Origin of the sequence: Thermococcus sp. MAR1 (genome assembly GCF_012027305.1) — an archaeon.
In the GTDB taxonomy this organism is placed as follows: Archaea; Methanobacteriota_B; Thermococci; order Thermococcales; family Thermococcaceae; genus Thermococcus.
On the sequence record NZ_SNUF01000001.1, the window covers coordinates 821852 to 930616 of the forward strand.

Genomic DNA, 108765 nt, shown 5'->3' on the forward strand with positions numbered 1-108765 from the left:
CAGTGAAAAGAAGGAGGAGTGAAAGACTTTTATCCTCCTCCACCAACTTTTCTCCATGAGGGTCAGGAGAAATCCCTGGGTTCTCTACATTGCACTGCTACCGTTTATTGTTATCGTCCGCTCCACCGGGGGCGGAATCTTCCAGTGGGCAGGTTATAACTTCCTATTCTACTTTGCTTTTCCTCTCCTTCTCGCGAGGTTACTCGGGTTTAAGCCCGCTGAACTGGGGGTGAAGGCTGGAAAGAAAGGGGGATATGAGCTGGCGCTGATACTGTTTCTGCTGACGATCCCCCTGAGCCTCTACGGCACGACCATGCCCTCTATGAAGGAGTATTACCCGATATTCCAGTACTCCGGCTGGGATGATTTCTTCCTCAAGGAGCTGGCGGTGGGGGTGATAATGTTCTCCCACGAGGTGTTCTACCGGGGGATTGTCCTCTTTCCACTCGCCAGGAAGAACGAGTGGCTCGGCATACTCGCACAGGATGTTCCCTACACGCTCGTGCACATCGGCAAGCCGGGAATAGAGGTTCCATACTCCTTTGTGGCGGGGATAGTCTTCGCCAAGATGGACCTCAAGAGCGGGAGCTTTCTTCCGAGCTTTCTGCTCCACTGGCTTGGTTCGGTTCTCTTTGATCTTCTCTGCGTCCTTCTCTGAACGAAAGGCCTATTTAGGGGAAGGCATAAACCCCTTCCATGTTCGGCTCCGAGATATACACCGACCGCCGCTACTGGGAAATCGACCTGCTCCGCGGCATCGGAATAACTATGATGGTGGTCTCGAACTTTGTGACCGATTTACAACTTTTTCTTGGCTATAACGAGAACCCGGCGCTCTGGTGGTTCTTTGCCCGTCTTACTGCCTCAACCTTTGTCTTCGCCTCGGGCCTCTCGATGTGGATAAGCTACTCCAGAACGCTGGGAAAAAGTGCCAGCCCCTACAGGAAGTACTTCAAGAGATTTCTCAAGCTCTTCGGCCTCGGACTGCTGATAACTGCAGTAACGTATTTCCTGAGCATAACAATCCATTTTGGAATTCTCCACTTCCTCGGCCTTGCGACGCTCCTTGGAATGCTTTTTTACAGGTTCGGGCGTCGTAATGCTCTCTGGGCGGCGTTTTTTATCCTGGGATATCTGGTTCTCAGGAACTTCCACGATGGGCTCTGGCTTCTGCCTGTTGGAATAATGCCGGAAAACTATTTCACCCCTGACTACTTCCCGATATTCCCCTGGTTCGGGGTCTTCTTACTCGGAATGACTGCGGGGAGCGTTCTCTATCCTGACGGGAGGAGAAAAAGGGATATTGGTCTCCCGTCGAGTCCATTAGTTCACTTCCTTGCCTTCGCTGGTAGGCACACCCTGGCAATCTACCTGCTCCATCAGCCGGTTCTCGTGGGCCTCCTCAGGCTCATTTACGGTCCTCTTCCCGGCCTTCCAATTTAGATATCCTTGCCGTCCCGTAGCCGACGAAGAGCACCTTGTCCGGATCCAAAGCCTTTAGAACCTCCGGCCTGTGGGTTATTATCAAAGCTGTTATCCCTGCCTCACGGATTATCTCCGCGACCTTCTTGGCCACCCTCATTGCCGTGAGCGTATCGAGATGCGCCGCGAACTCGTCCATCAGGAGGAGGTTTGGCTTCTCGGCCAGAAGCGAGGCTATCTTTGCCCTCTCTTTTTGCCCGGTGCTCAGCTCCGAGAACCTGGCCCTATACAGCACCGCATCGCTCAGGCCGGCCCTGTTGAGTATCTCCACCGCGGCGTTTATGTCCCTGATCTTTCGGTAAACGTGCTCCAATATGCTCTCGGAGCCGAAGTTAGGCTCGAACTCGCCGGGTATCAGGACGGAGGCCTTTACGTTCCCGGGCACCTCTATCCGACCGGTGGTTGGTCTGTATTTCTCCTCCCACCAGCCGTTTGCAGAGCCGAGGATCAGCCTCAGGAGAGTCGTCTTTCCGGCCCCGCTCGCACCCACTATTGCAACCAGCTCCCCGGGCCCTATCTCGAAGTTGAGGTTCCTCAGGACAGGCCTCTGAATGACGCGGTGCCTTACGCCGAAAGCCTTCAGAAGTTCCTGAATCTCCTCCGGCAATCCCCTAATGTCGAGCTCGCTCTCGAAGACCTTGGAGACGTTGACGAAGCGTATCGGCCCGTTCAGGGGTTCAACCTTCCCGTAGCTTGGCCTCCAAAGCCTTCCTTCGGGAGGTGCGTAGGGGTCTTCCTTCAAAAAGCGGTCAATGTATTCTCTGGCGTCTTCGCTCAGCGGGTAGAATAGGACGGGCCTTCCGCTGGCAGTCTCCCAGAGGAACTTGAAGCCGACCTTCTCGAAGAAGGGGTTGTAGCGGGCCATCTGGGCTATGGTCTCGACGAGGTGCTTCCTCTTCCTCATCTCGGGAACCCTGCGCTCGGCTATCCATTCGAGGGCGGATTTAACGCTTAACTGCCCCAGTCCATCGGAGCGGTAGTCTGGATGAACCACAACGCGCGCAATCCTCGCTCCAGCGGTGTTGGTCTCCGCCAAGGCCTTCCATTTGGCCTCTTCCCAGAGGTATGAGCGCGCTATTCTTTTCTTGTATTTCTTCCTCAGCTCCTCGTAAAGCTCTCTCATTATCCTCTCAGGCCAGAAAGCCGGGTGAAACCACTCCTCCGGGAATACCTTTTCCCGGATGTTTTTCTCAACTTCGCCGTTCGGCAGTCTGCGGTGCATGAGGGGTATGGGCGGGTCAATCCGGACGTAGCTCAGAATCTTTGGCTCGTACTCCTCCCTTTCGACGAGCTCAAGGATCAGGAAACGCGATGCCGGAGTAGAACCCTTTATCTCAAGGATGTGCACATCCTCGCTCCCGCAGACGGGACATCTCTGCTTGGTGTTTGCCTCGAAGATGTGCCCGTTCTCACAGCGCCACAGGGCGACCTTCTCCTTCTGGCTCGCGTAGTGGTACTGCTCAAGCTCCGCTATGGCCTCAAAATCACTCTCGTATTTGGCCTCCCTCGCGCGGAGTCTGTAGGTGTAGAGCAGCTCACCGGTTAAAGGCGAGTAGCGCTTTGCCTCGACGGTTTTCTCGAAGAGGGGCCATACAGGAATTTTATCCCCCCCGTAGAACTTCCAGAGACGGTAGTCGTCGAAGTCGAGTACCTTGAGTCCGTCTCTCTCCTTCGGCTCGCTCAAAACTTCAATCTCGACCTCGTCGCCCGTCAGGAACCACTGGGCGACATTACCCGTCATGTAGAGGCGGTATTTTTCCTCCCCGGCCTCAACTTCAAGGATTCCAAACCAGCGGTGTTTGAAGCGCGGGATTTCGCTCCCGACGACCTTCCCGCGTATCATCATGATGACCACCCCTATGAACTCGTCGCCAAAGGTTATAACGTTAGCCCAGAAGTTCCTTAACTTTTCTCACAACCTCCCGTGCGTCCCTACCGAAGATTAGAACCATTGGCTCCTTGCCCCAGTCCCCGAGGTGATAAACTAAGTCGGGCTTTCTTCCGGCCTTCTTTACAGCGGTCTCGATGCCCCATTCCATCGTTCCCCTCTCGGCTCTCTTCACTTCCTCCGGCTCCTCCCGCCTGTCGTAGAAGGAAACCGTGAGACCGAGCTTTTCAGCGCGCTCTATCAACCCTTCCGAATAGCGCAGGTTTAGGACGGCCCGGACTTCAGGATAGAACTCACGCATCTTAAGCAAAGCCCTCCTCAGGTGGTCGCTGGCGTTCAATTCGACCGGCCCCACTGGTTTTACGGCTTTTCCGTAGCGGACGATTCTGCCCTTGACGGCGAAGACCTCGCCGAGGGGAGTCGCCAGTGCGAAGTTGGTCCCGACCTCGGGGACGTGAGGGTTAAGTTGTTCCCCCAGCTTCACGAGCTCTTCAACGGCCTTTTCAAGCTCTTCTCTTGCCCTCCAGCGGTGGGAATCTCTCTGGAGCTTCCAGAGGGGATTGACGGCCTTTGCCTCTGTCTTCGAGAACCGTATGGAGTTTTCGACGAAGCGCTTGGCCCTTTCGACAGCTTCGGGAAGCTCAAGGCCCTTGGCGAGGAAAGTGGCTAAAGCCGAGGAGAAGGCACAGCCCGTCCCGTGGGTGAAGCCATCAACTTTTCTTCCCTTAAACTCGAAGAACTCCCCGTTCCAGTAGAGGAGATCGGTTAGGTCCAGGTGTCCGCCTTTGACTATTACCGCCTCCGCTTTCAGAGTTTGGGCGATGAACCTGGCAGATTCCTTCATGTCCTCGATCGAGCGGATTTTAAGACCGCTTAGAGCTTCGGCCTCCGGGACGTTTGGGGTAACTATTGAGCCCTCCACAAGGACTTTGAGCGACTCGATGTCGTCCACGAGCTTTTCCCCGGTGCTTGAAGCCATCACCGGGTCGAAGACCCTCCTTAAACCTTCCGTCTCCTTGGCGACGGCCTTCGCTATTCCCCCGCTCCCAAGCATTCCGATTTTGACTGCATTAATATCGAAATGTCCCTTAACGGCCCTTAACTCCCTCCTCACGACTTCCGGGGGAAGGGGATGGTATCCCGAGACTCCCTCCGGGTTCTGGTAGGTTACCGCTGTCAGAACCGGGAGCGGGTGCTCGCTCAGAGCCGAGACAGTTTCGATGTCGGCCTTCAAACCCGCCCCGCCCCCGGTGTCGAGGCCGGCTACAATCAAAACGGCCAACCCTATCACCTCAGCTTCTCAAGGATTTCGAGGGCCGCTTTTCTACCGCTCAGGAACATTCCGCCGAATATTGGTCCCATTCTCGGGGCACCGCTTATCGCGTTCGCGGCCATTCCAGTGACGTAGAGGCCGGGAAAGATTTCCCTCGTGTGCTCGACGGTCAGCTCTTCCCCCTTCTCGGCCCACATCGGGCCCTCCCCGGGAACCTCAAGCATGCCGCGCCTGACGAGGTGCTGACTTATCTGCGCCCCGTGACCCGTTGAATCGATTACAAACTTCGCCTCAACTGTTAAAGGGTCCACGTGGAGGCCCGTCATGAGAACCGGCGTCCAGTTGATCACTATTCCAGCCACGCGGTCGTCCTTGACAACCAGGTCCTCGACCTCGACCATGTTGAAGAACCGCACACCGGCCTTTACAGCCTTGCTCGCTATCGTCGTTGCCGTCTCGATTGCATCTGCCACGTAGAGGCCTTTTCCGAAGGGCTTGTACGTTATCCCGAACTCGTCGAGGATTTCCCTCGCTTCTTCCTGCACGACTATTTTGTTGAAGCCCATCGCGCCGCCCCAGATTCCGCCACCGATTGAGAGCTTCTTTTCAAATATCGCAACCTTGGCCCCGTTCTTGGCGAGGTAATAGCCGGCAACCATGCCAGAGGGGCCCGCGCCCACAATAGCGACGTCGAGGCTCAAGCTCTCGAGAAGCTCCCTCGTATAGGCCTCGATTATCGCCCTGCTTATCTCCGTCTCCCTAAGCATCGTGACCACCCAAAACCTTTTAAGCCGCGGTAAAAACTAAGTTTTGAAATTTAAAAACTTTGTTATAAACGGGTTTTAAAACCGGGTGATGGGAATGACCCAGCTTGAGGAGGCCAAACGCGGGGTAATCACCGAGGAGATGAAGTTCATAGCCGAGAGGGAGGGTATAAATGCCGAGAAGCTCAGGAAGAGCGTGGCCAAAGGCCACACCGTAATCTTCCGCAACGTCCGCCACGACTGGGTGAAGCCGGTAGCTGTCGGGGAAGCTGTCCGCGTTAAGGTGAACGCCAACATAGGCACCTCCCGCGACATAGTGGACGTCGAAGCTGAGATAGAGAAGGCCAAGGTCGCCCTCAAGTACGGCGCTGACACGATAATGGACCTTTCCACCGGCGGTGACCTTGACTCCATAAGGAAGGCCATAATGCACGCCGTTGATGTGCCAATCGGAACGGTGCCGATTTACCAGGCCGCCGAGGAGATGCTAGCAAATGGGAAGGCCATCATCGAGATGAGCGAGGACGACATGTGGAAAGCCCTTGAGAAGCACTTCAGGGACGGCGTTGACTACACCACTATTCACGTTGGAGTAACCAGGGAAGTCGTCGAGAAGATGAAGAGGGTAAAGAGAGTTGTCGGCATGGTCTCGCGCGGAGGAACATTTTTGGCGGCATGGATACTCCACTGGGGCGAGGAGAACCCCTTCTACAGGGACTACGACTACCTCCTTGAGCTGGCCAAAGAGTACGACGTCGTTCTCAGCCTCGGCGACGGGTTAAGACCGGGTGGACTTCCAGATGCCGGCGATGAGCTTCAAATAGCGGAACTCTACACCCTCGGGAGGCTCGTGAAGCGCGCGAGGGAAGCGGGCGTCCAGACGATGGTCGAGGGGCCGGGCCACGTCCCGATTGACCAGATTCCGGCCCAGGTGAAGCTCGCCAAGGTTGCAACGGACAACGCGCCCTTCTACGTTTTGGGGCCAATAGTCACGGATATCTTCCCGGGCTACGACCACATCACGGCGGCTATAGGCGGGGCGATAGCCGCTTTAAACGGCGCGGACTTTCTCTGCTACGTAACGCCGGCGGAGCATCTCGGACTGCCAACGGTGGAGCACGTGAGGGAGGGCGTGATTGCAGCAAGGATAGCAGCCCACGCGGTAAACCTGACGCGCTTCGAGGCGGACTTCAGGAAGGACTACCTCATGAGCGTCGCGAGGGGCAGGCTCGACTGGGCAAAGCAGTTCGAGCTGAGCGGGGACAGGGACAGGTTCATTGAGATAAGGAAGGAGAGGCCGACTAAAACAGAGGCCTGTTCGATGTGCGGTGACCTCTGCGCGATAAAGCTCATCAACGACATGCTGAGGAAGGGTGAGGCCGAGTGAGGCTCATCTACCGCGGCAAAACGAAGGACGTTTACGAGGATGGCCCGTATCTAGTCTTTTACTTCAAGGACTCCCTGCTGGGCGAAGACGGCAGAGAGGACACGGGTGGCAACGAGGTGATAGGCGAGAGACCGGGCAAGGGGACTGCAGTTCTTGGACAGACGGAGTTCTTCTTCAGCCTGCTGGAAAGGAACGGGATAAGGACCCACTTCGTCGAGCGGATTGACGAGCGGAGGGCGCGCTTTCTGAAAGCAGAGAGGATTCCGCTGGAGACTATATACCGCTTTAAGGCTTACGGAAGCTTTCTCAGGAGATACAGAGGCTGGGTGAAGTCCCTCCAAGAGCTGGGAATAGTTGAGTTCACCCTCAAGGACGACTCGCTCGGCGACCCCCTCATAACCGAAGAAGCAATATTACAGCTAGGTATAGCGAGCGAAGGGGAGCTGGAGAAAATGAAGGAGGTAACGAAAAGGGTCGCCGAAATCCTGGCGGAGTTCTTCTCCGCTAAGGGGCTTGAGCTAATAGACTTCAAGCTGGAGTTCGGCAGGCTGAATGGAGAGCTTCTGGTGATAGACGAGCTCAGCGGCGACACGATGCGCGTTATGAAGGGTGGAAGGCTTTTGAGCCAGGAAGAGCTCCTGGAGGTGGTAGAATGATAATCTCCACCATAGCTTCCCATTCCTCACTTCAGATACTCCTGGGGGCAAAGAGAGAGGGTTTCAGAACGAGGCTCTACGTCAAACCGGGTAGAAAGGCTTTCTACTCCTCCATCCCGCTTGTCGATGAAATCGTCGTAACGGAAAACATGAGGGAAGTACTCGGTGATGACGGCATCATCGTACCCCACGGCTCTTTTGTGGCATACCTTGGCATAGAGGCCATCGAGAAAGCAAAGGCTAAGTTCTTCGGCAACAAGCGTTTCCTCAAGTGGGAAACCAGCTTTGAGCTCCAGGATAGGGTCCTTAAAAAGGCCGGAATTCCGATGGTTGAAGTCATCGAGCCCGAAGAGGCTAAGCCAGACGAGCTTTACTTTGTCCGCCTTGAGGGACCGAGGGGCGGAAGCGGGCACTTCTTGGCTTACGGTTATGAACTGGAGGAGAAGACCAAAGGCCTGAGCGAACCCTACAGGATTGAACGCTTCACAGACGGCGTTTACCTCTACGTCCACTTCTTCTATTCGCCGATTTTAAACCGTTTGGAGCTCTTCGGCGTTGATGAGCGCCTGGTCATCGCGGACGCAAACAAGAGGCGGCCCTTCAGGACCCTCCCATACACCATTGCGGGAAACAAGGCCGTAGCGCTGAGGGAGTCGCTCATTCCAGTGCTCTACGATTATGGATTGGCTTTCGTCAAGGCCATGGAAGAGCTTGAACCTCCCGGCATCATAGGTCCCTTCGCTCTCCACTTCGCCTACGATGGTGAATTCCACTGCATAGGCTTCGCCTCACGCATAGACGGCGGCAGCAATGCCAAACACTGGTACTCGGCCCTCTACTGGGAGAGGCCGATGCTCATGGGCGAGAGGATAGCGCGCGAGATTAAGTTCGCCCTCGAGGAGGACCGCCTTAAGGAGGTGGTAACTTGACGTACACGGGTAGAACTCTAGGAATTGGCCTGATGAACGGCGAGCCCTTCGCCTTTTATTTGCTCTGCTCCCGCTCCTTCCCGAAGAGAAAGGCCATCGTTAAAGGGAGGGCAGTTTACATCGAGAACCTGACGGAGACGGACAACCCCTACGTCAGTTACCCCGTGGTGAGGCTCCTTGACGGGTACGCCGTTGTCACCAACGGCCTCCAGACGGACTTTATCGCTCAAACCCTTGAGTGGGAGAGCCCCAAGAAGGCTCTAACCCACGTTTTAGACGCCCTCGACTACGAAAGGGACAATTACAGCACGCCGAGAATAGCGGGTATAATCGGGACCGATGGCAGGGGCTGGTTGGGCTTCGCCGGCCGGGACGAGTTCTGGGTGAAGACTCTGGGACTCAAAGATGGAAAGGCCTTCGTAACGGCAACATACGATCTCGGCCTTGTCGAGCTCGATTTCCCGGTCTTTGGGAGTGCAGAGGAGCTTGCCGAGAAGGCTATGGAGTTGCCCTTCGAGAACAAGGTTCTGGCGATTGGGGTGGTTAATGAGGGTAGTAAGTGGAAAGTGAGGGCCTTTCCCTAAACATTTTTATGCCCTTCGTCGAACGTTAAGATGGTGATTTTCATGGAAGACCCCTACGCATGGATGGAGAACCTCGAAGATGAGCGGGTTATCAGGCTCGTTGAGGAGGAGAACAGGCGCTTCAGGGAGTTCATTGGGGAGCTGAGCGACGAACTGTTCCCGGAGGTATGGGAGTACTATTCAATGCCGGCCCTCTACGGCGCAAAGCTCACCGAGAAGGGCATCATAGCAATGTACAAGGAGAGGGATAGACAGCTTATCAGGTGGCTCGGTGGAGACCTCATAGTCGACTCCAAGGCCCTTGAGGAGGAGCTCAACGACGAGGTTCTGCTCCAGGGCTTCACCGCCGATGGGAAGGGGAGGTTTTTGGCTTACAGTTTTTCAATAGGCGGCGCCGACGAGGGCATAACCCGAATCATAGACCTCGAAACCAGGAGGCTCATCGACGAGATGAAGCCCTCGGTCTGGAATGTTACCTTCCTTAAGGACGGCTACTACTTCTCCCGCTTCTACCGGCACGGGGAGACGCCCGATGGGGTTAAGGCTCCAGCGGTGAGGCTCTTCTGGAAGGACGGTAGCGGGGAGAAGATGGTCTTCGGCGAGGGCCTCGGCTCCGGCTACTTCATCGGGCTGAGGAAGAGCACCGACGGAAAGTGGGCGATGGTAACCGTGACCTTCGGCTGGAACAGGGCAGAGGTATACGTCGGGCCGATTGAGGAGCCGGGAATGTGGAAGAAGGCCTATTCGGCGGAGGTGCCTGCGGAGCCGATCGATGTAATCGACGGAAAGCTCTACGTCCTTACGAAGGAAGGAAAGGGCCTCGGAAAGGTTATAACGGTAGAAGACGGCGAAGTTACCGAGATCATCCCTGAAGGGGAATTCCCGCTGGAGTGGGCGGTCATCGTGGACGGTAAAATCCTCGCCGGCAGGCTCGTCCACGCGAGCCACCGGCTTGAGGTCTACTCGTTCGATGGAGAAAAGCTTGACGAAGTAACTTTTGACCTCCCGGGAAGCGTCTATCCACTCGACACCGACGGGAAGAGAGCTTTACTCCGCTACGAGAGCTTCACGGTTCCGTACAGGCTCTACGGGTTCGATGGGAAGCTCAACCTCATAGAGGGGCAAGAAGTTGAAGGGGACTTCAGGGTCGAGGAGGACTTCGCGGTCTCGAAGGACGGGACGAGGGTTCACTACTTCCTCGTTAAGGGAACCAGAGATGAGAAGAAGGCGTGGGTCTTCGGCTACGGCGGCTTCAACATAGCCCTGACCCCGAGGTTCTTCCCGCAGGCGATACCCTTCATAAAGCGCGGCGGAACCTTCGCCATGGCCAACCTCCGCGGCGGTTCCGAGTACGGCGAGGAGTGGCACAGGGTAGGAATGAGGGAGAACAAACAGAATGTCTTCGATGACTTCGTAGCGGTTCTCGACAAGCTCAAAGGCGAGGGTTACCGGGTAGCGGCTTGGGGTAGGAGCAACGGCGGACTTCTCGTCTCGGCAACGCTCGTCCAGCGGCCGGACGTGATGGACGCCGCGCTGATAGGCTATCCCGTCATTGACATGCTCCGGTTCCACAGGCTATACATCGGGAGCGTCTGGGTTCCCGAGTACGGCAATCCCGACGACCCGAAGGACAGGGAGTTCCTGCTGAAGTACTCACCGTACCACAACGTGAAAAAGCAAAAGTATCCGCCGACGCTCCTCTATACCGGCCTCCACGACGACCGCGTGCATCCGGCGCACGCCCTGAAGTTCTTTGCTAGGATGAAGGAAGTCAGTAAAGATGTTTACCTCCGCGTTGAGACGAAGAGCGGCCACATGGGTGCCTCTCCGGAAACGAGGGCGAAGGAGCTGACGGATTTGCTGGCCTTTGTCATCAAGGCTGTTTGATATCCTGCCCATTTTCATTTTGTTCCGGGAAGCTCGAAAAGTTCTTATATCTGGGAATGAGAGTAATAAATCAGGGGCTGAATCATGTACGGCAAAAGGATATCAACGGGTATCCCAGGACTCGATGTCATGCTCAGGGGCGGTCTAATACCTGGAAGGACGTACCTCGTCAAAGGTGCTCCCGGTACGGGTAAAACAACGCTCGCAATGCACTTCGCAATGGCGGGCATCGCCAACGGTGAGAACGTCCTCTACGTGACGCTTGAAGAGCCGGCCGAGAACCTTAGGGCGGACATGGCCAAGATGGGCTTTAGAATCAACGACAGCCGATTCACTCTGATAGATGCAACACCGACCTCGGAGAGGTACGTCCTCGTGGAGGACTTCTTCGAGTCGTTCGCCGGCAGTCTGGAGAAGATGACAAACGCGATAAGGGAACAGATACGGGAGAGGCATTACACAAGGGTCGTGCTCGACCCCGTGACCATGCTGAAGCTAACAGCCTCCGACGAGATGGAGTACCGAAAGGCTTTCCTGGGATTCGTGAAATCCATGATGCGCATGAGGGCCACTGTCCTGATGACATCCGAACTTCAGAAGACTGATATCGAGGAATATCTCGTGAGCGGTGTTATGGAGCTGAGGATGTTTGATATTCAGGGTACGCTCTACCGCGGACTGAAGATACTGAAGTTCAGGGGTAGTGGGTTTGATCACAGCATGCGCCCCTATGAGATAACCGACAGGGGAATAGTCGTCCACCACGACCGCGTCATTTCACTACCCTGACGCCTCTATCATCGCCATTATCTTTCTGTGGAGCTGTTTTATCATCTCCCTTCTGTCCTCCATGAGGACCACGTCGCTTGAGCCTATCACCTCAAGGTTGAAGGCGAACGGACTTGGGAGTTCGTTGTGCTCGACCACCACCTTTATCCTGCCCTTTTTAATCCAGCCCAGGAAGAGTTCGGCAGCCTCAACGTCCATCTTGTCCTCCATTATCTCACGGTAGACCTCCTTAAGCAGCGGAAAGTCCGGATGGTTTTCCTTGAGAACCCTCAGCAGTGCCACTGCCATAACCTGCTGCCTCCCGAGGCGCTTGCTCCTTCCGATGTATCTCCTAAGTATTAGAAGCCCGCGGTTGGCGACGTGCCTGAAGCGCCTCTTGAGGAGCTCCGTGTTGTCAAGGGCCCTCTTAAGAACATCACGGAGATCTTCAATTTCAAACAGGGACATTATCTCCTCATCACTCAGCCTTTTTTCGGGTGGAAGGAGCAAGGCGAAGCCGTTGTCGTTTATGGCAACACCGACGTTGGTCTTCTTTTTCTTGCTCACGAGATATGCAAAGGCCCTGCTCAGGGCATCGTTGGCTCTTCTCCCGATGAGTGTGTGGAAGAAGTAGCGGTTGCGCCTCTCCCCAAGGACCTCTTCAACGAGAACCGTCTCATCGTCTGGAACCGTTGAATACTTCACCTGCTCGCGGAAATAAGCTAAAATCGCCTTGGCTGCCCTCTCGTCTATGCCGTACTTTCTCATGAGCAGGCTCTTGGCGCGGCGATTTCCCACGAGACCTGCAACCTCTCTCCTGAAGCGCTGGACATCTAAAGCTAAGTCGAAGCTGAGCGGAAGCATCTCCGAGAACCAGGCTGGAATGGTGGGCTTAGCCCCCTCACGGGGAATCACATAAATCTTGTTGCCCCTGCTCTTGACGAACTCGTAGGTTCTCCCAGCTAAAACGAAGATGTCGCCGGGCATCAGCCTCTCAGCAAACTCCTCCTCAACCGTTCCGATCATCTGCTTGTCCATGGTGTAGACCCGAATCTTTGCCTCGTCCGGTATTGTGCCGACGTTCATGTAGTAAATCGCCCTCGTCATCTTGCCGCGTCTCCCAAAGCGGCCGTCCTCAAGCCATATCTTCGCGTAGACCTTCCTCTCCTCCAGGCCGGCGTACTCGCCTGCCAAATACCTCAGCACGCTCATGAAGTCATCAAAGGGCAGGTCGCGGTATGGGTAGGCACGTCTCACAAGCCTATATGCCTCCTCTACGTCCCACACCTGGTTGAGCGCCATCCCGAGGAGGTGCTGAACGAGAACATCGAGGGGGTTCTTGGGAATCCTTATCCGGTCAAGCCTTCTGTTGCGGGCGTTGTGGGCCAGGACGGTAACCTCGACGAGGTCGTCGCGGTCGAGGGCGAGGATTACTCCTTTGCTGATGTCGTGGAGCCTGTGGCCGGCCCTTCCAATCCTCTGTAGGGCTCTATTAACGCTCTTCGGCGAACCGATGAGGATCACGAGGTCAATCGTTCCAATGTCAATCCCGAGCTCAAGGCTCGTCGAAGTCACAACCGCCTTAAGCTCACCCCTCTTGAGCCTCTCCTCAACGTCCAGGCGAACCTCCCTTGAAAGGCTTGAGTGGTGTGCCTCTATTAAACCCTCAAACTCCGGATAGCGCTTTTTCAGGTTGTATGCGACCCTCTCAGCGCCACTCCTTGTGTTTGTGAAGATTAGCGTTGTCCTGTGCTCCCTGATGAGCTCCGCCAGACGGCGGTACAGGGCATTGCTGAGCGTCCCAGCGTCCGTGTAAACGAGGTCATCTACAACGCTCTCGACCCATATTTTAGTCTCCTTGGCGAAGCTGACGTCGACTATCAGGCCCGGCCTCGGCTTCCCATCGTCACCGAAGCCGAAGACGAATTTGGCGACCTCCTCAAGCGGATGAATCGTCGCGCTCAGTCCTATCCTCACGAACTCGTTCTCCGACCAGTGGGCGAGCCTCTCGACGCTGAGCGCGAGGTGAGTGCCGCGCTTGTTCTCGGCTAAGGCGTGAACCTCGTCTATGATGAGGTATTTGACCGTCTTAAGCCTCTCGCGGAACTTGGGGGCGTTCAGGGCTATGGCGAGGCTCTCGGGGGTTGTGATCAGGATGTGCGGCGGCCTCTTCACCATCTTGCTCTTCTCGTAGCTTGAGGTATCGCTCGTCCTTATGCCCACCCTTATGTCCGGAATCTCGTAGCCGAGCTCCTTTGCCACTTCCTTTATCTCGGCCAGGGGCCCCTCCAAGTTGCGCTTGATGTCGTTGTTCAAAGCTCTCAGCGGGGAGACGTAGAGCACGTAGATTTTGTCCTCAAGCTTTCCGGCCTTGGCCAAGAGTATCAGCTCGTTTATGGCCGCGAGGAAAGCCGAGAGGGTCTTTCCAGAACCTGTTGGAGACGAGATAAGCACGTTCTCTCCTCTGTGGATCTCGATGACCGCGTACCGCTGTGGTGGCGTAAATGTCCCAAACTTCCGCCTAAACCACTCCCTAACCGGCTCGCTGAGTATCTCAAATATCTCCTCGTCAGTGTATTCTCTCTCGGCGTAACGTATTCCCTGCCCGCTCATCGGGGGATGGTTGGGCTTTGGATTTTTAAACTATTCGGTTAACCTAACAAACTTTTTAAGTGTCGATTAAGAACTGAAATCGGTGAGAGAATGGAAAGGAAAACTGGACAACTGGGGAAAATCCTTGAGGAGTTCAACAGGCTTCATGGAAGCGAGGCCCAGGCGAGAATACTTCGGGTTGAGGGTGACGAGGTCATCATTGAGTTCTCCGGCTCCTTCTGCGCCACGTGCGGACTCTACGACTACTTCGATGATATCAAGTGGGAGGCCATGGACTTCGGCCTGGAAATAGAGCCGGTGGAGGTTCTTGAGGCTGAGGAAGATGAGTTCGAGCACGGTCGCTATGTGGTGAGGTACAGGGTTGGAAAAGTCCCCTCCTTGGAACTCCCAGATAAAGATTAAAAGCTTCCCACCGGAATCCCTAACATGAACCCGCTCCTCCTCGCTCTCTTCGTCATCCTCCTCTGGGACGGTTACTTTTTCTTCAATTACATAATTAGCCTCTTCAAGAATTACAGAATTCGGGAATGGTCTCCCAAAGTCTCAATCATTATCCCTGCTTACAACGAAGGAGAAAGGGTTCTTAGGGCGATAAAATCTGCTCTCGCTCAGAATTATCCCGACTTCGAAGTTATAGTAATTGACGACGGGAGCGAGGACAACACCTTCAAAGTGGCTTCCTCAGTAAAAGACCCCCACCTGAGGGTTTACAGGGCAGAGCATGGAGGAAAGGCTAAAGCCTTGAACTTCGGCCTCTCGAAGGCCAGTGGGGAGATTGTAGTCACGACCGACGCCGACAGCTCTCTCGAACCTGATGCCGTGGGAGAGCTGGTGAGGCGCTTCTACTCCGATGAAGTCCTCGGCGTCGGCGGTCAGGTCCGCGTCGCCGGAAGCTCTTTTCTTGAGATGGCGCAGGATGCCGAGCACCTCAGGATAGCGATGTTCCGCAGGGCGAAGGAGCTGGACGACCTGAGCCTAGCCCCGGGCCCGATAGCGGCCTTCCGCAGGGAGGCCCTTGAGAGGATAGGCGGCTTCGTTGAGGATATAGTTGAGGACTACGCCACGACGAAGGCCGTTAAGGAGTTTGGGAAGGTCGTCTACGCTCCCCGCGCGAGGGTCTGGACTGAGATGCCAAAGAGCCTAAGGATCCTTTGGGGACAGAGAAAGCGCTGGTTTCTCGGCGACCTGAAGAACCTTGGCGGCGGTTTCACCAAGGACCTGGCCTTTCTGCTCCTCTCCGATGTTGTGGCGTTTTTCGATGTGATTGTTCCTCCTCTTCTTCTCATCACCGGACAGTTTGAGCTCTTCGCCCTATGGTGGTTCTTCGAGACCTTCACGATGCTTTTACCGACTCTCTTCGAGGGCGGTAGGCTGATAAACGCGCTCCTGTTTCCGGTCATAGTCTGGTTCTGGGCGGCCTTTTACCTAGCGCTCCACGTTTATGGCTACCTCTCGGTGCTCCCCGGGAGGGTATGATGCAACACTGAGCGAAAACCTTTTAAGTGCTCAACCATGTGCTACATAGACTATATAGATTATGTGTCAACAAATAGACTATAGTGATAACGATGATAATCCCGACGGCTCTCTTCATGGCGTGGGCGATAGGTGCGAACGACAGTGCAAAGGCCGTTGGAACTGCCGTTGGCTCAGGGGTTATCGGCTTCAAACGGGCCGTGCTGCTCATAGGTATCTTCACAACGCTCGGCGTTATCATCGGTGGTTCCAGCGTTTCTGGAACGGTCAGCGGACTGGCCGAGGGAATGTCCGCGGTTGAGGTCGGTCTCGTCCTCTTCAGCGCCGCCTCCGCTGTAACCCTCGCGAGCCTCTGGGGAAGGCCAATCTCAACGACCCAGTCCATAATAGGTGGCCTCGTCGGGGCTTCCCTTGCCCTTGGACTGCCGGTCGACTGGTGGACCGTTGGAAAAATAGCATCGGCGTGGGTTCTCTCACCGATCGTCGCCGCGCTCTTCGCGGTGGCCGTCTACCGTCTCTATAAGCCCATGGTGAGGAGGATAAAATGCCTAAGAAACCTTGAACTGACCCAGAAGTGGCTCGTCTTCACGGCGGCGGCTTTTTCGGCCTTCAACCTCGGTGCCAACGAGCTCTCCAACGTCGCTGGACTGATGGAGGGCCTAGGAATCAACGGCCCCTTCAGACTGGCTCTGGCCATTACCCTGGCTCTGGGAGCACTGACCTTCAGCTACGAGGTGATGATGACGGTCGGAAGGGACATCTCACCCCTCGGGCCAACGTCGGCCTTTTCAAGCCAGTTCGGTGCATCTTTAGCAGTGAGCGCGGCCAACCTCATCGGCCTGCCCGTCAGCTCGGGCCAGGCCATAGTGGGGGCCATAAGCGGCCTGGGCCTCTACAAGGGCGAGCATGTGAACCTCAAACTCCTCGCGGGGATTGTGAAGGGCTGGGTAATAGCCCCGGTTTTCGCGGGAACCATAGCATACGTTCTCATCACGTTTTTAGCTTAGGCTTTTAAACCCCCCGCCGAAGGTCTCAGCGGTGTTGAGAGATGGTCGAGTTCAGGTTTGAGGTCAGGGCGAGAGACGCCGCCGGAAGGATAGGGAAGCTGACCGTTAACGGAAAAACGATAGAGACTCCAGCTATAATGCCGGTCATCAACCCGAAGCAGCTTATAGTGACACCGAAGGAACTCAGGGAGATGGGCTTTGGAATGATAATCACTAACTCCTACATCATCTACAAGACGCCCGAACTCAGGGAGAAGGCCCTTGAGCTTGGAATCCACGGGCTCCTCGGTTACGACGGCATAATCGAGGTGGATTCCGGCTCCTTCCAGCTCATGCGCTACGGCGGCGTGGACGTCACGAACCGCGAAATAATCGAGTTCCAGGAGATGATAGGCGTCGATGTAGGCACCTTTCTTGACATTCCGACCCCACCGGATGCACCGAGAGAGAAGGCCGAGGAGGACCTCAGAATAACCCTTGAAAGGGCAAAGGAAGCCGAGGAAGTCAAGAACATCGCGATGAACGCGGCAGTCCAGGGATCCACCTATCCTGACTTGAGAACCTATGCCGCTAAAAAGCTCAGCGATATGAACTTTGAGATTCACCCGGTTGGGGCAGTCGTCCCGCTGATGGAGAGCTACAGATATAAAGACCTTGTTGATGTAGTTATCGCTTCAAAGCAGGGGCTCAGGCCCGACAGGCCGGTTCACCTCTTCGGCGCAGGCCACCCGATGATTTTCGCTTTAGCGGTCGCGATGGGGATTGACCTCTTCGACTCAGCCAGCTACGCCCTCTACGCCAAGGATGACCGCTACCTGACGCCCGAGGGGACGAAGAGGCTTGAGGAGCTCGAGTACTTCCCCTGCTCCTGTCCGGTCTGTTCCCGCTACACGCCTCAGGAACTCCGCGAGATGCCGAAGGAAGAGAGGACGAGGCTTCTGGCTCTCCACAACCTCTGGGTAATCCGCGAGGAGCTCAACCGGGTCAAGCAGGCGATAAAGGAGGGAATCCTCTGGGAGCTCGTCGATGAGCGCGCCCGCTCACACCCGAAGATGTTCGCCGCCTACAAGAGACTGCTGGAGTATAGGGACTACCTCGAAAAGAACGAGCCGGTGACCAAGGCGAGTGCCTTCTTCAAGGTGAGCGAGGAGGCACTGCGCTGGCCGACTGCTGTGAGGGCTAAGGAGAGGGCAGAGCGCGTTAAGAGCAAGTTCCCTGAGACGGTAGAACACCCTATATTCGGCGGGATTCCGAAGTACCTCAGCCTCAGCTATCCCTTCGCCCAGAGCGAGGGCGAGGAGGACTTCACCATAACCAAGCCCGCCAGGGGGGAGGCGAGGAGCTACATCATGGCCATAGCGGAGTACCAGTTCGGAGAAGGCGCTGGGGAAGCGTTCAGAGATGCCTTCGTCGAGCTGTCGAGAAAGACCGGAATGCCGAGGCAGATAAAGGCCAAGGGCAAGCACCTCGCGACCTTCAGGGCTGAAGATGGCCTCTTAACCCTCGGCATCGAGGGGGCTAAGAGACTCCACGAGATACTGCCGTTCCCGAGGATGCGCGTTGTGGTTAACAGTGACGCTGAGCCCTTCGCGAGGAAGGGTAAGAACGTCTTTGCCAAGTTCGTCGTTGATGCCGACCCCGAGATAAGGCCCTACGACGAGGTTTTGGTGGTGAACGAGAGGGACGAGCTCCTAGCGACTGGACAGACACTCCTGAGCGGTGAGGAACTGAAGGTCTTCCGGAGCGGTTTAGCCGTGAAGGTTCGCAGGGGCGTTGGGAAGTAGAAAATTTTATAACGTCCCTCCCTTCTCCTATTTCGGGCGGGCCCGTGGTCTAGATGGTTATGACGCCACCCTTACAAGGTGGAGGTCCGGGGTTCGAATCCCCGCGGGCCCACCATAACAGCCCTTTCTGACGAAAGCGCTGGCGGAAAATTGGGTGCCTTTTCTAAGAATTAGCAAGTTCCGAAATGGGTTTTTTACTCAACTTGCTCTTTGGTGAGTGTTTTGCTTGGAAAGGCGCCCGTTGGGCGCCGAGAATAAAGTTAAAACTGCTTTGGAGTTGTTATTTGAGATATAAACCCCTCTTAAAGTTGTCTTTAGTTAGTGCACAGCTAATCACTGCTCATTTAATGAGAAGGGTACTGTTTTGGTCAAGCTTTTTCTAAAAGCTTGTTCGCCTGCGCGACGTCGAGCTTTGCTCGACGCAAGGGCGATGTTTCTGCAATAACCCGCTTTATCTCCTCAGCGCAAACTCCAGCACGGGGTCGGCTATGTGGTAGGTAATATTCCTGCCCTTGACCTTTTTCTCTATAAACGAGGCTTTGAGGAGAGCGTCAAGGAGCCTAGCAAGGGTTGCATCCGTTATCTCGCGCTTTTCCGCTTTTTCAAGCTCCCCCTTTAGCTCGCTCCAGGTGTTTTTTCCGCGGGCTATTGCATGGAGAATTGTCAGATATCGCTTTCTCGCGAGGGGTCTCTTCTCAAGGAAGCGGTCAAGCTCCCCCAAAGCCATCTTTGAAGCCTCTTCAAGAACCCCATCCACTGTTTTTCTGCTCAGTCCCTCTCTGAGAGAGATTACCCCGAATTTAACAAGCCATCCAACTATGCCGTCAAGCCTATTAACTGCATCCTCCAGAATCTCCTCAGGGGCTTCTATTCCTGCCTGTTCAAAGCCTTTACGCAAAAAATCGAGGCTCTGCTCTCTTGAGAACCGTGAAAGCTCTATCTCGTGAAAAACTCTCCCGTAAAGGGGGGCAGTGGGGTCCTTAATACCTGCGAAGTCATAGAGCAGTCCGACCTCACTTCCGGTTAATATGAAGCTCGTCTCTCCGTAGTCGTAGAAATGGGCTATCAATGAAGCCAGCTCCTTTCCGGCTGGCCCTCTAATCTCCTGAACCTCATCGAACGCTATTAGGAATCCCTCTCTTTCAAGGGCGGAGATCAGGGAATACAACGTTTCGGGGTTCTTCCACGAGAGCGAGACGCCCACACCGGAAATCCTCACACCGTCTATGAGCTTTATCCTGTCCTTCAATCTTTTGAGGAGGGGGGCGTTTTTCGAGAGGTATTCGTTGAGTGCCGCCTGAAAGCGGAGGTAGAGGTCACGCCTTGAGTTGGGGTTCACTCCCCTGAGGTCAACTATAACGTGAGGGAGTTTCGCTTCGTTGAGGGCCACCCTTAGGAGGGAGGTCTTCCCAAGCCTGCGTATTCCTTTGAGCAGTATGAGGGGCTTCCGTGAGTTTATGGAGCTCAGTAGCTCTTCCAACTCACTCTCCCTGTCATAGAGGTCATCTCTCCTGACCTTGGGTCTTTCATCAAAGTACAAACTACCACCCCGATAGTATACTATCACCCCGATAGTTAAAAGGATTTAGGTTGGCCTCTTCTCTTCCTCCGGGAACTTCCAGTTTCTGGTTATTTTCGTCACGTTCCGGACGAGGGCCTTCTCCTCCGGGTGCCTTGAGACCAGCTCCTCAAGGAACGAGATGAGCTCGTCGTAGGCGGGCTTGTCTATCGGGAAAGGCACTCTATCTTTCCCCCCGACGGCGTAGGTGAACTTGAAGGGGTCGGGCGGATGCGTTACGGGGTCTTTCCAGCTCGGGTGGACGTCGTAGACCAGCTCAAGGACGAGCGAGAGAGCGCGCAAAGTGCTCGGGCCGAGGCCCTTGAGAAGGAGAAACTCATCGTAGTTGCTCACACTAAGCTCGCGGGCAAACTCTAATGCCCTCTTGTTCAGCTCAAACCTTCCCAGACTTTCGTAGCGCCTTAGGATGGAAACCTCATTGACGTTGCGGGGCTTGTAGTAAACGAGCGGGCGGTAGCCTTTTGCGAGCGCTTTCAGACTCTCAAGCTCGCGCTCTATTTTAACCGGGTCCTCCTGAACCACATCGAGGAGCGTCTTCTGGTATTCTTTGGCTTCCTTTGAGACGGTGTTGAGGGCGAACTCCCTCTGCAGGCCCGCTATTGCCTTATGTGGGTCGAGCGTAAAGGTTTCGGCATCGAACCAGTGGAAGCGCCTCGCCATCCTCTCCCTCTCGTTCATCCCCTGCTGTACCACTGCCCAGTTGCCTTCCTCATCGAGGAAGAAGACGTGGTGGTAGAGCCCGTAGCCGGTCTGGAGCGCAACCGTGTCAACCTTGGCTACGAGACGTGATGTTCTGACGTAAGGCTCCGGATCAAGGTCGTAAAGCTCCGCTATTCCCCTAAGCTCCTCCGGTGTAGCACGGCTCTTCTTCCCCTTGCCCCCTGCCGCTTTAACCCCAAGCTCCTCTCTCCAGAGGGCGTCCTTTATCATGCCCGCCGTTACGGTTGTCGAGCCGGAGGAGTCCCAGTCCATCCCGATGACGTTGTTAAACGCCTGGAACCAGACCGGGTCGGAGAGCCTCTCAAGGAGGCCCTTCGTTCCGTACTCCTCGACTGCGAGAACCAGCACTAATCGGGTGAGCTTCCTCATCCTCTGGGCTAGCCACGCCGGGACGCGGCCGCCGTGGAGGGGCAAATCTGCAACGTTCCTCATCATTATTTCCTCGTATCAAAACGATTTAACCTTTGCCACAACCTTTTTATCCCCCGGCACGTTTACCCCATCGTAAACCCACGGGAGGTATGCTCATGGGAGTTGAAAAGGTTCCGAAGTACGACATTCCGACCAAGAAGGTTGACTACGTTTTTATCGAACTCGACAAGATGAAGCCCCACGAGCAGCTCGTTCAGAAGGAGCTTGAGGCCTTCATCGAGAGCGTTACCGGTAGTGGAATCTTCTGGAAGCCCATGCTCCTTGCCAAGGTTCCCGGTGAGGACATGTACCTCATCGTTGACGGCCACCACCGCTGGGCCGGTCTCCAGAAGCTCGGTGCCAAGAAGGCCCCCTCCGTTATACTCGACTACTTCAGCGACGACGTCAAGGTTTACACCTGGTATCCGGCCTTCAAGGGAAGCCTTGAGGAGGTTCTTGAGAGGCTTAAGAAGGAAGGCCTCGAAGTCATCGAGGACCCCAATGCTGAGGAGAAGGCCGAGAGGGGCGAGATAGCATTTGCCCTCGTCGGCGAGAAGAGCTTTGCCATACCCGGAGGCCTTGATGAGCAGAAGAAGGTCAGCAAGGTTCTCGACGAGATGAGCGTCGAGGGTAAAATCGAGCTCATCTACTACGGCCTCAAGGAGGACGCCAGAGAGGATATGGCAAAGGGTGAAATCGACTACGTCTTCATCAGGAAGGCCCCGAGCAAGGAAGAGGTTATGGAGCTCGTCAAGCGCGGCGAGGTCTACTCCCCGAAGACCACCAGGCACGTCCTGCCCTTCAACCCGGACAAGATCGACGTCAAGCTTGAGGAGCTGTTCTGAAACCTTTTAACCTCTTTTCCCTACTTTCTACGCCGATGACGAGGGATCAACCGGCTGAAGGATGATGACCAGTCCAGGAGGCCGAGGCATGCTCAAGGGATTGATATTCGACGTTGATGAGACCCTGGTTTACTATGAGGGTTACAATCACAGGGAATGGTACGAGAAGTGGGTTATGCCCGCCCTTCAAGAGCGGGGCATCGAGCTGGACTACGAGACATACAGAAAGACGGTAACCGGTGAACTGCCAAGGAGCTACGTGAAGCGGTTCGGGATAGACCACGTGGAGTTATGGAAGATCATTGACGGTGTGAACCTCCGCTACCGGAGGGAAATGGCGCGGCTCGGCAGGATAAAGCCGTTCCCCGATGTTGGTGCGCTGGGAGAACTGAAAAAGATGGGTCTGAGGCTGGCCGCGGTGAGCAACGCTTCCCAGGAGTGCACGGAGTTCGTTCTGAGCCTCTTTGGCCTGGAGAAGTATTTCAACGTTGTGTACGGCAAGGACTACTCCAACCTTGACGGCGTCAAGCCAAGCCCCTACCTCGTTGAAAAGGCCCTGAAGACGCTCGGTCTGAAACCCAGAGAGACTATGATGGTAGGCGACAGTCATCATGACGTGCTCGCAGGAAAGCGCGCCGGCATGAAGGTGGTTAACGTAACGCGCTTTGGTGAAATTGATGGTGCCGACTACTACGTGAACGACCTGTGGGAGCTTGTGGGATTGATAAGAAAAATTTTGGGGACTCAATCCCCGTAGAATTCCTTTTCAAAGACGTCTATTCCAACTTCCATGCTTTCGAGCCAGTCGAGGAATTTCCCGACGTTCTCGTCCCTGAATATCGCACCGTGCTGGGGGGCTATGACCTTTGGATTCAACCTTCTAACCGAGCGAACCCACGCCCTCAAAGCTTTAGTTGAGCTCATATATCTCCTGTGAAAGCCTTCCATGTGCTTGGCGTGTTCATCAAAATCCTCGACGAAGAGGTACCACTCACCCTCCGGAAAGGCCGCCGCACCTATGTCAGTGCTGAAGAGGATTCCGCTCTTCTCGTCGTAGAACGAGAAGTTGCCGGGGCTGTGGAGATAATGGGACGGGATGGCCTTTATCTTAGAGCTTCCGAGCTGGAAGTCCATTCCCTTGTCGGGTATCCCTATGGTCCTGCCAGCGCTTAGAACCGCCATATGGGGTATGAACCGAACCCACAGCTCCGAGACGGCTACCTTTGCGAGGGGCGCGTATTCGAACCACAGGTTTAGTCCAGCCACAACGTCCGGATCTTGGTGGGAGTACATAAGATATTTTATCTGCGTCGGAGGAACGAGTGAAGTAACGTTCTTTAGCACACGGGAGAAGACAAAGAACCCTCCCGGTTCTATCAGGGCCGCTTCGCTTCCGTCTATGACCAAGTACTGGTTGGTGAGTATTCCCTTCTCATCCTCGCTCTCCTCTATTCCGAGCCAGTAAACCCTGTGCTCCCCATCGTCGTAGAGGGGGTAGCTGTTCATGTTCTTTATCATTCAAACACCTCCAACGGGAACCCAGACGTTAATCATGTGTGGGCCTTCTATCCTTGAGATGAGTTCCAGAGCGCTGCGGGCGGAGTCTTCATCCTTAACCTTAATTGTGAGAACGCCCTTCTCATCTCGGTACTCCACCGCGCGCACCTGTGTCCCGGCCAGAAGTATCTTGAAGGATCTGAGGCCGTCCTGGGTGACCCCTGAAACGTAGAGAACCGTTTCTCCAATGTCCTTTCTGAGATCACCGACGACCTCAAGGAACTTGCCTCTCTCTATTATATGGAGCCCCGTGTAAACCATCTTGGACTTTGATAGGAAGTTAGCAACGCTCATGGGGTCTGAAAAATCAACGATCTCAATGAGTTTTTGTGTTTCTAGGCTCTCGGCAGTGGGTTTCAAGGCTTCACCTTCTGCCAGTTCCCTGAGGCCTTTTGCGATTCCCTCAACTAACAGTTGAAGGGTCTTTCCCAGAAAAAACTCTCCCCTTCCCTTGTATGAGAGCTCCATAGCGGCCTCGGTCTCCTTTTGCCATTCCTTTAATGTAACAACAAGGATCAGATGGCTTTTCTCTCCAGTTCCTTCGTAAACATAGCTGTTGAAGTCCTGTGCATATTGAAACCTGTAAACATCCCTGAACTTGAAAACGAACCTGGGAAGTTCTATCTCCGCAGTTAGGCCGTCTTTGGTACTGACCCTGACGACGTAGGGCCAGTTTGTTATGAAGGAGGGAGCATCATCAAGAACACGCTCAATTGCCTCTTTGGGAGCGGGAATCTTCACGATCGTACTCTTTCGCTTCATTGTAACACCCCTAGAAGTTTGAGAAGCCTGAGATATGCTCCTTCCACGCCCTCTTGCGGGTCTATTGGAAATACAAAGTACACATCCCCCTCATCGGAAAACTTGACCTCTAGTGGAGCATCATGAAAAGAGACACCCATGTCAATCCGACCTATGTGGCCATCTTCGACTTTGGCTGTTCCGACCAAGTGAGGAACCGCCCCAGAGTCATTCATACTTACAACAGACGGCCACAAGCGGTACAGAATGTCAAAAGGTTCGACACGATAACCCGCGTTCTTAAAGTTCCGAGTTTTCAATTCATTAAACACCATTCCAACCACATCTTGCAAATTTTCCAGCTGTTTGAATTCACTTTTAAATAGTGATAAGTTTAATATTTAAGTTTGTCGTTTGAAGTTATTACCTTAAACTTATTTTGGCCCCCAAATTTTATTAAGAAACTCAAACTTTCTCGTTTTTAAGTTTGAATCCCAAACTAACGGCACGCTTAAATACATTGGAGTGACTACTTAAAATAGTGGTGACAATGGAAGCTCTGAGTTTCAAATGTGAGAGGTGCGGTGCGCCCCTCGAGGTTTCGCCCGAAACGATAGTCGCGATCTGTCCCTACTGCGGCTTTCCCAACCACCTGAGCGGCAACCTGAAGACGGATAACATCTTCATAGTCCCGACACTCGACAAGAACGCCATTGCCAAGGCCTTCTGGGATAGGGTTGAGAGGGACTTCGACCTCAAGAGAATGAAGGAGAAACTGGAGATAGTTGAGGTGGAGGGGCACTACACCCCCTACTGGGTCGGGACGGTTCACGTAGAGGGTATCGTGGAGTACACCGTCCGCGAGGAGGAATGCCACACGGACTCAAAGGGAAACACCCACTGCCACACCGTTGAGAGGCACTACAGGGACAGGATAAACGAGAACCTTCCGCTCATAGGATCCGCACGGAGGCAGGTGAAGAGCCTCGGCGTTGACGATATGATAAACCACTACGCCCGTTCCAGACCTGAGGGGAAGAAGCTCCTTGAGCTGGGGGAAGACGAGTGGGGAAAGGTGAAGCTTGAGATACTCAACACGGAGATGGACGAGACCCAGGCAAAGACGATAATGCGGGAGGACGCTATAGATGTGATAAGGGACCGCTACTCGGCCAAAGCCGACAGGATAGACCGCTTTGACATCACCGCGGACGAGCCCGAAAACGTTCACCTCGTTCTCCTTCCGATGTGGACCGTCTATTACCGCTTCGAGAACTCCATATTCTACACGGTCTTCGCGGGCTGGGACGGGAAGGACGTCATGTCCACCGAGCCGATGCCCGTCTGGAGGCGCGCCCAGTATCTCGCTGGAACGGTCTTCGGCATTTTGATAGGGGCAGCTGGAGCAGCTTACGGGGGAATCAATGGGGCACCGGTGGTGTCAATCCTGGCGATCCTCCTCGGCGCCGGGGCGAGCGGCTACTTCGGAAGGCTCGTTCTGGAGGGACAGAGAATAGAACGCTCCGGCGGAATCCTTGGAAACTTCGCCGGGGCCTTTAAGAGGTGATCACGATGGAGGTTCAGTGTCCCACTTGCTCGGCCAGGTTCAAGGTCCCCGATACGGTTAGCGTGGCCACGTGCCCCTACTGCGGCACAACCTTTCACGTCCACACTGGAGAGAAAAGCGAGGAGGAGCACTTCTTCTTCCCACCGATGAGGAAAGATGCCGGGGGAGTTCTCCTTAAGTTCCTTTCAAGGCAGTACGGGGCTCCGGCCGATATAACCGGCGCGAGAATAACGAAAAAGGAACTCCACTGGGTTCCGGTTTACTTCTTCTACCTCCACGGAAGGAGCACCCGCTGGTCCACCGTCGAGGAGGTGCGATTCCTTGGCATTCCGGCCGCCTCAAAGTTCATGAAGCTCCTTGACCACTACCCGTTCCCCATCAGAGGGAAGCGCTTTTTCGACGAAGCGACTGTGAAAAAAGGAAAATACTACGAGCCTGAGCTGACGAAGGAGCAGGCGGAAGCTATGGCAAAGGCCGAGATGGAGGGCGCACTCAGGAGCGAGGCAAGAGAGGAGGACAAATCCGTGGGCGGAATGGAAATCGAGGTTCGATATCTGGGACTGATCCACTACCCAGTCTGGGAGGTTCACTATGAATACGGCGGGGAGAGCTTTGCCGGCTACGTCGATGGGACCGATGGGCGGGTTATCCTCGGTGAGTATCCTCTCATGAGCAGTGCCAGAAAAAAGGCGACGGTTTTGGGAGCCGGGGTTCTGGCGGCCGGCCTGGTCTTCGGCGTTGCCGCCGCAGGTGCGTACGGAAGTGCCTGGGGTCTCATCGGAGGTCTGATTCCTGCCGGCGTCGGGGCATTTGGGATATTCTCCAAGGGCTCCGTCAAGAGGAGGAAGGTCAGCGAGGTCATGAGGACCGGTGAGGGGAACCTGTATTTCAAGCCTATGAGGTGATAACATGGGGAAGGAGACCAAACTTTTGGAGAAGATAGAACTGATCGTTCCCGGATACCACGGCTACAAGAAGAAGGAACTGCTCAGGGAGGACGACAGGATAGTACGGGGAAAGGTGGCAGACATCATAGCTCTCGCACGGAAGGACCTTGAGAGGGCCATGCAGAGGTGTGCCATGCTTAACTGCGCCCAGCTGGTTGCGATAGACACCATGAGGAAAAAGCTAATCGCCCTTGAGAGCAGGATCAGGCATGCCGAGGCGGGCTACTCCGGATACTTTGACAGGATATCGGTCAGGGAGAAGGAGATAGAGAGACTCATAGAGTACGACGCAAAGCTGATAGAGACGGCTCAGGCGGTAGAAGCGGCCGTGAAGAGGCTCAACGGCGCTATGGCAGACCCGAATTCCCTGGGGATGGCGGTGTTTGAGCTCGATGATAAGGTGAGGGAACTCGAGGAGCTTCTCGATGGAAGAAAGAGGGTAATAATGGGTGATTGATATGGTGCAGGTTATCGAATGGACGAATCCCGGCGAGGACGAGATTATCTGGAGGTATCCCAACGAGGTCATCAAGTGGGGGGCCCAGCTGATAGTTCACGAGTACGAAGTGGCAATATTCATGCGCGACGGCAAGGTTTACGACGTCTTCGGGCCGGGCAGGCATACCCTAACGACGCAGAATTTACCCCTCCTCTACAAGCTCGTTGGCGGTTCAAACAGTCCCTTCAAGGCAACGGTGATATTCGTCAGTATGAAGCAGTTCCAGGGGCGCTATGGAGGAGAAACGCAGACGAGGGAGCTCGCTCCCGTCAAGTACTACGGCGTTTACTGGTTCAAGGTTTCTGATCCTGTTCTCTTCCTGACGGAAGTTGTCGGCGGCCAGAGCCTCTACGACACCCAGGACGTTACGAAGTTCATCAGGGCGTACTTCAACGAGGGCATGATGAAGCACCTCTCGGCCTATTCAATAGTCGACCTCTTCCAGAACCTTGACATGGTGAGCACGCAGGTAAAGGTCAAGCTCATGGAGGACTTCCGCAGGTTGGGCCTTGAGCTGGTCGATGTGAAGATTGAAGGCGTTAACACCACCGACGAGTGGCGCCAGAGGCTCTTCTGGATAATGCAGACCGGCAACGCTCAAGCTGTTATGCAGATGGACACGGCGAAACAGGTGGCGGCGGAACTCGGAAAGAGTGAGGGTGCTGCTATCGGGGCTGGTATGATGATAATGCCCCAGCTCCTCCAGCAACCGGCACAACCTGCTCAACCGACCCAGCCCTACGCCGGTGGAGGTGCTCCGCCGGCTGGATATCAAGGAGCCCAGCCTGCCGGAGCGGCTCAACCTAACCAGGAAATCTGCCCCTACTGCGGCAAGCCAATCCCGCCCGGAGCGCGCTTCTGCCCCTACTGCGGGCACGAAATTAAGCGCTGTCCCAACGGTCACATAGTTCCAGAGGGGGCGAAGTTCTGCCCGGTCTGCGGGGCAAAGATTGAGTGAGCTTTTCATTTTTCTATTTCTCCAAATCGATGAATTAGACGACTGTGCATCTGGTCCTTATGGAGGAATAAGCGACATTTTCACATTGGCTTTTTGCCAAAAACCATTTATACCTGGCAGGATTACCACCGAAATGGTGGTTATATGGAAACCCTGGTTAAGAAGTTTGACTCCCAGGGCCGGCTTCTCCTCCCGAAGGAGCTGAGGGAGAAGCTCGGTGAGGAGGTGATAATAGTCGATCTCGGAGACAGGGTGGAACTCCTTCCAAGGAAAAAGGCCAGCCTGAAGAAGTTCTTCGACAGCGTTGAGGTCGATGAACTGAAGGAGTGGAATGAGCTCAAGAAGGAGCTGTGGGCGGAATGAGGTTCATAGATGCCAACGTCTTCATCTACGCGTTTCTGAAACCGAGAAAGGAGCCACCGGAGAACGTTAAGCGAATCAAGGAACAGGCTAAGGAGATAATCTCAAGAATCAGCGAAGGAGAGCGCGTGATTACCACGGTCGTTCACCTGAGTGAAGTTGCCAACGTCATCGAGAGCAGAGGTGGAAAGAGGAAGGCATCCGAGGTCGTTTTGACTGTTCTTACAAGCGAGAACATAGAGGTTTTGCCAGTTTCTGGGGGTGACTATTTGAAGGCCGCAATCATAGCGGAAGAGAAGGACCTCGGAGTGAACGATGCTTTGGCCTATGTCAAGATGAAAGAACTCGGTATCGAGGGGATTTACACCTTTGACGGAGACTTTGAAAAACTTGACGTCAGGATTCTAAGGAAATAAAAAGAGCTAAACGGGAGCATCAAACCCCAAACCTCTCCTCGATGTAAGCCCTAATCAGCTTTCTCGTCGCTAGGAGGCCCTTAATGTGCGTCCTCTCCATGCCGTGGCTGGCATGGACTCCTGGGCCGATTAAAGCAACTCTAACGTCCCAGCCCGCCCTCAAGGCCGCCGAGCCGTCGGAGCCGTAGTAGGGGAACACGTCGACGACGTGGGGAATATCGTGCTTCTCAGCCAGTTCGATGAGTTTCGTCGTCATCTCGTAGTCGTACGGCCCGCTTGAATCCTTGGCCGCTATCGACACTGCCGTTTCCTTGCCCGCGACGCCCTCTCCAACGACGCCCATGTCAACGACGAGGAGTTCCTTCATACTCCTCGGATAGCCTGCCGAACCGCCGTGGCCGACCTCTTCGTAGGGCGAGAAGAAGAATGCCACCGGGAGTTTTTCGAGTTCGTCCGACAAATCGAGGAGCAGGTCAATCATAACCGCAACGCTCGCCTTGTCGTCGAGGAAGTGGGCCTTGACAAAGCCGTTGACGTATTCAAACTTTGGGTCGAAGGCTATGAAGTCGCCGGGCCTTATGCCGAGCTTCTCCGTGTCCTCTTTCTTCTCAACGAGCTCGTCCAGGCGGATGTACATATTCTCCTCCTTGCGCTCCTTCTTACCGGCCTCCTTGTTCACGTGGACGCTCGGATTCTTGAGGAGAAGCGTCCCGCGGTAGCGTTTGCCCGAGCGGGTGATTATCGTGCAGTACTCGCCCTCAAAGGCCGGAAGGTGAAGGCCGCCTATCCTGGTGAAGCTCAGGTGCCCGTTCGACAGGATTCCCGTAACCATCGCGCCGAGCGTATCTACATGACCCGCTATGACGAGTTCTGGCTCGGGATGATTGCCGGCTATCAGGGCACCCTTGTTGGTGTAAAACGTCTTTATACCGCTCTCGTTGAGGAGCTGGGCAATGTGGGCTGTAACCTCCTTCGTATAGCCCGTTGGGGAAGGTATCTCAAGTATCTCCTTCAGAATCTCAACGACGCGCTCCATCCTAACCACCGTTAAAAGCTCGCTCGAAGGGTTAAAAAGGGCATCGGTTTTAACCTATCAGTGCGCTGAATGAGAGGAAAAACGCCAGAACCAGGAGCGTCAGAACAACCGTCACGCCTATAGCTTCCTCTGCTTTCAGGCCGTAGTGGGCGAGTATTACGTTCGCCATTATAGCTGGTGGCATCGAAGCCTCCACAAGGACGGCGTAATAAACATCTCCAGTCCCTCGGAGAGTTAGAAATACGAGGATAAACGGAATAATGCTCCTGAAGAGCCCGACCTCCAGCAGGTGGCTCCACCTGAATTCCCTCAGGTTTATTATGGAGCCGAAGTATATGAGAAGCAGGGGTATGCTCCACCAGCCCACTGCCTTGGCCGGCTCAAGAATCCATTCTGGGAGCCTGATCCCCAGGAGTACGAGGGCAATGGCCAGCAAGTTGGCAGCAGTTGGAGGGAACTTCAGGGCCTTAATAAGGCTGTTTTTCACCGAGGCCTTTCCGCTTGAGTAGTGGGCCGCTATGAACGTTGCCAGAGGGAGGACGAGGAGGCTGTTGGTGGTCGAATAGAGTATGGCTGGTGTTATATCGCTGAGGAAGAGGCTTGCTATTGGAAAGCCCATGGCGGCCGTGTTCGGATAAGCCGAGAGGATCATAAGCGCCCCGGCCCAGTTCTCGTCCCCAACGAAGCGGCGGGCGTAGAGGTAAGAAAGGCCGAGGCTCAGGGCTATTATAAGGAGCACGTAGAGGAAGACGAGCCTTATGCTCAGGAGGTACGCGAGGTCTTTGCTAGCAACGTTGCCGAAGACGAAGAGCGTGAGAAGAAACCTTGTTGAGAGTACGTTAAGCCATCTGAAGGGCCTATCGTCCCTGATTATCCTTTTAAGTATGTACCCCGCCGCTATGAGGGTAAGCATCTGATAGACATCCATGGCTGAGACTGGGATTTAAGCGTTAAAACGTTTTTGGCACATCGACCGATAAACTTTTATATACCTAGCGCACTAGTTAAGTACAGAAAATTGTACTACAAAAATCTGTACCTGGTGGTACCATGGAGGATCTCAGAGTCCAGCTCGAGGAGCTGAAGAAGAGGCTAGAGGTGCTGGAGGAGAGCATTGACCCCGTTGATGAGGTCATGCTCTCGATAAAGGCCCGCCTCAGGAGAAAGCTCGAAGGTGGAAGTTTGCCAGAGATAGACGAGGAGAGAGCTGCGAGAACCCTCAAGGCCCTCGCCAACCCGGACAGGATAAGGATACTCAAAATGCTCTCCGAGGGGCCGATGGGCTTCAAGGAAATAAAGGATGCCCTTGGGGTGGAAAGCCCCACGGTTTCCCACCACCTGAAGCTCCTGGTGAAAACCCGGATGGTGAGAAAGGGGGAAAGATACGAAATATCGCCCGATGGACGTCTCTTTTTGCGCTTGCTTGAGATAATAACTGCCCTCGAGGAGGTGGAAGAATGAGTTTTGGATGGAAGTACCAAGCCTATCATAAAAGCCCAAGGTTTAAGCTGGCGGAGTACCTTAAGGCCCTCACGGCGATACTGCTCATTGCGTGGCTGTTCAAGGGGCCGCTGAGGCTTGAGGCATACAACGATCAGCTGGTGTACGCAATAGTGGCGCTCCTGTTCGCCTTCGAGCTGCTGAGCGTCGGCAAATGGTTCGGAGTAACGATAAGCGGAATAGTCTTTGCTTTGGCTAAAGGCTTCTTCTGGACGAGCGTTTTCCTGTTCTTCGGCCAGTGGCTGGGAATGAGCGAAGCCCTCCACGACTACGCGGGAACGGCCTTCGCTTATGCAGTCGTCCTCGTCATAGCGGGAATTCTGCTGGCTAAGTTCGATGAGAGAAAATTTGACATCAAAGTTGAAGGTAAGGCCTACGAGTTCAGCGGGGCAGACTTCGGCGAGGTGAAGCTCAGGGGGACTGGCAAGGCCTATCCCGTGAAGTTTGGAAGGAAGAACGTTGCCTGGGTGATAGATGGAAGCGTTGAAGTCGAGGCGGAGACACCGCTCGGGAGGATAACGAAAAGGCTCCTCAGCCCGGTCATCGTGTGGACCGAGGAGAGGATAGCCGGGCGGAAAACTTCCGCGGATCCCGGCTTTGTCTCAAGGGTGAACGACCTCGTGAACCCCGACAGGCTTTACAAGAAGGGCAAGAGGGACAGCGTAGTTGACCTCGGCTTCATCAAGGTCTACGAGGGCGAAGGCTTTGAGTACGTGAAACTGCCCTTCATCGAGGTCATAGAGACGCCGGGCGGTGAGGAGGTCAAGATAGGCCCGATGAGGTTCCGGGAGGGCAACCCTGAGATGCCCCCGGCTGAGATGCTGACCATACGAGAACTCCATAACGGCTTCCAGCTCACCAAGGTCGGCGAGAGGCTGAAGGTCCAGACCGACGAGTACTCCATCGAGGTCGACGGTGAGAGGGTGACCTACCGGAGCGGAAACGAAGTTCTGAGCCTTGGTGAGACTGTCTCGCTCCGCTCGGGAGACGTCTCGGTCAGCGTTGGCAGGGGAAGGGCCAAGATACGCATTGAGGACGTCGTCATTTCAGCCAGAGAGGGCAAAGTCAGGATAAGGGCCGGAGGAAGGACTTACACGGTGGAAGACCCAGATGCATACAGGCTCGTCATGGAGAAGGCGAAGGATATAGTGGAGGAGCAGAGCGCCGAGCTGATAGAGGGCCTTGGCATAGACAGAACCCTGCTCAACAGGCGCGTGAAGGAGCTTCTCGACGAGCTGATGGGCTATATCGGGTGAGGGGAATGGAAGCCACTGCCGTCCAGAGGCCTCCGCAGAGGGATTCCGTCGGTGGAAATGGGGATGGGGGGCTCAAAAAGGCATCGGGGCATGAAAAGCCCCTTTTTGATTTCCTCCCGGAGGGATGGCTGTGAGGTTTGAAGGCATCGAAGAGGTCTGGATGAAGCTCGTCGACGTTGACCTCAAAATAGCCGCCTGGGACAGGGACTACGTGGAGCTTAATCCCCGCTCAGAGAAGGGCATCAAAGTCCGGGTCAAAGACGGCAGGCTTTCGGTGGACTACAAGGCCCTATGGAAGCTCGGAAAGACCATAAAGCGGGACAGGGGCCTGGAACCCCTGGAACTCCGCGTCCCTTTCGGGGTTCCGGTTTCGGTAGGGATTAAGAGAGGAGAAGTCACGGCAGAGGGCGTGCGCTTTGAGAGCCTTTCGGTCGGCGAGTGCAAAACCTCGCTAAAAAGATGCATCATTGGAGACCTAATCTCCGCCGTCTCCACCCTCAGCGGATCAGTTGTGGTGAAGGAAAAGGCGTCCGTAATGGCAATAGCCGGGAGGGTCACCCTGAAGGTTGAGGAACTTGATGGGGACATCGAGGCTGTCAGCAATATGGGAATACTAAAGCTGGCTATCCCGATTGACTCCGACGCCTCGATAAAAGTTGAGGACAACGGAGGGGTCGTTAAGCTGGAAGGTATCAACCCGAAAGACCCCATCCTCGGGGATGGAAGGAACACGGTAACGCTCAGGGCGGAGATTGGGGGGATACTGGAGCTGTCCATCTTGGAAGGTGATGAGGATGATATTTGAAAACGTCCGAGAAGTTGAGATAAATGCCACCAACGGCCGGATCGAGATAGAGGGCTGGGAAAACGACTACGCCGAGGTGAACTACACCGTCCACGGCGAGGTAAACGTTGAAGTCGAGCAGAAGGGAAGCAGGCTCATCATCCGGGAGGAGCCGAAGAAGAGGTTCCTGAACCTGCTCAGGGGAAACGGCTGGGCCGAGATAGTTGTGAAGGTTCCACGGAGCGTCCCGGTGAAGGCCAGAAACGTGAACGGTGAGCTTAAGGCCAGGAGCGTGCGCTTTGAGGACGTCACGACGGTAAACGGCGAAATAAGCCTAGAAGACTGCGAGGCCGAAAAGCTCAACACCGTGAACGGTGAGGTACGGGCCCATCTAACGGTCGCCGGACCGCTCCAAGCTAAAACCGTGAACGGGGAAATCGAGCTTACCATCGAGGAGCTTGAGGGGGACGTCGAGGTAAGCTGCGTTAACGGAGACATCGTGCTTCGCCTGACCGAGTTCTGCGATGCTAGGATTGTCAGCAAAAGGGTCAACGGAGACGTCAAGCTGGTCGGGGTAGATCCTGACGAACCAATTATAGGGACTGGTGAGTTCGAAGTTAAGGTCAGCACCGTGAACGGCGACATTAGGGTCGAACTGATTTAGTTCTTTAATTCTTCAATTACTTAATTCGGTAATTGGGCTAGTGGGGGTTAGATGAGATGTTCGAGGCTAAGCTCGGTAGGAACTTCTGGCTCTACACCATAGGCAGGTGGATATCCCAGGCCGGCTGGGTTATCCAGGATGTCGCCGTTCCGCTTTACGTGCTCGACCAGACCGGCAGCGGGACGATGATGAGCGTCTTCATAATGGCCGAGCTGATTCCGAGGCTTCTTGTAAACCCCATAGCCGGGGTGATAGGCGACCGTTACGACAGGAAGAAGCTCATGTATGGGTTGGACATAGCGAGGGGAGTTCTCCTCTTCGCGGTCATAGGGTTCAACCTGCTGGGGATATACCAGCTCCTTGTGGTTCAGATGGCGATGAGCGTTATGGGGGCGTTCTTCTCGGCTGGCATAGTCGGGATGTTCCCAGACCTGGTGGAGAGAGAGCAGCTTGCGAGGGCGAACTCGATACTGCAGAGCGGCGGCCAAATACTCAGAATACTCGGCCCGATCCTCGGCGGGTTAATCTACGCCATCGGGGGCATTAAGCTGGCCATCCTCATCAATGCGGTCAGTTTCTTCGGCTCGGGACTGTTTGAAATCCTGATAGAGTACCACAGGGAAACGCGGGAGCTGTCGAGCATCGGCGAAGTCTGGGACGACATGGTCGAGGGATTCCGCTTCATAAAAGCTTCACGGGCGGTTGTCCTGCTGATGAGCTACGCCGTAATACTCAACACACTCCTCAACCCGGTGTTTACTCTTCTCGTACCCTATATGACCCGCGTCGTTCTTGGATTTTCTGCGGTTCAGTTCGGGAGCGTTGGAACCGCTGCCACCCTGGGGGCGCTGATGGGAAATCTTCTCATAGCGGGGAAGCTCAGGGAGCGTTCCGAGAACCTGATCTTCAAAGCAATGTTCGGGCAACTGGGCCTTATGCTTCTGCTGGCGGCAGTCCCTTTCCTGGGTAGAGTCTCTTACCCCGCTCTCCTGATCCTTGTCTCGCTGATAGGGCTGTGCAATGTCTTCGTGAACGTTCCCCTGTTCACCAAGCTCTAGAAGGCAGTTCCGAGCGACGTCCGCGCACGGGTCTTTTCTGCATTTGAAACAGCTGTAATGGCTACAACCCCCCTTGGAATGGCCGTAGCCGGCCCCCTCCTTGACATGATTGGAATTGTCCCCCTGGTCGTTGCCACGGTAGTGCCGAGTATTCTGGTCTCCCTGTACTACCTTCGGTTTAAGGAACTCCTGCTGGGCATTGGCTTTGAAAAAGGGCCCAATGATGTGGTGGGATGACCTCTGGCAGGACTTGCCAGGTGATGAACGGGAGAAAATAAGAGGAGGCTACTTGACCCCCCTAAGCTTCCCCTCCCTCTTCTCTATCGTCCTCGCCATTATGAAAATCAGGTCGCTGAGCCTGTTGAGGTAGACGAGAGCGTTTTGGCCAAACCCGTAGTCAAGGACGAGCTTGGCAACTCTCCTCTCGGCCCTCCTCGCTATCGCCCTGCATACATCCAGCTTGGCGCTCGCTATCGTCGAGCCCGGGAGGACGAAGGCCCGGAGCTGGACTTCCTCTTCGTATCTATGGATGAGTCCCTCAAGCCACTCGACCTCCTCCTCACCGACCTTTTGGTACTTTCCCTTGCTGGCCAGCTCGGCCATGAGGTCGTAGAGCTGAACCTGGATTTTTTCGAGAATCTCGACCATCTCTTCGGGAACGTAGTGCTTTGCCTCTCCCAGAAAGCTGTCCAGCTCGTCTATAGTCCCGTTGGCTTCCATAATAGGCGAGTACTTCGCCACGCGGTCGCCGGTGAAGAGGCCTGTTAAACCCTTATCTCCCGTCTTAGTGGTGATGGACATTTTGACCACCTCTTTAATAGGTATCTCTACGCTTTTTAGCTTTTGTGGACACTGATGAACACTTAGGGTGATAAACAGAATGAGTAAAAGGTAGAAAAACTTATTTATACATCAATGACCTTCTTTTTTGGGTGATTCCTATGAAAAGATGGGGATTGATAATATCCCTGGTTTTAATTTTAAGCTTGATTCCAGCATGGGCTGTGAAGCCTGCATTTTCGAGCTCCCCCTCTGTACAGAGTTTCAAAATATATGCCTCAGAGGACACGTGGATAGATGAAGGCGGTTATGTGGACAGCAAGAACTATCGTCTCAGGGTAGGTACCTATAACGGGAAGGAAGAAAGGCCATATCTAAAATTCAATTTGTCGAGTATTCCAAGAGATGCAGTTATTGTTAGAGCAACACTTCATTTGCATGCGTACTATCACCATGGCTCATTATCCCATAACATCACAGTCTATGGGGTTCTAAATGACTCATGGAGCGAAAATGAGTTAACATGGAACAATCAACCATTGGACGTTACTGGTCCACTAGCATGGAGCATTCTTGATCTTCCTAATGGGACAGTTGATTACAGCGTCTCTTGGGATGTAACTGAATTTGTCAAAGCTCAGCTTGAGGATGATGGAGTGGCTAGCTTTTACCTTCATTCAAATCTAAGCGACGTAAACACAAAGGATTACATCTATTTCAACTCCAGAGAAAGCTCCTATGATAACCATCCCTATCTTGAAATCGAATACTATGCATTGTCCACAGTTTCAATCCAGGAAATCCAGAGCAACACCGTCGACGGTGACGCTTCTACCTATGACGGCCAGAAAGTTGCCACCGAGGGTGTTGTTACTGCTGTGGCCCCCAAGGGGTTCTTCATTCAGAACGGTACAGGGCCATGGAGCGGTATCTACGTTTATCTAGGATCAACTCCAGATGTTAACCAGGGAGACTACGTGAGGGTAATCGGTACTGTGGATGAGTACTACGGGATGACGGAGCTCAAGGTAGCTCCAGAGAATGTTACAGTCCTGGGAACCTCTGATGTGCCGGAGCCAGTCGTTCTCCAGACCGGCGATGTTGCCCAGGAGCAGTGGGAAAGTGTTCTGGTTAAGGTTGAAAACGTTGTTGTCACGAACCCCAACCTTGGATACGGCGAATGGGAGATTGACGATGGAAGTGGCCCTGTTAGGGTTGACGACCTCATGTATAGGTACACCCCACAAGCGGACCAGGCTCTCGATTACGTTGTGGGCGTTGTCTACTACTCCTACGGAAACTTCAAGATTGAGCCGAGGGGCGAAGGGGACATAGGTGTTCCACCCGAGATTCCGGTTGTCTCGATCCAGGAGATACAGAGTAACACCACTAACGGGGATTCCTCAGCTTACAAGGATCAGATCGTAACTACTCGGGGTGTCGTAACGTTTGTTGACGGAAATGGATTTGCCATTCAGAACGGTACAGGGCCATGGAGTGGAATATGGGTATACACCGGAAGCGTCCCAGACGTGGAGGTGGGGGACCTAGTTGAAGTGCGGGCGATGGTGAATGAATACTACGGGTTTACAGAGCTCAACTATAAAAACACGGATGAAGACCTCAGGTATATTCAGGTGTTGGGAACATCAGATGTCCCTGGGCCGGTAGTTCTTTCAACGGGTGAAGTTGGACAGGAGCAGTGGGAAGGTGTCCTTGTCGAGGTCAGAAACGTAACCGTCGTTGATCCCGACCTCGGATACGGCGAGTGGCTTGTCGATGATGGGAGTGGGCCGATCAGGATAGACGACAGGTTCTATGACTACTCACCAGACAGGATGATGTACCGCTACATAAGGGGCATAGTTTGGTATTCCTATGGCAACTACAAAATCGAGCCAAGATACGCAGATGATATCAAACCGTACGTTCCATCCCTGTTCGTGAGCTCGGTCGAATGGCCGTATGCTCTCTTCACGGACGTTCCAGCAAAGATTGTGGTAAAAGTTGTCAACAACGGGACTGAGGCGGACAACGCCACTGTGATCCTTTACGCCGGTGGAGTAAAGGTAGGAAGCAAATCCAGTCCCATTGGGGCTAAAGAAAGCGCGACCTACGAGTTTATTTACATGCCCACAAAGAGCGGGGAACTGCTACTGGGAGTCTCAGTTATTGATGGAACGGGACACACAACCGATATAGTTCGCAAGTTGTATCTCGTAATTCCAAACCCCTATCAACTCTCGTATGGTCTCACCCCCTACTACGAGAGACTTTATAACAAGGAAAGGGACACCCTGACACCGCTGTATGAGAACTTTACATGGCTGGTCAAAGAACTTCAGGGCTGTGGAGTTGACCTTGGTGACCTTGAGCCAAGGATACAGTGGATAAACGAGACTATGGGAGAGGTACAGAGGGAGTACTCGATCTACAACACCCTCAAGGGACTCCTCATCCAGCAGAATCCCTACAGAAGTGCATACTACTACCCCGTCATGATGCACATAAGAAAGGCCGCAATGATGAATAGGGATATAATGAGAGAACTTGAGTTCGTGCTTCCTATCCTGCAGAGCACCTACGAACAGGTGGAGCCAATCTGTCACCCACCAGCGCCAGCCAACGAGACTATGCCTGGGAATGAGACCGGTGGAGCTCCCACAAATCAGACGAACGTTACACCTTCCCCCAACGTGACGATACAGGTAACAAAGGTTCTCATTGATGCCACCCATGGACAGTACTACGTGAAAAAAGTTGGTGTCAGCTACCTTATGAACGAGATCGAGACGGAGCTGGGATGGGAAGTTGAGCTCAACCAGCTTCCGCTGACCTACGACCACCTCAAGGACTATGACGTGCTGATACTTCTCAATCCCAAGGACGACCTTACTGAGGCTGAAATTTCAGCCATCCAGCAGTTCGTTGAAAACGGCGGGGGCCTCTTCATCGCGGGTGAGTGGTACAAGTATCTCAACATTGAGAGCCTAAACGCCCTCGTTGAAAAGTACGGCATAGAGTTCAACGCCGACGAGCTCATGGACGATGACCACAACAGTGGAAAGCCGTGGTATCCTTTCGTCGGAATCTACAACAAGAACCACCCGGTCATGAAGTTCGTGCCCGACGACTGGACGATGTACTACAACGGTGACACTCTCAAGATAAGCGGAAACGCCGTCTGGCTAATCAAAGGCTACGACACGAGCTACTCGGTAGATGCAGATGGAAACGTGGTCTACGCAAAGGGAACCAATCCAATAATAGCCGCCGCTGTGGACCTCGGCACCGGTAGGATAGTCGCCTACGGCTCAAGCAAAGCCCTCAGCGACAGTTACTACCAGAAATACATCAAGAGCACCTGGCCCTTCATCAAAGGTGCCCTCCTCTGGCTTGCCCACCAGGAGTGACCTTTTCTTTTCTACCTCTTTTGCTTGGCCGGCTCATATCTCCTTTGGAGGGATCAAAACTCCGAACTCCGTTATGATGCCCCTAACGTACCGCCAGGGGGTAACGTCGAAGAGCAGGTTTCTCACGCGGTAGCCCTGTCTCGCGTAGGGCCTCTCGACTATCTCTATCTCTTCCGAGGTCAGCGCGGGGTGGAGCTTGAAGCTCTCCGCGGCGACGTAGAAAGGAACACCGTTGTCGTGGCAGGCCAAGGAGAGGAGATAGGTTCCGGCCTTGTTGACCACCGCCCCGTCGCGGGTAACGTTGTCGGCACCGACCAGGGCGAGGGTGGCCTTTTTTGCGAAAAGACCGAGCTGGGCATCGGTTATCACCTCAAACGAAATTCCAAGGGAATCCAGCTCCCTCGCTAGGGCTATCCCCTCGTAGTCGGGCGCGCTCTCGGTTAGTATCACCCTGAAGTGCTTGCCCTTCCTCTTCGCGGCCTTGAATATCTCAAGAACGGCCGAGGAGAATGAGTGCGTGATTACAACCTCGTTCTCGTCTATCAGCTCGCTCCCGATGTTGCCTATCTCGCGCTTTGCCTCTTCACCAAGGCGGATGAACTCCTCAGCCTTTGCCCTCACCAAGTCGGGATTGCCCGTTATGGGCATGAAGCGCGAGAGGTTGTAAAGCGACGCCATCGTCCTGTTGACGGCTGGGATTTCCTCTTTCATTTCCTTCAGGGCACTCTCAAGCTCTTCCCCTTCGAGGAGTTCGGAGAGGAGCATGTATGCCTCAGCGCCCCTCTTAGCGAGCCAGCCCGCGCCCCTGATTCTCTCGGCCCTCATCTCTTCAATGATTGAACGAACCTCGGCAGGAAGCATGGGCAACACCTTGCGTTATTGGCCCGGAACGCGGTTAATTCGCCTTTTCCCTTATCAGCATTTCGCTACCAGCCCTCCTCGAAGCGAATCCCTCTGGATTCCATGAAAGCCTTCGCGCGCTCTATCTCCTCCTCGCTCTCGCCGAAGACTATGATGCCGATGTACCTGCCGAAGCCCTTCGGAGATGAGTGTATCCTCACGCGGAACTTCTTGAGAGCCTTGATGAGAATCGGCGCGAGCTTGCTCTCGTCGGTTATCTCAGCCAAAAGCTTTCTCTGGATGAACCTCCTCTCGCCGAGCCTTGGCATGACTTCCTCCTCAAGCATGGCCTTCATCTCGCGCGGCATCCCCGGAAGGACGAATATCTTGACTCCTTCATGCTCGATGTATGCCCCTGGCGCGGCTCCCTCGGTGTTCTCCAGAGGCTCCGCACCCTCTGGCAGGTAGGCCATCTTCTTCCTTCCCTCGTTGAGTTCGGGGTCGTCTATGAGGCCCTTCTCGTAGAGTTCGCGGTAGAACTTCCTGATTCTCTCAAGACACTCCTCGCAGAGGACAAGTTTCCGTTCTAGGGCCTCTGCAACCGCCATCATCGTAACGTCGTCGTGGGTTGGACCTAATCCACCAGAAATCACCAGAACCTCTGGTTTTCTACCCAAGATTTCCCTCACGACGGCCTTTATCTCCCCGACATCATCGCCAACCGTAGTCTTCCGCCTCACCCAGTAGCCCCTCTCTGTGAGCTTCTGGGCAATAAAGGCGGAGTTGCTGTCCACGGTGTTTCCCGTGAGAAGCTCATCGCCTATCGTGAGTATCTCGGCGAACATCTCAACCACCTGTAGACTATCGGGCAGACCGGCTTATAACCCCAGCGGAAGTCATTTGCAGGAAAATGTAAAAATCGCCGACTTGGGGGGCAGTTTTCACCGCGGGTGAAAACAAGGCTTAAGTATTTTATCGCGATAAAATTCTCCGGTGGTAGCATGAAGGTGAAGGTTGGAGTTAACGGTTACGGAACGATAGGAAAGCGCGTCGCCTACGCGGTCACGAAGCAGGACGATATGAAGCTCATGGGCGTTACCAAGACGAAGCCGGACTTTGAAGCTTACCGCGCGATGGAGCTTGGAATTCCCGTCTATGCCGCGAGCGAGGAGTTCCTGCCAAGGTTCGCGAAGGCGGGCTTTGAGGTGGCAGGAACCCTGAAGGACCTCCTTGAGGAGGTTGACGTCATTGTAGATGCCACCCCCGGGGGAATGGGAGCCAAAAACAAGGAGCTCTACGAGAAGGCAGGAGTTAAGGCGATTTTCCAGGGTGGCGAGAAGGCTAGCGTCGCGGAGGTTTCCTTCGTGGCTCAGGCCAACTACGAGAAAGCATTGGGGAAGGACTACGTCCGCGTTGTCTCGTGCAACACCACGGGCCTTACCAGAACCCTCTCGGCCATTCAGGAGTACATCGACTACGTTTACGCCGTGATGATTCGCCGTGCAGCAGACCCAAACGACTCCAAGCGCGGTCCAGTGAATGCAATAACGCCGAGCGTAACGGTTCCTTCGCACCACGGCCCGGACGTCCAGACGGTGATTCCGATTAACATCGAGACGTCTGCCTTTGTTGTCCCGACAACTCTCATGCACGTTCACAGCATAATGGTCGAGCTGAAGAAGCCTGTCGAGGCCGGGGACATCGTCGATATCTTCGAGAACACCACACGCGTTCTCCTCTTCGAGAAGGAGAAGGGGTTTGAGAGCACGGCACAGCTTATAGAGTTCGCCCGCGACCTGCACCGCGAGTGGAACAACCTCTACGAGATTGCCGTCTGGAAGGAGAGCATAAACGTTCGCGGAAACAGGCTGTTCTACATTCAGGCCGTTCACCAGGAGAGCGACGTCGTTCCGGAGAACATAGACGCGATAAGGGCCATGTTCGAGCTGGCAGACAAGCGGGAGAGCATAAAGAAGACGAACGAGAGCCTGGGGATCTTGAAGTGATTACAGCCCCAATTTTTTCTTGATTTCCTCAGGGGTTAGCCTCTTAACCACCAGATCCTTCTCCCTGCTCGTCTCACCCCTGACGAGCTCAACCTCCACACCGAGAACCTTCGAGAGGAACTTGACGAGTTCTTTGTTGGCTTTTCCACCTACGGGCGGGGCCTTGATTTTGACCTTTAAGCGACCGCGCCACTCATCAACGCCTTCAATCTCGTTCCTCTTCGCCTTTGGCTGGACATAGACTAGGAGAAGCGTCCCATCCTTGGTCTCCTTCAGGAGCTTCGCGCTCATTATCAATCCCTCCAGTTGTATCTCCACACGATATCTGGCGGGAACTCATTCCGTTTAATCTTTTCGAGGATTTCCCTCGCAACGCGGTAGGCGAAGTCAAAGGTCTCCCCCTCAATCACTCCGTAGTTAAGTGCCATCTCAAGCTCGTCTTCATCGAGGAGGAAGGCCTCACCGCTCGGAAAGACGAAGATATCCAAAAACAGGTCCAGCATCTCAAGGGTGTTTTCTTCGCGCCTTGTATAAGCTAGAACGTCGATGTAGAGGCCTTTGAAGTTTCCCTTCTCGTCGTAGACCTTCAGGATGTCGTAGTTCTCTCCGACAAAGGCAAAATAGAGCATATTATAACCGTTCTTGATTACCTCGACGCCGTTCACTCTCAGCGGGGCAAGCATGCCCTCAAAGCGGGATTTGGCAACTATGACATCTCCCAAATCAGCGACTACCTCATCATCACGCTCAAGAATCCTGTTCGGAAGGCGGCGGTAGATGAGGTGGATTTTAGATATCAGATTATTCATGAATTTAGACACTGAGTGAAATGTTATAAATGTGCCGAAATCTTTAAATTGATACTTGAGTCAAAAAACTAAATAATGGGAATTGATGTTATAAAGAGGGTATTAGAAGGTATTATAACCAGGATTTGTATGGGAGATCATTTAATTGTTGAGCAGTTAGGGTTAGTATTAACATATCCCCCAGATTGCACAAAAGAGAATACTTGGAAAAGTCTGTTCTGTAGGAAATGGTACAAAAAAATAAAAGATATACTTCCGGTACCAATTCTAGTGGTTATATTGCTTTCTCAAGCCTTCACTATTATCCATTTACATGTTAATGGACTAAGTTTTTCAGATTTTGTCGGATACTATTTGCTGGGATTTGTAATCTGGATTATTGGAACAATCTTAGTGTACCCTGCAGTCGAACGAACTCTCGCTAGATCCCAAGCGGAATCTCATAATTTTGTTCATTATATTACACTAGAAAAAATGTTTTCGGTATTGCTGGATAAAAGATCCAAACCTAAATTAAAGCCCCTAAACTATTGTGTTTTGAACTTAGCAATTGTGTTATTAACTCTCCTCCCAATATTGTTATTTTGGTTTCCCTTAGTTGTAAAAAACAATGACATTTATCTCTGGATATCCGCTCCCTTTTATCTTCTTCTCTGGATGGTAGCTGTTTCAGGTGTTGTTGTATCATTTAGGTTTTCCTATGATCTCTACACAACATTAACCATCTCGCGCTCAATGCATGATTACATCTTGGATAAATACATTGAGAAGATTGTACGGGCAACATGGGATGGAGAACAACTCGAAGGCAATCTTTCTAATTGCAGAGAAGGTTATCCACTAAAATGTTTTATGGAGTTCAAGAAAGAACTCAAAAGGATATTTGCACCTATCCTATCTATAGCATTGAGAACAATAATAGTTATCTCATTAGTGTTCTATATCCTAGCACTTCTTCCAATCATAGGGAAAAATTTGTCCTCTAAAGAGATACATGACCTCAAAACAACACTTTACATAATTCTCATCCCGGCACTCAGTGTGGTCGTCATATTTACTTACTTGATATTCAGGCTTTCATTCAAGTTTAAGAGCATCTTCATTACAGAATTAGGAGAAGTTAAATTGCGTTTTATTAACGAGGAAAATCAGATGGCTGTTCAAATTGTAGACCTCTTTGAGAAATTACTCTCAGAGGATCCCTTGCTTTTTGCATCTTCAAGAAATATTGGAGAGGTAGCGGCTGCAATTGTAGCACTGCTGATAAATGCTGTCATATTCATTTTCCAGACTCACTCATGATAAGCTCCCTCAGTTTTTCCGGCAGCTCCTCGATCCTCACCCTCATCTGCTCCCTCGTGTCGCGGTCGCGGATAGTAACGGTGTTATCCTCGGGCGTCTGGTTGTCTATTGTGACGCAGTAGGGCGTTCCTATCTCGTCGTAGCGGATGTATCTCCTCCCGATGGTGTCCTTCTCGTCGTAAACAACTATGAAGCCCGCCTTCTGGAGTGTTCTAAAGACGTCGTAGGCTATGCTCTTCAGTGGCTCCTTGGCGACGAGGGGCAGAACCGCGACCTCGATCGGCGCCATATCCTTCTTCAGTTTGAGGTAGGTTCTATCCTCCTCGATGACGAGACTGTTCTCAAGGAGCAGGTAGAACGGCCTGTCTATTCCAAAGCTCGGCTCGAGGACGTGGGGCACTATCTTTTCTCCGGTGATCTTTTCTTCTACTTCCTTGATTATGAAGTCGTCCTTCTCAAGCTCGTAGCCCTCGATGATAGCCTTTCCGTCCCTTTCGAGGAGTTCAACCAGCTCGCGCTTCTTCTCCTCATCCCAGCCCTGGATGAGGTCGTTTATCCTCTTGGCGTCCTTCTTCAGCTTGGGACCAACCTTCTTCATGTTGAGGCTTACCTTGAGGCGTCTGACTATCTTGGGCTCGTCGTAGTGTATGAGGACGGTTAAGTCAGCCCCGCTCATCTTCATGTGCTTGCTGAGGTCGTAGTCGCCGCGGTAGGCTATGCCGACGCACTCCACCCAGCCGAAGCGCTCGCTGTGTATCTCAACGTCCCAGGTGTCGCTTGAGTAGTGTGCCCTTTCCTCCGGCAGCTGCTGGCGGAAGCGTATGGCCTTCTCGGGGATACCGATGTCGAGGAGCGTTCTTTTGACCATGACCATGTAGTAGGCGAAGAATGTGTTCAGGACGTAGCCCTTCTTGACGGCATCCTCGGCGGTTATTTCAATCATCCCGAGGTTTTTGAGCTGGTGCTCTATTGGATAGAGGCGCAGAACCTCGTCCTTGACCTCGTCGAAGTGCGGATGCTCCGTCTCCTTAGGGTTGAAGAATATCTCTGCCTCAGCCTGTGTGAACTCCCTCAGGCGGAGCATCCCCTGTCTCGGCGAAATCTCGTTTCTGTAGGCCTTTCCAATCTGGAAGACACCGAAGGGGAGCTTGTTCCTTGCGAAAGCGTTTAAGCGCCTGAAGTTGACGAAGATGCCCTGAGCCGTTTCAGGCCTCAGGTAGCCCTTCTGGTCACCGTAGGGACCGATTTTGGTCTCGAACATGAGGTTGAAGTACCAGACATCGGAAAGCTCGCCGCCGCACTCGGGGCAGCGGATGTCGTGCTCGCGGATGAGTTCAGTTAGGTGCTCGGCGCTCATGCCCTCTGTGTCTATGCCGAGGGCTTCTTCAACGAGGTGATCTGCCCTAAAGCGCGCACCGCACTTCTTACACTCGACCAGCGGGTCAACGAACTTGTCAACGTGGCCGCTCGCTATGAAGACCTTCTCAGGAGTTATATCCGGGGTCTCAAGCTCGAAGAAGCCCTCCCTCTGGAAGGCCTCGCGTATCTTCCGCTCGATTTTCCTCTTTATTGTAGCTCCAAGAGGACCGTAATCGTAAAAACCCCTCGCACCGCCGTAGATTTCAAAGCTTCCCCAGGCAAAGCCTCTCCTTCTCATCAAATCCTGAAGAATCTCGTACTTATCCACCTCTCCCATCACTCACCACCTGAAACTGGAGTAAGGCCATTTCATAAAAAGCTTTTGGGAGGGGCCTCGTCTATCCGTCAACGTTCCTTCCTCTGGAAACGGAAAGAGTTATAAACCGTTTCCCTCGTTATCGTTACGAGCTTTGATTATTTGGAGGTGCGTGAAAATGGCGGAAAGACCACTCGACGTTATCCACAGGTCGCTTGACAAGGACGTGCTCGTGCTCCTGAAGAGGGGTTCCGAGTTCAGAGGGAAGCTCATCGGTTATGACATCCACCTGAACGTCGTCCTCGCCGATGCCGCCCTAATTCAGGACGGCGAGGTCGTGAAGAAGTACGGTAAAATCGTCATCAGGGGAGACAACGTTCTGGCCATTTCCCCTGTCGAGATTGAGTGAAGTGAGACCTTAGAGGGGTGATAGCATGGGAAGCGGGACTGCACCGAAGGGCAGGAGGAACCACACTCCAACTCACATTAAGTGCAGGCGCTGTGGAAGGCGCGCCTACAACATCAAGAAGGGCTACTGCGCCGCTTGCGGTTTCGGCAGAAGCAGGCGCATGAGGAAGTACAGCTGGTCCCACAAGTGGAGGAAGAAGAGGAACCTCCCCTACTGACCCTTTTTATTTTCTCCTTCTGCATCTTCCGGTTCACCGCAATTCTTATTAACTTAAATGTCATTCTGTTCGTTTAGAGGGACGTCTTAATGTTGCACTTCAACGAGGAGCAGAGAAGGCTCTGGAAGCTTGCCTGGCCCGCAATCATGGGCAACATATCCCAGACGCTTCTCAACCTAGTGGACATGATGATGGTCGGCCAGCTCGGGGCTTTGGCCTTAGCCGCTGTCGGCCTCGGCGGTCAGGTCAGCTGGTTCATGATGCCCATTATGGCTGCCGTAGCCACGGGGACCCTCGCGCTGGTGGCGAGGTTCGTTGGGGCTAAAGACGAGGAAAACGCAACCTTAGCTTTGGAGCAGAGCCTTTACCTGGCGTTCCTCCTTGGAATCCCCGTCATGCTCTTCGGCTGGTTTCTCGGCGACGACATCCTGAGGATAATGGGCGCTAAGCCGGACGTAGTTGCTCTGGGCTACGAGTACATTAAGGTAATCTTTGCCTTCTATCCCATTCGATTCGCCGGCTTTACGGCCTTCTCGGCCCTCAGAGGGGCTGGAGACACGAAGACACCCATGAAGCTCGGCATCCTTATGAACGTGGTAAACGCGGTTCTCGATTACCTCCTCATATTCGGAAAGCTCGGTTTTCCACAGCTCGGCCCCGTTGGAGCGGCCTGGGCATCGGGAATAGGAATCACCACCTCGTTCCTTATCGGTCTCTACCTCCTCTGGAGCGGGAGGCTCGTGCTGAGGTTCCGGCCGAGCTGGAGCTTCCACCCCGAGATGGCGAGCAGAATCCTCCGCATCGGTGTGCCAACGATGATAGAGCGCGGCATCTTCAGCTTCTACAACTTCCTCTATATGAGCATCGTTACGCGTTTCGGAACCGTGGCCCTTGCCTCCCATCAGGTTGGTCTCCGCGTTGAGAGCATAGCATACATGCCCGCCTTCGGCTTCAACGTGGCGACATCAGCTTTAGTCGGTCAGAGCCTCGGTGAAGGAAAACCCGAAAAGGCTGAAAAGACCGTCTATGAGGCGCTCAAGATGGTGGGCCTGTTTATGAGCGTCATGGCGGCTGTCCTGATAATATTCCCGCGCTACCTTGTCATGCCCTTCATAAGCCCGAGCGACCCGAACTACAGCGAGGTCATGAGACTGGCGAGCATATACCTCATAATAGTCGGAATAAGCGAGATTCCCCTCGGATGGCTCTTCGTCCTTGGAGGTGCACTGAGGGGAGCCGGCGATACTAAAACGCCGATGTACATCACAGCGGTCAGCAAGCTCCTCTTCCGCATAGTGCCGGCATACATCCTCGGCTTTGGCTTTTCAATCGGGCCGGTGCACTTTGAGGGCCTTGGGGTCATCGCCGCGTGGATAGCCATGAGCTTAGAGACCTTCACAACCGCCGCTCTCTTCTGGTGGGCATTCAAGCGAGGCAAGTGGAAGCACGTGAGGGTATGACGACAACGTTTATATCCTTGCAATGCGTTTCTGTAAACGGTGGTCGTATGGCCGTCATAAGCGTTCGCGTCCCCGACGAGTTAAAGGAGAAGATGAAGAAGTACGACATCAACTGGAGCGAGGAGATACGGCGGTTCATAGCTTTGAGGATAAGCAAAGAGGAGAAAAGAAGAACCATTGAGATGATGCACGAGTTACTCGCTGGGGGAACCCCCGCTAAGGAAGGAACTGCAAAAAGGTACGTGAGGGAGGACCGTGATAGTAATTGACGCCTCAGTGCTTGCAAAGTACGTTCTCCTCGAACCCGGCTGGGAGCTGGTAGAGGAGCTATTTTTTAAAGACGTCGTCTCGCTTGACTACGCCTTGGCTGAGGTTTCAAACGCCCTCTGGAAACATCACGTCCTCTACGGTGAGATATCCCTGGAGGAGTTCAATAAGAGATCAAAGGTTGTGGATGCTCTCCCGAACGTCGTCGTTCTTGAGAATGGAATGCAGTATTTGGCGAAATCAAGGGGGATAAGTGTTAACCATCGAATCCCAATCTATGACGCCCTCTACATCGCCCAGGCACTCAAGTACGGCAAGCTTGCAACGAGCGATGAGAAACAGGGAAAAATAGCCGAGAAGCTCGGCGTTGAGGTAACCTATCTCTAAAGCGCCGAGACATTGAAGAGGGTCTCCATGAGCCGGCCGAAGAGGTAGCTCAGGAACGCAGCTCCAAGCCCCGTTGCCACCATCTCCGCGACCTTCTTTCTGATGGAGATTCCAGAGAGGAGCGATATCAGGGTCGCCACTATGGCTAAAGCAGAGCCCGCCAGCAGTATCGAGAACGGGAGCGCGGTCAGCGAACTGGAAGCTACGAAGTATGGCGTAACCGGGAAAGCGACACCGAGGAGGTAGGCGAAGCCCGTGTAGAGAGCCGCCCTTATCTCGTTCTCCTCAGCCTCCGGAAGGAGTAGCTGCATTACCGCCTCGCTGTTGTCGGATAGCTCTTTGGCAACCTCCCTAGCAACCTCCTCGGGCATTCCTCCCTCAACGAGCTTTTCCACAAGCTCCTCAGCGGCTCTTTCCGGCGAGACTCTGAAGAGAACCTCCATCCTCTCGCGTATTGACTCCTTAATCTGCCTCTGGGAGCGGACGGAGACGAAGGTGCCTATCGCCATCGAGAGCGCGCCTGCTACACCGACTATGAGGCCGCTTATTCCAACGAGCTGCGGACTGTTCGGGTAGACCGCGGACAGACCCGTAACTGCTCCGAGGATTTCAACCAGCCCGTCGTTCATGCCCAGAACGAGGTCGCGGGTATTCTCGACGTGGAAGCGCTCCTTGCTCTCGTAGAAGAACTTCTCGTGCTCCAGCTCGTCCAGTATAACATCCTTTATCTCCCTCAACTCATCCTTGTTGAACCTGTCCGCGTAGGTCGTGAGGTACTTGAAGTACTTCTGTATCGCACTGTTCTCACCCATCTCAAGGAGCGAAGCGACCGAGCCCGGTCCAAGGAGCCTTCTGAGGAGCTTGACGCTGAAGATTGTGAGCCTTTTCACGGAAGGCTTTGGAACCTTCCCCCCGTGCCGCTTTATGAAGTCGTGCCAGAACTTGGCGTGCTTTGACTCGATATTTGAGAGCCGAAGAAATTCCTTCCTTATCTCCTCGTCCTTTTCAATCCTTGCAAGCTGGGCGTAGAGGACTGAATCGGCGTACTCGTCCTTATAAAAGCCCCTCGCTAGTTCCAGCATCTCGTCCATCTTTATCCCCCTCAAGGTTGGAAAGAGGGTTTAAAATACCTATCGAACTAACCGGAGGATTTATATATTTCACTCGCTCTATAAAACCAGCAGTGTTTATAAGTGGGGGAGGGCCATGTTCGAAAAGGTTGCCGATTTTGACGAGGCTCTAAGGAAACTTCTCGAGGAGGTGCTCGAGTTTGACCTGAGCGACCCCTTCTCGGAGGTGGAGAAGGTTCTCTGCATCGAACCGCATCCCGACGACTGCGTCATAGGAATTGGTGGAACCATTAGGAAGCTCACCGGGATGGGAAAGGAGGTCGTTTACCTCTGCCTCACGGACGGCTCCATGGGCACCGACGACGATGGAACAACCGGGGAAGAGCTTGCCCTCGTGAGGAGGAGGGAGGAAGCTGAAAGCGCAAAGTTGCTTGGGGTTGATAAAATTCTGTGGCTAGACTACAGGGACACCGAACTTCCCTATTCCCCCGAGGTCAGGAAGGAGATAATCAGAGTTATACGGTCAGAGAAACCCGATGCGGTTTTAGCCCCAGACCCCTGGCTCCCCTACGAGGGTCACCCGGACCACATAGCGGCAGGAAGGCTCGCCATTGAGGCGGTATCGTTCTCCCCACTGCCTAACGTGGGCAGAAGCGACCGCTACCTCGGACTGAAGCCGCATCAGGTTGATCTCTTCGGCTTCTATTACACGGCCAAGCCGAACTACTTCGTCGATGTAACCGACGTTATGGAGCTCAAGCTGAGGGCGATACGGGCCCACAAAAGTCAGTTTACAGATGACGTCTGGGAAAAGTGGGAGCCCTTCCTAAGAACTGTGGCGCTCTACTACGGTAAAAAAGCGGGGGTAAAGTACGCTGAAGGACTCCGCTTCATGCCGGGGCTTTTTCTCCACATAACCCCCTTCGCGGAGCTGATTTAACCCAGCTCCCTTTCCACTATTATTTCGAGTTCGCGCAGGAATTTCTCCAGGGGCATGGTGTCAAGGCCAAACTGCCGCATCACCTCGTACCTCTTGGGATCGTCGGTAACGAGCAGGCTGTTGCTCCATATCGCAGTTGCCGCCGTCAGAACGTCCTCAAGATCGAGCATCTTTCTTTTCTGGAGGAGGTGAGCCTCTATCTGGGCGGCCTTGACTATTATCTCATCGTTCAGGGGTATCACAGTGTAAATGTCTCTAAGAACCTCAAGCTCTCCCTCCACGTTTCTCTTTAGGTACGCCTTCGCGGAGAGATAGCGGTAGACCGTGATTATGGAGAGGGAGACGTTGAACTTGGCCAGGGTTATCTCCAACTGTCTCTTCCTCTTAGCGGTGTGCATCCTGAGGAGGGTTATGCTGTCAAAGGTTATGTCCTCTGGCAGGGGCATCTTCAACTCCCCTTCTTCTTTTCAAGCAGGTTGATGAGAACCTCAGCTTCCTCCTCGTCAACTATGACGTTGTCCACCTTCTTGTCAAGCTCCACGAGGTGCCAGGTCTCAATGAGCTTCTGGAGTACCTCGTCGTAGGAGCGAGCATCAAGCTTGTCCTTGAGGAGCTTTATCTTTCTCCATGTGCTCTCATCCACGGCTATCGTCTTCATTCCAATCCCTCCTCAACAACCTTTCTGTAGGTCTCAACGCTCCTTCTTCTCGGAATACGTTCCTTTGTGATGAGGTCAACCTCGTAGAGGCCGAAGCGTATCTTGAAGCCCATCGCCCACTCGTAGTTATCCGTCAGAGCCCAGTGGAAGTATCCCCTCACATCAGCCCCTGTCTCCACGAGCTTCTTTACCTCGTCCACGTGCTCCGTTATATACCTCGGCCTCAGTACGTCCTTTGAATCCGCGACTCCGTTCTCGGTTATAAACACGGGCTTCCCGTACTCCAGAGCTTCCATAGTTGAATCGTATAAGCCTTTTGGGTACACCTCCCAGCCGAAGTCGCTGGTGGGATTGTTGTCTGGCGAGACGCTCTTCGGGTTTCCAGAATAGCCGTAGCCTTCCACTCCCACAAAGCTTACCATGGGCAGCTCCTTGAACTTCGGCTCCATCCACTTGACGACCTCTCTCGTGTAGTAGTTGTTGCCTATCCAGTCGTTCCTTTCGATGTGGGCTATCCTCACGGGATTGAAATCAAGCTCCAGGTCAACCCGGCCCCTGTTGAGGGCTTCAAGAAAGAGCCTGTTGTGGAAGTAGTCGTAGTTTTCCGCGGCTTTGAGGTCCTTTTCGCTGGCTGGATTTTTCGGGTAGGCCGGGATTATATTGAGAATTATCCCGACAGGGGCTTTGGTGTGCTCCTTTATAGCCTCGTAGGCCCTTGCGTGGGCAACCATCTGGTTGATGATAACCCTTTTAGCCGCCTTTGGATTGAGGATTCCCGGCGGCCAGCCAACGTAAGGGGCCAGATAACCGAGCTCCACCGTGACCATCGGCTCGTCGAAGGTTGCCCAGTAATCCACGAGCTCCCCGAACTTCCACGCAATGTAGGCAGAGAACTTGGCGAACTCTACCACATTTCCCTCATCCACCCAACCCCTCGCAGGGGTGTTTTCAAGGTTTTTCCTAACCGATATCGGGTCGTGAACCCATAGTGGAAGTGTCTGATGATTCAGCGTTACAAAGGTTGAGAAGCCGAGCTTTTTGAGGTTCCTCAGGATTGAGTGGTAGTGTTCAACCTCCTTTCGGTTGGCGAGTTCATCAAGCTCTTCGAGGTGTTCATTCCTTATTTTAATGCGTTTTATAAGCCCGTACGAATCCCTCTCCAGCTCTACGTCAACACTCCAGGTTGGACAGGGAAAGATCCTGCTCCATTCTATTGTGAGCTGGTATGCGTTCAGTCCCAAATCCTTGGCTAGGCGGTGGTCGATCTCATAGAGCTCGTAGTTGTTTATCCCGTCCTCCGGCAGATCCCCGCTGACGAGTTCATTCTTTATATTGAACCCGTCCCTGACCCAGGCCCACCAGTCGGTTCTCGCGTCTATGTTCCTCCGGTAAGGGTCCCCCATCTCGAACTGAAATGCCGATTGAACGACGCCCCAGTGAAATTGCTCCATGGGTTTCACCTGGACAGTTATAGATTTTGATGTTTTTATAATTTTCCTATGAGCATCCTTGGGCATGGGTAATGGTATATCCACGTGCATCCTCCCCTGTATCTTGCATATAGCTGTACATTAGTGGCACTCTGTGACCACCAAAAAGCTTATATAGAATCCGACAGTGTTATAAAATTGACATTATTTATAATGAGGTGGGAAACTATGAAAAAGTACCTCGGCTTTGCTTTGGTGGCCCTTCTTCTGGCCGGTATGATAGGGTTCGCCTCCGTGCGTGCGGAGGACTTTCCAAGAAACGAAACCATATACACAGCCAACAGTGCACCTCCAACAAGTGCCAACCCCTTCCAGGGAGGAAACATAATAGGTATCGATGGTCTTGTTTTTGAGCCCCTCTTCATGCTGAACTTCATGACCACCGAGCTGAAGCCCTGGCTGGCTGAGTATGGAAAGTGGATTGACAGCACGACCTTTGAGGTCAAGCTCCGTGAGGGTACCAAGTGGCAGGACGGAAAGCCGTTGACGGCTGAGGACGTTAAGTTCTCCTTCGAGTACTATGAGAAGCTCGGTCTCAAGAAGATCGAGGGGCTAAAGGAGATAAAGGTCGTTGACGACAGGACCGTGAGGTTCGTCTTCTCCGGCCAGCCCAACATCTGGGTATGGAGGAGCAACCTCTACACCACCCTTATCATCCCGAAGCATATTTTTGAGAACCTCGATCCAGAGAAGGTCAAGACCATGACCTTTACCGGGGACGAGAAGCAGTATCTCATCGGTTCTGGAGCCTACAAGCTCAAGGAAGTCGTTCAGCAACAGAAGTCTATCCTCGAGAGGAACGAGGACTGGTGGGGGGCCAAGTACTTCAACAAGCCCGCCGCTAAGTACATCATTCAGCTTTACATCTCAAGCAACGACCAGGCTGCCAACGCCTTCCTCAAGGGCGACCTCGATGTTGCCACCTACTACCTGGACATAGCCGAGCTGAAGAAGCAGAACCCGAAGATAGTCAGCTGGCTTGACAGGGAACCCTACTTCCCGCCCGTTGTCCCTGTGGTTCTCTACTTCAACACCGAAAGGCCGCCCATGAACATGCCCGCCTTCAGGAGGGCCATAGCCATGGCCATAAACCCGGAGCAGATAGTCAAGCAGGGACCGATAAGTGCAGTTCCAGACCAGACCCCGCTTGGTCCGATCATGGCCGGCTGGAAGAAGAAGATAGACGCCGATGGACTCATAAACGACTATGGCTGGAAGTATGGCGACCTTCAAGGGGCAATGAAGATACTCGACCAGCTCGGAATTAAGGACACCGACGGCGACGGATGGAGGGAGTACAACGGAAAGAACATAGAGCTCCACTTCGTGACCTGTGCCGGCTGTTCTGACTGGATACAGGCCGGTGAGATAATAGCCAACCAGCTTAAGCCCCTCGGAATAAAGGTCGTTATAGACAAGGGAGACTGGACCAACTTCTTCATGCAGAAGCTGAACACTGGCGACTTCGACCTGGCCCTCCACTGGGCCGGAACCTTCAAAGCGGACCCGTATAGCGTTTACCAGGCCCTGATGTACTATCACAACGAAACCGATAAGGGCGCCGCAAACTTTGGCAACTACCACAACGAGAGGGTCAACGAACTACTTCAGAAGCTCTCGGCGACTCCCAACGAGGACGAACAGGTGCAGTACCTTAAGGAGCTGACAGAGATATGGCTTAAGGACGTCCCGGCGGTTCCTGTTTACACCGGAACCGTCTTCTACGAGGCCAGCACACAGTACTGGAAGAACTGGCCCAACGAAAAGAACCCCTACGGCGTTCCGATATTCTGGCCCGGATTCGGAACGTGGGGAACGGCACTGGCGATGCTGGGTGTCCAGCCAGCCCAGACACCCACTCCAACTGAGAGCCCAACGGAAACCACTCCAAGCAGCAGTCCCACGACCACTGCCGGCGGCGGAGGAATCTGCGGACCGGCGGCGCTGATAGGGCTGACTGTAATACCGCTCCTTCTCTACCGGAGGAAGCGTTAAGTTCTTTTTCATTTTTTTGTATGAGGTTCAGGAGGGCTGACGATGGGGTTCAGGAAGTACCTCGCACAGAAGACTCTCGTCTATGGTGTTACTTTCCTCTTTGCGGTCACACTCAACTGGCTCCTGCCCAGGCTCATGCCGGGCAATCCGATAGAAGCCATGATAGACTCAATACTTAACCTCGCGCCCGGAGAGCGGGAGATCCTAATCGAGTTTTATGAGGAGCTTTACGGCCTCAATGAGCCTCTCTGGAGGCAGTTTGTGAACTTCTGGGTGAGACTTTTCCACGGGGACCTTGGTTACAGTCTTCTCTACAAGGCTCCCGTGTGGGATCTAATCAGGCACGCCCTTCCCTATGATATAGCCATCCTCTTTCCGGCTATAGCTTTGAGCTGGCTGGTCGGAAACTGGCTGGGGGCCATCGCCGGCAAGAACAGGAGATACGACAGGTACATGATGCCCCTCTTTTATTTCCTCGCGAGCATGCCCTACTTTTGGTTCGCCATGCTCCTCGTATACTTCATCGGGGTTAAAGCCGGCTGGCTCCCATACCAGGGCGCGTACGACCCCTCACTGGTGCCGAGCCTCTCATGGGAGTTCATAAAGAGCTTCTTCTCCCACTGGATTCTCCCATTCCTGAGCCTCTTCATCGTTATGATAGGCAGCTGGGCTATAGGAATGCGCAACATGATAATCTACGAGCTTGAAGCTGACTACGTGCGCTATCTCGAAGCCCTTGGAGCGAGCGAAAAGCTGATGACCAAGCACGCCTACAGGAACGCGATTTTGCCACAGGTTACCGGTTTAGCTTTACAGCTCGGCCTAATGGTGGCCGGAGCGATAGCCACGGAGATAGTCTTCAACTACCCGGGAATAGGAATACTCCTGATGAACGCTGCGCTTAGCCAAGACTACTTTCTCCTCCAGGGAGCGTTTCTAATGGTGGTCATCTCGGTTCTGGCTGCCAACTTTGTCATCGACATAGTTTACGCCTTCATAGACCCGCGCGTTAGGGCAAGCTACACGGAGGGTTAAGGATGTCGAGGAGGGGCAGAATGAACACGGTAAAAATAGCCTTCAGGAACAGGAAATTCCAGTTTGGCTTCGGAATATTGCTGTTTTTTGTGCTGTTCGCGCTCATAGGCCCGATGCTCACGCCCTTCGCCGGGGATGGTCTTTACTACGAGAAGCTCCCGGGTACGGAGATGGAGATAGCCACGTACTCTACGAAAACACTGCCGCCGCTGACAAACGAGACGTTGGTTACATACACCGGCAGGGAAGTTCACGTAATTCACATCCTTGGAACGGACAAGCTCGGAAAGGACGTTTACGCCCAGCTAGTCTATGGTCTCCGGACAAGTCTCTGGGTGGCGGTTTTGGCAGCGGTAATCGGAACCGCCTTCGGGATAACGATAGGCTTCGTCGCCGGTTACCGGGGCGGTCTAACCGACGAGCTGCTCATGATGTTCGTGAACATAATGCTGGTCATACCATCGATAGTGCTCCTTATCCTCGTCGCGGCGTATCTGGAGGCGAGAAGCCCTGAGGTTCAGGCACTCATCATAGGCCTCACTGGATGGCCCTGGGTGGCAAGAGCCGTCCGCTCGCAGACTCTCTCGCTGAAGAACCGGGAGTTCGTGAACCTCGCGAGGATAGTTGGTCTCAGTGACATCAGAATTATCTTCGAGGAGATAATGCCCAACATGATTTCCTACATCTTCATGGTCGGAATCCTCCAGTTCAGCGGGGCAATACTGGCAAGCGCGACCCTTGACTTCATAGGCCTCGGCCCGACAACGGCCGTATCTCTGGGGACGATACTCCAGAAAGCGATAGCCCACAACGCCCTCCAGTTCGGCTGGTGGTGGTGGTTCATTCCGCCCGGGCTGATAATCACCCTCATCATCACAGCGTTGTTCTTTGTCAACCTGGGAATGGAGGAGGTATTCAACCCGAGGCTCAGGAGGGGAGGGGAATGAACCTGCTGGAAGTCAGGGATCTCAGGATCTATTACAACACTCCCATCGGCAGGGTAAAGGCCGTTGACGGTGTCAGCTTCGAGGTCAAGGAGGGAGAGGTCTTCGGCATAGCCGGAGAGAGTGGCTGCGGAAAGTCGACGCTCGTACACTCCCTCATACTGAGAAAACCGCCCATGCTCCACGCCGGCGGTGAGGCACTTTTCAAGGGACAAGACCTGATGAAACTCAGCGAGGAGGAAGCCAGAAGAATCCGCTACACAGAGCTCTCGATAATCCCCCAGTACGCGATGAACGCCCTGAACCCGACGAAGAAAATCAAGGACATCGTCTGGGACCTCGCTAAGGAACACGGATACACCGACAGGGGAAAAGTTGAGGAACTCCTCCGTGAGAGGCTGGGGATGGTCAAGCTCAGCGAGAAGGTAGCGGATATGTACCCCGTCGAGCTGAGCGGTGGCATGAGACAGCGCGCTACGATGGTAGTCTCAACCCTTCTAAACCCCGACTTGCTCATAGCCGATGAAATAACCTCCGCGCTTGACGTCACGACGCAGAGGGTCGTCATAGAACTCCTCCACCACTTCATGAAAGAGGGAATCGTTAAGTCCATCATCTTCGTCACCCACGATTTGGCCATCCTCGACAAAATAGCCGACAGGATAATGATAATGTACGCGGGGAAAGTGGCTGAAATTGGCCCGACCAATGAGGTAATAAACAACCCTGCCCACCCGTATACCAGACTCCTCCTCAACTCCCTGCCGAGGATGGGCGTGCAGTACAAGCGACAGAAGCTGAGTGGCATTCCTGGCTACCCAATAAGCCTCCTCAACCCGCCGAGGGGCTGCCGCTTCTACACCCGCTGTCCCAACGTGATGGAGCAGTGCAGCGAGATTGAGCCGAAACTGACCGAGGTAGGACCGGAACACTACGCGGCCTGCCATCTCCTTGGGGGTGATGAGCAATGACCCTTCTCGAAGTCCAGAACCTAACCAAGGTGTTCACCTCCGGCCTCATTGGGGGCTTTGAAATCCGCGCCGTCGATGATGTCAGTTTCTCGATGAGAGAGGGAGAGATAGTCTCTCTCGTGGGCGAGAGCGGAAGCGGGAAAACCACCGTTGGAAAGCTCATCCTCAGGCTCCTCAAGCCGACCTCCGGAAGGATACTCTTCGAGGGAGAGGACATAACGGGCTTTGACAAGAGGAAGCTGCGCACCTACTACTACCGCCAGGTACAGGCAGTCTTCCAGGACCCCTTCGCTAGCTTCAACCCCCTCCACGAGATAGACAGGGCGTTCGACCTGGTCTTTCGTTCGTTCCTCCCAGAGGTAGGCAGAGACGAAAGGGAAAGAATGATAGACGACGCCCTCAGCCAGGTTGGCCTCAACCCGGCGGAAGTTCGGGGCAAGTATCCCCACCAGCTCAGCGGCGGGCAGCTTCAGAGAATCCTCATAGCGAGGGCCCTTCTCGTGAAGCCAAAGCTCCTCATAGCGGATGAAGCCGTCTCGATGCTTGACGCGAGCACTAGAATAGACGTCCTCAACCTCCTTGGAGAATTCAGGGACAGGTATGGCACCTCAGTCCTCTTTGTCACCCACGACTTGGCTTTGGGCTACTACATCAGCGACTCGACGATAATCATGTACAGGGGAACCATCGTCGAGATGGGTGATACCGAGAAGGTCTTCCACAACCCGCTCCACCCCTACACCCAGATGCTCCTTGAGAGCGTTCCCGACCTGAACGTGAAGTGGGAGTTCAGGGGAATCGAACCTGAGAAAGAGGAGCGCGGCATCTACGAGATAGCCGGCTGTCGCTACGCGCCGAGGTGCCCGAAGGCCATGGAGAAGTGCTTCAAAGTCCGTCCAGAGCTTCGCGAGGTTGAGAAGAACCACTGGGTTGCCTGCCACCTTTACGGGGGTGATTAAATGCACGCAACTCTGAGGGAGATACTAAAGACCCCTGAGGGCATAATCAGGGCTCAGAAGGCCTTTGAGGAGTTCGTAACGGTTCATGACTTCCGGTTACCGAGAGAGGTAGTTTACACGGGCTGTGGCAGTTCACATTTTCTGGCAAAGCCGCTGGCCATGGCAACCACCCGCCTTGGGGGCAGGGGGTTCAGCGCCCCCTGCTCCGAACTTCTCTATTCGAGGGAGTGGTATCCGATAGGAAAGCCGGGGCTTCTCGTGGCGATATCTCGCTCCGGCGAGACGACCGAGGCGGTGAAAGCTCTTAACGCCTTGAACGTTCCAGGGTTCGCGCTCACGGCCTACGAGAGCACGCTCTCAAAGAAAGCCGATTACGCGCTAGTAGTCCCCACCCACGAGGAGAGCGTCGTCATGACGCACTCGTTCACGGCCTTCTACTTCTCGTTCATTCAGCTTCTCCTCAGTTCATACGGAAGGGAAACCCACGACGCTAAAACTGTCTCGTCGCTAACTAAGGACGTCCTGGGGAGCAAGGGGTACATCAGGGAAATCGTCAAGGGCTTTGACTTCCGGAACGTCATCTTCCTCGGCTCGGGAATACTCTATCCGGTAGCGCTTGAGGCCATGCTCAAAATGAAGGAGATGGCCCTCTTCTGGAGTGAAGCGTATCAAACCTTTGAGGTCAGGCACGGCTTCAAGTCCATAGCCGACAATGGAACTTTAGTTGTCCTCCTCGTGAACGAGCCCTTCGACTGGCACGAGAAGCTCACGAAAGAGTTCAAAAGCCAGGGTGCAAGGGTTCTCACCGTCGGAAGGCGCGATACCGGGGCGGACTACTTCATCGAAGTTCCCGCGCTCGACGAAATCCTCAGCCCTGTCCTGCACCTCCCGGTAATCCAGCTCCTGGCTTATTACAAGGCCATTGAGCGCGGACTCGATCCAGACAGGCCCAGGTTTCTGAGCAAGGTCGTCAAGTGGTGATTGCTATGAAGGTTGGCCACGATGGAAAGGTGTATTACCTTGATGGGGAGCCTTTTATCGTCTACGGCGGAACGCTCCAGTTCTTCCGCGTTCCCAAGAGATACTGGCGAGATAGGCTGGAAAAGATGAGGAGGCACGGCCTCAACACGGTAGATACCTACGTCGCCTGGAACTGGCACGAGCCGGAGCCTGGAAAGTTTGACTTCACGGGTGAAACAAGGGCCGAGAGAGACTTGGTTGGCTTCCTTGAGCTTGCAGAGGGGCTCGGCTTCAAGGTCATCATCAGGCCCGGCCCCTACATCTGCGGCGAGTGGAGGAACGGCGGAATCCCCGACTGGCTCATCAGAGAACACCCTGAGATACTCGCCAGGGGACCGAACGGGCCCCTGCCTGGGGACATCTATTATCCCCCGATAACATACCTCCATCCCACTTACCTGGGGGCCGTCTCAAAGTGGTATGAGGCAGTTCTGCCGGTAATCCGGGACTACCTCTACACCAACGGCGGGTCGATAATAAGCGTCTCCATAGACGACGAGCCCTCCTACTGGGAGACCATCTTCCAGCCCTTTTTGACGGACTACAACGAGATAATAACCCGTCCCGGAGGCCTCTGGGAGGAGTGGCTTCGCTCGAACTACTCCCTCGACGAGCTGAGCGAGCGCTACGGAACGCCTATAAGTGATTACTCCGAGGTTTATGCGCCGGCGAGCGAGAACGAACCGTTGCCGAAGATACTCGACTGGCACCACTTCAAGATTTGGATGACCAACCGCTACGTTGAGAGGCTTTACCATCACATGAAACGCTACGTTGACGTCCCGATAAGCATACTCGACCCATACCTGCTTCTCTCTGCCTGGAGGCATTTCTACCGCTACGTTAGGGAGAATAACCTCAATATCCACCTCTGGACCGAGTTCTGGTACTCCTTCTACCGCTCCTTCGACTTTAAGGAGGATAAGCTGGGCCACATCTATTACAAGACCGGAATCTACCGCTTCTACCAGGAGAGACTCGGAACGCCGCCTCTGAGCATAGAGACCCAGGTCTCCTTAGCTCATACAATCGAGCCGGACGAGGCCGAGCACCTTTATGCCCTCATCGCCTCCCTCGGAATCCACAACATCAACTACTACCTCTACGTCGGCGGTGAAAATCCGAAGGGCTACGAGTCCCACAACGGAATCACTTGGGACGTATACTCGCCGATAGGCCTCGATGGAAGCGAAAGGCCCCACGTTGAGCCGATAAAGTGGCTCGGCGAGTTCATTCTCAACAACCCGGACTTCGTTAATTCCGAGCTCAGGCCGAGGGTTGCCTTCGGAACCTACGAGCCCTACGAAGCTCTCTCGCTGTTTGACCTCAGGAAGAACCTTACGGAAAGCGTAAACCTCAACGAGTACATCCTAGGGGAAAGGGGACTTCTGACTCTCCTCGCCATGAGCAACGTTCCCTTCGACGTTCTTGACCTTGAGGAGGCGAGCGTTGAGGAAATGTTGAGATACGGTCAGCTCTGGGTTTACAGTCTCGACTTCATGGGCAGGAAAGTCCAGGACAAGCTCGCTGAATTCGTTGCCAGAGGCGGGAACCTCGTAATCCTGCCGATGCTTCCCTACCTTGACGAGAACATGAAGCCCTATTCGGCCTTGGCCGAGTTCCTCGGCGTCGAGGTTGAAAGGGCGAAAGCGAGGGACAATCCCAGGTTGATTCAGTTCACGAGCGTTTCTTCGGAGGGAATAGACAGGATGCTCGTCAGGAACACGGTCAGGGGAGTTAGGGGAGGAGAACCCTTTGTCTTCCACTACGGCAGGCCGGTTGGGACGTTCGTGAGGAGGGGAAAGGGAAGTGCAATCGTTCTCGGCTTCAGGTTGCAGTACTACAGCAGCCACCACGACCTCCACAGGAAGTTCGTGGAGGAGATTCTGGCAATGCAGAACGTTGGAAGGGACTTCGAGGTAACCGAGGGGGACATAATAGCGCTCCCGCGTGGCAACTACCTCGTCCTTCTCAACCCGAGGGGCCACAGGGTCTTTGGAAAGGTCAAGTACAGGGGCGTTGAGGTTCCAAAGCTCCTCGACGGAATAGAGATGAGAAAGCGCGGTGCCCTCTTCCTGCCCTTTGGGGTCAGATACGGCAAAGTCGAGGTCGTCTACTCCACGGCGACTGTCCTGGGCTGGGATGGCTCGATGCTCCGCCTCCGCAACCACCTCTCCGGCTTAAGTGAGGTGGCACTGAGGAACGTTGAGGACGTCAGGGTAATCGGTGGCAAAATCGTGGACGAATCGCTCTCAGACGGTGTTCTTATCATCGTGATTGAGCACGAGCCCGGAAACTTTGAGGTGGAGTTCTGATTCCACGCCTCCTTCACACCTTTCTATTTTGGGACTTGAGTGCATGGAGGACCTCTTCAAACGGGGCATCTGTCTTCAGGGCCATGGGAGAGAAGTGCGTTCTCGTTGCGGAGTAGCCTTTCCCGCGGAGGGTCTCGATTATATCCGCGAGCTTCCCGACCTGAAGGTTGTTCTTTCTAGCCAGCGCGTGGGTGTCGTAGTGGAACGGAACGTCAAGCTCCCTGGAGATGGTTTCGAGGAACGGGAGGGTCTTCTTGTGGGCAATGGGGTACTCATTGGCCCGCCTCAGCATATCGTCAACGAACCCCTGTTCCTTCAGTGGACCGAGCCAGAGAGGACCGTAGGCTTTCGGCTTCTCCGGGAGGAAGGCCTGTTCGTAGGTAAACTTTCCGCTCTCATCCTGCCAGAGATAGCCGAGGTTTGAAAGGCTCTCGTCGGCCTTCCTCGCGCCGCTCTTGAGCCTCAGAAATGCCCTGAAGTAGTGGTCGCGGTAGTAAGCGAGCAGAACCTCGACGCCGAGGTCGTACTTGGCGGCGTACCTGACAACGGTTCCGATGAGTATCCTAAGGCCAGCCTCGTGGCAGAGCTCGCCCCGTATGGGCTCGGCGAGGTACTTCCTGCGGCAGGCGTTTCTGTATGCACCGCAGAGGACGCCGGTATCGGTGGCGGTGAGGGCTAAAACGCCCCTTCTCCTGACGCTCCTTAGGGCGGTGTCGAGGAACTCCAGGGGGGAGCCGAAGGGATCCAAGTCCAAGAAGTCGAAGTAGCGAAACTTCTCCGCCATTAACCTGTTTGCATCGTCGTGGTTGGCCACGATCCTCTTCTCTCCCTCAAAAGAGACCCTCTTCTCGCCTATTCTCTCCCCATCGATGCCAATGTTCAGCCGGACGTTTTTCAGGATCAGGTTGAATGCCTCCTCGCTTATGTCGTTGAGCCAGACCTCCTTGGCCGGGGTTTCGAGGGCGTAGCGGATGCCCCTAATACCTGTGGCGGAGAGGGCGTCGAGAACAGTCCCCGGTTTGAGCACTCCAACGGCCAGGACGCTTATATCCCGGTTTAGAGCCATGACTGGGTTGTAGAAGACCGGGGCGTCGTATATCCTCTCCGCCTTCGGGACAAGGATTCTCGCAAGACCCTCGCGCACCTCAACGAGTTCCATCATCTCACCGGAGAAAGAAAAGGTTGGGAGGTTTAAAGGGTTGCGCTCAGAGAATCTCAACGTAGTCCCCAAGGGCCTGGCCCGGCAGGCCGGGCTTGAAGTAGGCCTTCACCTCGCCTCGATTGCCGTGCGTCCTGAGGATTTTGCCGTACATCTTCCGGCCGGTTGGGGTCTTCCACACAACCTTCCTGCCTATGAGCCTCGAAGCAGCGCCCCTGTCGTCGATGCCAAGGGGCTTCAGAATCATGTGGTGGTTGTCCTGGTGCTCCTTCGTCCCGGCGTAGGCAAGGACGAGAGCCTTTCCCCTGGCCATCGTCCTCACCTCCACCGGATGGGGGTTCTCCAACAGACATTTTTAAGTCTTATCCTCCTCTGCGAAGGCGAAGAGCCCGTCGTCTATCTCCAACACTTCCCTGATGCTCCTTATCTTCAGGAAGTTCTGTCTCTCAAAGAGGAGAGCCACGTCGCTCTTGTACGGCGATGCCTTCTGAACGAGCAGCGTGTTCTCATCCAGTATGTACGTGAACCTGCTCGGGCTGTCGTCCACCCAGACGAAAGGTTCATCCGGGTAGAACTCCCGCAGGGTCTGGAACTTCTTAAGCATGTCCTTAGTGCCCCTGAAAGTTATCACTTCGTCAAACTCGTCGTACCAGTTCGTCTTCTTCATGAAGATGACCTTTCCGCCCGGGTAAGTGTGCTCACCGGAGAAGCTTATTACGCGCCTCCCCCGTGCTCTGAGCTCCCTGATGACCTCCCTGGCGAACGGAAAGTCTTTGATGTACCTGGGCATGAGCTTGTAGTACTCGTGGATTGTACCCTGTGCCACCAGCTCGTGTATAACCCCTAGGTGCCGGTAGGTTAGTTTGCCCTTGATGAAGAGGAAAAGAGCTTTGTAGTAATCGTCGTAGAGGTCGCTCTCTATAACCGCCGGCACGGTCTTTTCGATGGCTATGCGAAGGGCCTTCTCAACGGCCTCGGTGCTGTCAACGAGGGTTCCATCGAAGTCGAAGAGGTACGTCACCATGCCATAACGTATCGCTGACAGGGTTATAACTTTTTCTGGGCCATCCAAAGTTGTCCGAAAGGGTTTTATTCTCGGTGGGATTACAGGGAACGGGTGGTTGTGAATGAGGATTGAAAAGCTCAAGGAATTCATAGCCGAAAAGGAGCTCGACGGTGTTCTAATCACATCAAAGCCGAACCTCTTTTACTTCACGGGAAGTTCGCCCGTCCTCGGGGGATACCTTGTCGTTACCCCTGATGATGCCCTCTTCATCGTCCCGGAGCTGGAGTACGAAGAGGCGAGGGAAACCTCCAGGGTTCCCGTCGAAAAATTCAAGACAGGAAAGGAGCTTTATGAGAGGCTTTCCTCCTTCAAGCTGAAGAGGCTTGGCATAGAGGGCAGAACGAGCTTCTCGACCCTCCAGACACTCAGGGAGAAGGTGGGCGCCGCAGATTTCGTCTCAGTCGATGATGTGGTGAAGGAGCTCCGCATAATCAAGACTCCCGCGGAAATCGAGCTCATAAAGGCCGCCTGCGAGATAGCGGACATGGCAATGATGGCCGCCCTTGAGGAGATAAGCGAGGGCAAGCGCGAGAGGGAGATAGCGGCGAAGATGGAGTACGTCATGAAGATGAACGGGGCGGAAAAGACTGCCTTTGACACGATAATAGCCAGCGGCTGGCGTTCTGCCCTGCCCCATGGAGTCGCCAGCGACAAGAGGATAGAGAAGGGTGATCTGGTCGTCATCGACGAGGGAGCGCTCTACAGGCACTACCACTCGGACACGACAAGAACCATAGTCGTGGGAAGCCCCAACGAGAAGCAGAAGGACATCTACTACGCCGTTCTTGAGGCCCAGAGAAAGGGCGTTGAATCCGCCAAACCCGGGATGACGGCCAAAGAACTCGACACCATTGTCAGGGACGTCATAGCGGAGTACGGCTACGGCGACTACTTCATACACTCCACTGGCCACGGTGTTGGCCTGGAGATTCACGAGTGGCCAAGGGTGAGCCAGCAGGACGAGACAGTTCTCAAGCCAGGGATGGTGATAACAATCGAGCCTGGAATCTACCTCCCCAAGTTCGGAGGAGTTAGGATAGAGGACACTGTTGTCATAACTGAGAACGGCGCGCTGAGGCTCACCAAGACAGAGAGGGAGCTGATTTAGTTTCTCCAAAACTTTTATTTGCACCTCCGCATAACCAACGGATGGTGGGGGAAATGGAAGACGTTGAGAGACTGATACTCCAGGAGCTTCGCGAGATCAAGGAAGAGCTCAGGATACTAAACTCAAAGATAGATAATTTTGCCGGTTACTTCGAAGTCAGTGAGGAAGAGCTCCAAGAGCTTATAAGTGAACTTGAGGATGCCAAGAAAAACGGCGTTAGATTAGAGGAGATTCTCCATGAGCTATAGTGTTGTCCTGTCCCGAAAGAGCAAGAAATTTCTCAAAAAGGTGCCTCCTCAGGACAAGAAAAGATTAGTGGAGGCTCTGGTAAAACTTGAGCAGAACCCGTGGTTTGCACAGTACAAAAAGGTTAAAGGATATCCATTTTACCGCATTCGTGTTGGTGATTACAGGATAATATACAGCGTCGACGAGGATTCAAAAACCGTTTATGTTGTTATAATTGGGAGGCGAGAGGGCGTATACGACGACCTCTAAGGTGGTTGTGATGCAGATAATCCACCAGGACGTCAAGGAGGGCAAGATAAAGGTCAAGGCCGAGACGCTCGACGACCTCTGGCACCTCTACCACATCATAGACCCGGGCGATACCGTTTACGCGAAAACGCTCAGGAAGCAGAGCCAGAGGAGCGATTCCCTGAGGGCCGAGAAGGTTGAGGTCATCCCGGTCTTTCTCGGCGTCAGGGCCGAGAAGATAAACTTCCACAAGTTCGCCAACCAGGTTCGCGTCACCGGGCCGATAGTCTACGCCAGCAGGGACGACGTCCCCCTCGGCAAGTACCACACCATAGCGATAGAGGAGGGCACCGTTGTCACCATTCAGAAGCCCCGCTGGAAGGAGCACCACATAGAGAGGCTGAAAGAAGCGGTTGAGGCATCAAAGAGGGCAAGGGTCATGATAGTCGTCATAGACGACGGCGAGGCGGACATGGCGATAATCAGAGAATACGGCGTCGAGATACTCAAGGGGATACGCTACAACCTCGGGGGGAAGCGTTACAACACCAACCGCGAGAGCGAGGAGAAGAAGTTCTTCCACGACGTTGCCAAGAGCATGGAGGAGATAATAAACCGCGAGGGCATAGAGAGGGCGATAGTTGCCGGTCCCGGCTTCGTCAAGGAGGACTTCCACAAGTTCCTGCGCGAGAACTATCCGGAGCTGGCCAAGAAGGTGGTCATCGAGGACACGAGCGTGACCGGGAGGACGGGCATCTACGAGGTCATAAGGCGCGGAACAGTCGATAAAGTCTACCACGAGAACCGCGTTGCTAAAGAGGTTCAGCTCGTCGAGAAGGTGCTTGAGAATATAGCTAAAAACAACGGCCTGGCCGCCTACGGTCTCAGAGAGGTCGAGGAGGCAGTAAACTACGGGGCTGTTGAAACGCTCCTGGTTCTCGACGAACTGCTCAAGGGAGAGCACAGGGAAAAGATAGAGGAGCTCATGGACGCGGTGAGGTATTCGAGGGGCGAGGTCGTTGTTGTAAGCTCGGAGCACGAGGGAGGCGACAAGCTGAAAGCGTTGGGCGGCCTGGCGGCACTGCTGAGGTTCAGGGTGAGGTGAGTTTGGACTTCACAAATGCAAGGACGAGCTCAGCCAGTTTTATGGCATTTTCCGCCTCTTCTTTCTCCGGCTCATGAATGGTAGGATACCTTGCCTCCACAGCATAAGCGGTTAGAAGATCCACATCGTCATCAAAGAGCTTTAAGAATTCAGAATCCACATCGGCACACAGGAGTATGAGCTATGGGTTCGTTTGATGGGTTTTCCCTTTGATACCAAAAACGCCTTTAAAGCCTTTTCAGCACACTGCTGGGCGTGAAAGGTTGCATAGTCGTAGTAGCCAAGAGAAAGGCTATTTTTGGCCAGTACAAGATCTTTTTCAGCCTTTTCGAGCCATTTCTTGAAGCTCAAATTTTCACACCCTCCCTGAGAGCGTAGTAGTAAAGAAAACCCGTGTCATCCTTGACCTTTTCGAGTTCATCCTTAGAAATAAACAGGATGTCCACCTTGATTCCCTTTAACAGAAGCTCCCTGTGTATCCTTTTGTACGCTTCCAGTTCCTTCTTCCTCTCCAGTGGCCTGGAGAGAACCACCAGAACATCCCAATCGCTGTCGGCTCTAAAATCTCCCCTGGCTCTGGAACCGAAAAGGATTATATCATTGACCTCTAGGCCGAGCTCTCTCGATACCCTGAGAATCACATCTCTGATTGCCTCACGGCTCATGGTCGGTAATACACCCTTCCGGTATTTATCCTTTGCCATACAGCTCCACGTAGGGGTCGCCCTTGAACGTTGGAAACTTCTTCTCTTCCCCGTTTTCGATTAGAGTACGTTTCCTATCGGCGGTGAATTCACCGAGTTCAAATGCAATAATTCCATTTTTCTGCAATTCTGCAATTAGGGAATTGGATTTTTCTGGTGGGACTATCGCTATCAGCGTCCCGCTTGAGGAGACGCTCCATGGGTCAACGCCGTAAAAGTCGAGGACTTTTCTCACCATCGGGTCGAGCCGGAGCTTCTCGGCATATATCCTGAACCCAAGCCCAGAGTTGTTGGCTATCTCGTGGAGGGCAGTTAGTCCGCCTTCAGTTGCATCGTGCATGCCCCTCACAAAGGGCTTTGCAGTGAGGGCCTCAGGGACAACGGTTTCAAACCTGAAGGACTTCTTGAGTCTGGCTATCTCCCTGAAGGACAGGAGCTTCCTCAGCTCCCTCTCGCGGAAATAGGAAGCCGAGACCGCGAACTCAAGGCCAACCTTGCCGGTCACGACTATTCTGTCGCCGGGTTTAGCAAGAGGGAGCTTCAGTTCGTCCTTCCTAACGAGCCCCATCGCGGTGGTGGTAGCGGTTGGCTCAGCCACACTCGGATAAACGCCCGTGTGGCCGCCGATTATCGCGCTCCCGTACTTCCGGCATTCCGCGTTTAAATCGCGCATAGCCTTTTCGAGAAAACCCTTCTCGCTTCCGGGCGGGAGGAGGATATCAACCACCAGCCACCTCGGCCTCGCCCCGAAAACCGCAACATCGCTTGCCGCGAAGTGGTATGCAAAGAACCCGAAGGTCTCCTCCGGAACGGCCAGAACGGGGTCCGTGGCAACCACCAGATAGTGGTCGTGGTCGTATTCGAGGACCGCCGAGTCAAACCCCTCCCTGGGTCCATACACCACCCTCATGTCCTCTACTCCCAGGTTGGGGAACACAACGTCCCTTAGGAGGTCGTTTCTAAGTTTTCCGAGCGGAAGTTCCACTTTCATCCCCTCCAAACTTCGAGATAATCTCCCCCACCCCCCGAAGGGTTTCCCCGTCGCAGTCCCAGCACATGACCTCGAAGCTGGGAACCCTGACGCTCACGCGGACTTTACGCTTCCTCGCAATCTTGCTCACCTCGTAGTTGACCCGATAGGCTAAGTCCATGAGCTTTTCTGTCACTATCTCCTCGCGGTCGATGTACTGGAGCGGACAGCCCTCGCGCCACTGCCTTCTCCGCGAGTGCTCGTACATGCGATATGGTCTTATTCCAGCCTCTTCTGCAAGGGCTTCAACTTCCTCGGCCGTGTATTTAATCAGAGGTCTGAAGAAGGGAATTCCTATCCTCGGAAGTCCGCAGAGCCTTATATCTCCCTCGCACTGATCCAGGAGGGCGCCGATTATCTTGTCGTTGGCGTTGTCCCCCTTGGCCAGTATATCGAACCCGTTGTTGATGGCGAACCACTTGGCGTTCCAGAGCATGACCTTCTTGCAGTTGATGCACACCGGGCCTTTTCTCCCGGTTACCTCCCTGAGGAGACCGTTCGTGATGTCAACGAGGTAGTGTTCAACCCCGAGTTTTTTGGTAAAGCCCATCGCCCAGTTGAGCGTTTCCCTCCAGCTCCAGCGGTGGAAGAAGGTTAGCGCCGATACGTTAAGACCTGCCTCCTTGAGGATGTAGAGGGCCAGTGAACTGTCCTTTCCGCCAGAGAACATGACGAGTATGCGTTTTTCATAAAGCCCGTGTTCCTCGGAGAATCTCGCTATCTCCTCAACAACGCTCTCGATGTCCCTCATGGGGTGAGATAAAAAAGGAGGCTTAAAAATCTGAGCCTCAGATGTTGACCTTGCCGACCCACTCCTCGGCCAGGTTGCCGACGATGGGGAACTTGTAGCGTTCGCCCTGGTAGGCCTTGAGCATCCCGACTATCCATAGTACGAGCCCGAGAACCCACAGGAGAGCCCCGAGCAACGTACCTATAATGGGTATGAATCCAAGGACAATCTGCAGTATCGTCAGTCCCAGGAACGTTATCGTTGACTGCATAGCGTGGAAACGGACGAAGTCGCTCTCTTTTTCGAGCAACAGGAATATTATCCCAGTAAGCCATCCAAGCACGTATGCCAGCAATCCCTCTACGTTCTCCTCCATACCCAGGGAAGTCTTCTTGGGTTCTTCAGGTGGAATCTCTTCCATAATCGATGCACCTCCGAACTTCAATCAGTTGTATTCTTCCCAATCCCTTAAATACCTTTCCAAAGTTTTAAGACGAGTTTCCATAACCGACGCCATGTGTTTAACGTCTCAGAACCCACCCATTTCTGATATCGAACCCCTGAGTTTTGTTAGGCTCACCAAAGCTTTTTAAGGTCATCGAGAGATTGGAATATCGAATTAGGAGAGCCTAACGGTGATGCTCATGATTGTACCTTTAAACAGTATGCGGCCCGGCGAGAGGGGGGTTGTCGTTAACATCCTAGGAGGTCCCAACGCCAGAGGGAGGCTCGTCTCAATGGGGCTGACCCCTGGAGCGACGGTTCAGGTATTGGAGTCGCATCCTCTGGGCCCTATAATAATCTCTGTTGGCGGTGTGCGGTTCGCCATAGGACGGGGAATGGCCAGCAAAGTCATGGTAAGAAGGATGTGAGGTGCCTGCTATGATGAAGGTAGTGGCTCTGGCAGGGAATCCCAACGTTGGAAAGACCACGATCTTCAACTCCCTCACGGGAATGAGGCAACACGTTGGAAACTGGCCCGGTGTGACCGTTGAGAAGAAGGAGGGAATCCTGGAATACAAAGGTCAGAAGTTTCTCGTGGTTGATCTCCCCGGAATATATTCCCTGACGGCTCATTCAGTTGACGAGCTCGTGGCGAGAGATTTCCTTCTCAAGGGGAGCGCCGATGTCGTTGTGAACGTCGTTGACGCCACAGCCCTCATGAGGAACCTCTTCCTGACGATGGAGATACTCGAGATGGGTCTGAAGAACGTTATAATAGCGCTCAACAAGACAGACCTCGCCGAGAAGCGCGGCATCGAGATAAACGTCAGGAAGATGGAAGAACTCCTCGGGGTCCCCGTTGTTCCACTTAACGCCAAGGAGGAAGTCGGCCTGGACGAGCTCAAGGACAAGATACACCGAATGGCGAACGGAGAGGTTAAGACAACTCCTATCGTCCCCACGTACGACCCCGAGGTCGAGAGGGAGATAGGGCACATAATCGAGGCCCTCGAGCACACCAAGCTTGCCGGGGAGTACAACCTCCGCTGGCTCGCGGTGAAGCTCCTCCAGAGGGACGATGGTGTGATAAAACTCGTCCTCAGACACCTCGGGAAGGAGAAGCTCGACGAGATTATGGGGCACATAGCCGAAGTTGAGGAGCGCTATAAGAGAGCGATGGACCTGATAATAGCCAGCCAGAAGTACGAGTTCATAGACGGCCTCATGCACCGCTTCGTGAGGTACTCTCACGAGCAGGGCGAGACCTTCAGCGACCAGCTGGACAGATTCCTCACACACCCGGTTTACGGCCTCCTCGCACTTTTCGGTGTGTTCTACGTCCTGTTTAAGTTTGTCTTTGTTCTTGGACTGCCCCTGCAGGGCCTGCTGGATGAAGCCTTTTCCGCCTTCGGCGAGTGGCTTGCCCCTCACATCGCCAACGAAACGCTTCGCGGTCTCCTCGTTGACGGTATCATAGCCGGTGTCGGCTCGGTCCTCAGTTTCTTCCCCCTGGTCTTCCTGCTGTTCCTCGCTATGTCGATCCTCGAGGACGTGGGTTACATGGCCAGAGCGGCGGTAGTGATGGAGCGCATCATGAGGAAGTTCGGCCTCCCTGGGAAGAGCTTCATCCCATTAGTTCTCGCCTTCGGCTGTAACGTTCCTGCGGTTATGTCGACGAGGACACTAGACGAGGAGAGGGACAGAATAATAACCATGCTCGTCAACCCGCTGATACCCTGCAGTGCCAGGCTGAGCGTCATAAGCTTCCTCGCGGGGGCGTTCTTTGCCGGGAATCAGGCACTTGTCGCTGTGAGCATATACGCAACCGCCATACTGCTGGCCCTCGTTATGGCGTGGATTTTCAGCCGCTTCGTGGTTAAGGGGGAGGAGAGCCCGTTCATAATAGAGCTGCCAGAGTACCTCATACCATCATGGAAGACCGTGACACTCCACTCATGGGAGAGGAGCAAGGAGTTCGTCAAAAAGGCCGGAACGATTATCCTGCTCGGCTCGATTGCCATCTGGTACCTCAGCACGTATCCAGTCGAAATAGGAACTGGTGGGAGCTACGCTGAGAGGCTTGGAACGTTCTTCGAGCCCTACATGCGCCTCATGGGACTCGACTGGAAGGCCGCGGTGAGCCTGCTCTTTGGAATCATCGCCAAGGAGAACGTCATCTCCACCTACGGCATAATATACGGCAGTGTCGACGAGATAGTGAACGCCATGAGCCCCCTGCAGGCGTACGTTTTGGCCCTCGTCACGACGCTGTACGTTCCGTGCATCGCCACGATAGGAGCAATAAGAGCAGAGAGCAACTGGAAATGGGCACTCTTTACTGTCGTCTACATGATAGGCCTTGCAAGCATCGTGGGAATACTGGTCTGGAATATAGGGACCGCCCTCGGGTATTGAGGTGGGGACATGCTTGAGAAGATACTCGAACTCGTAAAGGACGGGAAGAGCATTGATGAGATAGCGGATGAGCTTTCAATTCCGCGGGAGGAAGTGGAAGGGGCCCTCAGCGTTCTGGAGAGTATGGGGTATGTGGAACGGGTGGAGCTCGGCAGCTCTGCCTGCGAAAGCTGTCCGCTGAAAAGCATCTGTCCCGGCTCATGTTTCAGGTTCAAGGGAAAGGTGTACATGGTGCCTGAATTTCGGATTGATGCACAGAAATGAGCTCGTCCTTCTTCAGGTTCATCGTTGGGCATATTTAATGGCCGTAAAATATATAAGTTTTCCACCGGAACCTTAAACGGTGATACCATGAAAGCTGTTATTCTTGCCGGTGGTTTTGGTACCAGGTTAAGGCCACTCTCATCGACCAGACCAAAGCCGATGGTACCGGTCCTTGGAAAGCCCAACCTCCAGTACCTTCTGGAGAGCCTGGAGAAAATCCCGGAGATCGACGAGATAATCCTGTCCGTTCACTACATGCGCGGCGAGATAAGGGAGTTCATCGACGAGAAGATGAGCGACTACCCGAAAGGCATAAGGTTCGTCAACGACCCGATGCCCCTGGAAACCGGGGGAGCCCTCAAAAACGTTGAGGACTACGTGAGCGAGGACTTCCTCGTGATATACGGTGATGTCTTCACGAACTTTGACTTCGGAGAACTCATAGAGGCGCACAAGAGAAACGATGGTCTCATAACAGTGGCCGTCACCAAGGTCTACGACCCCGAGAAATACGGTGTCGTTGAGATGGACAAGGAAGGCAGAGTAACTCACTTCGAGGAGAAGCCGAAGAGGCCCAAGACCAACCTCGTTGATGCCGGAATATACATGGTAAACAAGAAGGTTTTGGAGGCCATACCCAAGGGCAAGGAGGTCTACTTTGAAAGGGAAGTCCTCCCGAGGTTCGTGGGGCAGGAAGCTGTGTACGCGCACAAGATACCTCGCGAGTACTACTGGATTGACCTTGGAACGCCCGACGACCTGTTCTACGCGCACCAGCTCGCCATGGATGAGATAACCAAGCAGAACGGCTATTACACCATCGCTGAAGGCGCGGAGGTTCCTGAGGACGTCGAGATACAGGGACCGGCGTACATTGACGAGGGCGCCAAGATAGGGCACGGGGTTAAGATAAAGGCCTACACCTACATCGGGCCGAACACCGTAGTCGAGGACAAGGCCTACTTCAAGCGCGCCATCCTCATAGGCAACGACATCGTAAAGGAGCGCTCCGAGATAAAGGACAGCATCCTCGGAGAGGGGGTCGTCGTTGGAAAGAACGTCATCCTCAAGGAGAACGCTGTAGTCGGCGACTACGCGAGGATATACGACAATCTGGTCATTTACGGTGCAAAGGTTCTCCCATGGAAGAAAGTTGAGGAGTACGAGGCCTACATCAAGATAAAGCTCGACCCGACCAAGGTGAGGCCCGGCGTCACCCCGGACCGCTGTCCGCTGGGCCTGCCGGAGTGCATCTACACCAAGTTCAAAGCCATAGCGGGCGAGAAGCCGCCCTGCGACGAGTGCATAGAGAACCAGTGGCTCTTCTGAGTCCTTTTTGTTTAGTTTTTTTATTTAGAATCGTTAGGACAAACTAGAATTCTATGTTACTGAGGCCGCAATTTTAGACGTCCGAAGGACGTCGAGTGAGCGGAACTCAAGTTAAACTGCAGAATGATAAGGGAATTCAGCAAAACCGATCACCGTAGTATAATGCAACCCAAAATTTAACCCGTTAAAAGTCAAAATTTTTGATGAAACTTTGCACCAGCAAAGTTTCCTTCAGTACCTTATCCTCGGGTTATACTCCAGGAGCATGAGGCCGTTTTTGAATATCCTTATCGTGCCGCTCTCCGAGAGGGTTATCGCTATCGCCTTTGTGAGCCGGGTTATGCCTGCGGCGGCTATATGTCTGCTTCCGAGTCCAGGGGGGAGCATGAGGTCTATCACCTTTGGCTCGACTTCGAGGTACCTCCCGGCCGCGGCTATCCTGCCGTCCTCCCTGACTATAAACGCCCCATCGAGCTGGGCGAACTCCTTTATTATCTCCTTGCTGTTCCTGTCGAGGACATTTACCTTGTGGCCCTTAAATGGGTTGGGTATGAGCTGGTGAGAGTGCCTGAGAACCCGCCTCGTGTCGCCTATGACAAAGATGGTTCCAACGGGAAGGCCTTCTCTGCCCTCGATGCTCAGCTCTATCGTTATCTCAAGTAAACGCTGGAGGACGTTCTGGTTCTGGGCGAAAAATCCCCTCATCGCGGAGATGCTCTTTTTGACCGTCTTGATTCCGATGAGCTCCCGGGTGACGTAGACGAAGGAGTCACCCTCCCGGAGTATGTCGTGCTCTAGGAGGAAGGCAGAGATGAGGTTGAGAACGTTATTGATGTCGAGGTTCTGGGGGATCGAGACTCTCTTTACTCTATCACTCTCCACATCGAAGGAAGAACTAACGATTACAACGGTGACGTCCACGTCAGGAACCCTTTCGGGCTCGATATCCTCCAGAATAACGAGGGCCTTTCCGTCAAGGGCCTCAACGACGTCCACCGCACCCTTTATCAGAACCTCGGGAACTTTATTCTCCATACTCTCACCAACCGTTGATAGGGTAACTCCAGCGGGTATAAAAACCTACCGTCCTTAGAAAACGTTAAAACATAACCCGACGAAGCCTTTTTGGTGTGGAAGATGAAGGTAGTCGTCGCAATCACCGGCGCGAGCGGTTCAATCTACGGTCTTCGGCTGGTGCAGGTTCTAAAGGAGCTTGGCCATGAGGTCGTCACAATAGCCTCCAAAACGGGCCTCGCAGTTGTGAGACACGAGACAGGGACTGATTTCAAGCCCGACTACATGGAGGATGACCTCTTCGCCCCCATTGCTTCGGGCTCAAATCCCTTCGATGCAATGGTCGTAGTCCCCTGCTCAATGAAGACGTTATCAGCGATAGCCAGCGGATACGCCGACAACCTGGTAGCGAGAACGGCCGATGTGGCACTGAAAGAGCGCAGAAAACTCATCCTAGTTATCAGAGAGACTCCTCTGAACTTGATACATCTCCAAAACATGGTAAGGGTTGCACAAGCCGGTGGGATAATCATGCCAGCTTCCCCAGGATTTTACACAAAGCCCAAAACTTTGGACGATATGGTAAACTTTATAATTGGAAAAATCTTAGACCTTCTTGGTATTGAGAACGAGATATACCCTCGATGGAGGAGTTAACATGGTTCAGCTTGATGACCTTGATAGGGCTATCCTCCGCATCCTGAAGGAGGATGCAAGGTTAACGATATCAGAAATCGCTGAGAGGCTCAAGCGTCCCGAATCTACAATCCATTTCAGGATAAAAAAGCTCCAGGAGCGAAACATAATTGATAAGTACACCATAGTTCTCGGAGAAAACCTACAGCCGAAGAGCCTTGCGATAGTCTACATCCAAGCCGAGACCCCGATCATCGAAGACTTCCTTGAGAGATACATCCGTCACATAATGAAGACGCTTTCCCTACTACCCAATGTCCTCGCCGTTGCCCGGAGTGGAAAGGACGGGGTTGTGGCACTCATCGGGGAGGACACACCCGAAAAACTCAACCGCTTCGTTGACGAGACCATTAGGGTTCTTCCAACGCTCAAGAGAGTCGAGGTCTTCACCCTCGATGAATTCAGCAAGGGCGATGGTCTGGTGGGCTTCCTAGTGGGGGTTTGAATGGAAGTAGAGGTCAAGTTCCGCGTTGACTTCAACTCCATCCGAGAGAAGATAGAATCCCTCGGGGCAACCTTCATCAGGGAGGAGATGCAGGAGGATGTTTACCTCTCCGTCCCCTTACCCGAGCTCCTCCGGGTGAGGAAGATAAGCAACCTAAACCGTTCTTTTCTGACTTACAAGCGCATAGCCGACCCCGGCAGAAACGAGGAGTTTGACGAGATAGAGGTTGAGGTCTCCGATTTCGAGAAAACCCTTCAGATACTGAAGCGCCTCGGCTTTAAGGAGGATGTTTGGGTCAGAAAGAGACGTCTGGTATATCGTCTGGGGGACGTTACCTTCGAGCTGAACGACGTCGAGGGGCTGGGGGCTTTTCTGGACATCGAAGTCATCGCAGACGACGTGGAAGAAGCGAAGCGGAAAATCTGGGAGGTAGCGAAAAGAATAGGACTGAGCAAAGACGACGTCGAGCCGAGGCTCTACCAGGAACTCATTAGGTCAGCGGGAAGGGTATAAATATCCCGACATCTCTATTACCTATCGGTGGACTCAATGAGGGGGAAGAGTGGACAAGGCTCCATTGAGTACCTATTCATGATAGCCCTTGCACTCCTCATGGTTCTCCTCGTCATTAAGGCTCTGTCAAGCATAACAACACCATACACTGCCATTCTAACCTTGAGTCCCGGCTCCATGGAATCGCAGGTGGAAGATGTGGGAAGTTTCAAGGTTGAAGCATGGCTCGAAGATAACAGGGACGGAACTTACAAGGTGTATTACCGCATCTGGGCTCTTAAGAGGCCTCTCACCAAGGCTAACGTTGAACTGGTCTGTTTTGGAAACACCGAACACGTTGGGGGCCTTGGTCCGATTCAGCATTCTACTCTCCTTGAACCGGTGAACTACTGGGCAAACTACTGGACACCGGTACCACAGGACGCTTTCCCTTGTCAGGTGCAGGCAACAGTTTGGAAAAAGGGAATATGGTGAGGTTCACCTCGCCGTCGCGACTATCTTGATTATATCGTTGAACTCCATCTCGTAGTCTTCTCCAACGCGCCTGTGGGTTCTCGCGTTGACTGCGTAGAGGAAGGTCTTCCCCAGGTCGGTGTGTACCTTGTAGGCCAAATCGCGGGGCGTTGAACCCTTTGGAAGGAGGTGAACGTGGGGTAAAACGTTACCGAACCCGTCGGTGAGCTTGTGCTCGTCCTCGACTGGATAAACGGGGATTAGGTTAAGCAGCTCAAAGGTCGCCCTGTTTATGACTTCCTGAACACCAGTGGACCCAAAGCGATCGAGGACTTTCTCCTTTATCAGCTGAAGGGCCTTTTCTTGCTTGGGGCTCATCGGCTTCAGGATTTTGAAGTCACTTGAACCTGGAATATATTCTATGAAGCCTGCCTTTGCTGCCTTCCTCAGCGTTAGTTCTGCTGCTGCACTCGTTGGAACGACTATGTAACCCCTGCTCTTGCCCTTCCTTACCAGGCGCTCTATCTGGGCATCGGCCGCCGCGTCGGCCTTATTGGCCGCTATGATAATCGGCTTGTTTATCTTCCTCAGCTCGCGGACGAAGGCAAAAAGGTCCTCATCGCTCCACTTCGTCGGGTCGTTGTCGAGGCCGAGCTTGTGGATGGCCTCGAAGGCATCTTCCTCGCTCACCCCTATCCCGGTCAGCTGGTCGGCTATGGCCTGGGCGAGCTTGAGATGCTGGAGCTTTATCCTCTTCGCGAACTTCTCCCAGTTCTTCCGGAGAATGCCGTATATCCAGTAGTCTATCTCCTTCTCAAGGAACTCGATGTCCTCCACGGGGTCATGGTGCTCCACAGGATTTCCCTCGGCGTCTGTCTTTCCGGTGGCGTCAACCACGTGTATCAGAGCGGAGGCCATTCTCAGGTCGTCGAGGAACTTGTTGCCCAAGCCTCTTCCCTCATGCGCCCCTGGAACGAGACCGGCAACGTCTATCATCTTTATCGGGATAAGCGCCTTTCCGTCCCTGTACTCGTAGTTCTGGGGGTTCGGTGTGCAGCCGAGTTCTTTGCAGGGATGCTCGGCTATCGCGTAGGTGACGCCGACGTTGGCATCAATGGTGGTGAACGGATAATTGGCAATCTGGACATCGACAAGGGTTGCCGCCGAGAAGAAAGTTGACTTTCCTACATTTGGCTTTCCAACAACACCTATCTCCATGCTACCACCGCCCTAACTTCGCGCGAGGGTTTTAAGGGGTTTCGGCCGAAAACTATAACTCCACCTTTGCACCACTTCTTTTGGTGAAAACCCATGCGAATATACGTCCTTGTCGAGGACTATTCCGGCTACGAAAGCCCTTTTCTGGCACAGCACGGCATAAGCTTCCTGATAGAGAAGGACGGGAAGGGAGTACTCTTCGATACCGGCCAGAGCGCCGAGCCGATACTCCACAACATGAGGCTCCTCGGTCTCGATCCAAGTTCACACATCGATTACATCTTCCTGAGCCACTGTCACTACGATCACACGGGCGGGCTCTTGGGGATTCTGAAGGCCATCGGAAAGCGAGTCCCGGTCATAGCGCATCCTGAAATCTTCCGGAGGCACTTCATCACAAAACCCCACCTCAGAGACGTTGGAATGCCCTTCCGGCGGGAGGAAGTTGAAGAGCTCGCTGACCTGTACCTCACCCCAAAGCCCCTGGAAATAGTTGAGGGCATCTACTCGACGGGCGAGATCCGCAGCCGCGAGGACTTCGAGCAAAGAGGTATAGGGGTTTATACTCTAAAGGACGGCCAAGTGGTGGAGGACAGTATTATGGACGACATGAGCGTCGTGGCTAAAACCTCCGAGGGGCTGGTTATCGTGAGCGGCTGCAGCCACGCGGGTATAGTGAGCATAGTAAAGCACGCGATACGGATGACCGGGGAGAGGAGGATAAAAGCCGTCATAGGGGGATTTCACCTTATAGGCGAGGATAATGAGCGAATCGAAAGAACGGTTAAAGAATTTGGAGAGCTTGGAGTGGAGGAGGTTTACACGGGGCACTGTACCGGGCTGAAGGCTGAGACGGCCTTTCTTGCGGAATACGGTGAGCGCTTCCACAAGCTCCACTCGGGAATGGTCATGGAGTTCTGAGGTGGGAACATGGGCGAAGAGGCCGAAAAACCCTGGATAACAGTCATCGTGTATTCGCGCGAGGAGTTCCTCAGCAGAAAGGTGCGAAGCATGGGGGATGTCCTTAAAATCAAAGGTTACGAGGTTGTCTGGGCGAACGTGGACACGGTTGAGGCCGTTTCGGAGATAATGGAGGTTCTTGACATCCATGAGAGGCCAATGAAGATTCTAAGAAGGGAAAGCACGCACGCGAGAGTCTTCGTGTTTCAAGATTATATGTTCCTCATCCTGCACCAGGTTTACGAGATAAACGGGGGACTGAAAAGGGAAAGAATGGGTCTTCTGCTTAAAGGAAACCTCGTTATAACAGTCCAGGAAAGGCCTGGAGACGTCTTTGACCCCATCAGGGAGAGCATCCGCGAGGGGGAGGGCCTCTTCAGGGAGAGGGGAGCAGATTACCTGCTCTTCGCCCTTCTAGAGGCGATAGTCGAAAACTACGTTCCAATAATAGAGAGGATCAGCTCGAAGATGGAGTCCCTTGAGGCACAGATACTCTCGAAGGGCGAGAAGGGTGTTCTCCACAGAATACACGGTCTCAGAAGAGAGATACTCTTCATGCGCCGCACGATATTTCCCCTGCTGGAGGCGTTCAGAAAGCTCGAACTTGAAGGGGGGAGGTTCTTCACAGATGAGACGAGGGATTACATCGGGGAGCTCCACGACCACGTCCTCGAAGTTCTCGAAATCCTCGAAGGGCAACGGGAGCTCGCCAACAGCCTCGTCGAGCTTTACTACTCGACCATCTCGATGAAGACCAATGACATAATCAGAATCCTGACTGTGGTCTCAACGATATTCATCCCGCTGACCTTCATAACCGGCCTCTACGGAATGAACTTCCGATACATGCCGGAACTTTACTGGCGGTATGGCTATCCCTTCGTTCTCCTGCTGATGCTCTCCATAGCGGTTGGAATGCTCATCTACTTCAGGAAGAAGGGGTGGATTTAGGAGTCGAGCCCGAGGGCGAGTTTCAGGGCCTTCTCGGCTATCACGTCGAGAGGATCGATCAGGGGCACCTCTAGGTCTCCGGGTCTCAGGGCAACGCTGACCTCCGTGCAGCCGGCTATTATTCCATCAACCCTGCGCTCGAGCCTTTTGGCTACCTCCAAAAGGAGCCTTCTTCCCAGCTCAAGGTTCCCGGCCTTCACACCTTCGTAGATGGCTTCCATAACAAGCCTTTGATCCCCTTCGCTTGGAACGACCAGCTTTATCCCCCTCCTGGCAAGAGGGCCTTCGTAAACCGCGCCCCTCACTGTCCCGTCGGTCGCAAGGAGACCGACCTTCTTGAGACCCATTTTTGCTATTCTCTCGGCAGTTGCTTCCACCATGCTGACAAGGGGAACCTTTATCGCCCTCTGGATGTCTTCAGCAAAGAAGTGCGCTGTGTTGCATGGCATTATTATAAAATCAGCCCCCCAGCTTTCGAGCTTCTTAGCGCTCTCAATGAGCTCGGGCCTCGGATCTTCCCCGTTCCCCAGGATGAACGCGGTCCTGTCCGGAATTTTGGGGTTGTTGTAGATGATTATCCTCGGATGATCCTGGTCGCGCTTTGCCGGCGTCTTCTCGACTATCCTCCTGAAGAGCTCCGCAGTCGCCAAAGGGCCCATTCCACCGAGGATGCCTATGACCCTCTCGGTCATCCTTACTCCTCCAGCCAGACTGAGTCATCGCCGTAGTAGTTCAGCTTGACCACGAAGAGCCTGAACGGTTCATCCCGCTCGTTGATTACCCAGTGGACGGTTCTCGGCTTTACCAGGAAGATGTCGCCTGGCTTCGCGAGGTATTCCCTTTCGCCGATGCCGAGCCTCGCCTCGCCGCTTATTATGTAGAACAGCTCGTACTGGTGTTTGTGGTAGTGCTTCTTAACAGTCTGCCCCGGCTTGACCTCGACTATCTGGGCGTAGCCTCCTTCTGGGAGCTCTCCTTCGAAGAGGGGGAGCTTCCGGTAGGTGCCCCTGTCGATGAGGTTTTTGATTTCGGCCTTCATAGGCGTTTGTTTATTCGCAAAGAAAATAAACTTAACTATCTAAACTAATTTTTGGATTTATGGCGTGAAAGGGCTAAGACCTCAAACGTTTTCCACAAGAGTCCGTGTGTTGTCAAATTTGGAAAGTAAGAAGTGAAAACTTCAAAATGCATGTTCAGCATGCCGTATCTTTGAAACCCTCCACTGAAAAATCAGTCCTTCTGCAAGTGCGAAGATTCCGAGTATTAGGAGATTGTACCCTATGGTATAGCCCTTTGTGTAGTCAACGAATCCCAGCGCCAGCAAAATTGTCCCAATTATGGCACTAATCACTCCAACTTTCCTGGGCGCTTTTTTGTAGGTAAACTCTATTGCTAACATCGGTACCAAGTATGTTAACACAGTCATCCCGAGGGCTAAAAGGGGTCTGTTTTTTAGGCCCATATAATACCCCAAGAATATCAGGACAGAAAGGGCCGTAATTTCGCCAACTCTACTTTTCTCATTCATGGCGCATTCCCCCAGTCTTGGCAGAGACTTCCCCATTCAGTACAGCAGTAATCTGCAGTACACCAACCGCATTCTGCTACAACACAGGCTATGCAGACTTCTTCTCCCAGTCTGCAAAGCCATTTACAATGGCCTGCTTGCAGGCAACAAGAAATTGCGCATCCCCAGTCAGTTGAACAACAATATGGCTCACAACTGCTGAATTCTCCACAGTCATTATTTGAATTGCAGTCGTGTGGGCAACTATTAGCTGTTTTATACTGTCCATTAGTTGTTAAAGCCACCGTCTTCACCACTGGATTATCCAACTCAAGAAGATATCCTCTAACCTTCACTCCTTGTACGGGTTTTGAGAACTCGTACAGTGCTATCACGTGCTTCTTGTCCTTCAATGGAATTCCCATGGCGAGCATTGTTATCTTCTCACCGTTGTACTCAATCGTGTGCTTCACAATCTTAACGTGCGAGTAGTCAACGTCCCAGGGTTTGGCTAATTTCCAGAAGTCCCTGCTCGTTGCCAGCTTTAGGAAAACGTGAGCCTTCGACCAGTTTTCCTGAACCCTGCTTACGGGTGTTGTAACCCTGAAAGGATTCACGCAGCCGTTGACCTCCGGATACTTGGGGTAGCTCACCACGTACGCCCCATAAGCTCCAATCAACAGCAAAACCACAAACATGGCCAGCAGTGCACGCCTCCGCATCGACCCCCCCAACGGGATTTTGCATACATATTATACTGTCAATAATATATAAGAATTATTTCAACCAAAGGTTTAAAACTAAACTCGCGAAAGTATACTTATGCTTGCTAAATGTATACTATCGTTCGAAACCTCTTAACTGAGGAATGTCTGAAACTCCAGACTTAAGTCCATTCCGTTTAGATATTCCTTTCGACCCACATCGAAAGGCTCAAAAGACTTTTATACCCAGCCCGCGATTCATCAGTGAACAGATAGAAACGGTGGTGACCATGGAAGCGCTGGAGAAAGCCCTCCGCTGGGCGGAGGAAAACCTGAAAGCGGACTACATAGAACTCCGCTACGAGAACCTGAGAAAGACGACCCTTGCCCTCAAAGACGGCGTTTTTACCAGCTTTACAGGGAAGCTGAACAGGGGCGTTGCGATAAGGGTCTTGGCCGATGGAGCTTGGGGATTCGCCTCGACGAGCGATCTAAACGACCTTGAGAGGAAGATCGAGGAGGCCTACAAGCTGGCCAAAGCGGCAGCGGAGACCAAGAAGGAAAAGATAGAGCTGGCCGAGATAAAGCCGGTCGAGGACTTCGTGAAGAGCAGGATGAAAGTCAAACCGGCGGAGGTTGACATAGAGGAGAAGGTAGCTCACCTGAGGGAGCTGGAGAGGCTTTTAAAGGCCGATGAGGCCGTCAAGAGCGTTCAGATACGCTACGAGGACGGGAGCGGCGAGAAGATACTCCTTACCAACGAAGGGACGCACATAGAGTGGGACTACAACTACCTCTACCAGGGAGCCTACGTCACCGGAAAGGCCGATGGAAAGCTGGCCATGGCGAGGGACAGCATAGGTGCGGTGGACTACGGCTGGGAGCTCATGACGGAGCACGAGCCAAACGAGAAGGTCACCGAAAGAATTCTCAGAAAGATGCACAGCCAGCTGAAAGGAATAGCCCCGAAGCGCGGCGAGTGGCCGATTGTAGCCGGCCCGATTGTCGTTGGAATAATAGCGCACGAAGCTCTTGGCCACCTCGCAGAGGCTGACCTGACCATAAACTCGCCCTTCAAAGACCTCATCGGCAAGCAGATTGCCCCGGAGTACGTCACGATGAGCGAGCGCTACGTTGAGGGTGGCTTTGGCAACGACCGCTATGATGACGAGGGAGTTCCTGTTAAGGACATTCACATCATCGAGAACGGAATCCTCAAGGAGATAATGCTGAACAGGGAATACGCCCACAAGTGGGGCATGGAGCCGAACGGCCATGCCAGGGCCGAGAGCTACCGCTACCCGCCGATAATCAGAATGCGCAACACGGTTTTCGAGCCTGGTGATTACTCCTTCGAGGAGCTGATTGAAGATATTAAGTTCGGCTACTACGTGGTTGACTTCCGCGGTGGCCAAGCCCAGCTCAACTCGGCATTCCAGGTTGGTATCCAGGAGGGCTACGTCATAAGGAACGGCGAGATAGCGGAGCCGATAAGGGACACGTCCATAACAGGCGTTGCCATCGAGGCTCTCAAGAAGATTTCAGCGGTCGGAAAGGACTTCGGCCTTGAGGTCGGCTTCTGCGGAAAGGGACAGACGGCCTTTGTGAGCTCCGGTGGCCCGCATATGCGCTTTGACGGGGGAATACTGATTGGCTGAGGTTAACTTCACCGAACATGCCATTGAAGCTATGAAAAAGAGGAATATTGCCCCCGAAGAGGCCATCAATGCCATAGAAAAGGCCGAACTCAGGGCAGTCGATACGCTAACGGGACACTTTGTAGCCATAAAGAAAAACGGAAAGTGGACTGTGGCAGTTTACGATGTTTATGGCCAAAGCCTGGAAGTGGTGACCGTTTACAGAGTCTCAAGAAAGGCTCAAATAGAGAACCGCCTAAGAAAAGGCAGGTGGGTTGGGATATGAAGGTCAGATACGACCCAGTTGGGGACGTCCTGTACATTGAGGTGGCCCATGAAAAGGCCGCCGAGACCGTGGAGCTGGATGAAGATTTGCTGATTGACTACGACGAAAGAGGCAACATCGTAGGGATAGAAGTATGGCGCGCCAGGGAAGTTCTCCTCGGGGAGATGCTGAAGAGAATTAAGGAACTCGGTCTGAAGTTTGAGACTGCTGAGGTGGAGGGGTAACTATGGAGGAACTAATACGGTACGGTGAGAAGTTTTTCGATGAGCTGGAGATCGCCGTTTATCGCTCCCGTGATGTCAGCGCGAACGTCGAGCTGAACGAGATTTCAATGGCCTCCACGAGGAGCGGAGCCCTTACCATAATCCGAGGAATCAAGGACAAGCGCCTCGGTCTGGCGATAGTCGACAGCGACGAACCCCCCAGGATAATGGAGGCCATAGAGCAGGCGGCCAAGATGGCGAGGCTCAACAGCCCCGACGAGAAGTGGGTCTCCCTTCCGGAGCCGGGGAAGTACCGTGAGGGACCAAAGCCCAACTACGAGCTGAAGGATGCTTCACCTGACGGGCTCGTTGAGATGCTCGTCCGCGGCATAAAGCTCGCCCGTGAGAAGGATGAGCACGTTGTAGTTGCAGGCGGGGAGGGCGGCGTTTCGTGGGAGGAGAGGCACATCGTCAACTCCCACGGGGTAGACGTTTCCCAGGAGGGCGGTGCGGCGTTTCTGTTCCTGGAGCTGGTGGGAAGGAAGGGTGACGTCGTAACGCCCGGCATCTTTGACTTCGATGCGAAGCGTAGCTTAGACCTCGACGTTGAGGGGGTCGTTGAAAGGGCCGTCCAGAAGGTCAAGTGGGCCTACAGCGTCAAGGCCAGCAAAAACGAGGAGGTTCCAATAATCCTCGGCCCATGGGCGATTGCTGGACTTTTCAGCTACGCTCTCTTCCCAGCCTTCAGCGGTGAGCGCCTGGTTAAAGAAACGACACCGCTGGCAGGGAAGGTAGGAGAGAAGATAGCCAGCGACGTGCTCACGATATACGACGACCCGTTCCACGAGCTCTCCATACAGCCGGTTATAGCCGATGGTGAGGGAGTGCCAACGAGGAAGAACGTCCTCATCGAGAAGGGGACCTTCAAGGGCTTCGTCTGGGACAACTACTGGGCCAGGATTCACGGCACCGAGAGCACTGGGAATGGAAAGCGGGATCTGAGAACCGGCGGCATAAACATAGGCTTCCACAGCATGGTCATAGAGAACGGTAAGCGCCCGCTGGAGGAGGTCATAGCGGAAATCGAGCACGGCTACTTCGTGGACGGCTTCCAGGGCGCCCACTCAAGCAACCCCGACAACGGGAACTTCGCGGTAACAGCAAACCCGGCGTTCCTCATCGAGGACGGGGAGGTCAAAGGTGCTAGCGTCTTCCTCGTTGCGGGCAACGTCTACGAACTGCTGAATAGCGCCACTGAGGTAACGAAGGAGCAGACCGTAATGCCCTTCATGACCACCATCATAACGCCCTTCGTAAAGTTCGAGAACGTGAAGATAGCGGGGAAGTGACTTTTCTCTTTTCTAACCTTTTGGGTGTTTTATCGGGAAAACAACTTCTTTTTAAAGCCTGTTCTTCCCACAAAACACTACTTTAAAACCCTGAAGTCAATCGCTATGTTGAACTGCCTCGGCGCGTAGGGGCGGACTTTCCTCTTCTCCAGGAACTCGACGGTGAAGCCGAGCTCTTTTGCGGCCGCCTTTATCTTCGCCTCGTGCTCCGAGAACAGGTCTTCCTCCGGGCCGAAGCCGTAGTAGTGGACAACTCCACCATCCCTAACGCTCAGCATCGCCTCCCTCAGAAAGCGGTCGGCGAACTTGGGGAGGTTCATTATCACCCGGTCGGCCTCCACTTTGCCCGCCACCTTTCGAACGTCGCCGAGGACGGGCACGACGTTGTCAGCCTTGTTCAGCCGGATGTTCTCCTCAAGGTAGCGAACCGCCCAGGGGTTGATGTCACAGGCGAAGACGAGCTTTGCCTTCTTAGCTAAGAGCACCGCGTATGGCCCGACGCCGGCGAACATATCAAATATAATCTCCCCCGGCCGGGTCTTCTCAAAAATCCTCATTCTCTCCGTGGCCAGGCGGGGAGAGAAGTAAACCCTTGCAACGTCGAGCTTGAGCCTTATCCCGTTCTCGCGGTGGAGGGTTTCAGCCCTCCTCTCGCCGGCGAGGTGAACCAGCTCCCTAATGCGGTATTCCCCGGAAACTCTGCCCCCCTTGGCGAAGACGGCCTTTATGTGCCGATGAACCCTGAGGATGGCATCTCCGATAGCTTTTCCATAGGACATCAGCTCTTCAGGTAGCTCGATTATCGCGAGGTCGCCGATAATGTCGAAGGAGCTCGGGAGGAGCGGTCTAACTTCATCCGGAACCTCAACGACCTCGCGGTAGCTGTGGGGCCTTCTCCCAAGCCTCTCAAAGTCGGCCTCAACGAGCTCAAAGCCCTCAACCGGCTCTGTGACGGGGAAGAGTACGAACTCGCCCTCTCTTCTGACGGCGTATCCTTTAGCCAGGATGCCAAGCTCGAGTAATTTCCTGCGGATTTTTTCGGCCTCTCGCTTGGGGACTTTGACTGCGAGCATCGGGGAAACATTAGAAAGAAACCTTAAAAAACTGGCCCCAACGAAAGATTTTTAAACGCTCGCCCTTCCCTAATATCGAGCCCCGGTGGTGTAGCCCGGTCAAACATGCGGGCCTTTCGAGCCCGCGCCCCGGGTTCAAATCCCGGCCGGGGCACCAGAACTCGTTTTCTTGACATTTACCTGTTAACACCGACCAAAATACTGCCGAGGATTATCAGTAGCACTCCCACCCACCTAGTAGTTCTCACAGGTTCGTTGAGTATAATGAACGCTAACACGGTGGTTACAACGTATGCTAAGCTCAACAGGGGATACATCAAACTCACATCTAACATTGAAAGTCCAATGAGCCATAGCACGGAAGAAATCCCGTACAGTATCAGCCCCATAACAATGTACTTGTTGGAAAATATAATTGTCATGGTTTTGATGGAGAATAAATCCCCCAACGGTCCTATCGAGTTCATTCCCATCTTAAACAAAATCTGAGTACTTCCCCCGAGGAGGATACAGGTTGCGAGTATGGTATAAGGTAGGGATTTCATTTTTTCACCTCCCACACAGTCACGTCTTCAATCCAATACGCGGGAATAGCAACACATCTCATATCTGTTACATTCCAATGCTCATAAACAAATGGTTCAGTTATTATCACTCTGACGTGGTATTCTTCAATAATCTCTCTTTTTTTGCTACAATTGCCTGTAAACAATTGTTCTAGGTCATCTCGCCTTTTTTGGTTGTCTATAAAGGTATTTCCGTGCCCATACAGGGTAGCTACAATTGGGCGACCGGTCAATGCATTTAGCATCATGCCTGCTTCTTCACTAGTGGCAATTACATCATCCCGCTCAGTGTGGTTCAATACCCAAGAACTAATCTCCGGGAAATGCTCTCTCGGAAAATACTGTGAAAAATCATGATTTGATGGCCGTATAAATTTATCATTAGTTACAGTATTCCAGAAAACTAATGCTCCCGCGATGGGTGTCAAGACCATCATTGTTACTGTTACAATTGCCGTCATCTTTTTTCCAGACAAGTTGAGCGTAGAAAGCCCATATGCACTAAGGAGAAGATATACATACCCGAGCATTCCAGTAAATCGTTTAGACCAGATGAAGATTCCAAAATACTCCAGTAGCCCCGGAGAAATCCTAGCTACAGCTATGATACCCACTAAGAGAAGTAGAGCCTCCACTGAAGACTCCCTCTCATACTTCCAGTGAAGAACTGCTAATCCTAGAAATGGCAACATGTACAGTGGGGGTAACAGGCTTCGTAATTTATTTTCAAATGTGTCTGTTTGCCATGGGTTGTAAATGCTCTCTATTCTAGGAACGCCTCCTGAATGAAGGCTCACATTAATAATGAACGGAGAGAAAACAAGAAAGGCCAACAATACAACCAAGAGGTATCTTTTTTCCCTCTTAATCACTCCAATTACCAAGGGAAGTCCGGCCAAGGGTATAACAAAAGCGTAATGTGTCCACAAGGCCAAACCCATCAAAATCCCTGAAACAATGAACATTTCTTTCAACATAAAATAAACCGAAAGAATGCCGAATAATGGTGCCAACTCTTTGGGATTTGGATAAATGTGAGCGGTTAACATCATGAGAGATAGTGCCGCCGCGTATGTTCCCGCTTTAGATCCCCACAAACCTCTAGCCACGTAAAATAATGTCAGGATCATTAGAATCACTAGAACAGCTTGGAAGAGAATCATTGTTGTCTCGATGGATATTCCAACAGCTTTGGATATTGTGGCGATAATGAGATGGTACAAAAAGGGGTACCAATTTGGATAAACATTGTAAGTCTGATCCAAGAAAGGATTCCTGCCAAGGTGAATGCCCCTAGATATGGCAGCATGAACCAGAGTATCTCCCCCAATTATATATCCCGGCGGGGTCTTTCTAGTCAGAAAGTATGGAAAAGTTATGACAACGGCAATGAGTGTGATATAAGCTAGACACACGATGGAATCATGGAGCTGAAATCTAATTACCCATCGATTTTGTTGAGACATCAGAACCAGAATTCTATTCCCCAAGTTAAAAGTATTATGACTGAACCCAACTGCACCCGCGAAAACCTTTTAACTCCCATCTCGACCCTCAACCGATGGCCATGAAGACGCTCGCCGATGTTTTCAGGGAGGCACTGGGGGAGAAGGGGATCGAGAGCTTCGGGGTGCTCTCAAAGCGCTTCAGAAAGTCAAAGAACAAGCTCCAGGACGTGGCAGTGGAGATAATCAACGGGAAGGGGGCAGTATTCCGCGTCCCGGAGAAGACCGCCGTTGCGTGGAATCTGAACGGCAACCGCGTTGAAGGCTCTTACTACGCCTACGCTCCCCTGTGCATGATGGAGAAGTTCGAGCCTGTTTTAACACCCGAAGAGCTGAAGGCAAAGCTCCCGGAGTGGCCCTACTTCATAATCGACCTCTACCACTGGGACAGGCACACCCAGAAGGAGAAGGGGAAGATATGCCTCCAGGTGAGCCAGAGCTACGGCCTTCTGAGGGACTACTTCACAGGTCGTGAGCTGGCAGTAACGTGGGCGAATGACGAGTTCAAGTCCATGTTCCACGGCCCTATCGGGAGGATAACAACCTACGCCGGACCGACGGCAGATTTTCTGAAGGAAAAGGACATCGACGAGGTTGTTCTCCTCGATCCCTGGGCGGAGGAGGTTCTGAGCGAGAAGGATTTCGACGTCGGGGCCTTTATAATCGGCGGCATCGTCGACACCGGTGGGAACAAGAAGAAGACCACGCCCAAGATAGGAGAAGAGCTTGAGAGGGCTGGAATAAGGGTACGCAGAAGGAAGATCGTTCTCAAAGGCGACATCGTCGGCGTCCCCGACAGGATAAACCGGATTCTGGGGATAATCCTCAAGATGATGGTGGAAGGGAAGTCGATGGACGAGGCAGTTTACGAGTTTCAAGAACCCCTCCACGCCCGCTGGCGCCTGAGGAAGGAACTGCCAAAGAGGGTCATCAGGTACAAGGTGAACGGCAAGACCTACAGGGTCGTCGAGAAGGAGCTTTTCGATGAATACTCCAAGTGGCTCAAAATCCGCTGGGAGGACTTCGTGAAGGTGCTGAGGGAGCTGGACTTAATAGCGCTTGAGAAGAAGAGGATACACCACCTCAACAAGATATCCAGCGCGAGGATAATAAACAGAAAGCTTTACAGGGTGATTCTGCTCAAAAAGGCCGCGATGCTGTGCTATAACTGCTGAGGCTTTCTTTTATCCGGTGTAGAAATCGGAGAATGAAAAGAAAGAACTCAGAAGAACACCACAACGGCATCCCCAACGACTGCCGTCTCGACCTCTTCGCCCTCGCTGAACACTGCCTTCCTGAGCACGATGTCCTCCTTGCCCAGCTCGACCGTCTGGCCTTCCACCTCAAACTCGACCTTTCCGGCCTCTTTGAGGGCCCTTGCAACCTCTTCCGCGTTCTCCTTGAGGTAGGCGGTGATCTTCGGCACGAGCTTGCCGTAGCGCGGGCCAACAGTCCTGAAGTTGGGCTTTATCTCAATGATGCGCTCCTCAAGTTCCGGCTCGCCCTGGATTACCTCCAGCCTCTCGATGTTCATGGTTCCGGCGATGTCCTTCTCGATGGCCTTCAGGGCCTCATAGCCCTCGGTGGCGTAGATGGCCACGTGCTTGAGCTTGGCGTTCAGAGCGAGGCCGTGGCTGTTCTTGTAGCGCCTCATGACACCGACTATCTCGCGGGCGAGCTCTCCGAGCCTCTCGGCCTCCTCGCTTATCCTGCCCTCATCGTACTTCGGCCACTCGAGGAGGTGCACGCTCTTGACACCAACGTGCCTCTTGAACATCTCCTGGTAGAGCTCCTCAGTTATGTGCGGCGCGAACGGAGCGAGGAGGAGCATCACGTTGTAGAGCAGCTCGTAGAGTGCCGCTTTCGCCTTCAGCTTGCTCTCTTCGTCGTCGCCGTAGAGGCGGTACTTGATCATCTCGATGTAATCGTCGGCCACCTCATGCCAGACGAAGGTCATCAGCTCTCTGGTGAGCAGGTTGAAGCGGTAGCGCTCCATCTCCTCGGTGGCGAACTTTATCAGCCTGTGGAGCCTGCTGAGTATCCAGCGGTCCATCGGCTCAAGCTCCTCCGGAGCGCTGCTCGGGTCAAAATCTACCAGATGACGCTCGGCGAAGCGGTAGATGTTCCAGACCTTCTGCAAAAACCTGTAGTTGTAGTCGACGGTCTCCCACTTGAACGGGTGGTCCTCTCCGGGCGGAGCGAGGGCGGTCCAGAGGCGGAGCGCATCGGCGCCGTACTTCGGGATGACCTCGTCCGGTGCTACGACGTTGCCGTAGCTCTTGCTCATCTTCCTTCCGTCCGGGCCGGCCACCATTCCGTTGATGAGGACGTCATCCCAGGGCTTCTCGCCGGTTAGTTTATAGGTTCTGAATATCGTGTAGAAGGCCCACGTCCTTATGATGTCCGTCCCCTGCGGCCTGAGCGCGGTCGGGAAGTTGTGCTCGAACCAGCGCTTGGCCTCTTCGTCGCCCTTGATGGCCTCGTGCCACCGGGTTATGATGAGCGGGGTTATGCTTGAGTCTATCCAGCAGTCGAGGACGTCCGTGACGGGCTCAAGCTCGGCACCGCAGACCGGGCACTTCTCGACCGGAGGTTTGTCAAAGCGCGGGTCAACCGGCAGGTCTTCTTCCCTCGCCGGAACCACGTGGCCGTTCTTGCAGACCCAGAACGGGAGCGTCGTTCCAAACACGCGCTGCCTGCTTATGACCCAGTCCCAGTCCATGCTCTCGGCCCAGTCCTTAAGCCTCAAGAACATGTCCTCGGGGTACCAGTTGATCTCCTCCGCGACCTTCACTATCTCGTCCGTGAAGTCCTTCACCTTGATGAACCACTGGGTCTTGGGGAGCAGCTCGATGGGCGCCATACAGGAGCTCCTCTCGGTGTGCCTCAGCACGCGGTGGTGGACCTTCTGCTTCTTATATAGCAGGCCCATCTTTTCGAGGTCCTCGGCTATTACCTTCCTCGCCTCCTCGGTTTTCAGCCCCTTGTACGGCCCGGCCCTCTCGTTCATCGTGCCGTCCTCGTTGATTGCTATGATAACCGGCAGGTTGTAGCGCTTCTGCCAGACGACGTCCTGCTCGTCGCCGTAGGTACAGTTGTAGACCGCACCGGTTCCAAATTCGGGGTCAACGTCCTCATCGGCTATAACAGGCACTTCCCTCTCGAATATCGGGAGCTTAACCTTCTTACCTACCACGTCTTTGTAGCGCTCGTCGTCCGGGTGGACGAACACAGCGACACAGGCAGGCATCAGCTCGGGCCTCGTGGTGGCTATGGGGACGTAGCCGCTTCCATCCGCCAGCGGGAGCTTGATGTAGTATAGGTAACCGTCCTCCTCAACATAGCCGACTTCAGCCTTAGCCAGACTCGTCCTGCATCTTGGACACCAGTAGACCGGGTGCTTGTCGCGGTAGAGCATGCCCTTCTCGTAGAACTCAAGGAGGGACTTCTGCACGGCAGCCTTGTACCAGTCATCCATCGTGTGGTACTCCAGGTCCCAGTCGGCCGAGTAACCTATCCTGATGAACTGGTTTCTCATCGCCTCAATGGCCTGCCAGGTCCATTCGACGCACTTCTGGAGGAACTTCTCCGGCTGGTCTTTGCTGATTCCGAACTCCTTCTCAACCTTCAGCTCGGTCGGGAGGCCGTGGTTGTCAAAGCCCTGGGGGAAGAGCACGTTGTAGCCGGTCATTCTCTTGTAGCGCGCTATGATATCAATCCAGGTGTGGCTGAGCACGTGACCGAGGTGGAGCGTTCCGCTCGTGAACGGGGGTGGGGTGTCTATCGCGTAGCTCGGCCTCTTCTCGTCGAGCTCGTACTTGTAGATTTTCTCCTCAAGCCAGAACTTCTGCCACTTCGGCTCAATCTCGTTCGGGTCGTAGGTCTTAGGAAGCATGGGCATCACCTTTTCGGTTTTTTGAAGATGGGTTACCCTCAGAAGGGCGGCTTAAAAATCTTAGCAACGCCGGTGGTGCCGGAGTAAGGGCTAACCAAGAAGCGCGGAACGCGTGAAATTCATGGGTCGAAATCGGCGTTACGGTGGACGATAGGCACCACCGGGGTATAGAAGGGGACAGGGGTTTAAAAAGTTTTGGCTACTTAACCGCCACCAGCCAGTACCTCCTGTCGTTGGGCCTCAGCTCGTGCCTATCCCCGTAGATTTTTACCTTCCTGAAATGCTTCCCAGCTAGGAGTCCCATCTCCCTCGGGGTGTAGATGTTGAGCTCGTCGTCCACAAAGACGGCCTTAACGTTCCCATCGGGTTTGATTATCTGGACGAGCCTCTTGAAGCGGAGCTTCTGGAAGGCCGGCTCGACCTCTCGCCAGTCGGTTATGACTAGCCTCTCATCTCCTTTCGTCTCGTCCCAGACTATCGGGCCGTCCCTCCCGCCGTAGTGCCATGCTGGGAAGTCGGCGATGAAAAGCCCGCCCGGTTTCAGAGCCCGTTTTACAGAATTAAATAATTCGCGAATTGCAGAATCATCGAAGTAGGTAATTGAGGAGAAGAACATGGTCACCGCGTCGAACTCCTCCTCAAAGGTTATTTCGATGGCGTCACCCTGGATGAACTCAACGTTCAGGCCTTCCTTCTTCGCTTTCCTCCTTGCAACGGCCAGCATCTCCTCGTGGAGGTCTAAACCGACAACCTCGTACCCCCTCCTTGCGAGCTTAAGGGTCGGAATTCCGGTGCCGCAGGCGAGGTCGAGGACTCGCCTTACACTTCTCTCCGCATCTTCCCTGAAGGTTTCTTCCACGAAGTCGATTTCTGCCCCAACCCGTTCTGCCCTCCTCCGGTATATGGCGTCATAGTACTCCGCTAGGAGGGTGTAAAGCTCGTGCATCCCACCACCAAAAATGAATGTAGGTTCAGGTTTAAAATTCTACCTCCAGCTCCTTGAATGCCTCAATCAGCCTCTCGTTCTCCTCCCTCTTCCTCACGCTGAAGCGGACGTACTGAGGCAAACCAAAGCTCGTGCAGTCCCTCACGAGGATTCCCCTCTCTTTCAGCCGTTCGACGGTTTCCCTCGCATCGCCGACATTTTTTATGAAGAAGTTGGCGTCGCTTTTGATGTTCAGGGCCTTTTCCATCCGCTCCTTCTCACTCCAGATGAGCGGCATCGTTTTCTTGAGGTGCTCGAAGCCGTCCTCGATGAGGAACTCCAGAAAAGCGTAGCCGAGCGAGCCTATGCTCCAGGGCATGCGGACGCTTTTAAAGGCCTCCTCAAAGCCGATGACGTAGCCGACCCTTATCCCCGGCAGGCCGTAGCTCTTGGTGAAGGTCCTGAGCTTCACGAGGTTTTCCCCTTCGGGACTTTTCGCCCCTTTGACAAAGTCTATGAAGGCCTCGTCGAGAATGAGGAGGGCTTTTCTATCCTCCACAGCGTCGAGGAGAGGTCTAAGCTCTCTGACGCGGTAGAACCTTCCGTCGGGGTTGTTGGGGTTGCAGAAAAATGCAACAGAGTTTCTCTCGACGAGTTCCGCCAGCATTTCTGGCTCGTTGGGAGCTTTGACGACCTCTGCCCCAAAAATCCGCGCAACCCTCTCGTACTCGCCGTAGGTGTGGCGGGGGATTATCACCCTCCTTCCGCGGAGCGCGAGGATGCCGATTAGATAGAGCGCCTCGGTGATGCCGGCCGTTAGGGTTAGAGGTTCCCCTATCAGCTCGGCAAGCCCTTCTTCAAGCTTCTCGTAGTAAGGATACCTGTCGCTTATCTCTTTGGAGCGCTCAAACATCTCGTCGAGCCACTCAGGTGGATATGGATTGAGTGATGCCGAGAAGTCCAGCAAACCTTCTTCCCTGCTTCCGCCGTGGTAGGTTGAGAACTTCACGGGCTCAAGCATGGGAACACCCCCAGCAACAGCATTAAAACAACAATTCCGATCCATTCAGCAACGATGAACCAATAAACCCTCAGGGCTCGCCCGATATCATCGTTCTCTGGAGTCCTACCTGGAAAGCGGTAAACGCCAGGTTTTTCCAGCCAGACGCCGAGGACGGCTGACATCGCTGAGATGGGTTTGTCAGAGTTGAGTTTGAACCTCGCGAGACGGTAGTGCTGGAGGACATTTCTTCCACCGAAAGGAAGGTAGAGGAGAACTGTCAATCGGGCCGGAATGAAGTTGAGGATGTCATCCAACCTGGCGGAAAACTTGCCAAAATATTCATAGCGCTCGTTCCTGTAGCCGAGCATCGCGTCGAGAGTGTTGACGGCGCGGTAGAGCAGAGCTCCAGGGAGGCCAAAGAGGAGGAAGTAGAACAGCGGGGCGATTACTGAGTCGTTGAGGTTCTCGGCGAGGCTCTCTATTGAGGCGGAGTTGAGGTGGGCCTCATCGAGAGCTCTGGTGTCTCTGCTCACTATCATCGAGACGGCCTTCCTCTTTTCCTCGACCTTCCAAGTTACGGTTTTCGCGACGTGCTCGTATAAACTTCTAATGGCGAAGGAGCTTTTGAGGAGGTAAACGGCCAGAGCATAGTTGAGCGGGAAAGTGAGGTAGAACGGGAGGAGCGAGAGAGCTAAGGCAAAGATGACAACGATGAGAGCAACCAGTGTCCCTGCGAGAAAATCCCGGAGAGGGCTTTTTCTTTTCCACCTTTTGTCAAGAAAGCCCGCCATCTTTCCGAACCACACCACAGGGTGAAGCTTCGCCGGCGGTTCTCCAAGGAGCAAGTCCCAGAGCAGTGCAAGGAAGAAAACCGTCAGAACCTCCATTCTCCGAAAACCTCCCCTATTGCAGAATACTCCTCCAGCATCTCCTCGTTCGGCTCTCTGATTCCGCGCCGCACGTACCATGCCGGGTGTTTGAGGTACCTGAACTCAAAGCCGAGCCGTTTCAGCGCTTTCTCAGCCGTTCTGCCGACCGCGAAAATGGCCCTTGGCATCACTACTTCAAGTTCCCTCGCGAGTAGCTCAAGCTCACCCTTGCCGAAGCCTTTCAGCCTGTTATCGGGCGGGTTGCACTTGACGACGTTGGTGATGTAAAGAAAGTCCGGGTTGATGCCCAGAGTGAAGAGCGTCTTCCTAAGCAACATGCCCGAGGCGTCGCGGTAGAAGCATATCCCGGTCTTTCCGCAGCCCTTCCTTCCCGGTGCCTCTCCAACGAGGACAACCCCCGAACCGGCCCAGCCGTTGGCGAAGGGAAGGCCATCAAACTCGCCCACCCTGAGCTGATAGCGGTAGTACTCCTCGCGGCAGAACCATAGGGGGTCTTTGAGGAGCTCGCGGTAGAGGCCTTCCAGCTCCCGGGCTTTTCTCTCGTCTTCCCCGTTCACGACGAGGAATCTCTCCATCGGGTTGTATATCGTCCTCGCGTAGACCCCGTAGGTCTTCTCGTCCAAGCTCAGGAAATCCCTCCAGTCGCGGAGGGCTAACGGAATTACTTTAAGATTGGCAGGGTTTGTGTAGACCCCACCGACCTTTTTGAGGTTCTCAAACGGCAGGAGCATAATGGATAAAAAGTCCAGAGGGTTTATAGGTTTGGTGGTTCGATGTCTCACGAGGAGGGAATTGCATTCTTTTCCGGTGGAAAGGACGGGCTTTACGCGGTCCATCTTGCGGAGAGAAAAGGGATTAAAGTCCCCTATCTGCTCACGCTGAAAACCACAATAGGCATTTCACCCCACCGGGAAAATCTCGGAGCTTTAGAAACACTCGCCGGAGCAATGGGAAAGGAACTGCTCACCTTCGACATGGGGGAGGGAAGCGAAGCTTTGGCGGAGTTCATAGGCTCCCTCGGTGTTGATTACCTCATAGCGGGAGACGTTCTGCTTGAGGATCACCTGAGATGGGTTGAGCGTCTCGCCCGTGAGGCCAGTGTGACTCCATTTGAACCCCTCTGGGAACGGGACACGGGGGAGCTCGCCGTTGAAATGCTTGAGGCTGGCTTTGAATACGCGATGATTGCGGTCAACAAGGAGAAGCTCGACAGAGAGTGGCTTGGCTACACCTTCCGCTCGGTTAGGGATTTAGAGCTTTTCCTCGATTCAAATCCCAGCGTTGACCCGATTGGAGAGATGGGAGAGTTCCACACGGTCATTTTGAGAGCTCCTCTCTTCCAGGAACGCTTTGTCCTTGAGGTGTTCTCAACTGAGGAAAGCGAGAGGTATTACTGGGTCAGGTTCAGGCTGGTGAGAGAATGAGAACCAAAGAACTCCTCAAAAGGCTCGAATCAAAGGAGATAACCCTCGAAAAAATGCTCGATACTGCTATGGAGCTTTATATAGGAGAAGGGCAGGAGGGAGTCCGGAAAAAGCTCCGGGAGCTGATGCTGAAGTATTTGAGCGACATCAACGTTCAGGCATTAATTCTTTCCGCTCTCCTGCTTGAGGAGAACTTCACGGTCGAAGACGACCCTGTGAATTTAGTGGCGGACGAGCTGATTGGAATAAACATCGCCGAATACATAGGTGGAAAGATGGCGCTCTTCAACTTCTTCTACTACGACACAAGGAAGCCCGGGATTCTGGCGGAGCTACCGCCCTTTTTGGACGATGCCATCGGAGGCTTCATAGCGGGCTGCATGACGAGGCTCTTCGAATCGGAGGCGGACTGGCCATGAGGAACCTCCTGCCGTTCTTGACACGGGTGCCAATCAAGGGCGACTTCGAAAAAGCCCGCGAGGAGCTCTGGGCCTTTCCACTCGTTGCATTAGTTAGTTCAGCGCTCCCAACGCTCGTCCTCTACTTAAGGCTTCCCCTCTCGAACGTCCTAGCGGTTATCGCGCTTTACTTCACCATTGGCCTCCTTCACCTCGACGGCTTGGCGGACTTTGCCGACGGAGTGATGGTCAAGGGCGAGCGGGAGAGGAAGATAAAGGCCATGAAGGACGTAAACACAGGTATAGCCGGCTTCTTTGCCGTGGTAATGGTTCTGCTCCTGCAGGTTTACTCGCTCGGGCTCGTTCCTTTCTATGCGCTCTTTTTAGCCGAGCTGAACTCAAAGCTCGCCATGCTCCTCGCTTTAGCCACTAAAAAACCGCTCGGCCAGGGGCTTGGGGCGTACTTCATGGAGGGTATGAACGGTAAGCAGCTCCTCGGCGGGCTCGTTTTCTACGCCATCCTCCTCGCCCCTGTAGTTGTCTACGAGCAAAATGCCCTGGTCTCGCTCCTCGGTCTGGCTTTCGGAGGTTACACCATCAAAGTTGCCCTCGACAACTTCGGCGGGATAAACGGTGACTGCCTTGGTGCAATAGCGGAGATAACGAGGAGTGGGACGCTTTTGGTCATGGCGTTTGCGGGGCAATGGATTTAAAGGGTAACAAGATAAGAACGGTGCGGTGGGATAATGGAAGAGGTGGAGAGAATATTTGCCAAGCTTCCACCCGAGGCCCGGAGGGAGCTTTTAGACTACGCGGAATTCCTGCTTCAGAAATATGGAAAGCGAGAGGCTAGAGGATTTAAGTTTACATGGGAAGGAAAGCTGAAGGGCGTTAAGATGACCTCCGTTGAACTTCAGCACAAGGCCTCGGAGTGGCGAGAGGATGTATCTGGTTGACACGAACGTCTTTCTTAGGGAACCACTTTCCGAACTTTTGGAATATCTATGGGTCATCAAGGAGTTCTTTAAAGACCTTGACGGAAATTCCCACTTCTCGAAGGATAGCCCTTAAAAGGCCAGTTTTTAGGCTTTTGTGTAGCGGAACCGTTATCATTTTTCCGGAAGGGCCAATTAGAATAACGTGAGAACCTTTTTGACGAGCAGGGTAGTATCCCAACTTTCGAAGGGCTTTAACAACTTCCTCTCCGGAAACGTCCCGTGGAAGCTTTGTCATAGGGATACCTCGACGATGTGGCTTTTCTCGGAGCGAATGAACTTTTTCATAGTCTTTCCAAGTTCTTTCTCCTCAAGGACTTCAAGGTAGAGCTCGATAGCCTCTTTTATGTTTTTAAGAGCTTCCTCTTTTGTTTCACCCTGGCTAAAGCAACCAGGGAGGGCGGGAACGTATGCGACATAGCCACCTTCCGGTTGAGGTTCAAGTACGACCTTAAACTTCATCAGTCTCTCACCGCCAAAAGCTTACCCTCACGGGTTAAATAGGTTTTTATTTTCCATACCTCTAGCAGGGAAAAACACAAAAGAGCCGTTTTAGAAAAGCCCCATATTCCGTCAAGGTTATTTTTCTGTAGGAAGCTGAATCCCCGGAATCACATCGAGTCTATCCAACTCCCTGTCCTCGAAGGCCGCATAAGGCAGGTATCCCCTATCCTGGGCCTTTTCTATAAAGTCGAGGATTCTCACGAGGTCTTCCTCGCCCCTTGTCCCGTCGTCAACGTAGTCCACAACCAGAACGACTTTTCCGGCCTTGACAACCCTATCAAGGAGTGAAACCTTTTCGCCCGTCCAGGGACTCGACCCAAGGCCGTCGTAGAAGACATCTTCACTCGCCCAGCCCGAAACCGTCTCAAGGAGCGTTCCATTGTCGTATTCGAGCAGATACTCCCCATTCTGGGGAATTATTATGAAGCTCGGTCCTGCCTTGGAGCGTGTGTAGTTCGCTATTTCCAGGATAAACTCAATCATCTGCCTGGCCGTCCAGCTCTCCCCATATTTCTCGGCCCAGAACCAGTACTCATCGACCTTGTCGAGGTAAACACCCGAAAAACCCTGCGCGATGATTTTGTCGAGGTACTTAAAGATGATTTGCTTCCACCCCTCCTCCCAGTACTTGACGGCGTAGTTGCCCTCCCAGTCCGGATTCTCCGGCCCGAGCCATCCAGGAGAGTTCTCTTTCCACCCATCTTTCCAGTAGAAGCGGTAATTCTCGGCCTCGCCGATGCTGATGTAGGCTATGGGGATTACCCCCGCCCTCTTAATCATCTCGATTTCTTCCCGCGTGTAGGCCCTCTCATCGCTCCCGTCCCTTGAGTAGTCCATGACAACCAGCTCAAAGCCGCTCCTCGCTATAACCTCCGGACTCGCGTTCTGGAGCCAGTACGCCCAGCCCCTAACCGAGGAGAGGTTCAGCCTTCCCTTAACCTGGATTTGGCTTGAGTCTTCACCTTTTGGAGTGGTCTGAGTCGTTGGTGTTACGTTTTGCTGAACTATTTTGGGGAAGTTGTGTTCGATGGAACCGGAAAGGAGGTGTGCGATAACTGAAAAGGAGAAGACGTCGTCTCAGGTATGGAGCGGGAAGAGGACGAGATCGAAGTCGTGCTGGTTTTCTCTGTTGGAGCGTTTGAAAGACAGGCGGATGCCAAAACTATGAGGAGCGAGAGGAGTAGCACGCCGGCGAGCCGCATAGAGGTAGTTGGGGGAAGACCTTTTAACCGTTGCCCGCTATCAACTCCCATGATAATCATCATGGCCGGCGGAAGGTCGAGCAGGATGGGCCAAGAAAAGCCTGTCCTGAAGGTAGGAAATAGGTCGATGCTCCTGCGCGTTTACGAGGAGACCGAAAAGGTTGGAGAAACCCTCGTTGCCGTCTCCAAGAAGGCGCCGAAGACGAGGGAGCTCTGCCTCCGCGAGGGGATTTCCTTTGTTGAGACGCCGGGGAACGGCTACGTTGAGGATCTGATTTACCTTCTTCGCGAGTTTGGGCCTTTCGTCAGCGTTTCCGCCGATCTGCCCTTCCTGAAGGCGAGTGATGTAGTGGCCATCGAGAAGGCCTTTGACGGGAGAACTAGTCTGACCGGCGTTCTTCCCCCAAAGCTCGTTCCGAAGGACTTAAGACCTGTTGTTTATCGGGGCTACGCGATAGTCGGCCTCAACGCCGTCGGAACTGAGGGAGAGCGATTTTTCGAGCTGAGCAACCCGCTCTTGGCTTTGAACGTGAACACACCGGAAGAGTTAAAGCTCGCCAACCGAATATCCCGTCTGGTGGGAAGATGAGGGGCAGTGAGGTTAAGGGTGCAATAGCCTTCGTTCTCTTCATGATCATCGCGGGACTGTTCCTCTTCGGCTTCCTGCTCTTTGCAGTGGTTCTAATCCTCATCGGTCTGCTCCTTTTCCTCGGCTTCTACCTCTACGTCCGCCTGAAGCTCTGGCGGGCGAAGAGACACCCACCCAAGGAGCTTGAGGGGCCGGAGGACTACTTTTAGAGCCCCAGCTCTCCTAAAATCCTCTCCACGTCGAGGTTTCTCTCAACAATCCCCGCGAACCTCTCAATTTCCTCCTCTATGCTCCACCGCTCAATTGAAACCGGCTCAAGGCCCTTCTCTGCCCTCAGGAAGTTGAGGAAGCGCTCGGTGAAGACGAAGTTGTGAAAGATGCCGTGGAGGTATGTCCCGAAGGCTCTCTTCCCGATGGCCCCTTCAGGCTCAAAGGTTTTCGCCCCGTTGAGGGTGGTTATGACCGAGAACGGCCTCTCAGAGGTGCTCCTGCCGAAGCGTATCTCGTAGCCCTCAACCGCCGTTCCCTTTGCCGGTCCCCACAGAACTTTAGCGGTTAAGTGGTTCGTCCTCTTGGTCTTTTCGAAGACGGTCTTAGCAGGCAGAAGGCCGATGCCATTCACAGTTCCTCGCTTCGACTCAACAGTATCTATTATCTTCTCACCCAGCATCTGGAAGCCGCCGCAGATTCCGACGACGAAAGAACCCTCGCGGTGAGCCTCTATTATGGCATCTTCAAAGCCGTTCTTCCTTAGCCAGAGCAAATCCTCGACTGTGTTCTTGCTCCCGGGGACTATGATAACGTCGCCTCCGATTTCCTCCGCTTTGGTGACGTAATCAACGCCGTTGGCCCAGTGGAGGGGCTCAAAGTCTGTAAAGTTGCTTATGTGGGGCAGCTTAATTACCTGTATGTGGAGCTCGCCTCTGACTTTTGGAAACTCTGCTAAGGAGTCCTCCTCCGGTAAGCGGTGCTCGACGTACGGGATAACGCCCAAGGTGGGCTTCCCGTAGCGCTTTTCAAGGTACTCGAAGCCGGGCTTTAGGAGCGATGCATCCCCCCGGAACCTGTTGAAGACGAAGCCGATTATCGCTTCCCTCTCCCGTTCACTCAAAAGCTCCATCGTGCCCACTATCGAGGCAAAGCTCCCGCCCCGGTCTATGTCGGTAACGAGGATTCCCTTTGCCTTTGCGTGGAGCATCACCCTCGTGTTCGCTATGTCGTAGTCCTTGAGGTTGATTTCGACAGGACTGCCGGCGCCTTCGATTATGACGAGGTCGTGCTTCTCCTTCAGCTCGTTGAGAACGGTCATCGCTTTCCTGAAGAGCTCCTCCTTCTTGGACAGCATGTAGTCTCTGGCCGAAACGCTTCCCACTGGCTTCCCCATGAAGACGACCTGGCTTCTCATGTTGCCCTCCGGCTTGAGCAGAATCGGGTTGAACTTAACGCTGGGCTTTTTTCTGCACGCTATTGCCTGCAAATACTGCGCCCTGCTTATCTCGCCCCCTTCGATGCTCGGCGCTGAGTTCAGGCTCATGTTCTGGCTCTTGAATGGAACGACGTCGTAGCCGAGGTTCGAGAAAACCCTGCAGAGGGCTGTAGCGAGGAGCGACTTTCCAGCTCCTGACGAGGTCCCGAGTACCATTAAAGCCTTTCCCATCCTCCCACCGTTCGGAGTTGGCCGAAGGACATATAAACCCTTGGATAAAAAGTCCAGCGGTGGTTGAAATGGAGAGCCTCTTCCTGCTGGTTTTGGGTAACACGGAGATAAGCACAGTCCCGGGAATAAGTGTGGCCGGGGCTACACCCGAACTTACCAGACTCACCCCAGTAGCCGATGCGGAGTACCTCTTCCACGAGAAGCCCCTGACTATTGATGTAATCCCCGTAACCCCTGAAGGCCACCCGACGCCGGCTATAATCACCAAAGCGGCGAAGGAGCTTGCGAACTTCCCGGTTCTAGTTGTAAGGGGTGGAACATATCTCGCTCCGCTCGTCCCCCATATCCACATCAGCAACGCCGTCGGGAGGGACTTTAGGAAAGAACCTGCACTGCCGGAGTTTGGGGAGATAATCAGGCGTGCCAAGCTCCTCGGCGAGGAGCTGAACAAGATGCCAATCAAGGAACTCGTCATCGGTGAATCAACGCCTGGCGGAACTACAACTGCCCAGGCCGTTCTGTGGGCGCTCGGGTATGAAGCTAAGACGAGTTCGGCCTCGCCCAATAACCCTCAAAGCCTGAAGGAGAAGGTCATCAGCGAGGCCTTCAAGAGGGCCGGAATTGAGAAGGGCCAGCTCAGAGACAATCCTCTCGAAGCTCTAAGGCAGTTCGGCGACCCTATGCTGGCGACGGTGATAGGTGTCTCCCTCGGCTTCAGGAAGAACGTCGTCCTGGCTGGAGGAACGCAGATGCTGGCCGTCTCAGCGCTCCTAAGGGCCCTCGGCGAGAGCCTTGATAGGTTCATGATAGCCACAACAAAGTGGGTGGTAAATGACAAAAGCGCAACCTTCCTCGAAACGGCGAAGGAAATTGGGATAATAACCTATTCGGCCGACCTTGACTTCTCCAGGAGCGAGTTTAATGGTCTTAAGGACTACGAGCGCGGCTACGTCAAGGAAGGAGTTGGAGCGGGAGGGGCGACGTGGCTGGCCGTTAAAGCCGGCTTCTCGCCAGAAGAAGTCAGCAAAAAGGTCGAGGAGCTTTACGGAAGGCTTATGGAGATGAAGGCCACCTGAGGAGCTCTGCCCTAATTCCAGCTTTTACCGCTTTTTCGTAACATCTTTTTGTCGTCGGTTATCAGCTTGGCACCGGCTCTTTTTGCACATGCTAGGAAAAGGACGTCAAAACCGCTTGCCTTTGTAGTAATTCCCAGGTCAATGGCGATTTCAAGGAGATAAACGTCCGAGTACAGTAGGGAATGTTCGGTAATAAAACTAACCGCAAGCCTGGAAAGGGCCGGATTGTTGGAGAGGCGTGAGACAACGGAAGCCGTCTCCACAAGCATAGCAACCGGCTCGTGTAGCAGTATCCTACCCATGGTCACTTCATCGAGAATGGACTTCGCTTTTCTGTGAAGCGCGAGCCGGGAGTAGTAAACTTCGTCCCTTTTCTTCCGCTTTGGTGGAACAAAGCCCTTCACGAAGACGCTCGTGTCGAGGACGAGGTCAGTAGTCATAGTTCCTCTCCCTCATCTCCCGTACCATCTCGGTTATGTCCTCTACGTCTTCCGTGTACTCAGTCTCCTCTTCCGCAAGTTGAATGAGCTCTTCAAGGGTAACCTTGCTCTTCTGAAGTTCCTTTAACCGTATTTTCAACAAGAGATTCTGTGCATCAAGGAAGAGCCTTTCAACCTGGCTCTCAACGTCCTCCATTCTCTCACCAGCGTTAATAGGGGCTGAAGCTATTTAACCTTTGTCGCTTCCCACTTTCTCAAACTCTCCTCAAGTGCCTTCCTGACGGCTTTTCCGATGTTTATCCCCAGCTCCGTCGCCGTTCCTGCCCACTCGATTTCACCTTCGAAGGCAAAGACACCAATCCCATCGCTCGTCGTTCCCGTCGCGTTGTAACCGAGGCTGAGGAGAGTGTATGTCTTTGCCTCCGTTGCCGTCATTATTGCGTTGGCCATCGCACCGACGGTCAGGCCGTCCTCGATGACGAGGGCGATGTTTATCGTCCCCGGCTTCCAGGGAGGCGGCACATCGCCGGCTATCGCTGGGTTTGTGATTCCTGCGGTGACATAGGCAGTAACGCTTCCGCGCCTTGAAACCGCGAGTACCTTTTTGACGTCGGCCGCCGTCATGAAACCGACGAAGTTTTTGAGCCCATGTTCCATCTCAAAGGCATGGCAGTCGGCTTTGTAATCCCCCGCATAATCCTTGTGCACCATCATGAAGAAGAAGCCGTTGGCTTTGGTTAATCCTCCCCTGCAAGGGGCGTTGCTCAGGGCCAGCATCGGCTCGTTGAAGGGTCGTATAAAGTGCTCAAACTCCATGTATGCACATCCGCGGGTGGGGATATAACGCTTGCGCCGTTAAACGCTTCTGTTTGCTGAAAGGTTATTAAGTTCAGGGATGAGGTTAATCGGGTGATGGTATGGGAGCGGAAGAACACAAAAAGAAGGCCCCACGGAAGTTCAAGTTCGCGGTCATAACGGTCAGCGACACAGCCAGCAGGGGTGAGAAAGAGGACAAGAGCGGGAAGTTCCTCGTTGAGGAGCTTAAAAAGGCCGGGCATGAGAGGGTGCTCTACAAAATCGTCCCCGACGAGAAGATAGAGATAATTGGCGCCGTTGTCGAGGCCTTTGAGAGGGGAGCTGAAGTTGTCGTTACCTCTGGCGGAACCGGAATAGCGAGCAGGGACGTTACGATAGAGAGCCTAAGGCCGCTGTTCGACAAGGAACTTACTGGCTTCGGTGAGATTTTCAGGCTTCTCAGCTACGAGGAGATTGGAACTGCCGCGGTCATGACGAGGGCAACCGCCGGCATAATCAGGAGCTCGGGAAGGGCGATGGCAATCTTCTGCCTGCCGGGAAGCCTCGGCGCGGCGAAGACGGGAGTAAAGATCATCCTCAAGGAGGCCGGCCACGTCCTCAAGCACGGGAGGGAGTGAGATGAGAGAGTTCAAACGCCTCACACCCTATAAAGAAGCTTTAAGCCTGCTCCTCGATGATTTAAGCGAGATTGATGAAGTCGAAGAAATTCCACTGAAAGAGGCCCTCGGCAGGGTTTTAGCCGAGGACGTCGTTTCGCCGATAGACAGTCCGCCCTTCGACCGTTCCGCTGTGGACGGCTACGCTTTAAGGGCGGAGGACACATTTTCGGCGAGGGAATACAGTCCGGTTGAGCTGAGGGTTATAGATGAAATAGTCGCCGGCGAGGAGAGCAAAGCCAAAGTGGAACCCGGCACGGCGGTAAAGCTCATGACCGGCTCAAAGATGCCGGAAGGAGCGAACGCAGTTCTCATGCAGGAGATGGCAGAACGTAAGGGAGAGGTAATAAGGGTCCTTCGCCCCGTTGCTCCCGGTCAAAACGTGGCCTTCGCCGGCGAGGACGTAAGGAAGGGGGAGATAATCCTGCGGAAGGGGCAGGTTCTAAGGCCGCAGGATCTGGCCCTCCTTAAGAGCATTGGTTTCAGGACAGTTAAGGTCAAGAGAAAGCCCCGCGTCGGGATAATAGTTACCGGCGATGAGCTGATAGAGGAGTTCTATGAGGGGGCATTGAAGGCAGGAAAGATTATGGAGAGCAACTCGGTGATGCTAAAGGGACTTGTAAGGCAGTATTTCGGTGAGCCAGTCTTCTACGGCGTCCTTCCCGATGACGAGAAAGCCATAAGAGACGCAATAGAGAGGGCCAAGAATGAGAACGATCTCGTCCTCGTCACCGGCGGCTCTGCCTTCGGCGATAAGGACTTCGCTCACCGCTTTGTCAGGCTCATGTTTCACGGCACGACGATAAAGCCCGGAAGGCCAGTAGGCTACGGCGAGAGGGTCTTCATAATGAGCGGTTATCCTGTGGCTGTCTTTGCCCAGTTCCACCTCTACGTCAAGCACGCCCTGGCAAAGCTCGTCGGTGCTAAGAACTACGAGATTCGCGTTAAAGCAACGCTCACTGAGCGTGTATCAAGCCAGCTCGGAAGGCACGAGTTCGTGAAGGTGTGGTACGAGAACGGCAAGGCAAGGCCGATTAAGAAGAAGGGCAGCGGGATAATAAGCTCGCTCGTGGAGAGCAACGGGTACATGGAAATTCCAGAGGACAGTGAAGGATACCTCAAGGGAGAGACCGTCGAGGTCGTACTCTACTAACTAAGCCTCCTGGAGAAAAGACTCCAGCCTGATGAACTTTAGGATGGCGCGGACGTCCTCGGGTATGTCCCTGAGCTTCCGCGGGTCGCCCAGCATCTCAAATACCTCAATTACTTCCGTCGTTTTCCTCTCTCTTCTCTTCTTGGGTGGGTATCCCTGCCAGGGTGGGTAATACCTCAAAAGAATCTCCCATTTGTTTTTGCCTGCGATCCTCATGGTCTTCTCCGTGTGACTCTTTCATCTAGTCCCTAATAAACTTTTTCAACGCACCAGAGGGCATCGTCGAAGATGTTTCGGTGAGCGTCTATGGCCCGCCCGTAACCCCCGCCCCCATCGGTGCCCAACGGCGAACTCGGGCGGGTTAACCCAGGCGGGCCGTCTGTGCTCGGCCTGGGTTTCCCGCGGCCATCGTGCTCCGTAACGCGGAAGGCCCTCCCGCGGGGACCTCGCTGAGGCCGAGCTGTAGCCCCCGCATCGCCCCCCGGTTCATTCTCCCCGGGGTCCTCGCGCGGGGGCATTTTTAAAGTGGAAAGAAGAGGTATATAAAGCTGTCTCACTCCATGAGTTTTCTGAGCTGGGCGTAGAGCCTGTTCTCAAGGCTTTCCTTCTCAATAACAAGTATCAGTGTGCCCTTGTTAATTATCACGAAGTCCCTGAGCTTCGATAAGAACTTCATGAGGCTCTCCCAGGAGTTGTAAACGGTGAGATACTCAAGGCAGTCGATGACTATTATCCCGTGATCGCCCATCCTGGCGAACTCCTCCAGATACTTGTACGACAGCTCGGTCATTCTAGCAAGGTTCGTCGGGTTTATGGTGTTCTTGAACCTCCCCTGGAATGGTATCGTCGTGACGAAGTAGTACTGCCATCCGTCGGGAACCTGGGTAACGTCCCTAACGAAGGCTAGAACCGGCCTGTCCTTGAGCTTCTCCCTGAGCTTTTCATATTCATTTCCGTTGACTATGATGACTCCCGGCTTTAGGTCGACGGGTGCCGTAACCCTTCCCTTCCGCGGCGTGAATGACTCCGAGGATGTGAGCTTCACCATGGCGACTACCATGCTCACTATCAGTATCGTGGAGAGTGTGAAACCAACGACCTTGTACCACTCCTCGATTCCAAAGAGCGCGGCGGGAATCAGGTGCAGTCCAAAGAGGATTATGCTGATGTAGAGGTATTTGACGGCACTCTTGTAAATCTCCTCGGTCTCCTTCAGCAGGAGTCCTCCCGCTATGACGAACACGCCCGTTATGCCGAGGGTGGCGGCGCTCGTTATGGTCCACACGGCGTCTCCGGTGTAGAGGTACACCCCAACCATGTATATCATAAACGCCACTGGCATTACCGCCAGTACGGCCAGGGTTCTGTACCTGACGGTGATGGACTCTTCCTCAAGGAACTTTACCGCACCATAGAATATTAAGCCAGAGAACGCTGGCAACAGGAGGATTCCTATCATCTGAATGTTGGGATTTGCGAGGGTTGTGGAGAGGATGGCCAGAAAATCGAATATCCACGCCAACGAGAAGGCCAGGGCTGATCTTCTCCGATTACGAAGGTATATACGGAATATCCATCCCGCGGCCACTAGGTCCGCGATCAGGACCATCACGGCCTCGGCAAGTACCAGCGCATGAATGCCATCCAATACGTCTCACCCCACTTTCCTTTCGGGATCCCCAAACCCGTCCCATTTAAACGGCCGATGCGGAGGAGTTCTGAGAGCAGTTTCATCCTCAAATTTAACGACCAAGACTTCGGGTCTGGCTATCACCATGGCCACCCTTCCCCTCTCGTGGCGCTTCACTATCCTGTACCCATCGGCCTCCTTCCTCATTGGGAAGATTATCGTGAACGGATAGTTGGGATAGTA

The 108765-nt window shown here is 53.7% G+C and carries 126 protein-coding genes, 2 tRNA genes and 1 pseudogene (2 of these 129 only partly in view); 74 read left to right on the forward strand and 55 right to left on the reverse strand.

The window, feature by feature from the left end; translation table 11 throughout:
- The 3 genes in view from E3E25_RS04695 to E3E25_RS04705 are tightly spaced (at most 38 nt apart) and all read left to right on the forward strand, a layout consistent with a single transcriptional unit that may run on beyond the window.
- Positions 1-22, forward strand: the 3' portion of a protein-coding gene (locus E3E25_RS04695; protein ID WP_167892023.1) for a peptidylprolyl isomerase. The gene continues 1016 nt to the left of window position 1, outside the view; 22 of the gene's 1038 nt are visible here — the last part of the coding sequence; the start codon falls outside the window, past its left edge; its stop codon occupies positions 20-22.
- 33 nt (positions 23-55) lie between these two features.
- Positions 56-658 carry a CPBP family archaeomyxosortase MrtA gene (gene mrtA, locus E3E25_RS04700; RefSeq protein WP_167892024.1) on the forward strand — a complete coding sequence of 201 codons (603 nt, stop codon included), beginning with the start codon at positions 56-58 and terminating at the stop codon, positions 656-658.
- 38 nt (positions 659-696) lie between these two features.
- Complete coding sequence (locus E3E25_RS04705) at positions 697-1443, forward strand: heparan-alpha-glucosaminide N-acetyltransferase (RefSeq protein WP_167892025.1); 747 nt, start codon at positions 697-699, stop codon at positions 1441-1443.
- Here the strand turns inward: E3E25_RS04705 and E3E25_RS04710 are convergent.
- From E3E25_RS04710 to E3E25_RS04720, 3 genes are read right to left on the reverse strand one after another with little or no spacing between them, the layout of a single operon-like run.
- Positions 1409-3328, reverse strand: coding sequence for an ATP-binding cassette domain-containing protein (locus tag E3E25_RS04710; RefSeq protein WP_167892686.1), 1920 nt, complete (start codon positions 3326-3328; stop codon positions 1409-1411). The two genes, E3E25_RS04705 and E3E25_RS04710, sit on opposite strands and share 35 nt — an antisense overlap.
- A gap of 40 nt (positions 3329-3368) precedes the next feature.
- Entirely contained in the window at positions 3369-4652 is a 1284-nt protein-coding gene (thiD, locus tag E3E25_RS04715; RefSeq protein WP_167892026.1) for a bifunctional hydroxymethylpyrimidine kinase/phosphomethylpyrimidine kinase, read from the reverse strand.
- 5 nt (positions 4653-4657) lie between these two features.
- The gene (locus E3E25_RS04720) at positions 4658-5410 is read right to left on the reverse strand and encodes a sulfide-dependent adenosine diphosphate thiazole synthase (protein ID WP_167892027.1); all 753 of its coding nucleotides are present in this window, start codon (positions 5408-5410) and stop codon (positions 4658-4660) included.
- A 94-nt stretch (positions 5411-5504) separates the two neighbouring features.
- Here E3E25_RS04720 and thiC point away from each other — a divergent pair, with 94 nt between their 5' ends.
- The 6 genes from thiC (at position 5505) to E3E25_RS04750 (ending at position 11639) form a co-directional block, all read left to right on the forward strand.
- Positions 5505-6794 carry a phosphomethylpyrimidine synthase ThiC gene (gene thiC / locus E3E25_RS04725; protein ID WP_167892687.1) on the forward strand — a complete coding sequence of 430 codons (1290 nt, stop codon included), beginning with the start codon at positions 5505-5507 and terminating at the stop codon, positions 6792-6794.
- A complete protein-coding gene (locus E3E25_RS04730; protein ID WP_167892028.1) occupies positions 6791-7450 on the forward strand; it encodes a phosphoribosylaminoimidazolesuccinocarboxamide synthase in 660 nt (219 codons plus the stop codon). The genes thiC and E3E25_RS04730 overlap by 4 nt, the downstream gene beginning before the upstream one ends.
- On the forward strand, positions 7447-8379 hold the full coding sequence (locus E3E25_RS04735; RefSeq protein ID WP_167892029.1) for a formate--phosphoribosylaminoimidazolecarboxamide ligase: 933 nt from the start codon (positions 7447-7449) through the stop codon (positions 8377-8379). The genes E3E25_RS04730 and E3E25_RS04735 overlap by 4 nt, the downstream gene beginning before the upstream one ends.
- Entirely contained in the window at positions 8376-8963 is a 588-nt protein-coding gene (locus E3E25_RS04740) for an IMP cyclohydrolase (protein WP_167892030.1), read from the forward strand. The genes E3E25_RS04735 and E3E25_RS04740 overlap by 4 nt, the downstream gene beginning before the upstream one ends.
- Positions 8964-9005: 42 nt before the next feature.
- Entirely contained in the window at positions 9006-10850 is a 1845-nt protein-coding gene (locus E3E25_RS04745) for a prolyl oligopeptidase family serine peptidase (RefSeq protein WP_167892688.1), read from the forward strand.
- Positions 10851-10934: 84 nt separating this feature from the next.
- Positions 10935-11639 carry an ATPase domain-containing protein gene (locus E3E25_RS04750; RefSeq protein ID WP_167892031.1) on the forward strand — a complete coding sequence of 235 codons (705 nt, stop codon included), beginning with the start codon at positions 10935-10937 and terminating at the stop codon, positions 11637-11639.
- Here the strand turns inward: E3E25_RS04750 and E3E25_RS04755 are convergent.
- Positions 11631-14231, reverse strand: coding sequence for an ATP-dependent helicase (locus E3E25_RS04755; RefSeq protein WP_167892032.1), 2601 nt, complete (start codon positions 14229-14231; stop codon positions 11631-11633). The genes E3E25_RS04750 and E3E25_RS04755 overlap by 9 nt on opposite strands.
- 90 nt (positions 14232-14321) lie before the next feature.
- On the opposite strand from E3E25_RS04755, the gene E3E25_RS04760 reads away from it, so the two are divergent.
- From E3E25_RS04760 to E3E25_RS04780, 5 genes are all read left to right on the forward strand, one after another.
- Positions 14322-14633: a hypothetical protein gene (locus E3E25_RS04760; RefSeq protein WP_167892033.1), complete on the forward strand. Its 312-nt coding sequence runs from the start codon at positions 14322-14324 to the stop codon at positions 14631-14633.
- Between the two features lie 24 nt (positions 14634-14657).
- A complete protein-coding gene (locus tag E3E25_RS04765; RefSeq protein WP_167892034.1) occupies positions 14658-15707 on the forward strand; it encodes a glycosyltransferase family 2 protein in 1050 nt (349 codons plus the stop codon).
- 92 nt (positions 15708-15799) lie between these two features.
- Entirely contained in the window at positions 15800-16714 is a 915-nt protein-coding gene (locus E3E25_RS04770) for an inorganic phosphate transporter (RefSeq protein ID WP_240910785.1), read from the forward strand.
- A 41-nt stretch (positions 16715-16755) separates the two neighbouring features.
- Positions 16756-18498, forward strand: coding sequence for a tRNA guanosine(15) transglycosylase TgtA (tgtA, locus tag E3E25_RS04775; protein ID WP_167892035.1), 1743 nt, complete (start codon positions 16756-16758; stop codon positions 18496-18498).
- Positions 18499-18536: 38 nt separating this feature from the next.
- Positions 18537-18613: transfer RNA gene (locus E3E25_RS04780), tRNA-Val, on the forward strand.
- 336 nt (positions 18614-18949) lie between these two features.
- On the opposite strand, the gene E3E25_RS04785 is transcribed toward E3E25_RS04780, so the two are convergent.
- Both E3E25_RS04785 and E3E25_RS04790 read right to left on the reverse strand, forming a co-directional pair.
- Positions 18950-20038, reverse strand: coding sequence for an ATP-binding protein (locus E3E25_RS04785; protein WP_167892036.1), 1089 nt, complete (start codon positions 20036-20038; stop codon positions 18950-18952).
- 45 nt (positions 20039-20083) lie between these two features.
- A complete protein-coding gene (locus E3E25_RS04790) occupies positions 20084-21229 on the reverse strand; it encodes a DUF763 domain-containing protein (RefSeq protein WP_167892037.1) in 1146 nt (381 codons plus the stop codon).
- A 95-nt stretch (positions 21230-21324) separates the two neighbouring features.
- On the opposite strand from E3E25_RS04790, the gene serK reads away from it, so the two are divergent.
- Both serK and E3E25_RS04800 read left to right on the forward strand, forming a co-directional pair.
- Positions 21325-22053, forward strand: a complete 729-nt coding sequence (gene serK, locus E3E25_RS04795) for an L-serine kinase SerK (protein ID WP_167892038.1) — start codon at positions 21325-21327, stop codon at positions 22051-22053.
- Positions 22054-22141: 88 nt separating this feature from the next.
- Positions 22142-22810, forward strand: a complete 669-nt coding sequence (locus tag E3E25_RS04800; RefSeq protein ID WP_167892039.1) for an HAD family hydrolase — start codon at positions 22142-22144, stop codon at positions 22808-22810.
- Here E3E25_RS04800 and E3E25_RS04805 read toward each other — a convergent pair.
- Genes E3E25_RS04805 through E3E25_RS11505 form a run of 3 tightly spaced genes read right to left on the reverse strand, consistent with a single transcriptional unit; the run spans position 22798 to position 24695 of the window.
- Positions 22798-23571 (reverse strand): MBL fold metallo-hydrolase, encoded by a 774-nt coding sequence (locus tag E3E25_RS04805; RefSeq protein WP_167892040.1) that lies wholly within the window; start codon positions 23569-23571, stop codon positions 22798-22800. The genes E3E25_RS04800 and E3E25_RS04805 overlap by 13 nt on opposite strands.
- Positions 23572-24372, reverse strand: a complete 801-nt coding sequence (locus E3E25_RS04810) for a hypothetical protein (protein WP_167892041.1) — start codon at positions 24370-24372, stop codon at positions 23572-23574. It abuts the gene before it with no gap.
- Positions 24369-24695, reverse strand: coding sequence for a hypothetical protein (locus tag E3E25_RS11505; RefSeq protein WP_206204605.1), 327 nt, complete (start codon positions 24693-24695; stop codon positions 24369-24371). The genes E3E25_RS04810 and E3E25_RS11505 overlap by 4 nt, the downstream gene beginning before the upstream one ends.
- 206 nt (positions 24696-24901) lie before the next feature.
- Here E3E25_RS11505 and E3E25_RS04820 point away from each other — a divergent pair, with 206 nt between their 5' ends.
- The 6 genes from E3E25_RS04820 (at position 24902) to E3E25_RS04845 (ending at position 29098) form a co-directional block, all read left to right on the forward strand.
- Positions 24902-25918: a hypothetical protein gene (locus tag E3E25_RS04820; RefSeq protein ID WP_167892690.1), complete on the forward strand. Its 1017-nt coding sequence runs from the start codon at positions 24902-24904 to the stop codon at positions 25916-25918.
- Between the two features lie 5 nt (positions 25919-25923).
- Positions 25924-26823, forward strand: a complete 900-nt coding sequence (locus tag E3E25_RS04825) for a hypothetical protein (protein WP_167892043.1) — start codon at positions 25924-25926, stop codon at positions 26821-26823.
- Positions 26824-26827: 4 nt separating this feature from the next.
- A complete protein-coding gene (locus E3E25_RS04830) occupies positions 26828-27322 on the forward strand; it encodes a hypothetical protein (RefSeq protein WP_167892044.1) in 495 nt (164 codons plus the stop codon).
- 1 nt (position 27323) lies between these two features.
- Positions 27324-28322, forward strand: a complete 999-nt coding sequence (locus E3E25_RS04835; protein ID WP_167892045.1) for an SPFH domain-containing protein — start codon at positions 27324-27326, stop codon at positions 28320-28322.
- Between the two features lie 144 nt (positions 28323-28466).
- A complete protein-coding gene (locus tag E3E25_RS04840) occupies positions 28467-28685 on the forward strand; it encodes an AbrB family transcriptional regulator (RefSeq protein WP_167892046.1) in 219 nt (72 codons plus the stop codon).
- Positions 28682-29098, forward strand: coding sequence for a type II toxin-antitoxin system VapC family toxin (locus E3E25_RS04845; RefSeq protein ID WP_167892047.1), 417 nt, complete (start codon positions 28682-28684; stop codon positions 29096-29098). Before E3E25_RS04840 ends, E3E25_RS04845 begins: the two co-directional genes overlap by 4 nt.
- A 19-nt stretch (positions 29099-29117) precedes the next feature.
- On the opposite strand, the gene E3E25_RS04850 is transcribed toward E3E25_RS04845, so the two are convergent.
- Positions 29118-30134 (reverse strand): M42 family metallopeptidase, encoded by a 1017-nt coding sequence (locus E3E25_RS04850; RefSeq protein WP_167892691.1) that lies wholly within the window; start codon positions 30132-30134, stop codon positions 29118-29120.
- A 49-nt stretch (positions 30135-30183) separates the two neighbouring features.
- Positions 30184-31062 (reverse strand): AEC family transporter, encoded by an 879-nt coding sequence (locus E3E25_RS04855; RefSeq protein ID WP_167892048.1) that lies wholly within the window; start codon positions 31060-31062, stop codon positions 30184-30186.
- A gap of 122 nt (positions 31063-31184) precedes the next feature.
- Between E3E25_RS04855 and E3E25_RS04860 the strand changes: the two genes are divergently transcribed.
- The 7 genes from E3E25_RS04860 (at position 31185) to E3E25_RS11710 (ending at position 35633) form a co-directional block, all read left to right on the forward strand.
- Positions 31185-31595 (forward strand): helix-turn-helix transcriptional regulator, encoded by a 411-nt coding sequence (locus tag E3E25_RS04860; protein ID WP_167892049.1) that lies wholly within the window; start codon positions 31185-31187, stop codon positions 31593-31595.
- On the forward strand, positions 31592-32890 hold the full coding sequence (locus E3E25_RS04865; protein WP_167892050.1) for a hypothetical protein: 1299 nt from the start codon (positions 31592-31594) through the stop codon (positions 32888-32890). Before E3E25_RS04860 ends, E3E25_RS04865 begins: the two co-directional genes overlap by 4 nt.
- Positions 32891-32895: 5 nt before the next feature.
- Complete coding sequence (locus E3E25_RS11635; RefSeq protein WP_255496492.1) at positions 32896-33024, forward strand: hypothetical protein; 129 nt, start codon at positions 32896-32898, stop codon at positions 33022-33024.
- A complete protein-coding gene (locus E3E25_RS04870) occupies positions 33021-33695 on the forward strand; it encodes a hypothetical protein (RefSeq protein WP_167892051.1) in 675 nt (224 codons plus the stop codon). The genes E3E25_RS11635 and E3E25_RS04870 overlap by 4 nt, the downstream gene beginning before the upstream one ends.
- Positions 33685-34338: a DUF4097 family beta strand repeat-containing protein gene (locus E3E25_RS04875; protein ID WP_167892692.1), complete on the forward strand. Its 654-nt coding sequence runs from the start codon at positions 33685-33687 to the stop codon at positions 34336-34338. Before E3E25_RS04870 ends, E3E25_RS04875 begins: the two co-directional genes overlap by 11 nt.
- A gap of 56 nt (positions 34339-34394) precedes the next feature.
- Positions 34395-35396, forward strand: a complete 1002-nt coding sequence (locus E3E25_RS04880) for an MFS transporter (protein ID WP_370456648.1) — start codon at positions 34395-34397, stop codon at positions 35394-35396.
- A gap of 78 nt (positions 35397-35474) precedes the next feature.
- Positions 35475-35633 (forward strand): hypothetical protein, encoded by a 159-nt coding sequence (locus E3E25_RS11710; protein WP_370456649.1) that lies wholly within the window; start codon positions 35475-35477, stop codon positions 35631-35633.
- Between the two features lie 48 nt (positions 35634-35681).
- Here E3E25_RS11710 and E3E25_RS04885 read toward each other — a convergent pair whose 3' ends face one another.
- The gene (locus E3E25_RS04885; protein WP_167892052.1) at positions 35682-36197 is read right to left on the reverse strand and encodes a cob(I)yrinic acid a,c-diamide adenosyltransferase; all 516 of its coding nucleotides are present in this window, start codon (positions 36195-36197) and stop codon (positions 35682-35684) included.
- Between the two features lie 140 nt (positions 36198-36337).
- On the opposite strand from E3E25_RS04885, the gene E3E25_RS04890 reads away from it, so the two are divergent.
- Positions 36338-39589: a DNRLRE domain-containing protein gene (locus E3E25_RS04890; protein WP_167892053.1), complete on the forward strand. Its 3252-nt coding sequence runs from the start codon at positions 36338-36340 to the stop codon at positions 39587-39589.
- Positions 39590-39622: 33 nt separating this feature from the next.
- Here E3E25_RS04890 and E3E25_RS04895 read toward each other — a convergent pair whose 3' ends face one another.
- Complete coding sequence (locus E3E25_RS04895; RefSeq protein ID WP_167892054.1) at positions 39623-40450, reverse strand: translation initiation factor IF-2B subunit alpha; 828 nt, start codon at positions 40448-40450, stop codon at positions 39623-39625.
- 65 nt (positions 40451-40515) lie between these two features.
- Positions 40516-41274 carry a molybdopterin-binding protein gene (locus E3E25_RS04900; protein WP_167892693.1) on the reverse strand — a complete coding sequence of 253 codons (759 nt, stop codon included), beginning with the start codon at positions 41272-41274 and terminating at the stop codon, positions 40516-40518.
- 156 nt (positions 41275-41430) lie between these two features.
- Here E3E25_RS04900 and E3E25_RS04905 point away from each other — a divergent pair, with 156 nt between their 5' ends.
- Positions 41431-42435, forward strand: coding sequence for a phosphorylating glyceraldehyde-3-phosphate dehydrogenase (locus E3E25_RS04905; protein ID WP_167892055.1), 1005 nt, complete (start codon positions 41431-41433; stop codon positions 42433-42435).
- On the opposite strand, the gene E3E25_RS04910 is transcribed toward E3E25_RS04905, so the two are convergent.
- Both E3E25_RS04910 and E3E25_RS04915 read right to left on the reverse strand, forming a co-directional pair.
- Positions 42436-42726 (reverse strand): DUF167 domain-containing protein, encoded by a 291-nt coding sequence (locus E3E25_RS04910; RefSeq protein WP_167892056.1) that lies wholly within the window; start codon positions 42724-42726, stop codon positions 42436-42438.
- A 2-nt stretch (positions 42727-42728) separates the two neighbouring features.
- The gene (locus tag E3E25_RS04915; RefSeq protein ID WP_167892057.1) at positions 42729-43244 is read right to left on the reverse strand and encodes a DUF402 domain-containing protein; all 516 of its coding nucleotides are present in this window, start codon (positions 43242-43244) and stop codon (positions 42729-42731) included.
- Between the two features lie 75 nt (positions 43245-43319).
- Between E3E25_RS04915 and E3E25_RS04920 the strand changes: the two genes are divergently transcribed.
- On the forward strand, positions 43320-44546 hold the full coding sequence (locus tag E3E25_RS04920) for a hypothetical protein (RefSeq protein ID WP_167892058.1): 1227 nt from the start codon (positions 43320-43322) through the stop codon (positions 44544-44546).
- On the opposite strand, the gene glyS is transcribed toward E3E25_RS04920, so the two are convergent.
- Positions 44524-46242: a glycine--tRNA ligase gene (glyS, locus tag E3E25_RS04925; RefSeq protein ID WP_167892059.1), complete on the reverse strand. Its 1719-nt coding sequence runs from the start codon at positions 46240-46242 to the stop codon at positions 44524-44526. The two genes, E3E25_RS04920 and glyS, sit on opposite strands and share 23 nt — an antisense overlap.
- A 157-nt stretch (positions 46243-46399) precedes the next feature.
- Between glyS and E3E25_RS04930 the strand changes: the two genes are divergently transcribed.
- From E3E25_RS04930 to E3E25_RS04950, 5 genes are all read left to right on the forward strand, one after another.
- Positions 46400-46630, forward strand: coding sequence for an LSm family protein (locus tag E3E25_RS04930; protein WP_088180356.1), 231 nt, complete (start codon positions 46400-46402; stop codon positions 46628-46630).
- A gap of 25 nt (positions 46631-46655) precedes the next feature.
- Positions 46656-46847, forward strand: coding sequence for a 50S ribosomal protein L37e (locus E3E25_RS04935; protein WP_167892060.1), 192 nt, complete (start codon positions 46656-46658; stop codon positions 46845-46847).
- An 89-nt stretch (positions 46848-46936) separates the two neighbouring features.
- Entirely contained in the window at positions 46937-48307 is a 1371-nt protein-coding gene (locus E3E25_RS04940) for an MATE family efflux transporter (protein ID WP_167892061.1), read from the forward strand.
- A gap of 47 nt (positions 48308-48354) precedes the next feature.
- A complete protein-coding gene (locus E3E25_RS04945) occupies positions 48355-48576 on the forward strand; it encodes a hypothetical protein (protein WP_167892062.1) in 222 nt (73 codons plus the stop codon).
- The gene (locus E3E25_RS04950) at positions 48563-48961 is read left to right on the forward strand and encodes a type II toxin-antitoxin system VapC family toxin (RefSeq protein WP_167892063.1); all 399 of its coding nucleotides are present in this window, start codon (positions 48563-48565) and stop codon (positions 48959-48961) included. The genes E3E25_RS04945 and E3E25_RS04950 overlap by 14 nt, the downstream gene beginning before the upstream one ends.
- On the opposite strand, the gene E3E25_RS04955 is transcribed toward E3E25_RS04950, so the two are convergent.
- On the reverse strand, positions 48958-50052 hold the full coding sequence (locus E3E25_RS04955) for a VIT1/CCC1 transporter family protein (protein ID WP_167892064.1): 1095 nt from the start codon (positions 50050-50052) through the stop codon (positions 48958-48960). The genes E3E25_RS04950 and E3E25_RS04955 overlap by 4 nt on opposite strands.
- A 115-nt stretch (positions 50053-50167) precedes the next feature.
- On the opposite strand from E3E25_RS04955, the gene E3E25_RS04960 reads away from it, so the two are divergent.
- Positions 50168-50971, forward strand: coding sequence for a PIG-L deacetylase family protein (locus E3E25_RS04960; protein WP_167892065.1), 804 nt, complete (start codon positions 50168-50170; stop codon positions 50969-50971).
- Here the strand turns inward: E3E25_RS04960 and E3E25_RS04965 are convergent.
- The 3 genes from E3E25_RS04965 to bgaS are packed head-to-tail and all read right to left on the reverse strand — an operon-like array spanning position 50968 to position 53080.
- A complete protein-coding gene (locus tag E3E25_RS04965; RefSeq protein ID WP_167892066.1) occupies positions 50968-51417 on the reverse strand; it encodes a type II toxin-antitoxin system VapC family toxin in 450 nt (149 codons plus the stop codon). The genes E3E25_RS04960 and E3E25_RS04965 overlap by 4 nt on opposite strands.
- Before the next feature lie 2 nt (positions 51418-51419).
- Positions 51420-51629, reverse strand: a complete 210-nt coding sequence (locus E3E25_RS04970; RefSeq protein WP_167892067.1) for a hypothetical protein — start codon at positions 51627-51629, stop codon at positions 51420-51422.
- Positions 51626-53080 carry a beta-galactosidase BgaS gene (gene bgaS / locus E3E25_RS04975; RefSeq protein ID WP_167892068.1) on the reverse strand — a complete coding sequence of 485 codons (1455 nt, stop codon included), beginning with the start codon at positions 53078-53080 and terminating at the stop codon, positions 51626-51628. Before bgaS ends, E3E25_RS04970 begins: the two co-directional genes overlap by 4 nt.
- A 207-nt stretch (positions 53081-53287) precedes the next feature.
- Here bgaS and E3E25_RS04980 point away from each other — a divergent pair, with 207 nt between their 5' ends.
- Genes E3E25_RS04980 through glmA form a run of 7 tightly spaced genes read left to right on the forward strand, consistent with a single transcriptional unit; the run spans position 53288 to position 62358 of the window.
- Positions 53288-55114 carry an ABC transporter substrate-binding protein gene (locus tag E3E25_RS04980; protein WP_167892069.1) on the forward strand — a complete coding sequence of 609 codons (1827 nt, stop codon included), beginning with the start codon at positions 53288-53290 and terminating at the stop codon, positions 55112-55114.
- Between the two features lie 42 nt (positions 55115-55156).
- Complete coding sequence (locus E3E25_RS04985; RefSeq protein WP_167892070.1) at positions 55157-56149, forward strand: ABC transporter permease; 993 nt, start codon at positions 55157-55159, stop codon at positions 56147-56149.
- 20 nt (positions 56150-56169) lie between these two features.
- Complete coding sequence (locus E3E25_RS04990; RefSeq protein WP_167892071.1) at positions 56170-57096, forward strand: ABC transporter permease; 927 nt, start codon at positions 56170-56172, stop codon at positions 57094-57096.
- Positions 57093-58064, forward strand: coding sequence for an ABC transporter ATP-binding protein (locus E3E25_RS04995; RefSeq protein ID WP_167892072.1), 972 nt, complete (start codon positions 57093-57095; stop codon positions 58062-58064). Before E3E25_RS04990 ends, E3E25_RS04995 begins: the two co-directional genes overlap by 4 nt.
- Complete coding sequence (locus E3E25_RS05000; protein WP_167892073.1) at positions 58061-59023, forward strand: ABC transporter ATP-binding protein; 963 nt, start codon at positions 58061-58063, stop codon at positions 59021-59023. The genes E3E25_RS04995 and E3E25_RS05000 overlap by 4 nt, the downstream gene beginning before the upstream one ends.
- A complete protein-coding gene (gene glmD, locus E3E25_RS05005; RefSeq protein ID WP_167892074.1) occupies positions 59024-60004 on the forward strand; it encodes a glucosamine-6-phosphate deaminase in 981 nt (326 codons plus the stop codon). It begins immediately after the preceding gene.
- 5 nt (positions 60005-60009) lie between these two features.
- Positions 60010-62358, forward strand: a complete 2349-nt coding sequence (gene glmA / locus E3E25_RS05010; RefSeq protein ID WP_167892075.1) for an exo-beta-D-glucosaminidase — start codon at positions 60010-60012, stop codon at positions 62356-62358.
- Positions 62359-62371: 13 nt separating this feature from the next.
- On the opposite strand, the gene E3E25_RS05015 is transcribed toward glmA, so the two are convergent.
- The 3 genes from E3E25_RS05015 to E3E25_RS05025 are packed head-to-tail and all read right to left on the reverse strand — an operon-like array spanning position 62372 to position 64541.
- Complete coding sequence (locus tag E3E25_RS05015; protein WP_167892694.1) at positions 62372-63517, reverse strand: tRNA (guanine(10)-N(2))-dimethyltransferase; 1146 nt, start codon at positions 63515-63517, stop codon at positions 62372-62374.
- Positions 63518-63563: 46 nt separating this feature from the next.
- Positions 63564-63830, reverse strand: coding sequence for a 50S ribosomal protein L35ae (locus E3E25_RS05020; RefSeq protein ID WP_167892695.1), 267 nt, complete (start codon positions 63828-63830; stop codon positions 63564-63566).
- Positions 63831-63872: 42 nt separating this feature from the next.
- Positions 63873-64541, reverse strand: a complete 669-nt coding sequence (locus E3E25_RS05025; protein ID WP_167892076.1) for an HAD family hydrolase — start codon at positions 64539-64541, stop codon at positions 63873-63875.
- Positions 64542-64644: 103 nt separating this feature from the next.
- Here E3E25_RS05025 and pepQ point away from each other — a divergent pair, with 103 nt between their 5' ends.
- From pepQ to E3E25_RS05045, 4 genes and pseudogenes are all read left to right on the forward strand, one after another.
- Positions 64645-65691 (forward strand): Xaa-Pro dipeptidase PepQ, encoded by a 1047-nt coding sequence (gene pepQ / locus E3E25_RS05030; protein WP_167892077.1) that lies wholly within the window; start codon positions 64645-64647, stop codon positions 65689-65691.
- 17 nt (positions 65692-65708) lie between these two features.
- Positions 65709-65939, forward strand: a pseudogene (locus E3E25_RS05035) (hypothetical protein); the annotation flags it as partial.
- The gene (locus tag E3E25_RS05040) at positions 65929-66189 is read left to right on the forward strand and encodes a type II toxin-antitoxin system RelE/ParE family toxin (RefSeq protein WP_167892078.1); all 261 of its coding nucleotides are present in this window, start codon (positions 65929-65931) and stop codon (positions 66187-66189) included. The pseudogene E3E25_RS05035 and the gene E3E25_RS05040, both read left to right, overlap by 11 nt.
- A 10-nt stretch (positions 66190-66199) precedes the next feature.
- Positions 66200-67273 (forward strand): mRNA surveillance protein pelota, encoded by a 1074-nt coding sequence (locus E3E25_RS05045; RefSeq protein ID WP_167892079.1) that lies wholly within the window; start codon positions 66200-66202, stop codon positions 67271-67273.
- Here the strand turns inward: E3E25_RS05045 and E3E25_RS11640 are convergent.
- The 6 genes from E3E25_RS11640 to E3E25_RS05070 are packed head-to-tail and all read right to left on the reverse strand — an operon-like array spanning position 67260 to position 70158.
- Entirely contained in the window at positions 67260-67433 is a 174-nt protein-coding gene (locus E3E25_RS11640) for a HEPN domain-containing protein (RefSeq protein ID WP_370456650.1), read from the reverse strand. The two genes, E3E25_RS05045 and E3E25_RS11640, sit on opposite strands and share 14 nt — an antisense overlap.
- Positions 67415-67624 (reverse strand): HEPN domain-containing protein, encoded by a 210-nt coding sequence (locus E3E25_RS11645; RefSeq protein WP_255496493.1) that lies wholly within the window; start codon positions 67622-67624, stop codon positions 67415-67417. The genes E3E25_RS11640 and E3E25_RS11645 overlap by 19 nt, the downstream gene beginning before the upstream one ends.
- Complete coding sequence (locus tag E3E25_RS05055) at positions 67621-67938, reverse strand: nucleotidyltransferase domain-containing protein (protein ID WP_167892080.1); 318 nt, start codon at positions 67936-67938, stop codon at positions 67621-67623. Before E3E25_RS05055 ends, E3E25_RS11645 begins: the two co-directional genes overlap by 4 nt.
- A gap of 25 nt (positions 67939-67963) precedes the next feature.
- Positions 67964-68962, reverse strand: coding sequence for an AIR synthase family protein (locus tag E3E25_RS05060; protein ID WP_167892696.1), 999 nt, complete (start codon positions 68960-68962; stop codon positions 67964-67966).
- Entirely contained in the window at positions 68937-69758 is an 822-nt protein-coding gene (locus tag E3E25_RS05065; protein WP_167892081.1) for a 7-cyano-7-deazaguanine synthase, read from the reverse strand. The genes E3E25_RS05060 and E3E25_RS05065 overlap by 26 nt, the downstream gene beginning before the upstream one ends.
- Positions 69759-69795: 37 nt before the next feature.
- Positions 69796-70158, reverse strand: a complete 363-nt coding sequence (locus E3E25_RS05070; RefSeq protein ID WP_167892697.1) for a DUF4870 domain-containing protein — start codon at positions 70156-70158, stop codon at positions 69796-69798.
- A gap of 223 nt (positions 70159-70381) precedes the next feature.
- On the opposite strand from E3E25_RS05070, the gene E3E25_RS05075 reads away from it, so the two are divergent.
- From E3E25_RS05075 to E3E25_RS05090, 4 genes are all read left to right on the forward strand, one after another.
- Positions 70382-70609 carry a FeoA family protein gene (locus E3E25_RS05075; RefSeq protein ID WP_167892698.1) on the forward strand — a complete coding sequence of 76 codons (228 nt, stop codon included), beginning with the start codon at positions 70382-70384 and terminating at the stop codon, positions 70607-70609.
- Between the two features lie 10 nt (positions 70610-70619).
- Positions 70620-72596, forward strand: a complete 1977-nt coding sequence (gene feoB, locus E3E25_RS05080) for a ferrous iron transport protein B (RefSeq protein ID WP_167892082.1) — start codon at positions 70620-70622, stop codon at positions 72594-72596.
- A gap of 9 nt (positions 72597-72605) precedes the next feature.
- Complete coding sequence (locus tag E3E25_RS05085; RefSeq protein WP_167892083.1) at positions 72606-72860, forward strand: helix-turn-helix domain-containing protein; 255 nt, start codon at positions 72606-72608, stop codon at positions 72858-72860.
- Between the two features lie 87 nt (positions 72861-72947).
- Positions 72948-74189 (forward strand): sugar phosphate nucleotidyltransferase, encoded by a 1242-nt coding sequence (locus E3E25_RS05090; protein ID WP_167892084.1) that lies wholly within the window; start codon positions 72948-72950, stop codon positions 74187-74189.
- Positions 74190-74420: 231 nt separating this feature from the next.
- Here E3E25_RS05090 and E3E25_RS05095 read toward each other — a convergent pair whose 3' ends face one another.
- Entirely contained in the window at positions 74421-75224 is an 804-nt protein-coding gene (locus E3E25_RS05095; RefSeq protein ID WP_167892085.1) for a diadenylate cyclase, read from the reverse strand.
- Between the two features lie 102 nt (positions 75225-75326).
- On the opposite strand from E3E25_RS05095, the gene E3E25_RS05100 reads away from it, so the two are divergent.
- From E3E25_RS05100 to E3E25_RS05115, 4 genes are read left to right on the forward strand one after another with little or no spacing between them, the layout of a single operon-like run.
- Complete coding sequence (locus E3E25_RS05100; RefSeq protein WP_167892699.1) at positions 75327-75860, forward strand: UbiX family flavin prenyltransferase; 534 nt, start codon at positions 75327-75329, stop codon at positions 75858-75860.
- A gap of 1 nt (position 75861) precedes the next feature.
- Positions 75862-76344 carry an Lrp/AsnC family transcriptional regulator gene (locus E3E25_RS05105; RefSeq protein WP_167892086.1) on the forward strand — a complete coding sequence of 161 codons (483 nt, stop codon included), beginning with the start codon at positions 75862-75864 and terminating at the stop codon, positions 76342-76344.
- A complete protein-coding gene (cyaB, locus tag E3E25_RS05110; protein ID WP_167892087.1) occupies positions 76345-76857 on the forward strand; it encodes a class IV adenylate cyclase in 513 nt (170 codons plus the stop codon). It abuts the gene before it with no gap.
- 36 nt (positions 76858-76893) lie between these two features.
- Positions 76894-77331, forward strand: a complete 438-nt coding sequence (locus tag E3E25_RS05115; protein ID WP_394352222.1) for a class III signal peptide-containing protein — start codon at positions 76894-76896, stop codon at positions 77329-77331.
- A gap of 3 nt (positions 77332-77334) precedes the next feature.
- Here the strand turns inward: E3E25_RS05115 and E3E25_RS05120 are convergent, their stop codons facing one another.
- Positions 77335-78528: a redox-regulated ATPase YchF gene (locus E3E25_RS05120; protein ID WP_167892089.1), complete on the reverse strand. Its 1194-nt coding sequence runs from the start codon at positions 78526-78528 to the stop codon at positions 77335-77337.
- 93 nt (positions 78529-78621) lie between these two features.
- Between E3E25_RS05120 and E3E25_RS05125 the strand changes: the two genes are divergently transcribed.
- Positions 78622-79449, forward strand: coding sequence for an MBL fold metallo-hydrolase (locus tag E3E25_RS05125; RefSeq protein ID WP_167892090.1), 828 nt, complete (start codon positions 78622-78624; stop codon positions 79447-79449).
- 9 nt (positions 79450-79458) lie between these two features.
- A complete protein-coding gene (corA, locus tag E3E25_RS05130; protein ID WP_167892091.1) occupies positions 79459-80439 on the forward strand; it encodes a magnesium/cobalt transporter CorA in 981 nt (326 codons plus the stop codon).
- Here corA and E3E25_RS05135 read toward each other — a convergent pair.
- The 4 genes from E3E25_RS05135 to E3E25_RS05150 all read right to left on the reverse strand — a co-directional run bounded on the left by E3E25_RS05135 (position 80436) and on the right by E3E25_RS05150 (position 82668).
- Positions 80436-81131: an amino acid racemase gene (locus E3E25_RS05135; protein WP_167892092.1), complete on the reverse strand. Its 696-nt coding sequence runs from the start codon at positions 81129-81131 to the stop codon at positions 80436-80438. The genes corA and E3E25_RS05135 overlap by 4 nt on opposite strands.
- Before the next feature lie 2 nt (positions 81132-81133).
- Positions 81134-81478, reverse strand: a complete 345-nt coding sequence (locus E3E25_RS05140; RefSeq protein ID WP_167892093.1) for a cupin domain-containing protein — start codon at positions 81476-81478, stop codon at positions 81134-81136.
- 141 nt (positions 81479-81619) lie between these two features.
- Complete coding sequence (locus E3E25_RS05145) at positions 81620-81967, reverse strand: hypothetical protein (RefSeq protein WP_167892094.1); 348 nt, start codon at positions 81965-81967, stop codon at positions 81620-81622.
- Positions 81964-82668, reverse strand: coding sequence for a hypothetical protein (locus tag E3E25_RS05150; RefSeq protein ID WP_167892095.1), 705 nt, complete (start codon positions 82666-82668; stop codon positions 81964-81966). The genes E3E25_RS05145 and E3E25_RS05150 overlap by 4 nt, the downstream gene beginning before the upstream one ends.
- Before the next feature lie 272 nt (positions 82669-82940).
- Between E3E25_RS05150 and E3E25_RS05155 the strand changes: the two genes are divergently transcribed.
- The 4 genes from E3E25_RS05155 to E3E25_RS05170 are packed head-to-tail and all read left to right on the forward strand — an operon-like array spanning position 82941 to position 86125.
- Complete coding sequence (locus E3E25_RS05155) at positions 82941-84308, forward strand: TldD/PmbA family protein (RefSeq protein WP_167892096.1); 1368 nt, start codon at positions 82941-82943, stop codon at positions 84306-84308.
- Complete coding sequence (locus E3E25_RS05160; protein ID WP_167892097.1) at positions 84301-84573, forward strand: DUF4258 domain-containing protein; 273 nt, start codon at positions 84301-84303, stop codon at positions 84571-84573. Before E3E25_RS05155 ends, E3E25_RS05160 begins: the two co-directional genes overlap by 8 nt.
- The gene (locus E3E25_RS05165) at positions 84570-84797 is read left to right on the forward strand and encodes a DUF2283 domain-containing protein (RefSeq protein WP_167892098.1); all 228 of its coding nucleotides are present in this window, start codon (positions 84570-84572) and stop codon (positions 84795-84797) included. The genes E3E25_RS05160 and E3E25_RS05165 overlap by 4 nt, the downstream gene beginning before the upstream one ends.
- A gap of 2 nt (positions 84798-84799) precedes the next feature.
- Positions 84800-86125: a TldD/PmbA family protein gene (locus tag E3E25_RS05170; RefSeq protein ID WP_167892099.1), complete on the forward strand. Its 1326-nt coding sequence runs from the start codon at positions 84800-84802 to the stop codon at positions 86123-86125.
- Positions 86126-86202: 77 nt separating this feature from the next.
- Here E3E25_RS05170 and E3E25_RS05175 read toward each other — a convergent pair whose 3' ends face one another.
- A complete protein-coding gene (locus E3E25_RS05175) occupies positions 86203-87198 on the reverse strand; it encodes a class I SAM-dependent methyltransferase family protein (RefSeq protein ID WP_167892100.1) in 996 nt (331 codons plus the stop codon).
- Between the two features lie 79 nt (positions 87199-87277).
- Here E3E25_RS05175 and E3E25_RS05180 point away from each other — a divergent pair.
- A tRNA-Glu gene (locus tag E3E25_RS05180) sits at positions 87278-87355 on the forward strand.
- 19 nt (positions 87356-87374) lie between these two features.
- Here the strand turns inward: E3E25_RS05180 and E3E25_RS05185 are convergent.
- Entirely contained in the window at positions 87375-87743 is a 369-nt protein-coding gene (locus tag E3E25_RS05185) for an EamA family transporter (protein WP_167892101.1), read from the reverse strand.
- Entirely contained in the window at positions 87740-89179 is a 1440-nt protein-coding gene (locus E3E25_RS05190) for a glycosyltransferase family 39 protein (RefSeq protein ID WP_206204608.1), read from the reverse strand. Before E3E25_RS05190 ends, E3E25_RS05185 begins: the two co-directional genes overlap by 4 nt.
- Before the next feature lie 152 nt (positions 89180-89331).
- Here E3E25_RS05190 and trm10 point away from each other — a divergent pair, with 152 nt between their 5' ends.
- Positions 89332-90444, forward strand: coding sequence for a tRNA (guanine(9)-/adenine(9)-N1)-methyltransferase (gene trm10 / locus E3E25_RS05195; protein WP_167892701.1), 1113 nt, complete (start codon positions 89332-89334; stop codon positions 90442-90444).
- 47 nt (positions 90445-90491) lie between these two features.
- On the opposite strand, the gene E3E25_RS05200 is transcribed toward trm10, so the two are convergent.
- The 5 genes from E3E25_RS05200 to E3E25_RS05220 all read right to left on the reverse strand — a co-directional run bounded on the left by E3E25_RS05200 (position 90492) and on the right by E3E25_RS05220 (position 96713).
- A complete protein-coding gene (locus tag E3E25_RS05200; protein ID WP_167892702.1) occupies positions 90492-93164 on the reverse strand; it encodes a valine--tRNA ligase in 2673 nt (890 codons plus the stop codon).
- 199 nt (positions 93165-93363) lie between these two features.
- A complete protein-coding gene (locus E3E25_RS05205) occupies positions 93364-94110 on the reverse strand; it encodes a class I SAM-dependent methyltransferase (protein WP_167892102.1) in 747 nt (248 codons plus the stop codon).
- Between the two features lie 31 nt (positions 94111-94141).
- Entirely contained in the window at positions 94142-95110 is a 969-nt protein-coding gene (locus tag E3E25_RS05210; protein WP_167892103.1) for an aminotransferase class I/II-fold pyridoxal phosphate-dependent enzyme, read from the reverse strand.
- The gene (gene cbiB / locus E3E25_RS05215; protein WP_167892104.1) at positions 95095-95979 is read right to left on the reverse strand and encodes an adenosylcobinamide-phosphate synthase CbiB; all 885 of its coding nucleotides are present in this window, start codon (positions 95977-95979) and stop codon (positions 95095-95097) included. Before cbiB ends, E3E25_RS05210 begins: the two co-directional genes overlap by 16 nt.
- Positions 95967-96713: a uracil-DNA glycosylase family protein gene (locus E3E25_RS05220; protein WP_167892105.1), complete on the reverse strand. Its 747-nt coding sequence runs from the start codon at positions 96711-96713 to the stop codon at positions 95967-95969. The genes cbiB and E3E25_RS05220 overlap by 13 nt, the downstream gene beginning before the upstream one ends.
- 42 nt (positions 96714-96755) lie before the next feature.
- Between E3E25_RS05220 and E3E25_RS05225 the strand changes: the two genes are divergently transcribed.
- From E3E25_RS05225 to E3E25_RS05240, 4 genes are read left to right on the forward strand one after another with little or no spacing between them, the layout of a single operon-like run.
- Entirely contained in the window at positions 96756-97406 is a 651-nt protein-coding gene (locus tag E3E25_RS05225) for an ATP pyrophosphatase (protein ID WP_167892106.1), read from the forward strand.
- Positions 97403-97825 (forward strand): alpha-ribazole phosphatase CobZ, encoded by a 423-nt coding sequence (gene cobZ, locus E3E25_RS05230; protein WP_167892107.1) that lies wholly within the window; start codon positions 97403-97405, stop codon positions 97823-97825. The genes E3E25_RS05225 and cobZ overlap by 4 nt, the downstream gene beginning before the upstream one ends.
- On the forward strand, positions 97822-98517 hold the full coding sequence (gene cobS, locus E3E25_RS05235; protein WP_167892108.1) for an adenosylcobinamide-GDP ribazoletransferase: 696 nt from the start codon (positions 97822-97824) through the stop codon (positions 98515-98517). The genes cobZ and cobS overlap by 4 nt, the downstream gene beginning before the upstream one ends.
- A gap of 33 nt (positions 98518-98550) precedes the next feature.
- Positions 98551-98760 carry a DUF2281 domain-containing protein gene (locus tag E3E25_RS05240; RefSeq protein WP_167892109.1) on the forward strand — a complete coding sequence of 70 codons (210 nt, stop codon included), beginning with the start codon at positions 98551-98553 and terminating at the stop codon, positions 98758-98760.
- A 46-nt stretch (positions 98761-98806) separates the two neighbouring features.
- Here the strand turns inward: E3E25_RS05240 and E3E25_RS05245 are convergent, their stop codons facing one another.
- From E3E25_RS05245 to E3E25_RS05255, 3 genes are all read right to left on the reverse strand, one after another.
- On the reverse strand, positions 98807-99037 hold the full coding sequence (locus E3E25_RS05245; protein WP_167892110.1) for a type II toxin-antitoxin system HicA family toxin: 231 nt from the start codon (positions 99035-99037) through the stop codon (positions 98807-98809).
- Positions 99034-99261, reverse strand: coding sequence for a type II toxin-antitoxin system HicB family antitoxin (locus E3E25_RS05250; protein ID WP_139680862.1), 228 nt, complete (start codon positions 99259-99261; stop codon positions 99034-99036). Before E3E25_RS05250 ends, E3E25_RS05245 begins: the two co-directional genes overlap by 4 nt.
- Positions 99262-99378: 117 nt before the next feature.
- A complete protein-coding gene (locus tag E3E25_RS05255; RefSeq protein WP_370456667.1) occupies positions 99379-100356 on the reverse strand; it encodes an MJ1477/TM1410 family putative glycoside hydrolase in 978 nt (325 codons plus the stop codon).
- 198 nt (positions 100357-100554) lie between these two features.
- Here E3E25_RS05255 and E3E25_RS05260 point away from each other — a divergent pair, with 198 nt between their 5' ends.
- Together E3E25_RS05260 and E3E25_RS05265 are read left to right on the forward strand one after the other, a co-directional pair.
- The gene (locus E3E25_RS05260) at positions 100555-101094 is read left to right on the forward strand and encodes an NTP transferase domain-containing protein (RefSeq protein WP_055429406.1); all 540 of its coding nucleotides are present in this window, start codon (positions 100555-100557) and stop codon (positions 101092-101094) included.
- Positions 101091-101303: a hypothetical protein gene (locus E3E25_RS05265; protein WP_167892111.1), complete on the forward strand. Its 213-nt coding sequence runs from the start codon at positions 101091-101093 to the stop codon at positions 101301-101303. The genes E3E25_RS05260 and E3E25_RS05265 overlap by 4 nt, the downstream gene beginning before the upstream one ends.
- Here E3E25_RS05265 and E3E25_RS05270 read toward each other — a convergent pair.
- On the reverse strand, positions 101300-102751 hold the full coding sequence (locus E3E25_RS05270; protein ID WP_167892112.1) for a cobyric acid synthase: 1452 nt from the start codon (positions 102749-102751) through the stop codon (positions 101300-101302). The genes E3E25_RS05265 and E3E25_RS05270 overlap by 4 nt on opposite strands.
- Before the next feature lie 68 nt (positions 102752-102819).
- On the opposite strand from E3E25_RS05270, the gene cobT reads away from it, so the two are divergent.
- A complete protein-coding gene (cobT, locus tag E3E25_RS05275) occupies positions 102820-103827 on the forward strand; it encodes a nicotinate mononucleotide-dependent phosphoribosyltransferase CobT (RefSeq protein ID WP_167892704.1) in 1008 nt (335 codons plus the stop codon).
- 11 nt (positions 103828-103838) lie between these two features.
- Here cobT and E3E25_RS05280 read toward each other — a convergent pair whose 3' ends face one another.
- Genes E3E25_RS05280 through E3E25_RS05290 form a run of 3 tightly spaced genes read right to left on the reverse strand, consistent with a single transcriptional unit; the run spans position 103839 to position 105083 of the window.
- Positions 103839-104267, reverse strand: a complete 429-nt coding sequence (locus tag E3E25_RS05280; RefSeq protein ID WP_167892113.1) for a type II toxin-antitoxin system VapC family toxin — start codon at positions 104265-104267, stop codon at positions 103839-103841.
- Positions 104257-104463 carry a hypothetical protein gene (locus E3E25_RS05285; protein ID WP_167892114.1) on the reverse strand — a complete coding sequence of 69 codons (207 nt, stop codon included), beginning with the start codon at positions 104461-104463 and terminating at the stop codon, positions 104257-104259. Before E3E25_RS05285 ends, E3E25_RS05280 begins: the two co-directional genes overlap by 11 nt.
- Before the next feature lie 29 nt (positions 104464-104492).
- Positions 104493-105083, reverse strand: coding sequence for an adenosylcobinamide amidohydrolase (locus tag E3E25_RS05290; RefSeq protein ID WP_167892115.1), 591 nt, complete (start codon positions 105081-105083; stop codon positions 104493-104495).
- Positions 105084-105184: 101 nt separating this feature from the next.
- Between E3E25_RS05290 and E3E25_RS05295 the strand changes: the two genes are divergently transcribed.
- A complete protein-coding gene (locus E3E25_RS05295) occupies positions 105185-105700 on the forward strand; it encodes a molybdenum cofactor biosynthesis protein B (RefSeq protein WP_167892116.1) in 516 nt (171 codons plus the stop codon).
- Position 105701: 1 nt separating this feature from the next.
- Complete coding sequence (glp, locus tag E3E25_RS05300; RefSeq protein WP_167892117.1) at positions 105702-106892, forward strand: gephyrin-like molybdotransferase Glp; 1191 nt, start codon at positions 105702-105704, stop codon at positions 106890-106892.
- On the opposite strand, the gene E3E25_RS05305 is transcribed toward glp, so the two are convergent.
- The 4 genes in view from E3E25_RS05305 to E3E25_RS05320 are tightly spaced (at most 35 nt apart) and all read right to left on the reverse strand, a layout consistent with a single transcriptional unit that may run on beyond the window.
- Entirely contained in the window at positions 106893-107108 is a 216-nt protein-coding gene (locus E3E25_RS05305) for a hypothetical protein (RefSeq protein ID WP_167892118.1), read from the reverse strand. It lies immediately after the preceding gene.
- Between the two features lie 32 nt (positions 107109-107140).
- A complete protein-coding gene (locus E3E25_RS05310; protein WP_167892119.1) occupies positions 107141-107410 on the reverse strand; it encodes a hypothetical protein in 270 nt (89 codons plus the stop codon).
- Between the two features lie 35 nt (positions 107411-107445).
- Positions 107446-108540, reverse strand: a complete 1095-nt coding sequence (locus E3E25_RS05315) for a DUF835 domain-containing protein (RefSeq protein ID WP_167892120.1) — start codon at positions 108538-108540, stop codon at positions 107446-107448.
- Positions 108541-108546: 6 nt separating this feature from the next.
- A protein-coding gene (locus tag E3E25_RS05320; RefSeq protein ID WP_167892121.1) for a hypothetical protein crosses the window boundary here: on the reverse strand, positions 108547-108765 show its final stretch. 840 nt of this gene lie beyond the right edge of the window; the window shows 219 of its 1059 coding nt (coding positions 841-1059); the start codon falls outside the window, past its right edge — the gene reads right to left on this strand; it ends in the stop codon at positions 108547-108549.

Bases quoted from the DNA above. Each gene is read 5' to 3' on its own strand.
- mrtA (WP_167892024.1), top strand. From the start codon at position 56: ATGAGGGTCAGGAGAAATCCCTGGGTTCTCTACATTGCACTGCTACCG.
- E3E25_RS04705 (WP_167892025.1), top strand. From the start codon at position 697: ATGTTCGGCTCCGAGATATACACCGACCGCCGCTACTGGGAAATCGAC.
- E3E25_RS04710 (WP_167892686.1), bottom strand. From the start codon at position 3,328: ATGATGATACGCGGGAAGGTCGTCGGGAGCGAAATCCCGCGCTTCAAA.
- E3E25_RS04720 (WP_167892027.1), bottom strand. From the start codon at position 5,410: ATGCTTAGGGAGACGGAGATAAGCAGGGCGATAATCGAGGCCTATACG.
- thiC (WP_167892687.1), top strand. From the start codon at position 5,505: ATGACCCAGCTTGAGGAGGCCAAACGCGGGGTAATCACCGAGGAGATG.
- E3E25_RS04735 (WP_167892029.1), top strand. From the start codon at position 7,447: ATGATAATCTCCACCATAGCTTCCCATTCCTCACTTCAGATACTCCTG.
- E3E25_RS04745 (WP_167892688.1), top strand. From the start codon at position 9,006: ATGGAAGACCCCTACGCATGGATGGAGAACCTCGAAGATGAGCGGGTT.
- E3E25_RS04750 (WP_167892031.1), top strand. From the start codon at position 10,935: ATGTACGGCAAAAGGATATCAACGGGTATCCCAGGACTCGATGTCATG.
- E3E25_RS04755 (WP_167892032.1), bottom strand. From the start codon at position 14,231: ATGAGCGGGCAGGGAATACGTTACGCCGAGAGAGAATACACTGACGAG.
- E3E25_RS04760 (WP_167892033.1), top strand. From the start codon at position 14,322: ATGGAAAGGAAAACTGGACAACTGGGGAAAATCCTTGAGGAGTTCAAC.
- E3E25_RS04765 (WP_167892034.1), top strand. From the start codon at position 14,658: ATGAACCCGCTCCTCCTCGCTCTCTTCGTCATCCTCCTCTGGGACGGT.
- E3E25_RS04770 (WP_240910785.1), top strand. From the start codon at position 15,800: ATGATAATCCCGACGGCTCTCTTCATGGCGTGGGCGATAGGTGCGAAC.
- tgtA (WP_167892035.1), top strand. From the start codon at position 16,756: ATGGTCGAGTTCAGGTTTGAGGTCAGGGCGAGAGACGCCGCCGGAAGG.
- E3E25_RS04790 (WP_167892037.1), bottom strand. From the start codon at position 21,229: ATGAGGAACGTTGCAGATTTGCCCCTCCACGGCGGCCGCGTCCCGGCG.
- serK (WP_167892038.1), top strand. From the start codon at position 21,325: ATGGGAGTTGAAAAGGTTCCGAAGTACGACATTCCGACCAAGAAGGTT.
- E3E25_RS04800 (WP_167892039.1), top strand. From the start codon at position 22,142: ATGCTCAAGGGATTGATATTCGACGTTGATGAGACCCTGGTTTACTAT.
- E3E25_RS04805 (WP_167892040.1), bottom strand. From the start codon at position 23,571: ATGATAAAGAACATGAACAGCTACCCCCTCTACGACGATGGGGAGCAC.
- E3E25_RS04810 (WP_167892041.1), bottom strand. From the start codon at position 24,372: ATGAAGCGAAAGAGTACGATCGTGAAGATTCCCGCTCCCAAAGAGGCA.
- E3E25_RS04820 (WP_167892690.1), top strand. From the start codon at position 24,902: ATGGAAGCTCTGAGTTTCAAATGTGAGAGGTGCGGTGCGCCCCTCGAG.
- E3E25_RS04825 (WP_167892043.1), top strand. From the start codon at position 25,924: ATGGAGGTTCAGTGTCCCACTTGCTCGGCCAGGTTCAAGGTCCCCGAT.
- E3E25_RS04830 (WP_167892044.1), top strand. From the start codon at position 26,828: ATGGGGAAGGAGACCAAACTTTTGGAGAAGATAGAACTGATCGTTCCC.
- E3E25_RS04835 (WP_167892045.1), top strand. From the start codon at position 27,324: ATGGTGCAGGTTATCGAATGGACGAATCCCGGCGAGGACGAGATTATC.
- E3E25_RS04840 (WP_167892046.1), top strand. From the start codon at position 28,467: ATGGAAACCCTGGTTAAGAAGTTTGACTCCCAGGGCCGGCTTCTCCTC.
- E3E25_RS04845 (WP_167892047.1), top strand. From the start codon at position 28,682: ATGAGGTTCATAGATGCCAACGTCTTCATCTACGCGTTTCTGAAACCG.
- E3E25_RS04850 (WP_167892691.1), bottom strand. From the start codon at position 30,134: ATGGAGCGCGTCGTTGAGATTCTGAAGGAGATACTTGAGATACCTTCC.
- E3E25_RS04855 (WP_167892048.1), bottom strand. From the start codon at position 31,062: ATGGATGTCTATCAGATGCTTACCCTCATAGCGGCGGGGTACATACTT.
- E3E25_RS04860 (WP_167892049.1), top strand. From the start codon at position 31,185: ATGGAGGATCTCAGAGTCCAGCTCGAGGAGCTGAAGAAGAGGCTAGAG.
- E3E25_RS04865 (WP_167892050.1), top strand. From the start codon at position 31,592: ATGAGTTTTGGATGGAAGTACCAAGCCTATCATAAAAGCCCAAGGTTT.
- E3E25_RS11635 (WP_255496492.1), top strand. From the start codon at position 32,896: ATGGAAGCCACTGCCGTCCAGAGGCCTCCGCAGAGGGATTCCGTCGGT.
- E3E25_RS04875 (WP_167892692.1), top strand. From the start codon at position 33,685: ATGATATTTGAAAACGTCCGAGAAGTTGAGATAAATGCCACCAACGGC.
- E3E25_RS04880 (WP_370456648.1), top strand. From the start codon at position 34,395: ATGTTCGAGGCTAAGCTCGGTAGGAACTTCTGGCTCTACACCATAGGC.
- E3E25_RS11710 (WP_370456649.1), top strand. From the start codon at position 35,475: ATGGCCGTAGCCGGCCCCCTCCTTGACATGATTGGAATTGTCCCCCTG.
- E3E25_RS04885 (WP_167892052.1), bottom strand. From the start codon at position 36,197: ATGTCCATCACCACTAAGACGGGAGATAAGGGTTTAACAGGCCTCTTC.
- E3E25_RS04890 (WP_167892053.1), top strand. From the start codon at position 36,338: ATGAAAAGATGGGGATTGATAATATCCCTGGTTTTAATTTTAAGCTTG.
- E3E25_RS04895 (WP_167892054.1), bottom strand. From the start codon at position 40,450: ATGCTTCCTGCCGAGGTTCGTTCAATCATTGAAGAGATGAGGGCCGAG.
- E3E25_RS04900 (WP_167892693.1), bottom strand. From the start codon at position 41,274: ATGTTCGCCGAGATACTCACGATAGGCGATGAGCTTCTCACGGGAAAC.
- E3E25_RS04905 (WP_167892055.1), top strand. From the start codon at position 41,431: ATGAAGGTGAAGGTTGGAGTTAACGGTTACGGAACGATAGGAAAGCGC.
- E3E25_RS04910 (WP_167892056.1), bottom strand. From the start codon at position 42,726: ATGAGCGCGAAGCTCCTGAAGGAGACCAAGGATGGGACGCTTCTCCTA.
- E3E25_RS04915 (WP_167892057.1), bottom strand. From the start codon at position 43,244: ATGAATAATCTGATATCTAAAATCCACCTCATCTACCGCCGCCTTCCG.
- E3E25_RS04920 (WP_167892058.1), top strand. From the start codon at position 43,320: ATGGGAATTGATGTTATAAAGAGGGTATTAGAAGGTATTATAACCAGG.
- glyS (WP_167892059.1), bottom strand. From the start codon at position 46,242: ATGGGAGAGGTGGATAAGTACGAGATTCTTCAGGATTTGATGAGAAGG.
- E3E25_RS04930 (WP_088180356.1), top strand. From the start codon at position 46,400: ATGGCGGAAAGACCACTCGACGTTATCCACAGGTCGCTTGACAAGGAC.
- E3E25_RS04935 (WP_167892060.1), top strand. From the start codon at position 46,656: ATGGGAAGCGGGACTGCACCGAAGGGCAGGAGGAACCACACTCCAACT.
- E3E25_RS04940 (WP_167892061.1), top strand. From the start codon at position 46,937: ATGTTGCACTTCAACGAGGAGCAGAGAAGGCTCTGGAAGCTTGCCTGG.
- E3E25_RS04945 (WP_167892062.1), top strand. From the start codon at position 48,355: ATGGCCGTCATAAGCGTTCGCGTCCCCGACGAGTTAAAGGAGAAGATG.
- E3E25_RS04955 (WP_167892064.1), bottom strand. From the start codon at position 50,052: ATGGACGAGATGCTGGAACTAGCGAGGGGCTTTTATAAGGACGAGTAC.
- E3E25_RS04960 (WP_167892065.1), top strand. From the start codon at position 50,168: ATGTTCGAAAAGGTTGCCGATTTTGACGAGGCTCTAAGGAAACTTCTC.
- E3E25_RS04965 (WP_167892066.1), bottom strand. From the start codon at position 51,417: ATGCCCCTGCCAGAGGACATAACCTTTGACAGCATAACCCTCCTCAGG.
- E3E25_RS04970 (WP_167892067.1), bottom strand. From the start codon at position 51,629: ATGAAGACGATAGCCGTGGATGAGAGCACATGGAGAAAGATAAAGCTC.
- bgaS (WP_167892068.1), bottom strand. From the start codon at position 53,080: ATGGAGCAATTTCACTGGGGCGTCGTTCAATCGGCATTTCAGTTCGAG.
- E3E25_RS04980 (WP_167892069.1), top strand. From the start codon at position 53,288: ATGAAAAAGTACCTCGGCTTTGCTTTGGTGGCCCTTCTTCTGGCCGGT.
- E3E25_RS04985 (WP_167892070.1), top strand. From the start codon at position 55,157: ATGGGGTTCAGGAAGTACCTCGCACAGAAGACTCTCGTCTATGGTGTT.
- E3E25_RS04990 (WP_167892071.1), top strand. From the start codon at position 56,170: ATGAACACGGTAAAAATAGCCTTCAGGAACAGGAAATTCCAGTTTGGC.
- E3E25_RS04995 (WP_167892072.1), top strand. From the start codon at position 57,093: ATGAACCTGCTGGAAGTCAGGGATCTCAGGATCTATTACAACACTCCC.
- E3E25_RS05000 (WP_167892073.1), top strand. From the start codon at position 58,061: ATGACCCTTCTCGAAGTCCAGAACCTAACCAAGGTGTTCACCTCCGGC.
- glmD (WP_167892074.1), top strand. From the start codon at position 59,024: ATGCACGCAACTCTGAGGGAGATACTAAAGACCCCTGAGGGCATAATC.
- glmA (WP_167892075.1), top strand. From the start codon at position 60,010: ATGAAGGTTGGCCACGATGGAAAGGTGTATTACCTTGATGGGGAGCCT.
- E3E25_RS05015 (WP_167892694.1), bottom strand. From the start codon at position 63,517: ATGGAACTCGTTGAGGTGCGCGAGGGTCTTGCGAGAATCCTTGTCCCG.
- E3E25_RS05020 (WP_167892695.1), bottom strand. From the start codon at position 63,830: ATGGCCAGGGGAAAGGCTCTCGTCCTTGCCTACGCCGGGACGAAGGAG.
- E3E25_RS05025 (WP_167892076.1), bottom strand. From the start codon at position 64,541: ATGGTGACGTACCTCTTCGACTTCGATGGAACCCTCGTTGACAGCACC.
- pepQ (WP_167892077.1), top strand. From the start codon at position 64,645: ATGAGGATTGAAAAGCTCAAGGAATTCATAGCCGAAAAGGAGCTCGAC.
- E3E25_RS05040 (WP_167892078.1), top strand. From the start codon at position 65,929: ATGAGCTATAGTGTTGTCCTGTCCCGAAAGAGCAAGAAATTTCTCAAA.
- E3E25_RS05045 (WP_167892079.1), top strand. From the start codon at position 66,200: ATGCAGATAATCCACCAGGACGTCAAGGAGGGCAAGATAAAGGTCAAG.
- E3E25_RS05055 (WP_167892080.1), bottom strand. From the start codon at position 67,938: ATGAGCCGTGAGGCAATCAGAGATGTGATTCTCAGGGTATCGAGAGAG.
- E3E25_RS05065 (WP_167892081.1), bottom strand. From the start codon at position 69,758: ATGAGGGACATCGAGAGCGTTGTTGAGGAGATAGCGAGATTCTCCGAG.
- E3E25_RS05070 (WP_167892697.1), bottom strand. From the start codon at position 70,158: ATGGAAGAGATTCCACCTGAAGAACCCAAGAAGACTTCCCTGGGTATG.
- E3E25_RS05075 (WP_167892698.1), top strand. From the start codon at position 70,382: ATGATTGTACCTTTAAACAGTATGCGGCCCGGCGAGAGGGGGGTTGTC.
- feoB (WP_167892082.1), top strand. From the start codon at position 70,620: ATGATGAAGGTAGTGGCTCTGGCAGGGAATCCCAACGTTGGAAAGACC.
- E3E25_RS05085 (WP_167892083.1), top strand. From the start codon at position 72,606: ATGCTTGAGAAGATACTCGAACTCGTAAAGGACGGGAAGAGCATTGAT.
- E3E25_RS05090 (WP_167892084.1), top strand. From the start codon at position 72,948: ATGAAAGCTGTTATTCTTGCCGGTGGTTTTGGTACCAGGTTAAGGCCA.
- E3E25_RS05095 (WP_167892085.1), bottom strand. From the start codon at position 75,224: ATGGAGAATAAAGTTCCCGAGGTTCTGATAAAGGGTGCGGTGGACGTC.
- E3E25_RS05100 (WP_167892699.1), top strand. From the start codon at position 75,327: ATGAAGGTAGTCGTCGCAATCACCGGCGCGAGCGGTTCAATCTACGGT.
- E3E25_RS05105 (WP_167892086.1), top strand. From the start codon at position 75,862: ATGGTTCAGCTTGATGACCTTGATAGGGCTATCCTCCGCATCCTGAAG.
- cyaB (WP_167892087.1), top strand. From the start codon at position 76,345: ATGGAAGTAGAGGTCAAGTTCCGCGTTGACTTCAACTCCATCCGAGAG.
- E3E25_RS05115 (WP_394352222.1), top strand. From the start codon at position 76,894: ATGAGGGGGAAGAGTGGACAAGGCTCCATTGAGTACCTATTCATGATA.
- E3E25_RS05120 (WP_167892089.1), bottom strand. From the start codon at position 78,528: ATGGAGATAGGTGTTGTTGGAAAGCCAAATGTAGGAAAGTCAACTTTC.
- E3E25_RS05125 (WP_167892090.1), top strand. From the start codon at position 78,622: ATGCGAATATACGTCCTTGTCGAGGACTATTCCGGCTACGAAAGCCCT.
- corA (WP_167892091.1), top strand. From the start codon at position 79,459: ATGGGCGAAGAGGCCGAAAAACCCTGGATAACAGTCATCGTGTATTCG.
- E3E25_RS05135 (WP_167892092.1), bottom strand. From the start codon at position 81,131: ATGACCGAGAGGGTCATAGGCATCCTCGGTGGAATGGGCCCTTTGGCG.
- E3E25_RS05140 (WP_167892093.1), bottom strand. From the start codon at position 81,478: ATGAAGGCCGAAATCAAAAACCTCATCGACAGGGGCACCTACCGGAAG.
- E3E25_RS05145 (WP_167892094.1), bottom strand. From the start codon at position 81,967: ATGAATGAGAAAAGTAGAGTTGGCGAAATTACGGCCCTTTCTGTCCTG.
- E3E25_RS05150 (WP_167892095.1), bottom strand. From the start codon at position 82,668: ATGCGGAGGCGTGCACTGCTGGCCATGTTTGTGGTTTTGCTGTTGATT.
- E3E25_RS05155 (WP_167892096.1), top strand. From the start codon at position 82,941: ATGGAAGCGCTGGAGAAAGCCCTCCGCTGGGCGGAGGAAAACCTGAAA.
- E3E25_RS05165 (WP_167892098.1), top strand. From the start codon at position 84,570: ATGAAGGTCAGATACGACCCAGTTGGGGACGTCCTGTACATTGAGGTG.
- E3E25_RS05170 (WP_167892099.1), top strand. From the start codon at position 84,800: ATGGAGGAACTAATACGGTACGGTGAGAAGTTTTTCGATGAGCTGGAG.
- E3E25_RS05175 (WP_167892100.1), bottom strand. From the start codon at position 87,198: ATGCTCGCAGTCAAAGTCCCCAAGCGAGAGGCCGAAAAAATCCGCAGG.
- E3E25_RS05185 (WP_167892101.1), bottom strand. From the start codon at position 87,743: ATGAAATCCCTACCTTATACCATACTCGCAACCTGTATCCTCCTCGGG.
- trm10 (WP_167892701.1), top strand. From the start codon at position 89,332: ATGAAGACGCTCGCCGATGTTTTCAGGGAGGCACTGGGGGAGAAGGGG.
- E3E25_RS05200 (WP_167892702.1), bottom strand. From the start codon at position 93,164: ATGCTTCCTAAGACCTACGACCCGAACGAGATTGAGCCGAAGTGGCAG.
- E3E25_RS05205 (WP_167892102.1), bottom strand. From the start codon at position 94,110: ATGCACGAGCTTTACACCCTCCTAGCGGAGTACTATGACGCCATATAC.
- E3E25_RS05210 (WP_167892103.1), bottom strand. From the start codon at position 95,110: ATGCTTGAGCCCGTGAAGTTCTCAACCTACCACGGCGGAAGCAGGGAA.
- cbiB (WP_167892104.1), bottom strand. From the start codon at position 95,979: ATGGAGGTTCTGACGGTTTTCTTCCTTGCACTGCTCTGGGACTTGCTC.
- E3E25_RS05220 (WP_167892105.1), bottom strand. From the start codon at position 96,713: ATGCTCCTGCCGTTTGAGAACCTCAAAAAGGTCGGTGGGGTCTACACA.
- E3E25_RS05225 (WP_167892106.1), top strand. From the start codon at position 96,756: ATGTCTCACGAGGAGGGAATTGCATTCTTTTCCGGTGGAAAGGACGGG.
- cobZ (WP_167892107.1), top strand. From the start codon at position 97,403: ATGAGAACCAAAGAACTCCTCAAAAGGCTCGAATCAAAGGAGATAACC.
- cobS (WP_167892108.1), top strand. From the start codon at position 97,822: ATGAGGAACCTCCTGCCGTTCTTGACACGGGTGCCAATCAAGGGCGAC.
- E3E25_RS05240 (WP_167892109.1), top strand. From the start codon at position 98,551: ATGGAAGAGGTGGAGAGAATATTTGCCAAGCTTCCACCCGAGGCCCGG.
- E3E25_RS05245 (WP_167892110.1), bottom strand. From the start codon at position 99,037: ATGACAAAGCTTCCACGGGACGTTTCCGGAGAGGAAGTTGTTAAAGCC.
- E3E25_RS05250 (WP_139680862.1), bottom strand. From the start codon at position 99,261: ATGAAGTTTAAGGTCGTACTTGAACCTCAACCGGAAGGTGGCTATGTC.
- E3E25_RS05260 (WP_055429406.1), top strand. From the start codon at position 100,555: ATGATAATCATCATGGCCGGCGGAAGGTCGAGCAGGATGGGCCAAGAA.
- E3E25_RS05265 (WP_167892111.1), top strand. From the start codon at position 101,091: ATGAGGGGCAGTGAGGTTAAGGGTGCAATAGCCTTCGTTCTCTTCATG.
- E3E25_RS05270 (WP_167892112.1), bottom strand. From the start codon at position 102,751: ATGGGAAAGGCTTTAATGGTACTCGGGACCTCGTCAGGAGCTGGAAAG.
- cobT (WP_167892704.1), top strand. From the start codon at position 102,820: ATGGAGAGCCTCTTCCTGCTGGTTTTGGGTAACACGGAGATAAGCACA.
- E3E25_RS05280 (WP_167892113.1), bottom strand. From the start codon at position 104,267: ATGACTACTGACCTCGTCCTCGACACGAGCGTCTTCGTGAAGGGCTTT.
- E3E25_RS05285 (WP_167892114.1), bottom strand. From the start codon at position 104,463: ATGGAGGACGTTGAGAGCCAGGTTGAAAGGCTCTTCCTTGATGCACAG.
- E3E25_RS05290 (WP_167892115.1), bottom strand. From the start codon at position 105,083: ATGGAGTTTGAGCACTTTATACGACCCTTCAACGAGCCGATGCTGGCC.
- E3E25_RS05295 (WP_167892116.1), top strand. From the start codon at position 105,185: ATGGGAGCGGAAGAACACAAAAAGAAGGCCCCACGGAAGTTCAAGTTC.
- glp (WP_167892117.1), top strand. From the start codon at position 105,702: ATGAGAGAGTTCAAACGCCTCACACCCTATAAAGAAGCTTTAAGCCTG.
- E3E25_RS05305 (WP_167892118.1), bottom strand. From the start codon at position 107,108: ATGAGGATCGCAGGCAAAAACAAATGGGAGATTCTTTTGAGGTATTAC.
- E3E25_RS05310 (WP_167892119.1), bottom strand. From the start codon at position 107,410: ATGCCCCCGCGCGAGGACCCCGGGGAGAATGAACCGGGGGGCGATGCG.